Annotated in this window: 112 protein-coding genes and 2 pseudogenes (2 of these 114 only partly in view); 52 read left to right on the top strand and 62 right to left on the bottom strand. The window is 72.6% G+C overall.

Features of this window, described 5'->3' with window-relative positions; genetic code table 11:
- Window positions 1-415: the 3' portion of a GNAT family N-acetyltransferase gene (locus GGE06_RS24375; protein WP_116164431.1), read on the top strand. The gene continues 140 nt to the left of window position 1, outside the view; the window shows 415 of its 555 coding nt (coding positions 141-555); its start codon lies off the left edge, out of view; it ends in the stop codon at window positions 413-415.
- Between the two features lie 4 nt (window positions 416-419).
- On the opposite strand, the gene GGE06_RS24370 is transcribed toward GGE06_RS24375, so the two are convergent.
- The 5 genes from GGE06_RS24370 to GGE06_RS24350 all read right to left on the bottom strand — a co-directional run bounded on the left by GGE06_RS24370 (window position 420) and on the right by GGE06_RS24350 (window position 4,774).
- Window positions 420-905, bottom strand: coding sequence for an SRPBCC family protein (locus GGE06_RS24370; RefSeq protein ID WP_116164433.1), 486 nt, complete (start codon window positions 903-905; stop codon window positions 420-422).
- A gap of 93 nt (window positions 906-998) precedes the next feature.
- Complete coding sequence (locus GGE06_RS24365; RefSeq protein ID WP_116164435.1) at window positions 999-1,385, bottom strand: VOC family protein; 387 nt, start codon at window positions 1,383-1,385, stop codon at window positions 999-1,001.
- A gap of 159 nt (window positions 1,386-1,544) precedes the next feature.
- Complete coding sequence (locus GGE06_RS24360) at window positions 1,545-2,168, bottom strand: histidine phosphatase family protein (protein ID WP_116164437.1); 624 nt, start codon at window positions 2,166-2,168, stop codon at window positions 1,545-1,547.
- Window positions 2,169-2,255: 87 nt separating this feature from the next.
- Window positions 2,256-3,482 (bottom strand): PP2C family protein-serine/threonine phosphatase, encoded by a 1,227-nt coding sequence (locus GGE06_RS24355; protein ID WP_116164439.1) that lies wholly within the window; start codon window positions 3,480-3,482, stop codon window positions 2,256-2,258.
- A gap of 98 nt (window positions 3,483-3,580) precedes the next feature.
- Window positions 3,581-4,774 carry an MFS transporter gene (locus GGE06_RS24350; RefSeq protein ID WP_184931713.1) on the bottom strand — a complete coding sequence of 398 codons (1,194 nt, stop codon included), beginning with the start codon at window positions 4,772-4,774 and terminating at the stop codon, window positions 3,581-3,583.
- 115 nt (window positions 4,775-4,889) lie between these two features.
- On the opposite strand from GGE06_RS24350, the gene GGE06_RS24345 reads away from it, so the two are divergent.
- Together GGE06_RS24345 and GGE06_RS24340 are read left to right on the top strand one after the other, a co-directional pair.
- Window positions 4,890-5,618, top strand: a complete 729-nt coding sequence (locus tag GGE06_RS24345) for a hypothetical protein (RefSeq protein WP_184931712.1) — start codon at window positions 4,890-4,892, stop codon at window positions 5,616-5,618.
- Between the two features lie 104 nt (window positions 5,619-5,722).
- Window positions 5,723-6,592: a hypothetical protein gene (locus GGE06_RS24340; protein ID WP_184931711.1), complete on the top strand. Its 870-nt coding sequence runs from the start codon at window positions 5,723-5,725 to the stop codon at window positions 6,590-6,592.
- Between the two features lie 16 nt (window positions 6,593-6,608).
- On the opposite strand, the gene GGE06_RS24335 is transcribed toward GGE06_RS24340, so the two are convergent.
- Window positions 6,609-6,953 carry an ArsR/SmtB family transcription factor gene (locus GGE06_RS24335; RefSeq protein ID WP_116164447.1) on the bottom strand — a complete coding sequence of 115 codons (345 nt, stop codon included), beginning with the start codon at window positions 6,951-6,953 and terminating at the stop codon, window positions 6,609-6,611.
- A gap of 134 nt (window positions 6,954-7,087) precedes the next feature.
- Between GGE06_RS24335 and GGE06_RS24330 the strand changes: the two genes are divergently transcribed.
- On the top strand, window positions 7,088-8,065 hold the full coding sequence (locus tag GGE06_RS24330) for a quinone oxidoreductase family protein (protein WP_116164449.1): 978 nt from the start codon (window positions 7,088-7,090) through the stop codon (window positions 8,063-8,065).
- A gap of 22 nt (window positions 8,066-8,087) precedes the next feature.
- Here the strand turns inward: GGE06_RS24330 and GGE06_RS24325 are convergent, their stop codons facing one another.
- The 4 genes from GGE06_RS24325 to GGE06_RS24310 form a co-directional block, all read right to left on the bottom strand.
- Window positions 8,088-8,675: a hypothetical protein gene (locus tag GGE06_RS24325; protein ID WP_184931710.1), complete on the bottom strand. Its 588-nt coding sequence runs from the start codon at window positions 8,673-8,675 to the stop codon at window positions 8,088-8,090.
- Window positions 8,676-8,838: 163 nt separating this feature from the next.
- Entirely contained in the window at window positions 8,839-9,438 is a 600-nt protein-coding gene (locus tag GGE06_RS24320; protein ID WP_184931709.1) for a hypothetical protein, read from the bottom strand.
- Window positions 9,439-9,545: 107 nt separating this feature from the next.
- Window positions 9,546-10,121, bottom strand: coding sequence for a GNAT family N-acetyltransferase (locus GGE06_RS24315; RefSeq protein WP_184931708.1), 576 nt, complete (start codon window positions 10,119-10,121; stop codon window positions 9,546-9,548).
- Window positions 10,122-10,205: 84 nt separating this feature from the next.
- A complete protein-coding gene (locus tag GGE06_RS24310) occupies window positions 10,206-10,694 on the bottom strand; it encodes a hypothetical protein (RefSeq protein ID WP_184931707.1) in 489 nt (162 codons plus the stop codon).
- Window positions 10,695-10,775: 81 nt separating this feature from the next.
- On the opposite strand from GGE06_RS24310, the gene GGE06_RS24305 reads away from it, so the two are divergent.
- Window positions 10,776-11,261: a YfbM family protein gene (locus tag GGE06_RS24305; RefSeq protein WP_116164457.1), complete on the top strand. Its 486-nt coding sequence runs from the start codon at window positions 10,776-10,778 to the stop codon at window positions 11,259-11,261.
- A gap of 20 nt (window positions 11,262-11,281) precedes the next feature.
- Here GGE06_RS24305 and GGE06_RS24300 read toward each other — a convergent pair whose 3' ends face one another.
- Window positions 11,282-11,896 carry a hypothetical protein gene (locus GGE06_RS24300; protein WP_116164459.1) on the bottom strand — a complete coding sequence of 205 codons (615 nt, stop codon included), beginning with the start codon at window positions 11,894-11,896 and terminating at the stop codon, window positions 11,282-11,284.
- Between the two features lie 183 nt (window positions 11,897-12,079).
- A complete protein-coding gene (locus GGE06_RS24295; RefSeq protein WP_116164461.1) occupies window positions 12,080-13,573 on the bottom strand; it encodes an IMP dehydrogenase in 1,494 nt (497 codons plus the stop codon).
- Window positions 13,574-13,941: 368 nt separating this feature from the next.
- Here GGE06_RS24295 and GGE06_RS24290 point away from each other — a divergent pair, with 368 nt between their 5' ends.
- Entirely contained in the window at window positions 13,942-14,325 is a 384-nt protein-coding gene (locus GGE06_RS24290) for a VOC family protein (RefSeq protein WP_116164463.1), read from the top strand.
- Window positions 14,326-14,384: 59 nt separating this feature from the next.
- Here the strand turns inward: GGE06_RS24290 and GGE06_RS24285 are convergent.
- Window positions 14,385-15,267, bottom strand: a pseudogene (locus tag GGE06_RS24285) (DUF2382 domain-containing protein).
- Window positions 15,268-15,416: 149 nt separating this feature from the next.
- Complete coding sequence (locus GGE06_RS24280; RefSeq protein WP_184931706.1) at window positions 15,417-16,529, bottom strand: ABC transporter substrate-binding protein; 1,113 nt, start codon at window positions 16,527-16,529, stop codon at window positions 15,417-15,419.
- A 230-nt stretch (window positions 16,530-16,759) separates the two neighbouring features.
- Between GGE06_RS24280 and GGE06_RS24275 the strand changes: the two genes are divergently transcribed.
- From GGE06_RS24275 to GGE06_RS24265, 3 genes are all read left to right on the top strand, one after another.
- On the top strand, window positions 16,760-17,281 hold the full coding sequence (locus GGE06_RS24275) for a hypothetical protein (protein ID WP_221518507.1): 522 nt from the start codon (window positions 16,760-16,762) through the stop codon (window positions 17,279-17,281).
- A 283-nt stretch (window positions 17,282-17,564) separates the two neighbouring features.
- Window positions 17,565-17,732: a hypothetical protein gene (locus GGE06_RS24270; RefSeq protein WP_181924787.1), complete on the top strand. Its 168-nt coding sequence runs from the start codon at window positions 17,565-17,567 to the stop codon at window positions 17,730-17,732.
- A gap of 45 nt (window positions 17,733-17,777) precedes the next feature.
- A complete protein-coding gene (locus tag GGE06_RS24265; RefSeq protein WP_116164469.1) occupies window positions 17,778-18,230 on the top strand; it encodes a DUF5709 domain-containing protein in 453 nt (150 codons plus the stop codon).
- 124 nt (window positions 18,231-18,354) lie between these two features.
- Here GGE06_RS24265 and GGE06_RS24260 read toward each other — a convergent pair whose 3' ends face one another.
- Entirely contained in the window at window positions 18,355-19,506 is a 1,152-nt protein-coding gene (locus GGE06_RS24260) for a PucR family transcriptional regulator (RefSeq protein ID WP_181924788.1), read from the bottom strand.
- 160 nt (window positions 19,507-19,666) lie between these two features.
- Between GGE06_RS24260 and GGE06_RS24255 the strand changes: the two genes are divergently transcribed.
- The gene (locus GGE06_RS24255) at window positions 19,667-21,154 is read left to right on the top strand and encodes a long-chain-fatty-acid--CoA ligase (protein WP_184931705.1); all 1,488 of its coding nucleotides are present in this window, start codon (window positions 19,667-19,669) and stop codon (window positions 21,152-21,154) included.
- A gap of 51 nt (window positions 21,155-21,205) precedes the next feature.
- On the opposite strand, the gene GGE06_RS24250 is transcribed toward GGE06_RS24255, so the two are convergent.
- From GGE06_RS24250 to GGE06_RS24240, 3 genes are read right to left on the bottom strand one after another with little or no spacing between them, the layout of a single operon-like run.
- Window positions 21,206-22,357 (bottom strand): alpha/beta hydrolase, encoded by a 1,152-nt coding sequence (locus GGE06_RS24250; RefSeq protein ID WP_184931704.1) that lies wholly within the window; start codon window positions 22,355-22,357, stop codon window positions 21,206-21,208.
- A gap of 33 nt (window positions 22,358-22,390) precedes the next feature.
- Window positions 22,391-22,816 carry a tautomerase family protein gene (locus GGE06_RS24245; RefSeq protein WP_116164477.1) on the bottom strand — a complete coding sequence of 142 codons (426 nt, stop codon included), beginning with the start codon at window positions 22,814-22,816 and terminating at the stop codon, window positions 22,391-22,393.
- A 29-nt stretch (window positions 22,817-22,845) separates the two neighbouring features.
- Complete coding sequence (locus tag GGE06_RS24240; protein ID WP_116164479.1) at window positions 22,846-23,547, bottom strand: SDR family oxidoreductase; 702 nt, start codon at window positions 23,545-23,547, stop codon at window positions 22,846-22,848.
- A gap of 94 nt (window positions 23,548-23,641) precedes the next feature.
- Here GGE06_RS24240 and GGE06_RS24235 point away from each other — a divergent pair, with 94 nt between their 5' ends.
- The gene (locus GGE06_RS24235) at window positions 23,642-24,124 is read left to right on the top strand and encodes a winged helix-turn-helix transcriptional regulator (RefSeq protein WP_116164480.1); all 483 of its coding nucleotides are present in this window, start codon (window positions 23,642-23,644) and stop codon (window positions 24,122-24,124) included.
- Between the two features lie 33 nt (window positions 24,125-24,157).
- Here GGE06_RS24235 and GGE06_RS24230 read toward each other — a convergent pair whose 3' ends face one another.
- The 4 genes from GGE06_RS24230 to GGE06_RS24215 form a co-directional block, all read right to left on the bottom strand.
- Window positions 24,158-25,369 carry a PucR family transcriptional regulator gene (locus tag GGE06_RS24230; RefSeq protein WP_116164482.1) on the bottom strand — a complete coding sequence of 404 codons (1,212 nt, stop codon included), beginning with the start codon at window positions 25,367-25,369 and terminating at the stop codon, window positions 24,158-24,160.
- A gap of 214 nt (window positions 25,370-25,583) precedes the next feature.
- On the bottom strand, window positions 25,584-26,525 hold the full coding sequence (locus tag GGE06_RS24225; protein ID WP_116164484.1) for a hypothetical protein: 942 nt from the start codon (window positions 26,523-26,525) through the stop codon (window positions 25,584-25,586).
- Between the two features lie 43 nt (window positions 26,526-26,568).
- Window positions 26,569-28,197, bottom strand: a complete 1,629-nt coding sequence (locus GGE06_RS24220; protein ID WP_184931703.1) for a DUF6801 domain-containing protein — start codon at window positions 28,195-28,197, stop codon at window positions 26,569-26,571.
- Between the two features lie 118 nt (window positions 28,198-28,315).
- Window positions 28,316-28,945 (bottom strand): hypothetical protein, encoded by a 630-nt coding sequence (locus GGE06_RS24215; RefSeq protein ID WP_116164488.1) that lies wholly within the window; start codon window positions 28,943-28,945, stop codon window positions 28,316-28,318.
- Between the two features lie 622 nt (window positions 28,946-29,567).
- Here GGE06_RS24215 and GGE06_RS24210 point away from each other — a divergent pair.
- The 13 genes from GGE06_RS24210 to GGE06_RS24150 are packed head-to-tail and all read left to right on the top strand — an operon-like array spanning window position 29,568 to window position 41,700.
- Entirely contained in the window at window positions 29,568-30,578 is a 1,011-nt protein-coding gene (locus tag GGE06_RS24210) for an ABC transporter ATP-binding protein (protein ID WP_184931702.1), read from the top strand.
- A complete protein-coding gene (locus tag GGE06_RS24205) occupies window positions 30,575-31,339 on the top strand; it encodes an MlaE family ABC transporter permease (RefSeq protein ID WP_116164492.1) in 765 nt (254 codons plus the stop codon). Before GGE06_RS24210 ends, GGE06_RS24205 begins: the two co-directional genes overlap by 4 nt.
- 5 nt (window positions 31,340-31,344) lie before the next feature.
- Window positions 31,345-32,151, top strand: coding sequence for an MlaE family ABC transporter permease (locus GGE06_RS24200; RefSeq protein ID WP_184931701.1), 807 nt, complete (start codon window positions 31,345-31,347; stop codon window positions 32,149-32,151).
- 1 nt (window position 32,152) lies between these two features.
- Entirely contained in the window at window positions 32,153-33,406 is a 1,254-nt protein-coding gene (locus GGE06_RS24195; RefSeq protein WP_116164496.1) for an MCE family protein, read from the top strand.
- Window positions 33,403-34,458, top strand: a complete 1,056-nt coding sequence (locus GGE06_RS24190; protein ID WP_116164498.1) for an MCE family protein — start codon at window positions 33,403-33,405, stop codon at window positions 34,456-34,458. Before GGE06_RS24195 ends, GGE06_RS24190 begins: the two co-directional genes overlap by 4 nt.
- The gene (locus GGE06_RS24185; RefSeq protein WP_184931700.1) at window positions 34,455-35,504 is read left to right on the top strand and encodes an MCE family protein; all 1,050 of its coding nucleotides are present in this window, start codon (window positions 34,455-34,457) and stop codon (window positions 35,502-35,504) included. The genes GGE06_RS24190 and GGE06_RS24185 overlap by 4 nt, the downstream gene beginning before the upstream one ends.
- Window positions 35,501-36,529 carry an MCE family protein gene (locus tag GGE06_RS24180; protein WP_184931699.1) on the top strand — a complete coding sequence of 343 codons (1,029 nt, stop codon included), beginning with the start codon at window positions 35,501-35,503 and terminating at the stop codon, window positions 36,527-36,529. The genes GGE06_RS24185 and GGE06_RS24180 overlap by 4 nt, the downstream gene beginning before the upstream one ends.
- Complete coding sequence (locus GGE06_RS24175) at window positions 36,526-37,782, top strand: MCE family protein (protein WP_184931698.1); 1,257 nt, start codon at window positions 36,526-36,528, stop codon at window positions 37,780-37,782. Before GGE06_RS24180 ends, GGE06_RS24175 begins: the two co-directional genes overlap by 4 nt.
- The gene (locus GGE06_RS24170) at window positions 37,779-39,056 is read left to right on the top strand and encodes an MCE family protein (RefSeq protein ID WP_184931697.1); all 1,278 of its coding nucleotides are present in this window, start codon (window positions 37,779-37,781) and stop codon (window positions 39,054-39,056) included. Before GGE06_RS24175 ends, GGE06_RS24170 begins: the two co-directional genes overlap by 4 nt.
- On the top strand, window positions 39,053-39,586 hold the full coding sequence (locus GGE06_RS24165) for a hypothetical protein (protein WP_116164508.1): 534 nt from the start codon (window positions 39,053-39,055) through the stop codon (window positions 39,584-39,586). Before GGE06_RS24170 ends, GGE06_RS24165 begins: the two co-directional genes overlap by 4 nt.
- Window positions 39,583-40,326, top strand: a complete 744-nt coding sequence (locus GGE06_RS24160) for a hypothetical protein (protein WP_116164510.1) — start codon at window positions 39,583-39,585, stop codon at window positions 40,324-40,326. The genes GGE06_RS24165 and GGE06_RS24160 overlap by 4 nt, the downstream gene beginning before the upstream one ends.
- 26 nt (window positions 40,327-40,352) lie before the next feature.
- The gene (locus GGE06_RS24155) at window positions 40,353-40,871 is read left to right on the top strand and encodes an Rv1363c family protein (protein WP_246532722.1); all 519 of its coding nucleotides are present in this window, start codon (window positions 40,353-40,355) and stop codon (window positions 40,869-40,871) included.
- A gap of 49 nt (window positions 40,872-40,920) precedes the next feature.
- Window positions 40,921-41,700, top strand: a complete 780-nt coding sequence (locus tag GGE06_RS24150) for a hypothetical protein (RefSeq protein WP_116164514.1) — start codon at window positions 40,921-40,923, stop codon at window positions 41,698-41,700.
- 31 nt (window positions 41,701-41,731) lie between these two features.
- On the opposite strand, the gene GGE06_RS24145 is transcribed toward GGE06_RS24150, so the two are convergent.
- Complete coding sequence (locus tag GGE06_RS24145; RefSeq protein ID WP_184931695.1) at window positions 41,732-43,459, bottom strand: SMI1/KNR4 family protein; 1,728 nt, start codon at window positions 43,457-43,459, stop codon at window positions 41,732-41,734.
- Between the two features lie 152 nt (window positions 43,460-43,611).
- On the opposite strand from GGE06_RS24145, the gene GGE06_RS24140 reads away from it, so the two are divergent.
- Window positions 43,612-44,709, top strand: coding sequence for a hypothetical protein (locus tag GGE06_RS24140; RefSeq protein WP_312883269.1), 1,098 nt, complete (start codon window positions 43,612-43,614; stop codon window positions 44,707-44,709).
- On the opposite strand, the gene GGE06_RS24135 is transcribed toward GGE06_RS24140, so the two are convergent.
- Window positions 44,710-45,453, bottom strand: a complete 744-nt coding sequence (locus GGE06_RS24135; RefSeq protein WP_116164520.1) for a GNAT family N-acetyltransferase — start codon at window positions 45,451-45,453, stop codon at window positions 44,710-44,712.
- A complete protein-coding gene (locus tag GGE06_RS24130; protein ID WP_181924790.1) occupies window positions 45,453-46,322 on the bottom strand; it encodes a class I SAM-dependent methyltransferase in 870 nt (289 codons plus the stop codon). Before GGE06_RS24130 ends, GGE06_RS24135 begins: the two co-directional genes overlap by 1 nt.
- 186 nt (window positions 46,323-46,508) lie before the next feature.
- On the opposite strand from GGE06_RS24130, the gene GGE06_RS24125 reads away from it, so the two are divergent.
- Entirely contained in the window at window positions 46,509-47,969 is a 1,461-nt protein-coding gene (locus GGE06_RS24125; protein ID WP_312883268.1) for a N,N-dimethylformamidase beta subunit family domain-containing protein, read from the top strand.
- Here GGE06_RS24125 and GGE06_RS24120 read toward each other — a convergent pair.
- A complete protein-coding gene (locus GGE06_RS24120) occupies window positions 47,926-48,669 on the bottom strand; it encodes an HAD family hydrolase (RefSeq protein WP_312883267.1) in 744 nt (247 codons plus the stop codon). The two genes, GGE06_RS24125 and GGE06_RS24120, sit on opposite strands and share 44 nt — an antisense overlap.
- A 9-nt stretch (window positions 48,670-48,678) precedes the next feature.
- Window positions 48,679-49,869, bottom strand: a complete 1,191-nt coding sequence (locus GGE06_RS24115; RefSeq protein ID WP_246532720.1) for a serine/threonine protein kinase — start codon at window positions 49,867-49,869, stop codon at window positions 48,679-48,681.
- A gap of 311 nt (window positions 49,870-50,180) precedes the next feature.
- Here GGE06_RS24115 and GGE06_RS24110 point away from each other — a divergent pair, with 311 nt between their 5' ends.
- The 4 genes from GGE06_RS24110 to GGE06_RS24095 all read left to right on the top strand — a co-directional run bounded on the left by GGE06_RS24110 (window position 50,181) and on the right by GGE06_RS24095 (window position 54,437).
- On the top strand, window positions 50,181-51,476 hold the full coding sequence (locus GGE06_RS24110; protein WP_184931693.1) for an extracellular solute-binding protein: 1,296 nt from the start codon (window positions 50,181-50,183) through the stop codon (window positions 51,474-51,476).
- The gene (locus GGE06_RS24105; protein WP_184931692.1) at window positions 51,466-52,380 is read left to right on the top strand and encodes a carbohydrate ABC transporter permease; all 915 of its coding nucleotides are present in this window, start codon (window positions 51,466-51,468) and stop codon (window positions 52,378-52,380) included. Before GGE06_RS24110 ends, GGE06_RS24105 begins: the two co-directional genes overlap by 11 nt.
- Complete coding sequence (locus tag GGE06_RS24100; protein ID WP_246532719.1) at window positions 52,377-53,273, top strand: carbohydrate ABC transporter permease; 897 nt, start codon at window positions 52,377-52,379, stop codon at window positions 53,271-53,273. Before GGE06_RS24105 ends, GGE06_RS24100 begins: the two co-directional genes overlap by 4 nt.
- A gap of 66 nt (window positions 53,274-53,339) precedes the next feature.
- Entirely contained in the window at window positions 53,340-54,437 is a 1,098-nt protein-coding gene (locus GGE06_RS24095) for a radical SAM protein (RefSeq protein WP_116164537.1), read from the top strand.
- Here the strand turns inward: GGE06_RS24095 and GGE06_RS24090 are convergent.
- From GGE06_RS24090 to GGE06_RS24080, 3 genes are read right to left on the bottom strand one after another with little or no spacing between them, the layout of a single operon-like run.
- Window positions 54,419-55,387, bottom strand: coding sequence for a mevalonate kinase family protein (locus tag GGE06_RS24090; protein ID WP_184931691.1), 969 nt, complete (start codon window positions 55,385-55,387; stop codon window positions 54,419-54,421). The two genes, GGE06_RS24095 and GGE06_RS24090, sit on opposite strands and share 19 nt — an antisense overlap.
- Before the next feature lie 5 nt (window positions 55,388-55,392).
- Window positions 55,393-55,953 (bottom strand): NUDIX domain-containing protein, encoded by a 561-nt coding sequence (locus GGE06_RS24085; RefSeq protein WP_312883266.1) that lies wholly within the window; start codon window positions 55,951-55,953, stop codon window positions 55,393-55,395.
- A complete protein-coding gene (locus GGE06_RS24080) occupies window positions 55,950-57,041 on the bottom strand; it encodes an NAD-dependent epimerase/dehydratase family protein (RefSeq protein WP_184931690.1) in 1,092 nt (363 codons plus the stop codon). Before GGE06_RS24080 ends, GGE06_RS24085 begins: the two co-directional genes overlap by 4 nt.
- Before the next feature lie 249 nt (window positions 57,042-57,290).
- Between GGE06_RS24080 and GGE06_RS24075 the strand changes: the two genes are divergently transcribed.
- Window positions 57,291-58,898: an NAD(P)-dependent oxidoreductase gene (locus GGE06_RS24075; RefSeq protein ID WP_184931689.1), complete on the top strand. Its 1,608-nt coding sequence runs from the start codon at window positions 57,291-57,293 to the stop codon at window positions 58,896-58,898.
- Between the two features lie 39 nt (window positions 58,899-58,937).
- On the opposite strand, the gene GGE06_RS24070 is transcribed toward GGE06_RS24075, so the two are convergent.
- The 4 genes from GGE06_RS24070 to GGE06_RS24060 all read right to left on the bottom strand — a co-directional run bounded on the left by GGE06_RS24070 (window position 58,938) and on the right by GGE06_RS24060 (window position 63,413).
- Window positions 58,938-60,356: a sulfatase family protein gene (locus tag GGE06_RS24070; RefSeq protein ID WP_184931688.1), complete on the bottom strand. Its 1,419-nt coding sequence runs from the start codon at window positions 60,354-60,356 to the stop codon at window positions 58,938-58,940.
- A 126-nt stretch (window positions 60,357-60,482) separates the two neighbouring features.
- A complete protein-coding gene (locus GGE06_RS44100) occupies window positions 60,483-60,575 on the bottom strand; it encodes a putative leader peptide (RefSeq protein ID WP_352028280.1) in 93 nt (30 codons plus the stop codon).
- Window positions 60,576-60,687: 112 nt separating this feature from the next.
- Window positions 60,688-62,505, bottom strand: a complete 1,818-nt coding sequence (locus GGE06_RS24065) for a glycoside hydrolase family 15 protein (protein ID WP_116164547.1) — start codon at window positions 62,503-62,505, stop codon at window positions 60,688-60,690.
- Between the two features lie 125 nt (window positions 62,506-62,630).
- Window positions 62,631-63,413 (bottom strand): SDR family NAD(P)-dependent oxidoreductase, encoded by a 783-nt coding sequence (locus GGE06_RS24060; RefSeq protein WP_184931687.1) that lies wholly within the window; start codon window positions 63,411-63,413, stop codon window positions 62,631-62,633.
- 140 nt (window positions 63,414-63,553) lie between these two features.
- On the opposite strand from GGE06_RS24060, the gene GGE06_RS24055 reads away from it, so the two are divergent.
- Window positions 63,554-64,141 carry a TetR/AcrR family transcriptional regulator gene (locus GGE06_RS24055; RefSeq protein WP_116164550.1) on the top strand — a complete coding sequence of 196 codons (588 nt, stop codon included), beginning with the start codon at window positions 63,554-63,556 and terminating at the stop codon, window positions 64,139-64,141.
- Between the two features lie 19 nt (window positions 64,142-64,160).
- Here the strand turns inward: GGE06_RS24055 and GGE06_RS24050 are convergent, their stop codons facing one another.
- The 5 genes from GGE06_RS24050 to GGE06_RS24030 are packed head-to-tail and all read right to left on the bottom strand — an operon-like array spanning window position 64,161 to window position 67,254.
- Entirely contained in the window at window positions 64,161-64,376 is a 216-nt protein-coding gene (locus GGE06_RS24050) for a hypothetical protein (protein ID WP_184931686.1), read from the bottom strand.
- Window positions 64,377-64,388: 12 nt separating this feature from the next.
- Entirely contained in the window at window positions 64,389-65,219 is an 831-nt protein-coding gene (locus GGE06_RS24045; protein WP_116164552.1) for an aldo/keto reductase, read from the bottom strand.
- Window positions 65,220-65,236: 17 nt separating this feature from the next.
- Entirely contained in the window at window positions 65,237-65,596 is a 360-nt protein-coding gene (locus GGE06_RS24040) for a nuclear transport factor 2 family protein (protein WP_184931685.1), read from the bottom strand.
- Entirely contained in the window at window positions 65,593-66,015 is a 423-nt protein-coding gene (locus GGE06_RS24035; RefSeq protein ID WP_116164556.1) for a GlcG/HbpS family heme-binding protein, read from the bottom strand. The genes GGE06_RS24040 and GGE06_RS24035 overlap by 4 nt, the downstream gene beginning before the upstream one ends.
- A gap of 39 nt (window positions 66,016-66,054) precedes the next feature.
- Window positions 66,055-67,254, bottom strand: a complete 1,200-nt coding sequence (locus tag GGE06_RS24030) for an MFS transporter (protein ID WP_116164558.1) — start codon at window positions 67,252-67,254, stop codon at window positions 66,055-66,057.
- A gap of 343 nt (window positions 67,255-67,597) precedes the next feature.
- Here GGE06_RS24030 and GGE06_RS24025 point away from each other — a divergent pair, with 343 nt between their 5' ends.
- Window positions 67,598-69,238 carry a right-handed parallel beta-helix repeat-containing protein gene (locus GGE06_RS24025; RefSeq protein WP_312883264.1) on the top strand — a complete coding sequence of 547 codons (1,641 nt, stop codon included), beginning with the start codon at window positions 67,598-67,600 and terminating at the stop codon, window positions 69,236-69,238.
- 78 nt (window positions 69,239-69,316) lie between these two features.
- Here the strand turns inward: GGE06_RS24025 and GGE06_RS24020 are convergent, their stop codons facing one another.
- The 7 genes from GGE06_RS24020 to GGE06_RS23990 all read right to left on the bottom strand — a co-directional run bounded on the left by GGE06_RS24020 (window position 69,317) and on the right by GGE06_RS23990 (window position 78,580).
- Window positions 69,317-70,801, bottom strand: coding sequence for a UDP-glucose dehydrogenase family protein (locus tag GGE06_RS24020; protein ID WP_184931683.1), 1,485 nt, complete (start codon window positions 70,799-70,801; stop codon window positions 69,317-69,319).
- Window positions 70,802-70,848: 47 nt separating this feature from the next.
- Window positions 70,849-71,871, bottom strand: a complete 1,023-nt coding sequence (gene galE, locus GGE06_RS24015) for a UDP-glucose 4-epimerase GalE (protein WP_312883263.1) — start codon at window positions 71,869-71,871, stop codon at window positions 70,849-70,851.
- A gap of 44 nt (window positions 71,872-71,915) precedes the next feature.
- Window positions 71,916-73,805, bottom strand: a complete 1,890-nt coding sequence (locus GGE06_RS24010; RefSeq protein WP_116164564.1) for a glycosyltransferase family 2 protein — start codon at window positions 73,803-73,805, stop codon at window positions 71,916-71,918.
- Between the two features lie 129 nt (window positions 73,806-73,934).
- Window positions 73,935-75,029, bottom strand: a complete 1,095-nt coding sequence (locus GGE06_RS24005) for a UDP-glucuronic acid decarboxylase family protein (protein ID WP_184931682.1) — start codon at window positions 75,027-75,029, stop codon at window positions 73,935-73,937.
- Window positions 75,030-75,343: 314 nt separating this feature from the next.
- The gene (locus GGE06_RS24000) at window positions 75,344-76,879 is read right to left on the bottom strand and encodes a glycosyltransferase family 39 protein (RefSeq protein WP_184931681.1); all 1,536 of its coding nucleotides are present in this window, start codon (window positions 76,877-76,879) and stop codon (window positions 75,344-75,346) included.
- A 196-nt stretch (window positions 76,880-77,075) separates the two neighbouring features.
- Window positions 77,076-77,903, bottom strand: coding sequence for a universal stress protein (locus GGE06_RS23995; RefSeq protein WP_184931680.1), 828 nt, complete (start codon window positions 77,901-77,903; stop codon window positions 77,076-77,078).
- Window positions 77,900-78,580, bottom strand: coding sequence for a CBS domain-containing protein (locus tag GGE06_RS23990; protein WP_184931679.1), 681 nt, complete (start codon window positions 78,578-78,580; stop codon window positions 77,900-77,902). Before GGE06_RS23990 ends, GGE06_RS23995 begins: the two co-directional genes overlap by 4 nt.
- A 215-nt stretch (window positions 78,581-78,795) precedes the next feature.
- On the opposite strand from GGE06_RS23990, the gene GGE06_RS23985 reads away from it, so the two are divergent.
- The 7 genes from GGE06_RS23985 to GGE06_RS23955 all read left to right on the top strand — a co-directional run bounded on the left by GGE06_RS23985 (window position 78,796) and on the right by GGE06_RS23955 (window position 84,147).
- Entirely contained in the window at window positions 78,796-79,710 is a 915-nt protein-coding gene (locus GGE06_RS23985; RefSeq protein ID WP_116164572.1) for a universal stress protein, read from the top strand.
- Window positions 79,710-80,405, top strand: a complete 696-nt coding sequence (locus tag GGE06_RS23980) for a helix-turn-helix domain-containing protein (protein ID WP_116164574.1) — start codon at window positions 79,710-79,712, stop codon at window positions 80,403-80,405. Before GGE06_RS23985 ends, GGE06_RS23980 begins: the two co-directional genes overlap by 1 nt.
- Window positions 80,406-80,632: 227 nt before the next feature.
- Window positions 80,633-81,538 carry a universal stress protein gene (locus GGE06_RS23975; RefSeq protein ID WP_116164576.1) on the top strand — a complete coding sequence of 302 codons (906 nt, stop codon included), beginning with the start codon at window positions 80,633-80,635 and terminating at the stop codon, window positions 81,536-81,538.
- Window positions 81,535-82,455, top strand: coding sequence for a universal stress protein (locus GGE06_RS23970; RefSeq protein ID WP_184931678.1), 921 nt, complete (start codon window positions 81,535-81,537; stop codon window positions 82,453-82,455). Before GGE06_RS23975 ends, GGE06_RS23970 begins: the two co-directional genes overlap by 4 nt.
- Before the next feature lie 118 nt (window positions 82,456-82,573).
- Window positions 82,574-83,026 (top strand): Hsp20/alpha crystallin family protein, encoded by a 453-nt coding sequence (locus tag GGE06_RS23965; RefSeq protein ID WP_116164580.1) that lies wholly within the window; start codon window positions 82,574-82,576, stop codon window positions 83,024-83,026.
- Window positions 83,023-83,526, top strand: coding sequence for a flavodoxin domain-containing protein (locus tag GGE06_RS23960; protein WP_184931677.1), 504 nt, complete (start codon window positions 83,023-83,025; stop codon window positions 83,524-83,526). Before GGE06_RS23965 ends, GGE06_RS23960 begins: the two co-directional genes overlap by 4 nt.
- 48 nt (window positions 83,527-83,574) lie before the next feature.
- Window positions 83,575-84,147 (top strand): Rv1733c family protein, encoded by a 573-nt coding sequence (locus GGE06_RS23955; protein ID WP_116164584.1) that lies wholly within the window; start codon window positions 83,575-83,577, stop codon window positions 84,145-84,147.
- A 57-nt stretch (window positions 84,148-84,204) separates the two neighbouring features.
- Here GGE06_RS23955 and GGE06_RS23950 read toward each other — a convergent pair whose 3' ends face one another.
- The 3 genes from GGE06_RS23950 to GGE06_RS23940 form a co-directional block, all read right to left on the bottom strand.
- Window positions 84,205-84,858 carry a DUF4389 domain-containing protein gene (locus GGE06_RS23950; protein ID WP_116164586.1) on the bottom strand — a complete coding sequence of 218 codons (654 nt, stop codon included), beginning with the start codon at window positions 84,856-84,858 and terminating at the stop codon, window positions 84,205-84,207.
- Between the two features lie 66 nt (window positions 84,859-84,924).
- Complete coding sequence (locus tag GGE06_RS23945) at window positions 84,925-85,614, bottom strand: CBS domain-containing protein (RefSeq protein WP_116164588.1); 690 nt, start codon at window positions 85,612-85,614, stop codon at window positions 84,925-84,927.
- A 147-nt stretch (window positions 85,615-85,761) separates the two neighbouring features.
- A complete protein-coding gene (locus GGE06_RS23940; RefSeq protein WP_116164590.1) occupies window positions 85,762-87,198 on the bottom strand; it encodes an MBL fold metallo-hydrolase RNA specificity domain-containing protein in 1,437 nt (478 codons plus the stop codon).
- A 135-nt stretch (window positions 87,199-87,333) separates the two neighbouring features.
- Here GGE06_RS23940 and GGE06_RS23935 point away from each other — a divergent pair, with 135 nt between their 5' ends.
- Both GGE06_RS23935 and GGE06_RS23930 read left to right on the top strand, forming a co-directional pair.
- Entirely contained in the window at window positions 87,334-88,107 is a 774-nt protein-coding gene (locus tag GGE06_RS23935) for an HAD family hydrolase (protein ID WP_116164592.1), read from the top strand.
- Window positions 88,104-90,494 carry a glycoside hydrolase family 65 protein gene (locus GGE06_RS23930; RefSeq protein ID WP_184931676.1) on the top strand — a complete coding sequence of 797 codons (2,391 nt, stop codon included), beginning with the start codon at window positions 88,104-88,106 and terminating at the stop codon, window positions 90,492-90,494. Before GGE06_RS23935 ends, GGE06_RS23930 begins: the two co-directional genes overlap by 4 nt.
- Window positions 90,495-90,515: 21 nt before the next feature.
- Here the strand turns inward: GGE06_RS23930 and GGE06_RS23925 are convergent, their stop codons facing one another.
- Entirely contained in the window at window positions 90,516-91,505 is a 990-nt protein-coding gene (locus tag GGE06_RS23925; RefSeq protein WP_312883262.1) for an Acg family FMN-binding oxidoreductase, read from the bottom strand.
- A 26-nt stretch (window positions 91,506-91,531) separates the two neighbouring features.
- Window positions 91,532-92,155 (bottom strand): CBS domain-containing protein, encoded by a 624-nt coding sequence (locus tag GGE06_RS23920; RefSeq protein WP_184931674.1) that lies wholly within the window; start codon window positions 92,153-92,155, stop codon window positions 91,532-91,534.
- A 249-nt stretch (window positions 92,156-92,404) separates the two neighbouring features.
- Between GGE06_RS23920 and GGE06_RS23915 the strand changes: the two genes are divergently transcribed.
- The 3 genes and pseudogenes from GGE06_RS23915 (at window position 92,405) to GGE06_RS23905 (ending at window position 95,524) form a co-directional block, all read left to right on the top strand.
- Window positions 92,405-93,298 carry a universal stress protein gene (locus GGE06_RS23915; protein ID WP_184931673.1) on the top strand — a complete coding sequence of 298 codons (894 nt, stop codon included), beginning with the start codon at window positions 92,405-92,407 and terminating at the stop codon, window positions 93,296-93,298.
- Window positions 93,299-93,381: 83 nt separating this feature from the next.
- A pseudogene (locus GGE06_RS44095) lies at window positions 93,382-93,546 on the top strand (cation-transporting P-type ATPase); the annotation flags it as partial.
- A 244-nt stretch (window positions 93,547-93,790) separates the two neighbouring features.
- Window positions 93,791-95,524, top strand: coding sequence for a sensor histidine kinase (locus tag GGE06_RS23905; protein ID WP_116164600.1), 1,734 nt, complete (start codon window positions 93,791-93,793; stop codon window positions 95,522-95,524).
- Between the two features lie 37 nt (window positions 95,525-95,561).
- On the opposite strand, the gene GGE06_RS23900 is transcribed toward GGE06_RS23905, so the two are convergent.
- Window positions 95,562-96,248: a response regulator gene (locus GGE06_RS23900; RefSeq protein WP_116164602.1), complete on the bottom strand. Its 687-nt coding sequence runs from the start codon at window positions 96,246-96,248 to the stop codon at window positions 95,562-95,564.
- Window positions 96,249-96,508: 260 nt separating this feature from the next.
- Here GGE06_RS23900 and GGE06_RS23895 point away from each other — a divergent pair, with 260 nt between their 5' ends.
- Both GGE06_RS23895 and GGE06_RS23890 read left to right on the top strand, forming a co-directional pair.
- Window positions 96,509-96,967, top strand: a complete 459-nt coding sequence (locus tag GGE06_RS23895) for a DUF6325 family protein (RefSeq protein WP_181924792.1) — start codon at window positions 96,509-96,511, stop codon at window positions 96,965-96,967.
- A 31-nt stretch (window positions 96,968-96,998) separates the two neighbouring features.
- Complete coding sequence (locus GGE06_RS23890) at window positions 96,999-97,289, top strand: SHOCT domain-containing protein (protein ID WP_116164604.1); 291 nt, start codon at window positions 96,999-97,001, stop codon at window positions 97,287-97,289.
- A gap of 82 nt (window positions 97,290-97,371) precedes the next feature.
- Here the strand turns inward: GGE06_RS23890 and GGE06_RS23885 are convergent, their stop codons facing one another.
- The 7 genes from GGE06_RS23885 to GGE06_RS23855 form a co-directional block, all read right to left on the bottom strand.
- On the bottom strand, window positions 97,372-98,679 hold the full coding sequence (locus GGE06_RS23885; RefSeq protein ID WP_116165785.1) for a chloride channel protein: 1,308 nt from the start codon (window positions 98,677-98,679) through the stop codon (window positions 97,372-97,374).
- A 261-nt stretch (window positions 98,680-98,940) separates the two neighbouring features.
- Window positions 98,941-99,279 (bottom strand): P-II family nitrogen regulator, encoded by a 339-nt coding sequence (locus GGE06_RS23880; protein WP_041133080.1) that lies wholly within the window; start codon window positions 99,277-99,279, stop codon window positions 98,941-98,943.
- Window positions 99,276-100,598: an ammonium transporter gene (locus tag GGE06_RS23875; RefSeq protein ID WP_220378562.1), complete on the bottom strand. Its 1,323-nt coding sequence runs from the start codon at window positions 100,596-100,598 to the stop codon at window positions 99,276-99,278. The genes GGE06_RS23880 and GGE06_RS23875 overlap by 4 nt, the downstream gene beginning before the upstream one ends.
- A gap of 187 nt (window positions 100,599-100,785) precedes the next feature.
- Entirely contained in the window at window positions 100,786-101,103 is a 318-nt protein-coding gene (locus tag GGE06_RS23870) for a YqfO family protein (protein ID WP_116164608.1), read from the bottom strand.
- Window positions 101,104-101,112: 9 nt separating this feature from the next.
- Window positions 101,113-102,057 carry a sigma-70 family RNA polymerase sigma factor gene (locus GGE06_RS23865; RefSeq protein WP_116164610.1) on the bottom strand — a complete coding sequence of 315 codons (945 nt, stop codon included), beginning with the start codon at window positions 102,055-102,057 and terminating at the stop codon, window positions 101,113-101,115.
- A 27-nt stretch (window positions 102,058-102,084) separates the two neighbouring features.
- Window positions 102,085-103,179, bottom strand: coding sequence for a baeRF3 domain-containing protein (locus GGE06_RS23860; RefSeq protein WP_116164612.1), 1,095 nt, complete (start codon window positions 103,177-103,179; stop codon window positions 102,085-102,087).
- A 145-nt stretch (window positions 103,180-103,324) separates the two neighbouring features.
- A complete protein-coding gene (locus GGE06_RS23855; protein WP_184931672.1) occupies window positions 103,325-104,284 on the bottom strand; it encodes a PP2C family protein-serine/threonine phosphatase in 960 nt (319 codons plus the stop codon).
- Between the two features lie 489 nt (window positions 104,285-104,773).
- Between GGE06_RS23855 and GGE06_RS23850 the strand changes: the two genes are divergently transcribed.
- A complete protein-coding gene (locus tag GGE06_RS23850) occupies window positions 104,774-105,307 on the top strand; it encodes an EF-hand domain-containing protein (RefSeq protein WP_184931671.1) in 534 nt (177 codons plus the stop codon).
- Window positions 105,308-105,325: 18 nt separating this feature from the next.
- On the opposite strand, the gene GGE06_RS23845 is transcribed toward GGE06_RS23850, so the two are convergent.
- The gene (locus tag GGE06_RS23845) at window positions 105,326-106,243 is read right to left on the bottom strand and encodes a LysR family transcriptional regulator (RefSeq protein ID WP_184931670.1); all 918 of its coding nucleotides are present in this window, start codon (window positions 106,241-106,243) and stop codon (window positions 105,326-105,328) included.
- A 67-nt stretch (window positions 106,244-106,310) separates the two neighbouring features.
- Here GGE06_RS23845 and GGE06_RS23840 point away from each other — a divergent pair, with 67 nt between their 5' ends.
- Entirely contained in the window at window positions 106,311-107,126 is an 816-nt protein-coding gene (locus GGE06_RS23840; protein ID WP_221518481.1) for an SDR family NAD(P)-dependent oxidoreductase, read from the top strand.
- 53 nt (window positions 107,127-107,179) lie between these two features.
- On the top strand, window positions 107,180-107,866 hold the full coding sequence (locus tag GGE06_RS23835) for a 2-phosphosulfolactate phosphatase (protein WP_184931669.1): 687 nt from the start codon (window positions 107,180-107,182) through the stop codon (window positions 107,864-107,866).
- A gap of 129 nt (window positions 107,867-107,995) precedes the next feature.
- Here the strand turns inward: GGE06_RS23835 and GGE06_RS23830 are convergent, their stop codons facing one another.
- Window positions 107,996-108,406, bottom strand: coding sequence for an SgcJ/EcaC family oxidoreductase (locus tag GGE06_RS23830; RefSeq protein ID WP_184931668.1), 411 nt, complete (start codon window positions 108,404-108,406; stop codon window positions 107,996-107,998).
- Window positions 108,407-108,548: 142 nt separating this feature from the next.
- Here GGE06_RS23830 and GGE06_RS23825 point away from each other — a divergent pair, with 142 nt between their 5' ends.
- Window positions 108,549-109,109 (top strand): GNAT family N-acetyltransferase, encoded by a 561-nt coding sequence (locus GGE06_RS23825; RefSeq protein WP_184931667.1) that lies wholly within the window; start codon window positions 108,549-108,551, stop codon window positions 109,107-109,109.
- 78 nt (window positions 109,110-109,187) lie between these two features.
- On the opposite strand, the gene GGE06_RS23820 is transcribed toward GGE06_RS23825, so the two are convergent.
- Window positions 109,188-109,595, bottom strand: a complete 408-nt coding sequence (locus tag GGE06_RS23820) for an MFS transporter (RefSeq protein WP_246532717.1) — start codon at window positions 109,593-109,595, stop codon at window positions 109,188-109,190.
- A 396-nt stretch (window positions 109,596-109,991) separates the two neighbouring features.
- On the opposite strand from GGE06_RS23820, the gene GGE06_RS23815 reads away from it, so the two are divergent.
- A protein-coding gene (locus GGE06_RS23815; RefSeq protein ID WP_184931666.1) for an alpha/beta hydrolase crosses the window boundary here: on the top strand, window positions 109,992-110,140 show its start. The gene runs 1,387 nt beyond the window's last position; the window shows 149 of its 1,536 coding nt (coding positions 1-149); the start codon lies at window positions 109,992-109,994; the stop codon falls past the right edge of the window.

Below are 110,140 nucleotides of genomic sequence, written 5' to 3'. Positions count from 1 at the left end.
CGTGGCCGCCATGAAGTCCGACTTCGAGGAGCGGGGCTTCGGGTGGTGGGCGCTCGAAGCACGGGCGACCGGCGCGTTCCTCGGTCGCGCCGGCCTGGACGTGATCGGCGAGGACATGCCCTTCTCGGGGGTCGACGTCGGCTGGCGCCTGACGCGTTCCGCTTGGGGCAACGGGTACGCCACGGAGGCCGGACGGGCCTGTCTGGCCTTCGGCTTCGGGGTCCTCGGGCTGCCGGAGATCCTGGCGTCGACGACCGTGGACAACCTCCGCTCCCAGGCGGTGATGCGCAGGATCGGCATGACCCGGAACCCGGCGGACGACTTCGAGGACCCCGGCGTCCCCGAGGGGCCGCTCCGCCGGTGCGTCCTCTACCGGGCCCCGGCGGAGCCGCGTACGGCCCACCGGGGCACCTGACCCCTCAGACCCCGGTCGTCGCGGTGCGCGCGATGCGCTCCAGGGTGGTGCGCATCCCGGCCCGGTTGAGGGCGATCCGACGGGCGGGGTTCGAACCGGCGAAGACCGTGCCCAGGAAGTCGGCGACCCTGGCCCGGTACCCGTCGGTCCGCAGGTCCTGCCAGAACTCGGTGAGCCGCGTCCCCGAGCCCTCCGCCTCGAACCGGTAGCCCCAGCGGGCGATCGGGAGGCCGATGACGCTGATGTCGAAGACGAACTCGCTGTCCTGGCTCATCCGGGTCACACGGCCCTGGGTCGGCCAGAGGAACGGCCCGCGGCGGTTGAACCCGACGAACCGGGTGCCGGTGCGCGCCGGAGGGCGCAGCACCCACACGGACCGGCACTCCGGACTCCACCGCCCCATGTTCCGCAGGTCCGACACCAGCCGGTAGACGACCTCAGGCGGCGCGTCGACGACCGTGCTCTCCTCCAGGCTCCACTGACGATCCATGGCCCGCTCCCCTCGCACCCCGTGGGCCCGGCGCCCACCTGCTACTCGCCGGTAGGTTAGCGGGCGGCCGAGCCGTCTGTCCCGGGATCCCGCTCAGGCCTCGACGTCCTGCGGGTACCAGCGCAGTTCGACCGTGTTGCCGTCGGGGTCCTTCACGTAGACCGACTGGGCGGAGCCGCGTGCGCCCCAGCGCGGGACCGGACCCTCCAGGACGTCGAACCGGCCGGAGTCGATGACCTCCTGCCAGTCCAGCGGGTCCACGACCAGGCAGATGTGGTCGACGTTGGACTCGCCCCGCGGACGGGAGAACAGGTCGATGACGGTGTTCTCGTCTATGCGTACGGACGGGAACGACACCTTGCCGGCCCGCCACTCCTCGACCCGCTCGGGCGCGAGGCCCAGGGCACCGGTGTAGAACTCCAGGGACTTGTCGACATCGGTCACGTTGAGCACGAGGTGATCGAAGGCCTTGACTCGCATGATGGGTTCAGCACCTTTCGGTTTGCGTTCTCGTCTTGATGATCATGGTGACTGAGGCGGCCCCGATCAAGGGCTCAGGGTGTCCGCGATGCGGACGGGACGGCTCCGGGGCGCGGCTCCCCGGGTCCCCCTACCCGCCCGCGGGAGACCGTCACCGCGTCAGATGTGGAACTCGGGTGGGAAGCCGGTCCAGCGCAGGTCGGCGGGGAGATGGCGCTGGTCGTTGAGGAAGAGGACGGCGGGGGCGCGGTCGGGCGCGTAGCGGATGACGGTCAGCGCTGCGTTGGCGTGGTTGATGCCCATCCAGCGCGCCTTCGGGGCTTCGAGGGCCTCGCGGACCAGCCAGGCGAGGAGGAAGTTGTGCGTCACGACGAGCTCGTGGCGCGGCTGGTCACCGTCGACGGGACCGGTGAACCGCGCGAGTGCCTCCGCTGCGAGTGCGGGGCCCTGTTCACGCTCCTCCGCCGGGAACTGGGCCAGGAACCCGAGCATGGCGTCCGCCGACCGTGCCGGCAGCTCCTCGCGTAGCGGCGTGTACGGGATGTAGTCGCCGGCGGGCGCGGACATGCGCAGCGGAACCCCGTCGAACTGTTCGCCGACCAGCCGGGCCGTTTCTTCGGCGCGGGCCAGCGGGCCGTGGTGGATCGCCGTGAGCGGTGCCTTCCGGAGCCGCTCGCCGAGCAGGACGGCCTGGCGGCGGCCGTCGTCCGTCAACGCGCTCTCGTCCTCGGTCGCCTCACCGTGCCGCGCCAGGTACAGGTAGCGGGCGGCTGTCTCCGTCATGCTCGATCACTCCGACCAGGTTCATGATCTTGTGGACGGGTGGAGGGACGTGGTTCGGCGCCCTGTGGTTCCGCTGGTCGTGACGGGTCAGAGGCGGAGCAGGATCAGGGCCGTGTCGTCGGTGATGCCGGTGGGCGGGGTGAGCTCGTCGAGGAGGGTGTCGGCCAGGGCCTCGGGAGGGGAGGCCCGATGGCGGGCCAGGGCGTCGGCGAGCCGGTGCAGACCGGTGTCGATGTCCTCGCGGCGGCGTTCCACGAGGCCGTCGGTGAAGAGGGCGAGGACCGCCCCGTCGGTGAAGGGGAGCCGGGCCTGCGGCCGGGGCGAGGGTTCGGGGCGGGCGCCGAGCGGGGGATCGGTGGCCCGGTCGAGGAACTCCACGGTCCCGTCGGCGTGGCAGAGCACGGGTGGGGGATGGCCGGCGCTGCTGTAGGTGAGGACGTGGCCGTCCCAGTCGATCACGACGGACACGGCGGTGGTGGACTCGGCGCCGGCGACGTCGCGCGAGTACAGGTCGAGGACTTCGAGGGCCCGGGCGGGACCGTCGGCGACGCGCGAGGCGGCCGACAGGGCGCTGCGGAGCAGCCCCATGACACCGGCGGCGCGCAGGCCGTGGCCGACGACGTCGCCGACGGCGACCGCGGTGCGGCCGGGCAGGTCGACGAGGTCGTACCAGTCTCCGCAGACGTTGAGCGCCCCGGTGGCGGGCCGGTAGCGCACGGCGGCGTGATGGTGTCCGAGGAGACGCGGCGCGGGCAGCATCGCCTCCTGGAGGTGAAGGGCCACCTCGCGCTCGCGGGCGTGGGCCAGACGGAGCCGCTCGTTGACCTCCTGCAGCTCCCTGGCGCGGGTGTAGAGCTCGGACTCCAGGGCCCGGGCGCGGTCCGTGTCGCCGTGGGCGCCACGGGCGTGGATCAGTTCGGTGACCTCCTCCACGCGGTGCAGTAGGAGGGCCACGGTGCCGTCGGGGGCCAGGACGGGGACGTTGACCGGGCTCCAGTACCGCTTCAGCCACTGTCCGGGCCGGTCGGGGGACTCGACGTCGTACCGCTGCAGCGCCATGGTGTCGGGCTCGCCGGTGGCCAGGACCCGTTCCAGGGAGAGGCGCAGGTTGTGCGTGCCGGTCGCGGCCGGATCGTCCGGGTTGTCGGGGAAGACGTCGAAGAGGTACCGGCCGATGAGCTGCTCGCGCGTCCGGCCGCACATCGCCACGAACGCCTCGTTGACGTCGGCGTAGACCAGGCTCGGGGTGAGCAGTGCGACGGCGCCCGGCAGGGCCTGGAACACCGCGTGGTAGTCGATCCCGGGTCCGTTCACGCCTCACCTGCCCGTGCGCCGCGGTTCCAGCCGTGACACTGCCCTCACGATACGCGGGCCCTGCCGCGACGGCCTGCGGGCGGCACCCGGCACCACGGTCACGGGGTTCTCGTCGGCACCGGCCGTCGCAGCAGGTACAGGGCGGCCGAGGTGACCAGGACCAGCATGCAGCCGGTGAACACCAGGCCGGCCTGCTCCAGCCCGAGCGGCTCGGACAGCAGGCCGACCCCGATGACCGGGATCGAGATGCCCGTGTACGCGACCACGAACAGGGTCGAGATCACCGCCGCTCGCCGGTCCACCGGCGCGGCCGCGGCGACGGCGGACAGCGCCGCGCGGAAGGAGAGGCCCTGGCCGACGCCGCCCACGACGGCCGCGAGGACCACGAGCGCCAGCAGCTCCACGGAGAGCGCCCCCGCGAGGAAGGCCAGCCCGGCGAAGAGGACGGCGCAGCCGAGCGGCAGGGACCGGGACACGCCGAAGCGGCCGACGGCGAGCTGCCCGGCGGTGGAGGCGAAGAAGGCCAGGGCGACGATCAGCCCGCTCACGGCGTGGTTGTCCACGTGCAGGTACCGGGCGAGGAACGCGGGACTGACCGAGGTGAACACGCCGAACAGGGCGAACCCCGCGAAGGACGCGATCGCCGCCGGAACGAACACCGGACGCACCTGCGCGGGCAGGGCGGGCCGTTGCGGCCGTACGGAGCTCAGCGGCCGCGGATCCCGCACGGTCTCGGGCAGTCGCAGGAGCACGAGGGCCGACGCGGCGACCAGGGCGAGGTGCACGGCGAACGGCAGCAGCAGCGGCTCGGGCGCGTACTCCGCGAGCAGGCCGGCGAGCAGGGGCCCGCAGCCGAGTCCGCCCATGTTGGCGGCCGTCGCCACCAGCGTCGCCCGGGACTGGCCGCCGGGCGGGGCGAGGTCCATGACGTACGCCGTGGCGGCCCCGGTGAACAGGCCCGCCGACAGTCCGGAGAGCAGCCGGCCCGCGTAGAGCCAGTCCAGCCCGTCGGCGGACAGGAAGCAGACGGCGCTCGCCGCCGCGAACCCGAGCCCCCAGAACAGCGTCGGCCGTCTGCCGATCCTGTCCGAGGCGTTGCCCGCGAGGAGCAGCGCGCCGATGACGCCGAAGGCGTACACCGCGTACACGACGGTCACCGTCAGCTCGGAGAACCCGAACTTCTCCTGGTAGAGCGGGTAGAGCGGGGTCGGCAGCGTGGTGCCGGTCATCCCCACGACGAACACGGCCCCGGCGAGCAGACACCGGAGCCATCCCTGACGATCACCAACCATGCGGCCGACCGTAACCCCGGGGGCCGTCCCCGCCCGGCAACGCGGCGCCCGCGGCCGGATCGACGACCGTGGTGGACCAAAGAGGCCGGCAGGGAGACCGGTGCAGACTGTGCGCATGGACGGATGGATTCGATCGGGCAGTGGACCCGGCCCCGCACCGTACGGACGCCTGCGCGTCGAGACGCAGGACCTCACGCCGGCGCACTGGCTCACCGAGCGGCACCCCGGTCACGGCGATTTCGGCACCGTCGCCGGCGTCGCCGCGCCCGGCTTCCCGGCGTACGCACGGGTGCTGCACCCCGCCGCTCTCGACGAGCGCCCCGTCCGCTGGGAGACCGTCGCCGCCGCCTATGCCCGGAGGGCCGGGCCGCTCACGAACTGGCACGAGGTGATCGGCGCGGAGCCGTTCCACCAGAACCTCGCCGAGTACGGCCTGCCCGGCGTGTGGGACGAGCACCCCGCCGAAGGCCCCACGCCCGGCGGAGTGGTGCGGGCCCTGATCCCCGTCCTCGCGCGCCACACGAGCACGCCGGAACGCTGCTGGTACGGCCTGTGGGACGGGTACGGCCGATGGGACTGGGACGGGATCCCCACCTTCCCGACCCCGGAACGGGACGAGGTCCTGCTCTCCGGAACGCTGGCCGACGCCGTCTCTCCCGAACTCCTGGACCCGTTCGCCGAACTCCCCGACCTGTGGTGGCCGCAGGACCGCGCCTGGTGCGTGGGCGGTGACGTCGACCTGGTCAGCACGTACGTGGGCGGATCGGAGGAACTGATCGCCGAGCTGCTCGCCGCGCCCGGTCTGGAGGCCCACCCGGTCGAGGCGTCGGACCGGGTCGGCTGACCCCGCGGCCCGCCTCCGGGGTGCCCGGGGTGGGGCTGTCCACATCCCGAGGACTCCGGCCTGCCCCGCTGACCCTGCGGCGCCGGTGCGGGATCGTGGTCGGCATGACAGCAGCATCACACCGGACGGGCCCCGCGGGCCCGTCGCGATCGGCAACCGTACCGGGTCGGGCCCTCGTCCTGCTCGCCACTGTCGCTCTGGCCCTGGTCGCGGCCTTCGTCGTCGTGCCGCGCACGCTGGCGGGGAGCGCGCCAGGAGCCGACGTCGGCGGGGAGGGCGGCCTCGCCCGTGCGTTCCGCGAGGCGTTCGTCGGGTACTGGAGCTCCGGCGAGCGCGGTTTCCCGCCGGACGTGGACCGGCTCGTCGCGTACTGGTCCCGCTACCACGTCGCCAAGGGCGTGATCGCCGCGCTGCTGCTGATCGTGCTGGTCGCACTCGGTGTCCGGCTCTGGAAGGCCTTCGTGCGGGCCGGCGGCCTCGGGGCGGGGCGGCGGTTCGCGCTCGCGGCGGCCGGTGCCCTCACCACGGCGCTCGCGCTGCTGTCACTGGCGGCGGTGATGGCCAACATCCAGGGTGCGACGGCACCTTTCGCCTCCCTCCTGCCGATGCTGCCGACCGGCGGGACCGACGGCGAGGTCGGCGCCGCGATCGCTCAGGTGAGAGAGCGTCTGGCCGCCGGTGACCACGCCTCGCCCGCCCTCGACGTGATGCTCGGCGACTTCGCCCGCTACCACGAGGCGATGGCCTGGATCGCCGCCCTCGTGGCGGTCGTCCTCGTCGTGCCGGGCGTGGCGGCGTGGAAGCGCTTCAGGCGGACGCCGTCGGCCGACCGGCGGGCGAGGCGCACGCTCGGGTCGTTCGCCGCCCTCTCCGTGCTCTCGTCGCTGTTCCTGATCGTCGTCGCCGTGGCGAACACGACCACGGCCGCCGACCCCCGGCCGGCGCTCCTGGCCTTCTTCCACGGCGGATGGTGACGGGCGCCCGCGTGCGTCAGCCCAGGTCGTCGGCGCGCAGGGTGAGGTCGAGGAGGCCGGGGAAGCGGGCGTCGAACTCCTCGCGGCGGAGCCGGTTGAGGCGCTTCGGCCCCTGATCGCGCTGCTCGACGAGACCCGCGCCGCGCAGGACGGTGAAGTGGTGGCTCTTGGCGGCCCTGCCGACGGGCACGTCGAAGTTGCTGCAGCTGAGCGTCCAGTCGGGCTGGGAGGCCAGTTCGCGGATCAGCTGGATGCGGACGGGGTCGGCGAGCGCGGAGAGCGCGGTGAGGAGGGCGACGTCGTCCGGGTGGGTGTGCACGGGTGCGGGGCGGTGACCCGTGGCCTCAGGCTGCTCCGGCATCCCGCTCACTCCTTCGTGTCGACCGATTCACTTGCCCAATGTTCGATGGCCATCATACAGTCCGAGTGTTCGCTTCTCGTTGAACACTCCGTTCGCGCTCCCTCTCCGAGCGCTTCCTGAAGGGTGGTTCGTCCATGCGTGCGATCGAGTTCCACGAGTACGGCGGTCCCGAGGTCCTGCGACTCGTCCAGGCCGCGACTCCCGAGCCGGGACCGGGACAGGTGGCCATCGACGTCGCCTGGGCGGGAGTCAACTTCGCCGACGTCAAGGCCCGCGCGGAGGGATACCGCGTCGACGAACTGCCCTACCGCCCCGGCCTGGAGGTCTCCGGGCACGTCCGGGCGGTCGGCGGGGGAGTCGACGGAATCGAGGTCGGCCAGGAGGTCGCCGCCCTCGTCGGAGGGGGCGGATACGCCGACGTGGTCCTCGCCCGGGCCGACTCCGTGTTCACGCTCCCCGAGGGACTGGACCTGAGGACCGCGGCGACGCTCCCCACGGTCCTGCCGACCGCGCACGCCCTCATCCACGAGGTGGGCAGGCTGCGTACGGGCGAGAGCGTGCTCGTGCACGGCGCGGCGGGCGGCATCGGCACCGCCGTCGGCCAACTGGCCCGGGCGGCGGGCGCGGGCGCGGTGTACGGCGTGGCCTCCACCGAGGCGAAGGCCGCGTACGCCCTGAAGCACGGCTACGACGAGGTCTTCCGCCCCGACGCCTTCGCCGAGGACGTCCGGAAGGCCACCGGCGGCAGGGGGGTCGACCTCGTCCTCGACCCGGTCGGCGGCGAGACGCTGCGCCGCGGCCTGGACGCCCTGGCCCCCTTCGGACGCCTGGTCTCCTTCGGCAACGCCGGCGGCGGCGCGCCGTGGCAGGTCGGCCAGCCCGAACTGTACGGCCAGGGCCACGCCGTCGCGGGCTTCTCCGTCCTGACACTCGCCCAGACGGCCCCCGCCGCCGCGCGCGCCCTGACCGAGCGCGCCCTGCGCGCGGTCTCCGAGGGGGCGGTGACGCTCCCCGTCACCGCGGAGTTCCCCCTGGCCGACGCGGCCGAGGCCCACCGCCTGCTGGGCGGCCGCGGCTCCACGGGCAAGCTGCTGCTGCGCGTGAAGGACTGACCGCGCTGGACCGGACCCGGGTTCACAACTGGTGGACCCAGGCGATGACGAACACGACGCCCGCGGCCGACGAGACCAGCAGCGCGAGCACAGGGCCCACGCCCACCTTGCGGCCCCACATCCAGCCCGCGATCCGGGAGTGGAGTCGGCCGAGCAGCGCGAGGGCTCCCAGACCGGCTGCCGCGAACGGCACGCCGACGAGGAAGTGCACGACCCACGCCCCGGGCATGCTCGGGCCGCCCCAGGAGTGGTCGTACGGGCCGTGGTCGACGAGGGGGTAGAGCACTCCGCGCAGGACGAACAGGAGCTCGATGCCCACGGGGATCAGGGCCAGAAGCCCGAGCGGCACGCACAGCAGCGCGTGAGCCGTCAGCCGCCACGCGCCCGGCCCCCGGGCCGACGACCGCTCCGCCGCTTCCTGCTCGGCGGCCCGGGCCCACCAGGCCCGCGCCTCGTCCGTACGCCCGGCCGCCACCGCCCCGGGCGTCGCCAACGCGGCGGGCAGCAGGGCCGCGGCGTACGCGACCCGGCTCGCGAAGCGCGCGGAGACGAACCGCGGACCGGCCGCCGGCGGCTCGTTGCGGGTGCGTCGCGAAGCAAGGAATGACATGACCTGTCCCCGATCTCGTGGTCGTCGGCCGCTGCCGACGACCGGAACCGTAGGGAGGCGTCACCGTCCACCACGTCACACCACGGTGCCAAGCGGGGCTCGTACCCCGGTAGGGGGTGAGGCGGTGCTATCGGGCCCGATCGTCGAGCCTCGTCGCACCGCGCTACTCCCAGTCCACCAGGTAGCCCTCGTGTCGTACGCAGCCTCCGTCGGCGGTGAGGGTCGGTTCGCCGTCGTACCAGCCGGGGCGCAGCGACAGTTCGATGCCCCGGTCGTCGGTGGTCCGGACCCCCGGCATTCCGGCTCCCGGCCTGCCCGGGGCCGGGGCGGGGATGTCCTGCACCGTCAGGCCCTGTGCGGACCACTCCTTCCGGAGGGTGCCGACCGCCGCCGTGTACGCGGCGTCGTTCGCGAAATCGGGTGTCCAGGCGACGGACGGCTGGTCACGGCTGACTCCGTCGCCGTCCATGCCCAGGTCGTCCTTGCAGGACGCGTCGGACATGTCCTTGTGGTCGACCACGGAGTCCGGGTCGATGCCCAGCAGCCGCACCGCGTTCGCGCCCGCCTCCTGGGTGTGCCGCAGATGCTCGCGGAACTCCGTCTCCGACATCACGGGGCCGCCCGCCAGCGACTGACAGCCCTGCGCGAGCGCCGCGAACAGGAGGACCAGCACGGCACCGCCCGCGATCAGCGCCACGAGCCGGCCCCGATGGCGCGGAGCGGGGTCGGAGGGGTACGGGGCGGGAGCGGGCGTCGTCGTCATGCGGCATATTCCAGCAGCCGGCCCCGAAGGGACGGCACCGCTCCGGTACTCAGAAACGGAGTGAGTACGTCGCCGCCCCGCCTCGTGCGGCCGTGACCTCGGCCCCGTCAGCCCTTTCGGCGGAAGTCCAGCATGCAGAAGACCTTGTCGTAGCGGCGTTCGCCGACGGCGACGAAGTCGGGCAGGCGGCCGTACTCGGTGAAGCCCAGCGACCGGTAGAGGTGCAGGGCGTTGGCGTTGTCGCCGCGGGCGTCGAGGGTGAGGACCTCGATCCCGGCCCGGCGGGCGTCCTCGACGAGGGCGGCGGTCAGCGCCCGGCCGACGCCGAGGCCCTGGGCCCCGGCGTCCACCGCGATCTTCTCCAGGTCGGCGTGCGGCCGATGGGTCGGCCGGGCGTAGCGGACCCAGTACCCCAGACCGACGATCCGGCCGTCGAGACGGGCGACCCGGAGGGCCGCGTCGCCCGCCCGCACGGCGGAGAGGACGTGGTCCACGAGCTCCGTCACCTCGTCCGGCGTCGGCGGGTCGACCCATCCCAGGGCCGCCCCTCCACGGACCAGGTCCGACAGGATCCCGTGGGCCGATTCCGCGAACCGCTCCCGCAGAGCCGGGTCGGCCGTCAGCTCCGGGGCGTCGAGGACGACGGGCTGCGTGGTCACATCACGGGGTACGGCAGGCGTCATGATCGTCAGCCTAACCATCCCGGGGACCGGAGCGCGCCCGGGTGCCGTCCGCCCGACGACGGCGGGGGCGTCAGGACCCCTGGATCAACTCTCCCGCCGACGCTTGCGGTGGGGGCGGCGCGGCCGGACGAGGGCGTCGAGACCGCCCACGGCCGCCCGGACATGAGCCGGTTCGCCCGGTCCCCGCCCGCCCGCGCACCACCAGGACAACCTCCCGTCCGCCTCGCGCGGATGCATGCCGAGGTCGTGCTCTCCACACAGCGGCCAGGCCTGCCACAGAAGCTCGGTGACCGTCTCCTGCGCGGCGTCGGTGACGGCCCACAGGGCGTGCGCCGGGTCGGCCGCCGAGTCCGGATCCAGGCTGTTCCCCTGCGATTCGCCGTTGGCCAGGGCGACGTGGACGTACTCGGCCTCGTCCTCGGTGTAGCCGGGATGTCCCGCCAGGCGCAAGGGCTCCTGGTCCGGCAGGGTCGCCGCGAGGTCCCGGTTGACGAGGGCGAGGGCGTCGTCCCAGAGCGGGTACGCGCCGAGCGGGATCCGACGGACCCCGGGCAGATGGAAGAAAGCGCTCATGGAGACATCCTGCGCGGCGGACGGGCCCGGACCGGAACGCTTTTCGTCCGGCTGTCAGTGCCCTCCCGTACGGTCGGAACCATGGGAATGATCGGGATGTACGCGCGTCTGAGTCCGGCTCAACTGCAGCGGACCCTCGACGATCCGGCCTTCGGCCTCCGCCTCGTCGAGAGCATGAGCGACGCCGAGGACGACGGCCGTCGGCTGGACGTCGACAAGACGTGGCACGCGATGTCGTTCCTCCTCGACCGGCTCGACTTCGCGGTCGACGTGGTGTTCGGCGAGCAGGAGGTGGAGGGCTCCCCCGACTGGGGATACGCCCCGCCCCGCTACCTCTCGCCGACACGGGTACGGACCGCGGCCGAAGGACTGGCGGGGATAGCCGCCACGGCCCTGACCGGTGCGGCGACCCGCCAGGAGCTGTTCGAGGCGGGGGTCTACCCGGACGTGATCTGGACACGGGACGAGGACGCCCTCGCGTACGTCGAGGCGCACTACGACGGCCTGGTGACGTTCGTGACCTCGGCAGCCCTGGCCGGAGACGCCGTCGTCATGTGGATCTCCTGACGAGGTGGACCGGACGGGCGTCAACTCGACCTGGCTCCCAGGGAGATGCCGTCGGCCGCCTCGATCCACTGGACCTCGTGGCGGTTGTGGGTGATCTCCCTGAACGTGCGCGCGGCCACCGCGGCCGTCGGCCGGCGCCTGGACCTCGGCGCGGTGCCCAGCAGGACGGACACCGCCGACGCCAGGGACTTGAACGCCGCGTACGGCTGGATCTCCGAGGACCACCAGTCGAGCGGCTCGCCCTGCTGGATCGCCCGCCGCACGGCCTTGAACGCCTGGCGGACACCACCGAGCACGTCGACCTCCTCCCGGGTCAGCACGCGCTCGGCGGCCAGTTTCGCCAGGAGGGCCTCGATCGCTCCCTCCGCTGCGGTCGCCCGCTCCAGGCAGGCCCATCCGGGATGCTCCGGCGAGGTGACCGGTGTGTGACCGCTCGTCAGGGCGTTCCAGGTCTTCCAGACCGCGACGAATTCCCCGTAGAGCCGCTGGAATTCCCCCGCCGCGGTCAGATCCATGTCGCGGTTCTTCTTGATCCGATCCCAATGGTCCGTGACGCGGGTGGTCACGAGCCATCCGCCGCCCAGGGTGACCGCGACCGTGAGCAGCGGGACGCCTAACGACTCGAAGATCGACACGGGGCTCCTGACGACGGGCCATCGGGGCCGTCCTATTGTGCGCCACCCCGCCACGGAACCGGGCCTGTTCGGGACACTGGGACCGTTCCCGACACGACGGCGGCCCCGCGCCGGCCGACCCTCAGCGGGGTCGGGGCACGGGGCCGCCGTCGTCAGGCCGCAGTCCGGGATCGGACCGTCGGATCACTCACCCGAGTCGATGGTGGGCCGGCGCAGCTGCACCTCGGCGCCCGTCTGCTTGAAGGACTCCGCCGACACCGGGACGAGCACCGCGTCGCGGTGGAAGTCCCGCAGGTTCGTCGACCCGCAGCTGATCATCGTCGACGTGAGCTTCGCGCGGGTCCGCTCCACGTTGTCGTACAGGCTGCCCGCGTACGGCACGTAGCCGTCGACGCCCTCCTCGAAGGCCATCTGGCCGCGCTGGCCGTAGCGGGCCTCGTTCTGCGCGCGCCGCGAACCCTCGCCCCAGTACTCCTTGTACCACTGGCCGCCGATCTGCAGCTTCCGCGACGGGCTCTCGTCGAGGCGGGCGAAGTAGCGGCCGAGCATGATGAAGTCCGCGCCCATGGCCAGCGCCATCGCCATGTGCGAGTCGTTGAGGAGACCGCCGTCGCAGCACAGCGGCACGTACACCCCGGTCTCCTCGGCGTACGCGTCACGCGCCTCGACCACGTCGAGCAGCGCGGAGGCCTGGCCGCGGCCGATGCCCTTCTGCGCCCGGGTGGTGCAGATCGCGCCGCCGCCGATCCCGACCTTCACGAACGCCGCGCCCGCGTCGGCGAGGTAGCGGAAGGCCCGCCCGTCGACGACGTTCCCCGCGCCGACGTGGACGTCGTCGCCGTACGTCTCCCGCGCGAACTCGACGGTCTTCGCCTGGTAGACGGAGTAGCCGTCCGAGGAGTCCAGACACAGCACGTCCGCACCGGCCTCCACCAGGGCGGGAATGCGGTCCTTGAAGTCCCGGGAGTTGATGCCGGCGCCCACGCGCAGACGCTTCTCCCCGTCCACCGTCGCCCGGTGGTACGTCTTGTGGGCCTGGTAGTCCCGCTTGAGGACGAGCGAGACGGCCCGGTCGTCCTCGAGGACCGGAAGGACGTCCAGGTGGTGCTGCCAGATCAGCTCGTTCGCCTCGGAGAGCGAGACCGAGGCCGGCGCGGTGACCAGGCCGGCGCGACCCCGCATCCGGTTGCCGGCGGTCTCCGAGGCCCCGTGACGCTCCAGGTGGAAGTCGTCGAGGCTGATGATCCCGAGAAACGTTCCGTCCGGCTCCCCGTTCTCCGTGACCACGGCGACGCCCTGCTCGGTGTCGGCGAGCAGCCGGGAGACCTCGCCCAGCGGCGTCGTCGGCGCCACGGTGACCTCGCTGGTCCGGAAGCCGGCCTTGTGCCGCTTCACCGCGAGGACGTCCGCGGCCTGCTCCTCGATCCGCTGGTTCTGGTGGATGAACGACAGCCCGCCGACCTGCGCGAGGGCCACCGCGAGCGTCGGCGACGACACGGCCTGCATGATGGCGCTCACCATCGGGGTCGCGACGCGGATTCCCGGCTCCTCGCCGACCCGGTGCCGCACCAGCGGTGCCCCGAGATCCACATTGTCCGGTGTGCAGTCTTCTGTGGTCAGGCCGGGGATGAGGAGGTACTCGCTCAGCGTACGAGAGATCTCGGGAAGGATTTTCACAACGTCTCCAGCAAGGAGCCCGTGTGCCGCTCGATGAGGGAACGGCGAGGCTCGTTCGGGCAGTGCGGATCGTTGCCGGCCGGGAGCGCGCTGTCGGAAGTGGGCGCTCTGGAATCATGAGAGCGGGCGCGCCCGGCGGGGCAGTGCGCACACGCGTGAACCCCGTGGTGCCGCACAGGCGTTGACTTCCGTGACGCCATGCGTGATCTTATCGCACTCTCCGTGTACGCCCGTCGGCGTACGGTCCGGGGACGTCCTCCCGGCCTGCGGGCCGGTCGACCGTGCAGTCGGAGACCTCGCCGCCCGCGCGCAGCGTGACGGACGTGACCCGGTGGCGTCCTGCGCGGAGATCAGGGAGGCTCGGACGCATGGTCTCAGTAGTACAGAACGTGGCGATCGACTGCGCGGACGCCTATGAGCTCGCCCGGTTCTGGAGCGGGGTGACAGGCCGTCCGCTGCATCCGGACGACGGACCGGGGTCGCGGGAGACGCAGGTGCTCCTCGCCGACGGTCCGGTGCTGTACTTCAACCAGGTGCCCGAGCCCAAGACGGTCAAGAACCGGCTCCATCTGTGCCTGCGCCCGGAGACCTCGCGCGACCAGGAGGTGGAGCGGCTGCTCGGCCTCGGCGCCGCGTTCGTCGCCGATCACCGGAATCCCGACGGCACGGGCTGGGCGGTCCTCGCCGATCCCGAGGGCAACGAGTTCTGCGTCCTGCGCAGCGATTCCGACCGGGCGGCCGGGAGTTCCTGACGTTCACGCGCCGCGTCCGGCCCGGGGTGCGGGCCGGACGGGCGAGGACGGCGTGCGGGTCACTTGCCGCGTCCCTTGCCGGGGTCCTCGGGCAGGTCGACGGTGTCGTCGGCCTCGACCTCGATGCGCTCCTTGCGCACCTGGCCGGTGACCGTCTCCTCCTCGGTGACCTCCTCCGTGCGGAGACCGACCCGCTCCACGGGGACGGTCCGGGTCTCGACGACGGGGTGCTCCTCGTGGAGGGTCACCTCGCGCTCGGCCTCGGAGATCTCGGTCCCGGACACGGCCTGTTCACGGTCGGCGTCCGTGAGGGGCTCGCGCTCCACGCGTACTTCCTCATGGCGTACGGGTACGGTCTGCTGCACCTCTTCGGTGACGACGTACTTGCGCAGCCGGACGCGTCCGCTCTCGAACCGCTCGGTGCCCACGTGTATCTGTTCCTCGGACCGGGTCATCGCGACGTCGCCGGGCGAAGCGTCGGTACGCGCGGTCCCCGGGGTCCGGACCTCGAGACCGGCTCCGTCCCGGCCGCGCATCCCGGCGGCGCCGGCGGTTCCTGCGGCACCGGCAGCGCCGTGCGCCCAGCCCGCCTCGCCCGGCTTGTTGGCCCGCTGCCACGCTTCGTCCCACGCGATGCCGTAGTACGAGTGGAGACGCTGTTCCTCGCGCGTCGAGATGGCCTCCGCGGTCGACGTCGACGTGCGGAGAGTCCTTCACCCGGTCCTTCGGGTAGGGGACCTTCAAGTGGTCGTCGACCATGGCGGCGTCCTTGATCGGCACGAAGGACTCGCTGGTGCCGAACAGTCCGGTCTTGACGGTGACCCATTCGGGGCGGCCCGTGACGTCGTCGACGAACACGTGCTTGGCGTCACCGATCTTCTTGCCCTCGGTGTCGTACACGGGGTGGTCTATGACGGTGGCGATCTGCTCCTGGGCGATCATGTTCACCCTCCTGGTGCCGTCGCCCATGGGGCGACCAGCCAGGGAATCCGGGTGTGACCGCCCTGAACGCCATTGATTTCGTTGAGTGTTGTCCAGTTGATCGTTTAATTGAAAGGCCCTGGAGCCTGGTTCGCCGGACTCCACCCTCCTCAGCCGACGTGGAGGACGCGCAGGCGGTCCGGGTCCGCCGGGTCGCGGTCGACGACCTGGACGGGTGCCCACGTCCACTGCCAGACGCCGATGCCCGGCGTACGGGAGAACCGGATCGGCCCGCGCGTGCCCTCCGCCTCGACGCGCGCCCACGCCCCGGCGACGGCCGCCCGCTCCGTACCGTGGGCGCGGAGCGCCGCGGCGAGGACGGTGACGGTGTCCCAGCCCTCGAAGGCGACGAAGGAGGGCGCTTCGCCCAGCCGCTCGCCGAGCTCCTTCCCGACGCGCTCGCCGAGCGGGCCGAGGCGCTCGGGCAGGTAGCGCAGGAACGGGATCCCGGCGCCGCTCTCACCCAGCGCCTCGGCCCATCCGGCGAACTCCGGCTGTCCGGCCGGAGCGCCGATCAGCAGCTCCGCGAGCCGCCGGTCGCCCCGCACGGCCCGGACGATCGGCACCGCCGGTTCCGGACTGCCGACCAGCAGGAGGAGCGCCGTGGCGCCGTGGACGACGAGCGCGTCGCACAGCGCCTCGGGAGTGAGCGCGGTCGTGTCGAGCTCGACGACGGTGCCGCCCCGGGAGGCGAGGTGCTCCCGCAGGATGCGGGTGCCCGTCGCCCAGTAGACGCTCGGCTGGGTCGCCACGGCGATCCGGCTCCGGCCCGAGGCGAGGAGGTGGTCCGCGTAGATCCGCCAGCCGCGGGACTGGGCCGGGGCCAGCCGCGCCACCCACTCCGTCGGCTCCTCGGTGAGCGCGTCGAGCACCGCGGACGAGCAGAGGAACGGCACGCCGACGACGTCGGCGCGGGCGGCGGCTGCGCGGGCGACGACGCTGTGGTACTCGCCCACCACGGCGGCCACGCCCAGGCCGGCCAGTTCGTCCACGGCAGCCGCGGCCCGCTCGTGGTCGGCCGCGGTGTCACGGACCAGCAGCTCCAGCGGCCTGCCGCCGATCCCGCCCGCGTCGTTGACCTCACGCACGGCCAGGTCGAGTCCCGCGAGGAGATGCCGGCCCGCCTCGACCCAACCGGGCCGCGTCAGCGGGACGAGAGCGCCCAGGCGGACGGGCGACCCGTCCACGGGCTCGGCGGCGGACGGAGAAGGCGGCGTGTTCATCGGGGCGGTGTCTCCTGGGGCGATGCGGTCGCGGTCCGCCCGGGCGCGCACCGGCCGGGGGCGGCCGGTTCGGGCGTACCCGGGTGATCATGCCGAGGGTTCAGCTGAAGAGGAAGGGTAGGGGAGGGGAACTTCCCGGACCCTTCGTGCGTTCCGGAGGGCGACCTGATCGTTTTCTGTATGTGACGCGGCGGCGAGCCGTCGTCGGGGGAAGTGAGCAACCCGTGACCATGGTGGGCCTGTTCTGGATCGCCGAGGGCGATGTGTACGTGGGCGCGAAGCCGTCCGGTGCGGCGCCCGGGGTACGTCTGACCAGCGACGGCGTGCTCGCGCTCGGCGACGGGCAGGCCGGCATCCACCTGTGGGAGGACGTACGCGCCCTGACGGTGGACGACGTCCCGGTGAAGTCCCTGAAGCGGCAGGTCGGCGTGGTCACGGAGGTGGCCCTCGACATGGTCATGAACCTGGCCCTGACCGTGGGCCCCGGCCGGCTCGGCGAGGCCCCGCCGTTGATGACGATCGACCTGGAGACGGACGACGGCGAGTACGAGCTGAAGGCCTACGTGGCCGCGGCCGTCGGCTACACCCCGGCCGAGGCCGAGCTCTCCCGCGCCCTCCTGTCCCGCCTCACGGAGGGCGCGGCGACCATGGCCACGACCCTGGCGGCGATGTCGGAGTGGGGCCGCACGTGGGAGGGCGGCACGCCCCGCACGGCCCAGCGGGAGGAGCTGCTGCGGGAGTGGGTGGGCTAGGAGGCCGTCACGCCGGGGGTCTCTTGTCGCGCCGGACACATCGGGTTGCGCTTGCCCCGGAGGCGGGGACGATGGAATGAAGAACAGGGATTCGACGCCTGTCGAAGGCCCCGCACCAGGGATGTGCGACCCGGACTGACGTGAGGTGCCGCCGGGCGGGGGCCGCGGTCGCCTCGTGCCGCCGGTGTGCTGTACCAGGACGGCCCGGGGCGGCTGGTCCCCGCCATGGTCGGCCACACACCCGAAACGGCCGGCATCGACCGCACTCCCCTCAGGAGGCGTCATGACCGAACCCGACGATCCACTCGGAGTCTGGACGGGTCGGTTGCTCCGGCTCGGCGTCGGCATCTCGCCCGACGAAGCCCGGAGGTTCGTGCACGACCTGTACGCGCAGGCCCAGTCCGACCTCGACGAGGAGAGGGCGGAGGCCGACTTCAAGCGAGAGGAGTGACCCCCAGGCGCGTGCCGTCGTCCCGCTGGAGGAACGGAGTTCCACATGACCGAGCCGGAAGCGTGGGGCGATGACGTCTACCAGCCCGACGGCAGCGAGGTCCAGGAGGACACCGGTGTCCTGGACTACGAGGACACCCTCGAAGGGCCGATGGGCGACCCGCTCGACGAGGGGTACTCACCACCGGAACGGCCCCGAGGGGTCCAGCACGCGGGGGTGACCGCGGCCGAACGGCAGCGCGGCGAATCCCTCGACGAGCGCCTGGCCGAAGAGGAGCCCGAGCCGCCTCTGCCCGACGGCGACGGCCTCGGCGACACGACGGACACCGACGGGGAGCTCCTGGACGACCAGGTCGGCGGTCGGCGCGCGGGCCGCCTCATGTCCGAGGACGAGGGCACGCACTCCATCAGATCGGAGCTGAACGCCCGGGACCTCGGCCTCGCCGGCGGCGCGGCCTCCGCGGAGGAAGCCGCGATGCACATCATCGACGAGGAATGACGCCGCGAGGAATGATGCCGCGAGGAATGACTCCGCGGGGACCGACTCCGCGAGGAATCGCTCAACGGGGACCGGCACGGCGAGGAACGACCCCGGCCAGGTAGGACCACGCGCGAGCACAGACTCAGTGCGCCCCCCGATTGCGTACCGCGAGGAGCGCCGCGCCGAAGTCCGCCGCCGCTCGCGGATCCGAGAGGGAGCGGCCCGTCAGCTCCTCCACGCGGCGCAGGCGGTAGCGGACGGTGTTGGGGTGGACGAACAGGCTCCCCGCCGCGCCACTCGCCGAGCCCGCTGCGGCGAACCAGTGCTCCAGGGTGCGCAGGAGTCGGGACCGCTCGGCGGCCGGAAGGTCGAGCACCGGCCGGAGGACCACCTCCGTCAGGTGCGCCGCCTCGGCCGGGGCCGCGGCGACGACCATGGCCAGCGGATCGTCGTCGAAGCGGGCCACGCCGGGGCCCGTTCCCCCGAGACCGGCCAGCGCGAGACGCGCGAAGCGCAGAGCCTGAGGCGTGTCCTGCAAGGAGTCGAAGCGCGGGCTGAAGCCGACACGGGCGCGCGTCCGGCGCAGGATGCGCAGACACGTGGTCTCCGCCGCCTCCGTGGGCAGGGCGATCAGGGCGAGCTGCTCGTCCGGCAGGAGCCTCCACGCCGAGGGCAGGTTCGCCTGGCGCAGGGCCGTCTCCGCCCCGGTGAGCGGTTCCTCGCCGGGAGCGCCGGCCTTCGCCGCCGCGACCGCGTAGGGCCCGTGCTCGGGCAGCTCCAGTTCGCGGGCGGCTTCCCACAGCGTGCGGTCCGTGACGACGCCGGTGAACACCGCCGCCACCAGGGCCGAACGCCGCGCCTGCCCCTGCGAGGTGAGCTCCGCGGCCGCCTCCCGATAGGCCACGGCCACCGCCTCCGCGTACAGCCCGGACAGCGCCCAGAACTCCGTCGACTCCGAGAGCAGCAGGTCGCCGGAGACCTCGGGGTGCGTGCGGGCCTCGGCGAGGATCTCCGTCCACAGGAGTTGCGAGCCGATCCGGTACGCGTGGAGCGTGTCCGCGAGCGGAACCCCCTGCTCGGCGCGGAGCCGTCCCGTCTCGCGGGCCGAACTCGCGTCGGGAGGGCCGCCGAGGCGGAGGTGGCTGAGGATGAGGTCCGCGTTGGCCGTGCAGGAGCGGCGCAGGGAATCGAGGGGGATCAGCGACTCGTCCCTGTACGCCTCGACGTCCGCGCGGATCCGCAGCGCCATGCGCTCACCCAGCTCCGGTAGCCCTGCCAGAAGCGTCGCCGCCACACCCGAAAGGATCACCTCCGCAGCTTAACGTCCTCGTATTGTGCTCCGGAACAATCCAGGAGGGCGTGCGTTGTCACGTCGGCCATAGGTCGCGACCGCAGGCGCCTGCAAGATGTCGACGATGTAAACAGTCGGTGGTTGCGGGTAACGGAGGCGGGTCATGGCCAATCTGGCAGGGTTCCTCGTGGAGACGGCCGGGCGGCAGCCCGAGCGCCCGGCGCTGCGCCTGGGGGAGCAGGTCATCACCTACGGGGAGCTGGACGAGCGCAGTGCCCGCGCTGCCGCTCTGCTCCGGTCCGAGGGCGTACGGCCCGGGGACCGCGTCGCCCTGATGCTGCCGAACGTCCCCGAGTTCGTCGTGCTGTACTACGGCATCCTGCGCGCCGGAGCGGTCGTCGTTCCGATGAACCCGCTCCTGAAGACCCGGGAGACGGAGTTCCACCTCGCGGACTCCGGCGCGGTGCGGCTCTTCGAGTGGCACCAGGCGCCGGGCGAGGGCGCCCAGGGAGCGGCCGCCGCCGGAGTGGCGCACACCGCCGTCGAACCCGTCGCGTTCGCCGCGACACTGGCCGAGCAGGAGCCGCTGGCCGAGGTCGCCGACACGGCCGACGACGACATGGCCGTCCTGCTCTACACCTCCGGCACCACCGGCCGCCCCAAGGGCGCCGTCCTCTCCCACGCCGGGCTGCGGCACAACACCGAGGTCAACACCGTCCACATCCAGCAGATGACGCCGGAGGACGTGGTGGTGGGCTGTCTGCCGCTGTTCCACATCTTCGGGCAGATCTGCACCATGAGCGCGGCCGTCCGCAGCGGCGCCTCGCTCGTCCTGATCCCGCGCTTCGACCCCGCGGCCGTCCTGGCGGCCATCGCCCGCGAGCGCGCCACCGTCTTCGAGGGCGTCCCGACCATGTACGCGGCGCTGCTCCAGCACCCCTCGGACGCGGACGTCTCGACGCTGCGGATGTGCATCTCCGGCGGCGCATCGCTGCCGGTCGAGATCCTGCACGGCTTCGAGCGGCGCTTCGGCTGTCCGGTCCTCGAAGGCTTCGGCATGTCCGAGACCAGCCCCGTGGTCACCTTCAACCACCCCGACCGGCCCCGCAAGGCCGGTTCCATCGGCACCCCCATCCGTGACGTCGAGGTACGGCTCCTCGACGACAAGGGCCAGGACGTGGCCCCCGGCGAGATCGGCGAACTCGCCGTCCGGGGGCCGAACGTGATGAAGGGGTACTGGAACCGCCCGGAGGAGACCGAGGCGGCCCTCCCGGACGGCTGGCTGCGCACCGGCGACCTCGCCCGCGCCGACGAGGACGGCTACCTCTACGTCGTCGACCGCAAGAAGGACATGATCATCCGCGGCGGCTACAACGTCTACCCGCGCGAGATCGAGGAGGTCCTCCACGAGCACCCGGCCGTCGCCCTCGCCGCCGTGATCGGCGTCCCGCACGCGGAGCTCGGCGAGGAGGTCGCGGCCGCGATCGTGCTGCGCCCCGGCGTCCAGGCGCTCCCCGACGAGCTGCGGGAGTACGTCAAGGACCGCGTGGCGGCCTACAAGTACCCGCGCAGGGTGTGGCTCGTGGACGCGCTGCCGCTCGGGCCCAGCGGCAAGATCCTCAAGCGGGAGATCACCGTGCCCGTGGGGTGAGGACGCCTTCGGCCGTGCCGCGCCCGGCCTCTCGCCGGCGCGGCACGAGCCTCATTCCCGGGTCGGCTCCTGCGTCCTGCTCCGGGTCCAGCTCGCGAACCGCTCGACGGCCTCGACGACGTAGTGGGTGCGCAGGGACTGGAACATGTCGAAGTTGTGCTGCGTTCCCGGGAGTTCGGCGTAGGCCACGGGCTGGGCGGAGTGCCGCCCGAGCTCGTTCGCGAAGTGCCGGGCGTCCTCGGCGAGGACGAGGGTGTCCAGTGCCCCGTGGACGATGAGGAACGGCGGGGCGTCGGCGTGGAGATGGGCGAGCGGTGAGGCGGTGACACGGCCGTCGTCGTCGGCGGTGCCGTAGTAGCCGTAGAAGGCGACGACCGCGTCCACGGAGGTGTCCGCGTCCGGGAGGCCCGGCTGGAGCTGAGGGTCGTTGGCCGTCAGCGCCGCCGTCGCCGCGAGGTGGGCGCCTGAGGAACTGCCGGTCAGGAGCAGGGTGGAGGCGTCCGCCCCGTACGCGGCACCGTGCGTGCGGACCCAGTGGATGACCCGCTTGACGTCGAGGAGCTGATCGGCGTACCGGGCGTGGCGGCGCAAGCGGTAGTCGGCGCTGACGCACACCCAGCCCTCGGCGGCCATCCGGTGGAGCAGGGCACGGCCTCCGAGCATCTTGTTGCCCGTCCGGAAGGTGCCTCCGTGCAGGTAGACCAGCACGGGGGCGCCTTCCGGCGCGTGCCGCCCCACGTAGACGTCCAGGAGCTGGCCGCGCCCGGCGTCGCCGTAGCGGATGTTGCGGACGCGGCGCACGTCGGGGCGGAAGGAGAGGAACGGCAGGAACAGGATCCGTGCGAGCGGCAGGCGGAAGCGCCGGTGCCGAGGCCGCCCGGGCCCGATGGCCTCCCGCAGCGCCGCGTCCAGGACGGGGCGTGCGGTGCGGGCCCTCACCGCGAGGGCGGTCAGTACGGCGGCGGGGACGGCGACGACACCCGTCGCGATCCACCAGCCGGGCGTCCACGCCGTGGTGCCGATGAGGGTCGGCAGGGTCCCGGCGGCCAGCCAGTAGAAGGCCAGGAACGGCTGCTCGTTGACCAGGTAGCCCAGCGCGAAGCTCAGATTCCACGGGCTCGAGTGCCGCGGCCGGGGCGGGCGCAGCGCGAGGAGGCCGAAGAGCGTGACCATCGCGCTGGTGGTGACGAACGTGGCGGACATGGGCGGGCCGTCCCTTCCGGCGATCCGGTGCGGTCAGTAGGGCGTTGCCGCGTTCTGCCGCGCCCACTGCCGTTCGGTGTCCGAGCCGCCCGGCGGAGGCACGAGACCGTTGATCATCCAGAGTTCCTCGCTGGTCTCGTCGACGTGGAACTCCCAGTGGAGACCGGCGTGCCGTTCCAGGTGGGGGCGGAGCATCTCCCTGATCCAGAGGGCGGTCCTGCGCCTGCTGTCCTGGTCGGGATTGCGCCGGGCGATGTGGTCGACGGCGATGCGGACCCCGACGGGGGAGGGCTCCCCGCCGACGTAGAAGTCCTCGGGCCGCGTCTCGTGGAACAGCGTGACCACGTAGAAGCGGGGCAGGCCCGCCTTCTCGTAGTGGTCCGCGATCGTCGACGCGAGCCGGTGCTTCTCCTCGGCGGTGAAGATCCCGGGGGTGTGGTGAACGGTCCACAAGGGCATGGCGGTTCTTCGCTCCTTCGTGAGGGGGGTCAGCCGGCGGCCGGGACGACCAGGTGGTCCACGGGTCCGGAGAGCGCGGACTTGACGGCGACGCTGACCTCGTCGGCGAGCACCTCCGTGTCCCCGGCCTCCAGGCCGTCGACGATCCGCGCGGCGACGTCGGCGGGCTTGGCCTTGGTCCGCTCGATGGCGGCGACCATGTCCGTGTCGATGAATCCGGCGTGCACGCCGACGACGTGCGTGTGCTGCGGGGCGAGTTCGAGCCGGAGCGAGTTTGTCAGCGACCACGCCGCCGCCTTGGAGGCGCCGTACGCTCCGCTGCCCGCCAGCCAGGACAGTACGGAGTGCATGTTCACCAGCGCCCCGCCGCCGTTCGCCGCGAGGACCGGCGCGAACGCCCGGGCCACCCGCAGCGGCCCGAAGACGTTGACGTCGAACGTCTCGGCCACCTGCGCGAAGTCACCCGTGAGCAGCGGTGCGGGGTGCAGGACCCCGGCGTTGTTGAACACGATCTCGGCGTCGGCGGCCAGCTCCGCGAGGGCCGCCACCGACTCGGCCGAGCGGACCTCGAGCGCGACGGGCACCACCCGGGGGCGCTCGTCCGCGTACGCCGAGCGCGCGGTGGAGTACACCTTGGCCGCCCCGCGCGCCAGCACCTCGTCGACCAGCGCGGCGCCGAGCCCCCGCCGCCCGCCGGTCACCACGACCACCTTGCCCGCCACCGTCACCACGACACACTCCCCATCTGGATAACGACCTCGTTAGTCAGATGCAAGCACGGCAGGGCTGGGTAACGCAAGCATTAGTTACAATGAGGGGGTGGCGATGAGGTTCGAGAAGCGATTGAGCGACCGGGACGCGTGGTCGATCGGCGACGGGTGCTCGGCCGGCCGGGTGCTCGATCTGCTGAGCACCCGGACGGTCTTCATGGTCGTACGGGAGTGCTTCTATGGCACGACCCGGTTCGAGGACTTCGTGACCAGGATCGGCACCTCCGCGCCCTCGGTCTCCCGCGCGCTCAAGCAGCTGGAGGCGGCCGGGGTCGTGGCGCGCACGCCCTACCAGGAGCCGGGGCGGCGGGCGCGCGACGAGTACCGGCTGACCGGGGCCGGCGAGGACCTGCTGCCGGTCTTCCTCTCGCTGATCCGGTGGGGTGACGCGTACCTCCAGGACGGCCACCCCCCGCTGGCCTTCGTCGACGCCGACAGCGGCCGCCCGCTGAGCGTGCGCGTGACCGCGGACCCGGCACCCGATCCGTCCTCCGACGACATCGAGATCCGCGTCCACCCCGACTGGCGTCGCGACTGACTCCCATCCTTCGCTACGGGGGGCGTACGCGGATCAGTCCGGCTGCTTCCTGCCGTGCAGGTGCAGCGAGCGCAGGGCCGCTTCGAGGGCGAACCGGTGATCGGGATCGAGGAGCCGGTCGCCGAAGTGGTTGTCCAGGTTCCGCAGTCGGTAGCGCACCGTCTGGGCGTGTACGCCGAGCAGCTCCCCGACCTGCTCGGCGGGGGCCCGCGTGGAGACGTGGACGCGCAGGGTCTCGATCAGCCGCTCGCGCCGGGTGCCGGACAGCCCGTCGAGCGGGGCCAGTTCGCGCGCGGCGAGATGGGCCGTGAGCGCCGGGTCGGACAACAGCCACAACGTTGTCAGATGCTCCTCGCAGTGTACGAGGGGGGCGTCCGCGACGACGCCGTCGTCGATGAGGGTCAGGACGCGCCGGGCCCAGCGGATGGAGTGCGCCGCCTGCACCGGCGGCACGGTCAGGCCGACGACGGCGGCGGTGCCGGCCAGGGCGGAGTCGAGCATCGCGAGGCGCTGCGCGGTGAGCGGGCCGGGGATGAGCAGGTGCGGCTCGGGGAGGGTGAGGTCGGCCAGGACGTCCCGGTCGAGGCCCGCCTGGACGAGCTCCGCGACCGGGGGCCGTAACGCCACCATCGTGCACTCGGAGGGGAGTTCCCAGGAGGCCTCCTGGCACAGCTCGGCGATGGTGGCCCGGGGCAGCGGCGGGCCCGCGACCACGAGGTGGAGCAGCTGTCTTCGCAGCGCCGCGACATCGGACACGGCCCGGGCCTGGACCATGAGGTACCCCTCGCGGGAGAGGGCCTCCAGCTCGTCGACGTAGGCGAAGAGGGCGTCCGCGAAGGCCAGGATCAGCGTGGGGGAGAGGTTGTACGTGCGCCCGATGCTCTTGGCCCTGCGTAACGCGATGCGCGCGCCGAGCCGGTAGGCGCCCTGAAGGGTGTCGAGGTCCCGGCCCTCGTAGGCCTCCACCCGGCCGAACTTCCGCAGCAGTTCGTCCCGCAGGGCCGAGTTCCGCCCGGGGTCCGCGACCCGCTCGACGAAGGCCGCCAGGGCCTGCTCGACACCCTGGCGGATCGCGTCCGAGTGGGGCCCCTTGAAGAGGTGGGCGTACACGGGGTACGCCCGCTGGACCTCCACGCCGATCTCCTTGATGAGGCCGGGGATCTCCGGTCTCATCAGGGCGGCGAACTCCCTGGGAAGCGGATCGAGCGGCTCGCCGACGTTCGGTGACTGTGCGATTGCGGGCATGGACCGATCCCTTGCTCTCCTGCGCGACCGGTGGGGAGCGGCGGGGCGGCGCCCCCCTCGTGGGGTGGGCGCCGCCATGGCCGTCAGGTGCGTACCAACGGGGACTGCTGAAGCTAAATCAACTGCTGTGTGCTGTACACAACTTGCGCAAGAGTTGGTGGCCCGGGAGCCCGCAGCATGCCGGAGTAGGCCGGGAATCGCCCCTGGGTGGCCGTTACTTGACGGCCGAGTGCCAGTTCCGCGAGAAGATCGTGCCGGCGTCGGGGGCGACGACCCCGGGGGCGAAGAGGCCGGTCAGGTAGGTCTGGGTGTTGTCGAGGGTGATGCTGTTCCTGCCGGCGGCGGAGGGCAGTCCGGTCTTGAGGTTGACCGCGCCGTTGACCAGGCCGAGGCCGAGGCCGCAGCCGCTGGCTCCCGGGACGGCGAAGGTCTTGTCGACCTGGGTGGAGCCGAGGATGTTCAGGCGGCTCATGTCGCCCTCCTCGTTCGCGGTGCCGTCGCCGTCGAAGCGCTCGACGGAGAACTCCGGGGCGGTGAGGTTGCTCGGGCGCAGCACGATCGGGTTCGACTTCGTGCCGATGTAGCAGTTGCTGCCGAGGAACGGGTTCTGGAGGTGGATGCGGACCGGGATCCGCACGATCGGCATGTCGGTGAGGACGCCCGCGATCTGGTCGAACTCCGAGGGCGTGCCGACCGATTCCACGGTGGCGGTGATCTTGTTGAGGTTGGCGTCCGACAGCTGCCGGCAGATGTCGGTGATGAACGGGATGTCGCTCGGACACATCAGCCCGAGCAGGCCGCCGGGGACGGTGGCGGAGTCCGCGATGAGCGAGCCGGCGGGCGGGGGGACGACCGTGTTGGTGCCGTCGGCGTTCTGGATCACGCCGATCTGGAGGTTCGTCCGCCCGGTGAGGACGGTCGTGTTGCCGAGCTTGATGGAGCCGCTCGCGGACGAGGACGACACGCACTGCGGCGACTTGTCGAGACCGTCGCTGGCGAGCATCGCGGGGGCGTCGACGGGACAGCGGTCGAACGGCGCCCAGCCGCCGTTCAGCTGAGGAGCGGCCGCGGTCGCCGTGCCGACGGAGACGAAGGCGCCGAGCGCGGTCAGCGCGGAGAGGGTGGCGAGTCTCGTGCGGGAGGAGACGAGGGACATGGCGGATGCCTTCCGTCGGGGGTGGGGGACAGGGTGGGGCGGTTCAGCGTTCGGGCTTGGGGACCACGTACGGCTGAAGGTCTTCGGTGCACTGGCCCTCGGTGGGTACCTCCACGGCACAGGTCTGGCCCTGGATCTGCTTGATGTAGTTGCCGGGGCCGGAGATGGACGCGGTGAGGAGCCGGTCGAGGTTCTCGCCGCCGGCGCCGCAGCCCTTGAAGGCGGGGATGGTCACCTCGCCGGTGAGCGGGCCCCCGCCGGTGAGGAGGTAGCCGGTGGCGTCGGTGCCGTTGATGAGCTGTCCCTTGCCGAGGAGCACGAGGTGGTCCCCGGGGTACTTGGCGGGGTCGGGCTCGGGGGAGGTGAGCGACTTCTCGGTGCGGCAGGAGGGGCCGACGTCCAGGCGGGTGCCGTTGATCCGGACGTCGAGCACGCGCAGGACGAGGCGGGCGCGGACGTAGGTGTCCGAGAGGTTGTCGGGGAAGGCCAGGAGGACGTCCGAGTCGACGGTCAGGGGACCCGTCTGCTCAAGGACCATGGTGGCCGTGGCCGGTGCGAAGCCGAACGTCAGGAAGGTGGCCTTGAACGGCGGGGTCTGCTTGCGCCCCTGGTAGGACAGGTTTCCTGTCGACGGAGTGAGGAGGTGGAAGCTTCCGTCCGGCCGGGGGTCGAACACCGGGTCGCCCTGCTCGATCAGGACACACGACACCGGAATGACGTTGGCGCCGTTCAGCTTCCGCACGTTGGAGTAGCCGGTGATGTACGCCGAGAGCGAGTGGGAGGTCGGATTCTCGGTCACGCAGGGCGGTGCGGCCGGCCGGGCCGCCGGGGTGCCGGGCGTGTTCTCGTCGGCGGCCTTCGGGCCCTTGTCCACCTGCCGTCCGATGCGCGGGCCCTTCGGGGCGTGGTCCCTCCCGTCCGCCGTTCCCGGCCTCACCGGGACCGCCCGTCCCGCCGAGGAGGACGGCAGGGAGGAGGGGGCGGAGGAAGGGGGCGGCGCCGAAGGGGCGGACGGCGACGCGGGTGGTGTGCCGGGTTCCCCGGTGCCGGCGCCGACGGGGATGGTGGCGAACGGCGTCCGGTTCTCCGGGGCCTGCCCCGGGACACAGCTGACCGAGAGGGAAGCGGGGACGGTGGGCGTGGCCTCGGCCGCGCTCGGGGCGAGATCGAGGGCGAGGCCCTCGGCGGAGAGGGTCAGATCGCCGGCGGCGTCCGTCGTCAGGGTCGGTACGTCACCGGTCGTGGTGAGCACGAGAGGCCCGTCGGCGGGGACGTCCACGGGCTGCGCCGTCCCGCTCCAAGTGGCCTCCGCACGCTGCTCGTTCTGGGCCACGCCGACCGCGAGCCGTGACTCGGCCCGTACGGTGGCGGCCTTGAGCGCGGTGAGGTCGGCCACGGCCGCCGCGGGCAGTTCCACCGTCGTGGTGACGTCGGCCGGCCGGATCTCCTCGCCCGGGGCCACCCGCTCCGGGAAGGCCGCCGCGATCCGCACCGTCGCGGGCTGCGGCCCCGAGGGGAGGGTGCAGACGTAGGGCAGCGCGGCGTCGACCTTCAGCGTCCCGACGGCGACGGCCGCCGCCGGCAGCAAGGGGGCGAGCGCCACGAACGCGGCGATCGTCGCGCCGCGCACACGGGCGCGGGAGGAACGAGGGGTGGGCCCGGGGCCTCTCATCTGGTGCTCCGCTCGGTCGTTCGTGTGCCGACGGGGAAGGAGGCCGGCGAAGGGTACGCGCAGGCCCGCGCCCGCCCGGCCGGGGTCGCCGGCCGGACGGACGCGGGTTCCTGCGTCCTTACGGGTTGGAGCCGACGATCGTCGGGATCGCGGTGCCCGCCTTGAAGAGGTACGTGCCCTTGAAGGTGGGCTTGGCGCCGACCGGGACGGCCGAACCGCAGCCGGTCGACGAGACGACGGTGAGCTCGCCCGCCAGGCTGTTGACGGCGAGCGCGCCCGTCGAGTTGGTGTACGTGCCGGACGCCTTGCCCGTCACGCGGAAGACACAGGCGCCGACGGTCACCTTGGCGTCGACGTTGCCGACGTAGCCCTTGGTGACGCCGGTCGCGGCCGTGTAGTCCTGCGCCACGATCGTCCAGGGAGTGGTCGCGACGGTGGTCACGGGGCCCAGCACGCTGGTGCAGGGCGCACCGCTGGCGCCGAAGGCGATGGAGGTGATGTTGCCGACGGTCGCCGGGTTGCCGGTGGTGCTCTGGCCCGTGCCCGCGCCGTTCGACTTCGTACACGTCATGGCGATGCCGTTGACGCTGAGGACGATGTTCCCGCTGTTGACCGCGGTGATGCTGGCCGGGGACGGGCTGACGGTCCAGACCGTGGAGGCCACCGCGGACGCGGGGCTCATGGTCAGGGCGAACGCTGCCGAGGCGGCGCCGGCGACGACGGCGAGGTTTCTGATCGGCTTCTTCATGGCTCTGGGACTCTCCTTGGGGATTGACCGGCAGAGGGTGGCCGCGGTGGGGGTCGAGCGGCCGGCGGCCCGGCATTTCTCGGCCGCGAAACCAGACGTTACTTGCGGGAAACTTAGCTGAACAATGGCGCAGTCCAAGATTCTTTGAAGAGCCTGAATTGCCTGTCAAGTGGGTGAGCGATGGCGTGAATCCTCTTGGTTCCGGGGTGCGTAATGTCGACATTTATGATCGATCAGACAAGCCCGGGAGGCGTATTGGCACTCGTCGGCCGATCGGGAGCCCGGTGGATGGCCCTATTGCTCTCACCGGTGACAGGTCGGAGTGCGGAACTGTCTCCCGGCTGACAAAAGTTCCCCCGCTTGAATTCGGCCCGCGAAATCTCCGGATCCGGTATTGCCGTGAGAGGTTACTCGGCCGTAACGTTCCCCGGGCCGACGCTCGGCCGCAGGTCGGCGCGGCACTCTGTCTCCGCGGAGACAAGAACCGACCCCGACTTTGTCTGCGCGGTGACAAATACCGGATCGGATCAAGGATTTTGCGCCACACCTATTGTCCGGGTGATCGACACCGGCTTAACGTGCGCCCGCAGCGCACGCCCGACGCACGCTTGCTGGAGGTGGGATGGGAATCGAAGTAGTCGTTGAGGGTCTGACCATGTCCTTCGGCAAGCAGAACATCTGGCAGGACGTGTCGCTGACCCTGCCGGCCGGAGAGGTCAGCGTCATGCTCGGCCCTTCCGGCACCGGGAAGACCGTCTTCCTGAAATCGCTCATCGGGCTCCTCAAGCCCCAGCAGGGCCGTGTCCTCATCAACGGGGTCGACATGGTCAGCAGCCCCGAACGGGACATCTACGAGACCCGGAAACTCTTCGGCCTCATGTTCCAGGACGGCGCCCTCTTCGGCTCCATGAGCCTCTTCGACAACATCGCCTTCCCGCTGCGCGAGCACACCCGCAAACGGGAGTCCGAGATCCGGCGCATCGTCATGGAGCGCATCGAACTCGTCGGTCTCCTCGGCGCGGAGGACAAGCTGCCCGGCGAGATCAGCGGCGGCATGCGCAAGCGCGCCGGACTGGCCAGGGCGCTCGTCCTCGACCCTCAGATCGTGCTGTGCGACGAACCGGACTCCGGCCTCGACCCCGTCCGCACCGCCTATCTGTCCCAGCTCCTCATCGACCTCAACGCGCGGATCGACGCGACGATGCTGATCGTCACCCACAACCTCGACATCGCCGCCACCGTCCCCGACAACATGGGGATGTTCTTCCGCCGCAGGCTCGTCACCTTCGGCCCCCGCGAGGTCCTCCTCACCAGCGACGAACCGGTCGTGATCCAGTTCCTCGCCGGCCGCCGCGAAGGCCCCATCGGCATGTCCGAGGAGAAGGACGCCGCCCTGCTCGCCGCCGAGGCGGCCGGCCCCGCCGCCCACCCGTCGGCGCCCCGCGTCATCGTCCCGCAGCTGGAGCCCTCGCCCGGCCTCCCGCCCCGCGCGGCCGTCACCCGGCGGCGCGAGCGCGTCCTCGGCATGCTCGACCAGCTCCCGCCCGCCGCCCGCGCCGCCATCCGCGACACCTACGCGCACCACGCGGCGGCGCCCACCCTCACCCTGCCGGCCCCGGGGAGCGGCTCGTGATCACCGGCGCGCTGCGGCAGACCGGCCGCCTCTTCGCCCTCGCCGTCGAGGTGAGCCGGGCCGTCTTCCGGCGGCCCTTCCAACTCCGGGAGTTCGTCGAGCAGTTCTGGTTCGTCGCCAGCGTCACCATCCTGCCCGCCGCGCTCGTCTCCATCCCGTTCGGCGCCGTCATCGCCCTCCAGGTCGGCTCGCTCACCCAGCAACTGGGAGCCCAGTCGTTCACCGGCGGCGCCAGCGTCCTCGCCGTCATCCAGCAGGCCAGCCCCCTCATCGTGGCGCTCCTGATCGCCGGCGCCGGCGGCTCCGCCATCTGCGCCGACCTCGGCTCCCGCAAGATCAGGGAGGAGCTCGACGCGATGGAGGTCATGGGCGTCTCGCCCGTCCAGCGACTCGTCGTGCCCCGCGTCCTCGCCACCATGGCCGTCGCCGTGCTGCTCAACGGCATGGTCTCCGTCGTCGGCACGCTGGGCGGCTACTTCTTCAACATCGTCCTCCAGGGCGGCACCCCCGGCGCGTACCTCTCCAGCTTCTCCGCCCTCGCCCAGCTCCCCGACCTCTACATCAGCGAACTCAAGGCCCTGATCTTCGGGTTCATCGCCGGCATCGTCGCCGCCTACCGCGGGCTCAACCCGCGCGGCGGACCGAAGGGCGTCGGAGACGCCGTCAACCAGTCCGTCGTCATCACCTTCATGCTGCTGTTCTTCGTGAACATGGTGCTCACGGGCATCTACCTGCAGATCGTCCCGCCGAAGGGAGGCTGAGACCGATGGCCTCCCCGTTCGTCTGGCTCGACCGGTCCGGTGACCAGCTCCTGTTCTACCTCAGGGCCCTGCTCTGGATCCCGCGCACGCTGCGCCGCTACCTCAGGGAGGTGCAACGGCTGCTCGCCGAGGTCGCGTTCGGCTCCGGCGGCCTCGGCGTCATCGGCGGCACCATCGGCGTCATGATCGCGATGACGCTGTTCACCGGAACCGTCGTCGGCCTCCAGGGCTACGCGGCCCTCGAACAGATCGGCACCGCCGCCTTCACCGGCTTCGTGTCCGCCTACTTCAACACCCGCGAGATCGCCCCGCTCGTCGCCGGACTCGCCCTCTCCGCGACCGTCGGCGCCGGCTTCACCGCCCAGCTCGGCGCCATGCGCATCAACGAGGAGGTCGACGCCCTCGAAGGCATGGGCATCCGCTCCATGCCGTACCTGGTCACCACCCGCATCATCGCCGGCGTCGTCGCCATCGTCCCGCTCTACGCGGTCGGCCTGCTCTCCTCCTACCTGGCCTCCCGCTACATCACGGTCCTCTTCAACGGCCAGTCCCAGGGCACGTACGACCACTACTTCAACCTCTTCCTGTCACCGACGGACGTCCTCCTCTCGGTGCTCAAAGTGCTGATCTTCAGCGTGATGGTGATCATCGCCCACTGCTACTACGGCTTCCGCGCCTCCGGCGGCCCCGCCGGCGTCGGCATCGCCGTCGGCCGCTCCGTACGCAACGCCATCGTCCTGATCAGCGTCACCGACTTCTTCCTGTCGCTGGCCCTCTGGGGCGCGACCACGACCGTGAAGGTGGCGGGGTGAGATGAGCGACTCACGTGCCGAGACCCTGCGCCGCCGGTTCGCCGGCGTCGTCTTCCTGCTCGTACCCGTCCTGCTCGCCTCGCTGGCGGTCGCCGTCTACGACAAGGGCTTCACCGACTCCGACCCGATCACCGTCGAGACCGGCAGCGTCGGCAACGAGATGCACCTCGGCGCCGAGGTGAAACTGCGCGGCGTCGTCGTCGGAGAGGTCCGCGCCATCGACGCCGTCGACGGCGGAGCCCGCCTCACCCTCGCCATGCGGCCCGGCACCCTCCGCCACGTCCCCTCCGACGTCCGCGCGCAGATGCTGCCCACGACCCTCTTCGGCGAACGGTTCGTCGCCCTCGTACCGCCCGCAGCCCCCTCCTCAAGGCCGCTCGGACCCGGAGACGTCATCCCGGAGGACCGGTCGAGCAACGCCGTGGAACTCCAGCAGGTCCTCGACGACGTCCTGCCCCTGCTCACCGCCGTCCAGCCGCAGAAACTGTCGGCGACCCTGTCCGCCGTCTCCCGCGCCCTGGAGGGACGCGGCGACGAGCTCGGCGCGACCCTCGCCCGACTCGACGCCCACCTCCGCGAGTTCAACCCCCACCTGCCCGCCCTCACCCGCGACCTGAAAGAACTCGTGAAGGTCAGCCACCTCTACGCGGACGCGGCCCCGGACATCGTCACGGCGCTCACCGACTTCACCACCACCAGCGGCACCCTCGCCGAGAAGGAGGGCGAGTTGGCCGGCACCTTCGGCGCCACCACCCGCACGGCCCAGGACGTGACCGCCTTCCTGCGGCAGAACAGGAACAACATCATCCGGCTCAGCGCCACCAGCCGGCCCACCCTGGACCTGCTCGCCGAGTACTCCCCGTCCTTCCCCTGCACCCTGCGCACCCTCGCCCAGTTCGTGCCCGCGATGGACAAGGCCCTCGGCAAGGGCACGAACCAGCCCGGACTGCACGTCGAGGTGACCACCGTCCCCTCGCGCGGCGCCTACGTCCCCGGCCGTGACAGGCCCTCGTACGGCTCCGGCGGCGGCCCGCACTGCTACCCCGTGCCCTACCTCGGCATCCCGGCCGCACCCGCCACACAGGCGTCCGCCGCCGCCGACCAGCAGCTCGGGCCCGCCAACTCCCCGCAGGAGAACGACCTCGTCAACGAACTGCTCGCGCCCGCTGCCGGGAAGCGGCCCGGCGACCTGCCGGACTGGAGCAGCCTGCTCGCCGGCCCGGCGTTCCGCGGCGCGGAGGTGACCCTCCGATGACGACACGGCCCGCCCACACGCGACGACGCGGCCTGACCGGGACCGTCCTGAAGTCCCTCGCGTTCGTCCTGGTCACCGCCCTCGCCACCACCGTCCTCGGCTTCAGCATCGCCAACACCGGCGTCGGATCCGAAACGCGCTCGTACAAGGCGCTGTTCACCGACGTCACCGGGCTCGTCACGGGCGACTCCGTGCGCATCGCCGGAGTGAAGGTGGGCGAGGTGACCGACGTGCGCGTCGTCGAGCGGCGCACCGCCCAGGTCACCTTCACCGTCCGCGAGGACCGCTCCCTGCCCCGGTCGGCCACCGCCGCCGTGAAGTACCTCAACATGGTCGGGCAGCGGTACGTCTCCCTCGGCCAGGGCACCGGCGACCTCAGCGGCACCCTGGGCGCCGGGGACACCATCCCGCTCGACCGCACCACCCCCGCACTCGACCTGACCCTGCTGTTCAACGGATTCAAGCCGCTGTTCGAGGGACTCTCGCCCGCCGACGTCAACGACCTCGCCGGCTCCCTCGTGCAGGTCCTCCAGGGCGAGAGCGGCACCGTCGACAGCCTCCTGCGGCACATCGGCTCCCTCACCAGGACCGTCGCCGCCAAGGACAAGGTCATCGGAGAGGTCGTCACCCACCTCAACACCGTCCTGAGCACCCTCAACAACCGCGAGGCGGCCTTCGGGGACCTCGTCGTCACCCTCCAGAAGCTCGTCACCGGCTTCAACACCGACCGCAAACCCCTCGGCGAGGCCGTCAAGGCCATCGGCGACCTCACGACGACGACCGCCGGACTCCTCCAGGAGGGGCGCGCACCCCTCAAGAAGGACATCCGCGAACTCGGCCGGCTCTCGGGCACCCTCGGCGACCACACCCCCGCCATCGAGGCCTTCCTCGCGAACACCCCCGGCAAGATGTCGGCCCTCGCCCGGCTCTCCTCGTACGGATCGTGGTTCAACCTCTACCTCTGCGAGGCGCGCGTGAGCGGCGTGGGAACGTCCGACGGCTCCAAGCCGCCCACCGGCATCGCCGTGACCGAGACGAGGTGCCGCGGATGAGCCCGCGCGGCCGGATCAAGCCGGTCAAGGAGCGCAACCCCGTCGCCGTCGCCGTCGTCGGCCTGATCGTCCTCGCCCTCCTGGCCGCCCTCGCGTACAACGTGGAACGGCTCCCGCTCGTCGGCGGCGACACCGCCTACAGCGCCGACTTCACCGAGGCCGCCGGCCTCGACGCCGGCGACGAGGTCCGCATCGCCGGGGTCAAGGTCGGCGAGGTCACCGAGGTCGCCCTCGACGGGCCCAGGGTCAAGGTGACCTTCGAGGTCGGCGACGCCTGGATCGGCGACCGCTCCACCGCCACCATCGCCATCAAGACCCTCCTCGGCGAGAAGTACCTGGCGGTCGACCCGCTGGGCTCCGCACCCCAGGACCCCGGCACCCGCATCCCGCAGTCCCGGACCACGTCCCCGTACGACGTCACGCAGGCCTTCCAGGACCTCAGCGGCACCGTCGACGCCATCGACACCGAGAAGCTCGCGGAGAGCTTCGAGACGATCTCCGCCACCTTCAAGAACTCGCCGCCGCACGTACGCAACGCCGCCACCGGCCTGTCCGAGCTGTCGAAGTCCGTCTCCAAACGCGACACCGAGCTCGCCCGGCTCCTGGAGAACAGCAGGAAGTTCACCAAGACCCTCCAGGACAAGAAGTCCAGCTTCGAGATCCTCCTGGAGGACGGCGGCTCGCTCCTCGGCGAACTCAGGAAGCGCCGCGAGGCCATCCGCGCCCTGCTCAAGGGAAGCCGGGAGCTGGGCACCGAGCTCAGCGGCGTCGTCGGCGACAACGACCGGCAGCTCGGCCCCACCCTGAAGGCCCTCAGCCGCGTCACCGGCGTCCTGGAGAAGAACAGCGGCCAACTCGACAAGACGCTCGCGCTCCTCGGCCCGTACTACCGGCTCGTCGGCAACACCCTCGGCAGCGGCCGCTGGTTCGACGCCTACCTGTGCGGCGTGGTGCCCCGCACCTATCTGCCCGAGGCCTCGCAGCCCAAGACCGGATGCCTCCCGCCGAAACAGACGGCGACGGCCCAGGGGAGCGGTGAACGATGACCAAGCCCAGAAAGCCCCTCGTCGCCGGGCTCGCCCTGACGGTGCTCGCGGCCTGCGGTCTCGTCGCCGTCCGCGTCCTCGACGACGACGGCATCCGCGTCACCGCCTGGTTCGACCGGGCCGTCGGCATCTACGCCGGATCCGATCTGCGCGTCCTCGGCGTCCGGGTGGGAGAGGTGGCGTCCGTGGAACCGCAGGGCACCCGCGTACGCGTCGAACTCCGCCTCGACGAAGGCGTACGCGTCCCCGCCGACGCGCGGGCCCTCGTCGTCGCCCCGAGCATCGTCGCCGACCGGTACGTCCAGCTCGCCCCCGCCTACAGCAGCGGCCCCGCGCTCGCCGACGGCGCCCAGCTGCCCGCCTCCCGCAACCGCACCCCCGTCGAGATCGACCAGCTCTATGACTCGATCACCGAGCTGAGCAAGGCGCTCGGCCCCGACGGCGCCAACTCCGCCGGAGCCCTCTCCGCACTCCTGGACACCGGAGCGAAGAACCTCAAGGGCAACGGCACGGCCATCGGCACCTCCATCGAACAGTTCGGCAAGGCCGCCAAGACCCTCGACGGCAGCAGCGAGAACCTCTTCACCACCCTCGGGCAGCTGCAGACCTTCACCACGATGCTCAAGAACAAGGACGGCGACGTCCGCACCGCACAGGAACGCCTGGACGAGGTCGTCGGCTACTTCGCCGAGAACAAGGACGACCTCGCCGGCGCCCTCAAGGAACTCGGCAAGGCCCTCGCCCAGGTCAAGACCTTCATCAAGGACAACCGCGGCGAGCTGAAGAAGAACGTCGACCGGCTCGTGCCCCTCACCCAGACCCTCGTCGACCAGCGTGCCTCCCTCGCGGAGGCGCTCGACGTCGCCCCGCTCGCCGCCGGCAACGTCGTCAACGCGTACAACAAGGACACCCGCACCCTCGACGGCCGCGCGAACCTCAACGAGATCAGCACGGGCGGACCGCTGCTCCCGCTGCCGGTGACCGGCGGATCCTCCTCGGCACGCACCGGAGAGGGGGAGCGGTGACCACCCTGCCCTCCCGCAAGGCCCTCGGCGCCGGAGCCGTCGGAGCGGTCGCCCTCGGCCTCGGGATCGCCGTCGTCCTCGGCGCGGTCCCCGCGAACCCCGTCCGCTTCGACGGCATCGAGGACCTCCCGCTGCCCGGCGGCGCCGACCTCGGCTCCCACCCCTACACGGTCACCGCCGAACTCGACGACGTCCTCAGCCTCGTGCCGCAGTCCGCGGTCAAGGTCAACGACGTCGCCGTCGGCCGCGTCACCGCCATCGAGCTGGGCACCGGCACCGGCACCTGGACCGCCCGCGTCACCCTGAAGATCAACGGCGACGTCCGCCTCCCCGCCGACGCCGGCGCCCGCCTCGAACAGTCCAGCCTCCTGGGCGAGAAGTACATCCAGCTCGTCGCCCCGCGGAAGGACGGCGGCGGACGCCTCACCGACGGCAGCGTCATCCCCCTCGCGCGCACCAACCGCAACACGGAGGTCGAGGAGGTGTTCGGCGCGCTGTCCCTGCTGCTCAACGGCGGCGGCGTCAACCAGCTCAAGACCATCACCCGGGAACTCAACGCGGCGCTCGGCGGCCGCGAACCCGAGGTCCGCTCGATGCTGAACCGCGTGAACACCCTGGTCACCAACCTGGACGCGCACCGAGGCGACATCACCCGCGCCCTCGACGGACTCAACCGCCTCTCCGCCACCCTCGCCGGCCGCAAGAAGGACGTCGACACGGTCCTCACCGGCCTCTCGCCCGGCCTGAAGACCCTGGAGAACCAGCGGGGCTCCCTGCTGACCATGCTCCGCGCCCTCGACACCCTGTCCGGAGTCGCCGTCAGCACCATCGACGCGAGCAAGAAGGACATGGTCGCCGACCTCAAGGCCCTCGCCCCGACCCTCAAGGCCCTCGCCGACGCCGGTGCCGACCTGCCCGAATCACTGCAGGTGCTCCTCACGTATCCGTTCACCGACGAGGTGATGCGCGGCATCAAGGGCGACTACCTCAACACCTATCTGCACCTCGCGGCCGCCCCGGGGACCGAGGTCATCCCGCCCCTCATCCCCAGGACCGACCCCACCCCGACCCCGTCCCCGTCGAACCCCGAACCGGACCCGGACCCGGACCCCGAACCCGACCCGGATCCGGAACCGGACCCGGCCTCGCGCGGCGGAGCCGGAACGCACCGCGACACCCAGAGCCCGCGGTCGGCGCTGCCGCTGCCCCCGGTCACCACGAGCACCCCCCAGGACGGAGGCGAGAAGCGGTGATCACCCGCACCGTACGGCTGAAGAACCTCGCGTTCCTCGTCATCGCCGTACTCGTCCTCGGCTTCGTCGGCGTCCGCTACGCCGACCTCGGCCGCTACGCCGGAGTCGCCGACCACTACACCGTCCGCGTCCACCTCGCCCGTACGGGAGGGCTGTTCACCCACTCCGACGTCACCTACCGCGGCGTCTCCGTCGGCCGCGTCGGAGCCATCGACCTCACCGCCGACGGAGTCGTCGCCGAACTCCGCATCAAGAACTCGGCGCCCTCCATCCCCGCCGACGCCCGCGCCGTCGTCGCCGGACTCTCCGCCGTCGGCGAGCAGTACATCGACCTGCGCCCCGAGAGCGACGGCGGGCCGTTCCTCGCCGACGGCGCCCGCATCGAACAGGCCGACACCGAGGTGCCCGCACCCGTCACCGACGTCCTGGCGAGCATCGACGACCTCAGCCGCTCCGTACCCCTCGACTCCCTGCGCACGGTCGTCGACGAACTCGGCAAGACCTTCGAGGGACACGGCGACGACCTCCAGGTCCTCCTCGACAACGGCAGCCGATTCGTCCGGGCCGCCGACCGCTCCCTGCCGGCCACGACCCGGCTCATCGACGACGGCGAGGTCGTCCTGCGCACCCAGGCCGACGAGAGCCGCGCCATCCGGGACTTCGCCACCGGCGCCCGCGACCTCGCCGCCACCCTCAAGGGCTCCGACGCCGACCTGCGCCGCCTCCTGGCCGTCACACCCGACGCGACCGGCCAGGTCAGCGGCCTCCTGCGCGACCTCGACCCGAGCCTCGGCGTCGTCCTCGCCAACCTCCTCACCACCTCCGAGATCGCCGTCACCCGGCAGCGCGGCACCGAGGAACTCCTCGTGAAGTTCCCCGCCGCCGTCTCGGCGGGAGCCACCACCGTCGACGGAGGACACGTGAACTTCGGCATGGCCGTCACCTTCTTCAAGCCGCTGCCCTGCACCTCCGGGTACGGCGCCACGCGCTACCGCAACGGCCTCGACCTGGGGACCGCGCCCGCCCTCAACACCGGCGCCTCCTGCACCGCCGCGGCCTCCACCGGCGTCAACGTGCGCGGCTCGGCCCACGCCCCCAAGAGCGGCGCCGTGCCCACCCCCGCCCGGCCCGGCTCCCTGCCCTCCGGCAGCACCCGCACCACGACCACGGGCACGCAGACCGCCCTGCCCGGCGCGCTCGCCCTGCCCGGCCAGAGCGGCGGCCCGACGGACATGGCCGGCCTCCTCGGCCTCGGCACGGGGAGTACGCGATGAGGCGGGCCAAAGCCCTGAGCACCGGTGCCCTCGTCGTCGCCCTCGGCTTCTGCGGCACCGGTGCCTGGACCTACGCCCAGGCCCGCACGGACGAGGAGCTCGCCTTCGGCCGGGAACGCGACACCGCGCTCGCCGAGGGCCGCAGCCGCCTCACCGTCCTCAACACGCTCGACGCCTCGACCCGCGAGCGCGCCGAGGCGGGCATCCGGGCCTGGCGCGACGCCTCCACCGGACCCCTCCGCACCGAACTCGGCCGCACCGAGCCCACGGTGGGCGCCTCGGCCCGCGCCACGGTCACGGAGGCGGCGCTCACGGCGCTCGACGCGAGGGCCGGTACGGCGAAACTCATCGCGACCGTACGCGTCGACGTCACCCCCCGCGGAGCCGCCTCCGCGACCACCGACCGCAAGCGCCTGGAGGCCGTCCTGACCCGCACGGACGAGAACACGTGGAGGGTGGCGGCACTGAGCGCGGTCCCGGTCGCGGGGGCGGAGCAGGGCGAGACGGGCAAGGAGGGCGGGGACGAGTGACGCGACTGCTGCGCAAGACGAGGGGCGGAGACGCCGGGCCGGACGGAGGAGGGACACAGGAGGCCGTCGGGGACGACCGGCAGGAAACGGAGGCGAAGGCCACCGAGACCGCGGACGCGACGCGGCCCACGGAGCCGGGCGCAGCAGGGGGCATCGCCACGGAGGCCCCTGATCCGGGCCCGGCGATGGCGACGGACCAGGACGAGGCGGACCCGGGTGAGGCCACCGGCCGTCGTTCCGCCGTCCCCTGGCGCAAGGCCGCCCTCGCCGTCGCCCTCACCGGCCTCCTCCTCGGCGGGAGCTGGTTCTTCTACGCCGCCCACCAGCTCCGCTCGACTCCGGCGGCGCGCAACCACGCGCTCACCGACACCGCGACGACCGACCGCGTCAGCGGCGAGGTGGCCGAAGGCCTCGCCCGGGTCTTCTCCTACACGCCCGCCGACACCGACGCCGCGGAGCGGTCCTCCCGCACCGTGCTCGCGGGGCGCGCCGCACGCCAGTACGGCGACCTGCTCGCCCAGGTCCGCACGAAGCTGGTCGGGCAGCGCATCACCCTGTCCACCCAGGCCGTCCGCACCGGGGTCGTCGAACTCGACGGGGACAGCGCGCGCCTCCTCGTGTTCCTCGACCAGACCTCGCGCCGCGACAAGGGCGCCGCGACCTCCGCCGCCGCGCAGCTCACCGTCACCGCGAAGTACGAGGGGGACCGGTGGCTGATCGTCGACATCAAGGCCCGCTGACGATGCGCGGGAGACGGGAGAACCCCATGACACACCGGTCGGCCCTGGCCGTGGCCCTCGTGCTCACGCTGGTCGCGGGCGGCTTCGCGGCCTGGGAGGGCCGGAGCTGGTACGCGGCGGCGCACGACGACTCCGCGGCGTACGCCGCTCAGCGCGACCGGGTGCTCGCGGCGGGGGAGCAGGCCGTGCAGAACCTCAACACGCTCGACCACCGCCGCGTGGACCAGGGCCTCGACCTCTGGGAGACCTCGACGACCGGCGAACTGCACCAGCAACTCGTCGACGGCCGCAAGGAGTTCACCAGCCAGGTGAAGACGGCGAAGACGGTGACCACGGCCCGGGTGCTGTCCGGCGCCGTCACCGAACTCGACGACCGGGCGGGGCGGGCCCGGCTGCTCGTCGCGCTGCGCGTCACCGTCACGACGCCGGACAGCAAGAGCACGGAGAAGGACAGCCGCATGCTGGGCGAACTCACCCGCACCGACGGCCAGTGGAAGCTCAGTGGTCTGGGGCAGGCCCCCGTGGGCGGCACGGCGACGGGTTGACCGGACCGTTCGTACGCGAGAGCCGCCAGCACCCGAAAGGACACGCACGATGCCGACGCCCCGTCACCACCTCAACCGCCAGCGCCGCCGCCAGGCCCTCGCCGACCAGCCGACCGCCGCGTCCAGGGCCCATGCGTCGGTCGGCCTCCTGACCGAACCCGACTCGGGTCCCCGGCGGCGACCGGCGGCGAAGCCCGTACGAGAAACGACGGAAGCGCCGAGGGAGGAAGCCGTCTCAGCGGCGCAGGACGAGGCCCCGGCCCCGAAGGGCGGGACGCGTCGCCACACCCCGCTGGTCGTCCTCTGTCTCCTGACCCTCCTCCTCGGAGGCTTCGCGGGGTGGGCGCACAGCAGGGCCGGAGCTCTGCGGGACGACCCCGCGCGCGGCAACACGGCTCTCACCGACCTCGCCCGAACCAGCGAGATCAAGGGCCAGACCGCCGCGGCCGTCGCCGCGCTCTTCTCGTACGACCACGCCGACACGGCTCCGTTCGATCGCGCCGCGAAGACCCTCCTCACCGGCAAGGCCGTGACCCAGCACCGCACGCTGTTCGCCGGGGTGCTCGCGCAGGCGGCACAGCAGAAGACGGTGATCACCACGACGGTCACCGACAGCGCCGTCGAACGGATCGACGGCGACCGGGCCCGGGTCCTGGTCTACGCAGACCAGAGCAGCGTGAGCACGGCCGGTGCCGGCGGGAAGGGCGGGGGGAAGCAGAAGCCGAAGGCACAGGACCAAGGCGTCTACGCGGGCGCCATGTTCGCCCTGGACGTCGTGCGCCGCGACGGCCACTGGCTCGTGGAGAACATCGACACCTTCGGTCGCTGATCGTCGGACCGGTATCCCGGCCGGGGGATGCTCACGGCCGGTGCCGGACGAAGGTGAGGTAGGCGTAGCCCTCGCCGGCGCCCGGTGCGCGCGTCCAGGATCGGGTGGTGAAGGTGTGGAGCCTGCCCCGGGTCAGGGCCAAGCGGGGGAGGGACAACCCGAGGGTGGTGTGGAGGGCCTGGAGGGCCCGCCGTTCGCCGTCCGTCCCGCTGTCCTCCGGGCGGAACAGCCGGGCCGGGTCCAGGGCCTCGGGCAGGGCGCCGGAACGCTGGATCTCCGTACCCCGGACGGTGAAGGAGTACAGCTCCTCGCCGTGTTCGGCCACCGACAGGTGGAACGCCTCCGGGGTCGGGCGCCGGGGGTCGCACCAGACGACCACGGCGCGCCCGGACGCTGAGGCGTCCACGGCCGGAGACCGGAACAGCGTGCTCAGGGAAGGGTGGGAGTAGCCGTCGAAGGCGAAGGCCCATCCCTCCCCGGTGCGGCCGACGGCGACGACCGCCCGGTCCTCCCAGAGTTCGACGCCTTCCCGCTCGTGGGGCTTGGGCGCCCGCCAGGAAGCCCTGAGCGGATCCGTGGGCTCGCTCAGTCCGGCGCCGTCCTCGCCGATCAGCGAGGGAAGGCGGGCCGGGTCGGCCCCTTCGACCCAGACGCACCGGTACCCGTCGAACGGCTCCCGGTTCCCGGGCCGGTCCGTCAGCCAGGCGAGGCCCGGCGGATCGAGATCCGGGACCGGTTCGGGAGCGGATCCCGACTCCCCGGCCCGTGGAGTCGCGAGGATCTCCCGCCCCCGCTCCGGGGTGATCATGGGCCCCAGGAGAGGATCGGCGAGCAGACCGACCGGGGCGATCAGCCAGGGGCCGGGCGCCTCCCACCGCGGCAGTGCGTCCCGCAGCACCCGCCACGCCGCGTCGTTCGGTCCCCACCGAGCGGCCTCCCGGGCCTCGGCGACGGCCCGGTCCCAGTGCTCGCCCTCGCCCTGCGCCCCCGCTCCGCCCGCCGTCGCCGAGCCCCGCGCGGCGAGACCCTCGCTGCCCGGAGCCAGCAGGTGCCGCACCTGGTCGAGGAGGACGCCGCTCCACGGCCGCCCGAAGGACCGTGCCTCGTCGAGCAGGGGCAGCGCCTCCTCGTACCGTCCGCGCAGGGAGAGCCGGCGGGCCTCTTCCACCCGGGCGTCCTGGACGCGTGTGGTCGCGTTCACGAAGTCGGGCCGCTCGGCCCGGTCGGCGTGGAAGGCGCGGTACACGGTCTCCATGTACGCGCGGAACGACGGGTAGCGGTCCGGCATCTCACCGCTCCAGCCCTTGTACACGTACAGCGCCCACTCGCCGTCCGCATCGCTGTCGCCCGGGTCGAGGAGGGCGTACGACGCGTCGGATTCCGTGTCGAGCCGCAGCGCGCGCCGCCACATCCCGGCCAGCAGGACGTCCTCCTCGCGCGGGTCGTCGTCCAGATTCTCCTCGTACAGCGACGCCATGTCGTGCGGGTCCCCGAACCAGTCGACGTCCGCCACCCCACCGAGCCGGTAGATCGCGGCCGACTGGTCCACCTGCCATCCGTCGCTCACGGCCAGGAACTCCCGGTACGAGGGCGGAAGTCGCCGTCCGAGCCGCTCCTCGGCCGCGACGATCGCGGTCTCGTCGGCCCCGGGCGCGCCCAGGGGGACGGCGGCCTCCCCGCCGTCCTCGTCGGCGCGCGGGACCCACTCGTCCTGCCAACGCCCCAGGAATTCCCGCCAGTCGAAGGATGCGTCACTCATGGAACCCAGGGTGTCATCCGGCACTGACAACGCGGCCGGCGGATCGCCCGCCCAGATGCCGATCCGGCCAAACTCCCTTGACGGCGGGGCCCGTTCGGGCGTGCTCTGCGACGATGGCCCGCGACCAATCCTGTCGAGGAGCGGAGTGCAGCGTGACCGATCGACACGTGAGTTCGGCCGTCATGACCCACCCCGTCCGCCTCGGTCAGGCGCAGGACCTCGTCGACCGGCTCCGGCTCGACCGCCTGGCCCTGGACCCCGATCCGGACGGCCCGCCCTCCGCTCTCCGCACCGCCCTCGTCGCCTGGTCGGCCGCGGCGCCGGGGGCCGGCCACCACCTCGTCGTCCAGGACGACGTCGACGCCCCCGCCGAGCTCCTGGAGATCGTCGCCCGGGCGGCCGACCGCTTCCCCGACGAGGCACTGGTCTTCTACACCAACTGGCACGCCCGCAACGGCGCCGCCGCCCGCCTCGCCGCCCTCGCCGGCGCCTCCTGGGTGCGGGCCGTCCCCGACGAGTTCACGCCCTCCCTGGCCGTCTGCCTGCCGACCGCGACCGCCGCCGCCTTCCGCGCCTTCGCCCGCGACAGCGAGGAACGCCACGACGACGAGCTGTTCACCGTCTTCTTCCGTGGCCGCGGGCGGATGAGCCTCCTCGCCGTACCGAACGTCGTCGAGCACATCGGCACCAGCAGCATCAACGGTCACGCCGCCCAGGGCATCCGCCTCGCCGTGTGCCCCACCCCGGCCGCCGACGCCGCGCCCCTGCTCGCCAGGGGCCGCGTTCTGGAGGAGCCGGGATGGGTCCCGTACATGCGGTACGGCGAGGGCTACATCCGGCTCGTCGGTCAGGAGAACGGCCCCGACGGCGGACGAGGCCACCAGCGGTGGACCGAGGCCCTGCCGGCGACCGGACTCACCGAGGAGACGGTCCGCGCCGCCCGGGACGCGCACCTGCCGGAACGGCTCGCGGCGGAGGTGGCCCGCACCTTCGGCAGGCCCTTCGCCGAGGAGCTGTGGACCCACTGCCTGCTCCTCGGCCGGCAGGCCGCCCACGCGGCCCGCCGCCTCGGCCGCGCGGTCGACGACGTGCCCGCCGACGCCCTCGACCGGATGCGGCACTCCGCCGTCGCCACCGCGGGGCCCGCCGGACTCCCGCCCGAGCGCCGCCCGGAGGCGGGACCGGACGAGGTCCGCGCGATGACGGCCCTGGCATGGAGCGCCGTCCGGGCAGGGGAACGACTCGGCTGACTAGGCCCGGTGGGTGATCCACACCCCCGGCTCCCAGTACGCGCCACGGCCCAGTTCCCGGTCCACCACGAGCGGGGCGAGGCCGCCGGGGAACACGTACTCCCCGTCCTCCGGGAACGTGAGGCCCGTCCAGTCCTCCCACTCGGCGACCGTCCCGGTGATCCGTGAGGAGTACGCGGAAGCCGCCGCGATCGTGCCGCCCGCGCCCACCTGCGTCCGGATCCACGGGTCGAACGGGGTCCCGTCGTCCCGCGTCCAGGTCGCGTACCGCTCGATCGGCACCAGCGGATACCGCTCCTTCCAGGTGGGCCGCACCGGCACCAGGACCGTCCCGAGCCCGGCGCGCCGGGCCGTGTCCGCCATCGCGTCGAGCAGCACCTTCGACAGGCCGCGGCCCTGGTGGTCCTCGGCCACCTCGATCCCGAGCGCGCACAGCGCCCCCGGGGTCCGGCCGGCGTCGCGGTCCGCGAAGGCCCGGGCGATCGTGTCGTCCAGGCCCGGGCCCAGGTCCTCCGCCGTACCGTCCCACGTGCGGGGCAGCGAGCGGCCCGCCCCCGCGATCACGTCGAGCTCGTCGTCGTACAGGACGAACTGGAACTCCGGGAAGTCCGTGAACAGCCGGTCCCAGTAGTCGCCGTTGATGTCGCCGTGCAGGTTGTACTCGGGCACCACGCCGGCGAACCGCTCCGGGATGCGGTCCCACAGCTCGGGCCGTTCGCTGTGCCGGACCAGGATCAGCGCCATCAGTCCTCCCCGGCCCGCGCGGGCACCTCGACGTCCCAGACGACGACGATCGGCAGACCGTCCCAGGCGGCACGGGCCGCGTCGCCGACGGCCTCCTCGTAACCACCGGGCGCGAGACGCCCGTTGAACAGCGGCTCGTGGCAGGCGCGCACCCGCAGCCCCGCCGCTCCGAAGGCCTCCAGGTAGCTGCTGAGCAGATGGACGTGGTTGCGGACGAAGGCCAGCTCCTCGGAACCGCGCACGAAGAGACACTGGCCCTGGAGGGTGATCACGAACGGATGCATGTCCGTGACGACGATCCGCCCGCCCGGCCGCACCACACGCGCCAGCTCCGCGACGGCCTGGGTGACGTCGTGCAGGTGCGTCATCGCGAGCGAGCAGACCGCGAGGTCGACGGAGTCGTCGTCGAGGGGCAGCTCCTCCATGTGCCCGACGCGGAGATCGGCCTCCGGGGAGTGCGCCCGGGCCTTGTCCAGCATGTGCGGCGACTGGTCCACGCCGATGACCCGGTGGCCGCGCGCGAGGAGCGTCCGGGTCTGCCGCCCGGTGCCGCAGGCCGCGTCGAGCGCGAAGCCGGGCGCGAGGTCGTCGAGGATCTTCCCGACGACCGGTTCCTCCACCTCGATGTACGAGCTGGGCAGGGAGTCGTACACCGCGGACCAGGCCGCGTACCCCTCCGCCGCGTCGAGTTCGCTGACGGTGGCGCCACCGTCGGGGAGCTTCTCCTCGACGGGCTCGGCGGACGCGAAGCGGCGGATGTCCTCCACCCGCTCGCGGAGGAAGGTCTCGTCGCCGTCCACGGCGTTGCGCAGCAGCGCGAGCCCCTGGATTCCCAGCACCAGTTCCCGTACGCGGAATTCACCGCTCATGCGAGCCCCTCACCGATCGGTGGACGATCACGTCATCACTGTCGGATTCCGCACTACCCCGCCCGGCGTGCCGGAATACGACATCGCGTCCGCGTGGCCGAAAAGCGGGTCCGAATGGCCGATTGGAGGCACCGTTGTCGCATGTGTGCACGGCTGCCTAGCATGGCCGGCGTGATCGAAGGATATGTGGGACGAGAAAGCGTCACCCTCGGCGGGGAGATGACCTTGCACATCTCCACCGACGCCCCCCGATTCCGCCTCCGCTTCTACCGGCTCGGCGACACCCTGGCCTTCGTCGGGGAATCCGGAGAATTCCCGGGAGGGGTTCATCCTGCCCCCGACCACCCCGACGGATTACCCGGGCGTGCCTCGCCCGCCGACGACTGGGAATGGCCGCCGCTCACCCTTCCCGTGCCCGAAGAATGGAACCAGGGAATCCATCTCGTGGAATTCGTGGAGTGCGGGGCGCCGGGCGGGAGGGGAAACCCGCCGCTCCTCGACCTGGGACACCTCGAAGGGTACGCGCGGGAGTTCTTCGTCGTCCGTCCCCGCGTCGCCGGCAGCCGGTCGCGCATCCTCTACAAGAAGTCCACCTTCACCCGCCACGCCTACAACCGCTCCGACCGCCCCGGACTCGATCGGGCCGTCAGCCTCTACGACCACCCCGTCCACCGGCCCGGCGGGGCCGGTGAACCCCGAGGTCACAAGGTCAGCCTCCACCGCCCCGGCGGAGTGATCGACCTCGCCTACTGGGACGCCCCCTTCATCGGCTGGCTGGAGCGCCACGGCTACCCCGTCGAGTACGCCACCGATCTCGACCTGCACGAGGACCCCGGTCTCCTCGCCTCCTACGACCTCCTCCTCAGCGTCGGCCACGACGAATACTGGAGCGGGCGGATGCGCGCGCACGCGGAGGCCTTCGTCCGCGAAGGCGGGAACATCGCGTTCCTCAGCGCGAACACCTGCTGGTGGCGGGTCCACCCGACCGACGGGAACACCGCGTTCGTCTCCGACACCGACCACCACGTCGGCGAGGAATACCCGCACCTGCCCGCCACCGACCAATGGTGGACCCCTTCCCCCGACGGCGTCGGAAATCCCGAGAACTCCCTCACCGGCGTGAGCTTCCGCAACGGGGGAATGTGGGCCGCCGCGGATTGGCCCGGTGACCGTCCCCGTTTCGGATACACCGTGCAGCACGCCGGCCATTGGATCTACGAAGGAACCGGATTGCGCGACGGAAGTGCTGGAGGAACCCCCGACCGGCTCGGCGCGGGCACGTCCCTGATCGGATACGAGGTCGACGGCGCCGCCTATGCCTACGACGACGCCGGAACCGCCCGCGCCACCGGCGAGGACGGAACCCCGGAATCCTTCCTCATCCTCGGAATTCACGTCCTCGAACCGGTGCACGACGACTTCCACCACTTCAAGTGGGGCCACTGGAACACCGTCGTCCGCGAGGAGACCATCACCAGCCCCCACGCCGCCACCATGGGCCTGTACACGGCGCCGGGCCCCACCGGCGGCACCGTCTTCACCGCCGGCACCACCGACTGGCCCGTGGTCTGCGGTCACGAACAGGACCCGGCCGTCGTCCGCGTCACCCGGAACCTCCTCGACCGGCTGCGCCATCGCCTTCGATGAGCTCCCGCAGCCCGGCGATCCGCGCCGCCCCTTCGGGAAGGGGCGGCGCGATCCCGTCGACCGCCCTGTCCGGCCGCCGCAGATGGACCGCCCGCATCCCCGCCGCCAGCGGACCGAGCACGTCGGGCACCCACATGTCCCCGACGAACAGCACCCGGTCCGCCGGCAGACCGCACCGGTCGAGCACCGCACGGTAGATCAGCGGATGCGGCTTGCGGGCCCCCGCACGCGCGGAACCCACCACCACGTCGACCGCGTCCCCGAGCCCCACCTCGGCGACGCGGTCCTCCAGGTCCCAGAACCAGTTGGAGCACACCCCGACCAGCAGCCCGCGCCCGCGCAGCGCCGCCAGCGACTCCCGTACGTCCGCGAACAGCGCGAGCCGGAGCGATTTCATCGCCCGGTCGAGCTCCTCGACGAGACCGTCGAGCGCCTCCTCCGGCACACCGCAGGACCGCGCCCGGCGCCGCAGCCGGTCGCGCTCCCACGTCACGTACGCCGTCTCGTCGGCCGAGTGCGCCGTGTGCTCCTCGCCCTCGGCGGGTCCCACCGACCACTGGTCGCCCCACAGCTCGCCCTCGGCCGCCAGACCCCGGCGCGCGAAGACGCCCCGGTGGTCCGGCGGCAGCGGCTCCACCATGCGGACCAGCGTCCCGTAGAAGTCGAGGACGACCGCGCCGATCCCGGCCGGCAGCACCACAGGACTCCCCTAGAACCGGCCGTACCTGCGCGGGAAGTAGTCCTCCAGGCCGCCGTCCCGCTCGATGTCGACGGTCGCGCAGTGCAGCCCGCCGCCGAACGGCCCCACCGCACGGAACGGCACCGGCACGATCTCGAAGCCGTACGAGGAGAGCTGCTCCGCGAGCCGCACCTCGTTCTCCTCGACGCACAGCGTGTTCGCGTCGAGGTTCAGCATGTTCCCGGCGAGCCACGGGCTGCAGAACGACAGCTTCGGCGGATGGTCCCAGCTCGCCGGCTGCACCGCCTCGACGATCTCCCAGTCGTTCAGCTTGAAGAACTCCATCAGCTCCGCGTCCGCGAGCCGCTCCCCGCAGTGCAGCACCAGGCCCGGACGCAGCGGCACCCAGGTGGCGTCGATGTGCAGCGGATGGGTGTTCGTCGAGGTCACCGCGTGCACCCGGTGGTCCGGGAAGTGGCGCCGCAGCCAGTCGTACCCGCTCCGGTTCGTCACGAACGACAGCTGCACGAACAGGTCCTTGCCGAACCGCGCCACGTCCGCCGCGTCGAACAGCGGCTCCGCCTCGGTGAGCACCAGGTCGTAGTCACGGACCCTGGCCAGCTGCACGTCGGTCGGCAGCTCGTTGTACGTGTCCCAGAACCCCGCCTTGTACGAGGCGTCCGTGAGCCGCGGCTTCGGCGCGGCCTCCCAGCGCATCCGCGGGTCGGCGTCGAAGAGGTCCTGGAGCACCGGCCGGTAGCAGAGGTACTCGAACCAGCGGCTGCGGTACGACATGGTCGCTTCGAGGACCTCGTTGCCGACGGTGAGCAGCAGGTCCCGGGGCGGCATGCAGCCGAACATCGACTCGTGCGTCCACTCCGGCGTCGACACCTCCTTCGTGAAGTCGACCGGCGTCGGCCGGTCCACCCGGATGCCGCGCCGCCGCAGCATGTCCGCGAAGTCGTCGAGCTGCTGATCGGCCTCGGCCACCATGTCCGCCGGCATCGGGCCGTACGTCCCCAGGGGGAAGCCGTCGTCGGGATAGTCCCGGCGCACGGCGTGCTCGGGCGCCTGCACCACCGTGCCCTCGGCCCGGCCGACGATCACATGCCGCAGCGGGTCCCAGCCGTTCCACGCGTTGACCCGCACGGGACGCTCGGAGGCGCCGGGGGAGTCGGGAGCGGAGCCGTCCTGAGCGGGGGTCGTCCTCTGCTCGGTCACGTACAAACCCTTCGATGGGGGACGTGGAGTGCCGCAGGGGACAAACTGCGGGCAGCGGGCCGTCACCGTCAAGAGCCACTCGGCTACCCGCCGTTCCGTTCGCGCCAGCGTGGCCTGAGGACGGCCCCGCCGCTGCCGCCCGCTCCGACAACGGCGCAGCGCAGCAGGCGAGGACTCGGCCCTTCGGGGGACGCGCACCGCCGTCTTCCGGCCGAAACTCCGTGCCGCGGCGAAGTCCCGTGATCGGAGGGGTAGGGAGAGACCGTCGCCGAAGCCCCGTACATCCCGACGCGTCCCCCACGGAGGAATCCATGACACCGCGCCCGACCCGCCGCTCCGTGGTCCTGGGAGCCGTCCTGCTCACGGTGGCGGGCTGCGGCTCGGGCGGGGGCGACGCGCCGGGCGAACGGGCGGACGGCGGCGGCACGCTGACGGTGTGGCTGATGGTGGACGCCCGCGAGAGCTGGCCGGAGCTGGTCGCCTCCGCGAACAGCCGGTTCGCGAAGGCGCACCCCGGGGTGAAGGTCGACGTCCAGTACCAGCAGTGGACGACGAAGAACCAGAAGCTCGACGCCGTCCTCGCCGGGCGGAACGTGCCCGACGTCGTCGAGATGGGCAACAGCGAGACCACCAACTACATCGTCAACGGCGCCTTCGCGCCGCTCGACCCGAAGACCTTCGACCGGTCCGGGCAGTGGCTGCCCGCCCTCGCCGACGCCTGTCGCTCCGAGGGCCGGACGTACTGCGTGCCGTACTACGCGGGAGCCCGCGTCGGCGTCTACCGCACCGACTACTTCAAGAGCACCGGCATCACGGGAGCCCCGCGCACCTACCCCGAGCTGATCTCCGCGCTCGACCGGCTCAAGGCCCGGTACGGGGCCAAGGACCCCTCCTTCTCCGCCCTCTACCTGCCCGGCCGCTACTGGTCCGCCGCCATGGGCTTCGTCAAGGACGCCGGCGGCGAGATGGCGGTCGAGAAGAACGGCCGCTGGCAGGGCGCCCTCTCCTCGCCGAAGTCCGTCGCCGGGCTCACCACCTGGAAGAAGCTCATGGACGACTACTACGTCGGCGACCGTGCGAAGGACAACGGCGACCAGCCGGCCGTCATCGGACAGGGCAAGGTCGGCGTCTTCTACGGCAACACCTGGGAGGCGCAGGCCGCCGCCGACGCCAAGTCCGGCGGCGATCCCCGTCTCAAGGACAAGTTCGCCACCTTCGCCTTCCCCGGGCCCTCCGGCGAGCTGCTCCCGCCGTTCCTCGGCGGATCCACCCTGGCCGTCCCCGCCAAGTCGACCCGCCAGGAGCTCGCGGCCGACTGGATCCGGATCTTCACCGACCGTGAGTCCCAGCGGCAGCTCGTCGCCGCCAATACCCTGCCCAACAACACCGTCCAGCTCGCCGACGTCGCCGCGGGCGGCATCAACGGACCGGCCGCGCAGGCCGCCGCCCGCGGCTGGGTCACCCCCCTCGCCCCCGGCTGGACCTCGGTGGAGAAGTCCAACGTCCTGCCCGAGATGCTGGAGCGCATCGCCACCGGCAAGGCGTCCGTCGGGGACGCGACCCGAGAAGCGGACCGCAGGATCGACGCCGTGATCAATGAGCGCTGACCCGGCCGGCCGCCGGCCGCGGCACCTCCTGCCCTACCTCCTGATCGCCCCGTCGCTGCTCGCCCTCCTCGTCGTCCTCGGCTATCCGCTCGTCGACATGGTGACCCTGGCCTTCCAGGACATGACCCGCAAGGAGCTGTTCAGCGGCACGGCACCCCCCTGGGCGGGGCTCGGGCAGTTCCGGACGATCCTCGGCGACGGGTTCTTCTGGACGGTCGTCGCCCGCACGGCCCTGTTCACCGGCGTCTGCGTGACCCTCACCATGGGCTGCGGCCTGCTCGTCGCCCTGCTGATGCGACGCACCTCGCCCTGGGTACGGGCGGCCGTCGCGGGAGTCCTCGTCGCCGTCTGGGCCATGCCGGTGATGGTCGCGGCGGCCGTCTTCCGCTGGCTCTTCGACGCCGACTACGGGCTCGTGAACTGGCTGCTCTCGACCCTGCCCGGCGTCGACCTCGCCCGGCACAACTGGTTCACCGACCCCTGGGAGGGCTTCGCCGTCATCACCGCCGTCGTCGTCTGGGGCGCCCTCCCGTTCGCCGCCATCAGCCTGCACGCGGCGCTCACCCAGATCCCGCCCGAGCTGGAGGAGGCCGCCCTCATCGACGGCGCCCGGCCCTCGCAGGTCTTCCGGTACGTCACCTTCCCCGCCGTCAAACCCGTCTTCGTGATGGGCACCACCCTCATGGCGATCTGGGACTTCGGCGTCTTCAACCAGATCTGGCTGATGCGCGGAGGACAGCCCGAGCGCGAGTACTACCTGCTCGGCGTCTACTCGTTCATCGAGTCGTTCGCCGTCAACCGCTACAGCACCGGAGCCGCGATCGCCCTGGTCACCGTCGTCCTGCTGCTCGCCGGAGCCGTGCTCTACCTGCGGCAGACGCTGAGGCTGGGGGAGACCGAATGAGCGCCCCTGGCAGGCGTACGAGCGGGGCCCGTCGACCGAGCACCCCTGTCGGGCGTACGAGCAGGGGCCGGCGCCGAGGGCGCCGCCGCCGCTACGACGTCCTCGGGATCCTCGTCGCCGCCGCCATCGGCTTCCCCGTCTACTGGATGGTCCTCACCGCGTTCCGGCCGGCGACCGAGATCCTCAGCCTGCCCCCCGAGTTCTGGCCGAGCCACCCCACCCTGGCCAACTTCGACCGCGCCCTGAGCACCGAGACCTTCTGGGCCAACGTGCGCTCCAGCGCCGTCATCGGCCTGGGCACCGTCCTCGTCTCCCTCCTCGTCGGCACGCTCGCCGCGTTCGCCCTCGCCCGCTTCCGTTTCGCCGGGCGCAAGGCCTTCGTCGTCGTCATCCTCACCGTGCAGATGATCCCGCTCGCCGCCCTCGTCATCCCCGTCTACCTGCTCCTCAACGACGCGGGCATGACCGACAGCCTCGGCGGCGTGATCGTCGTCTACCTCGTCTTCACGCTGCCGTTCACCGTGTGGATGCTGCACGGCTTCATCGCGGCGATCCCCGTCGAGCTCGAAGAGGCGGCGATGGTCGACGGCTGCGGCCGGCTCGGCGCCTTCGTCCGCATCGTCCTGCCCCTGCTCGCCCCCGGACTCGTCGCCACCTCCGTCTTCGCGATGGTGCAGGCGTGGAACGAGTACGTCCTCGTCTACGTCCTGCTCTCCACCCCCGAGAAGCAGACCCTCAGCATCTGGCTGGTCTCCTTCCAGACCAGCTTCGGAACCGACTACGGCGGCCTGATGGCAGGTGCCACGCTCACCGCCCTGCCCGTCGTCGTGTTCTTCCTGGCCGTCCACCGCAAGATCGCCGCGGGGCTCGCCACCGGCGCCGTCAAGGGCTGAAGGACGCCCGGCCGGCACCGGCACGACCCGCCACGGCAACCGTTCACCACTTCTGAGGAGAGCCCTGTGACGCACGACCGTCTCGACCTCGTCTCCAAGCTCTACCAGCCCTCGGGCTGGCCCCGGATCCTGGAGGCCGCCTCCGGCTCGCCCTCCGGCGCCCCGCTCGTGGTGGACCTCGACCCCACCACCTTCTGCGACCTCGCCTGCCCCGAATGCATCAGCGGAAAGCTCCTCAACCAGGGCCGGTTCACCCCCGAACGGCTCGCCGCCCTCGCCGAGGAGCTCGTCGCCCTCTCGGTACGGGCCGTCGTCCTCATCGGCGGCGGGGAACCCCTCGCCCATCGCGGCACACGCCGGGTCTTACGCATCCTCGGCGAGGCGGGCCTGGCCGTCGGAGTCGTCACCAACGGCACGATGATCAGGCAGAACCTCACCGAGCTCGCGCAGTACGCCTCCTGGGTCCGCGTCTCCGTCGACGCCGGCACCGCCGAGACGTACGGCAGGTTCCGCCCCGACCGCAAGGGCCGCAGCGTCTTCGACAAGGTCATCGGGAACATGCGGCTGCTCGCCGCCGAGAAGAAGGGAGCCCTCGGCTACTCCTTCCTCGTGATGTCCCGGCAGGAACCCGACGGCACCACCGTCACCAACCACCACGAGGTGCTGCGGGCCGCCGAGCTCGCCCACGACATCGGCTGCGACTACTTCGAGACCAAGGCGATGTTCGACGACGACCACCACATCGTGCAGGTCCCCCGCACGATGCTGGACTCCGTCGACCGGCAGCTCGCCGAGGCCGCCCGCCTGGAGAGCGACCGCTTCCAGCTGGTCAACTCCTCCACCCTCACCTCCCTGCGCGGCCACGTCGGCCCCGTCCAGCCCAAGGCGTACGATCGCTGCCGCGTCGCCGAACTCCGCACCCTCATCACCCCCTCCGGGGTGTACGTGTGCGCCTACCACCGGGGCAACCCGCTCGCCCGCATCGGCGACGCCGTCACCGACGACCTCGCCACCATCTGGCAGAAGTCCGACCGAGGGATCGTCGACCCCAGCCGGGACTGCCGGTTCCACTGCGCGCGCCACCGCTCCAACCTGGAACTGGAGCGCATCGCCGAAGGAACCGGCGAGCCCCCGCTCACCGAGGACTACGACCCCTTCCTCTGACCTCCCGCCACCGGCACCGGCTCCCCTCGCCCGCCCGGCGCCGCCGCCGTGGGGATGACCCTGGCCGCCGGATGGGAGACGCCCAGGTCCCGAGAGAGCCGCGCCACGGTCGCCGTCACCTCCGCCGTCGGGCAGACGCCGACCAGCGCACCGCCTCCGCCGGCCCCGCTGAGCTTCAGCGGCAGACCGGCGGAGCGCAGCGCGGCCTCCCGCAGCTCCTCCAGGAGCGGCGTCGACATCCGCTGGTGGTCCCGCATCGCCGCGTGCGCGTCGGACATCGCCGCCCCGAGCGCCGCCAGGTCCCGGCCCCGCAGCGCCTCCCACACCCGCCCCGACGCCTCGTCGGCCGCGGCCCGGTAGGCGGCGAGCACCGGGTCCCCGGCCGCGAGCTGCGCCCGCACGTCCCGGATGTGGTGCCCGGTGTCCTTGCGGGTACCGGAATCCACCACGATCACCCGCCACTCCTCGGGGAACCCGAGCCGGTCGCGCACCACGGGCAGCCCCTGCTCGCGGCCGTCGAGGAGCAGCGCCCCTCCCTCCACGACCGCCAGATGGTCCATGCCGCCGCCGTGGAAGACGGCGAACTCGAACTCGTACGCCCACCGTGTCAGCGTGGCGTCGGAGACGCGCCGCCCACGGACCGAGGCGTCCGCGAACGCCCGGAACAGCGCCACGATCAGCGCCGTCGACGACGACAGACCGCTCGCCGCCGGCGCCTCGCTGTGCACCGTGACGGCCGGCGGGCGGGCGGCCAGGCCGGGCAGCCGCCCGCGCAGGAACGCCCACACCTCCTCGCCCCAGCCGCCTTCCCCGGCAGCGGGTCCCGACCCGACCTCCACGGTCGTCATCAGGCCGAGCGCCAGGCTCACCGAGCGGCCCCCGCCGAGCCAGTCCAGGTCCTCGCCGGACAGACAGGCCCGGCAGGGCACCACCGCGCGTATCGGATCCATGGAATTCACCTTGCCTGGAACCTTCCCTCCGTCAGGAACCTCTCGAACAGGGACAGCACCACCGCCGTCGGCGGGTGCAGCGGCTCGGGCGGCGCGTCGAGCGGCAGGAACCGCGCCTGCCGCACCTCGTCCGCACCGGGGGCGAGCGTGCCGGACCAGCGGCGGGCGACGAAGCACAGCGCGAAGCAGTGCGTCACGTCCCCGTTCGGGTACGTCACGGTGTGCAGCCCCGGATCGGACAGCGACGCGAACGCCTCCAGGTCCTCCCGCGCCACCCGCAGCCCGGTCTCCTCCAGGAGCTCCCGCACGGCGGCGTCGGCGAAGTCGCCGTCCTCCTCGCAGGACCCGGCCGGAAGCTCCCACACGCCCGTGTCCACGCGCTGCTGGAAGAGCCCGCGGCCCTCCCCGTCGAGCAGCAGCACCTGCGCCCCGGGCACGAGGAGCTTGCGGGAGCCGACCCGCTGCCGCAACGACCAGATGTAGGAACCCGCGTAACCCATCGCGTACGTCTCGCTCTCACCGCCGTGACCCGGCCCCGCGGGGCCCCTGGAGCCGCAGCGTGTCACGCGCCCGGCGTCTCCTCGGTGAGCCAGCGCGGCACGGCGTCCGGCGTGGCGAGCAGCCACCGCACGTACCGCTCGACGCCCTCCTCGACCGGGATGCGGGCCTGCCAGCGCAGCAGGTCGCGGGAGCGCTCGGTGGAGGCGTACCCGCCGAGCGGGTCGCCCTCGGGGCGGGGGGTGACGATCCGCCGCGCGCCCGGGAAGTACGGGGCGATCAGATCGGCCACCTCGCGCACCGACGTCGGCCGGCCGGTGCCGATGTTGACCGTCTGCTCGGCCATCTGCTCCTCCGTCAGCGCGAGCGCGGTCGCCTCCGCGATGTCGTCGACGTGGACCAGGTCGCGGACCTGGACCCCGCCGCCGTTGAGCCGCATCGGCCGGCCGAGACGCGCCTGGAGCGAGAGCCAGGGCACCATCCACGAGTGGCTGCCCGGCTTGGGGATCTGCGGTTCGCCGTACACGGAGAAGTAGCGCACCACCGCGTACTCCGTCCCGCTGGACGCGCCGAGCATCAGCCGGGTCTGGTGCTCGGCCCACAGCTTGCAGTTGGCGTACACGGACATCGGGAAGAGCGGCTGGTCCTCGTGGAAGACCTGCGGTCCCTCGACGTCGGGCTGCCCGTCCCCGTACACGGAGGCGGAGGAGACGAGCACGAGCCGCCGTACCGGGAACCTGGCCGTCTGTTCCAGGACGACCTGGGTGCCCTCGACGTTGGCGCGGAACGCGATGTCGGGGCGCCGGGTGCAGGCGGCGACGTCCGCGTACGCGGCTGCGTGGACCACGAAGTCCGCGTCGCGGACCAGCGCCCCGAAGGTGTCCCGGTCGCGGACGTCGCCGACGACGAGCCGGGCGCCGCTGCGGGCCACCCCGAAGGTCTCGTGACCGGACTCGGGATAGGCGTCCATCCGGTCGAGGACGGTGACGACCGCACCCGCCTCCTGCAGCAGCGCGACCAGCCTGCTGCCGACGAGGCCGCCGCCACCGGTCACGACGACGCGCGCGTCGCGGAGCTTGTCGAGTCGCGAGCGGACGGTCTCCTCGGCGGTCCTGCCGGCGGCGGCGCGGGCGGTCGAGTGGGGTAACACGGGCATGGAAGCCTCTTTCCGCTGTCGGGGGAGAGACACGCGCTTCGTGACGGGCCCCGGCGTGCCGGTCCCCAGCATTCACGGGCCCCTCGTCCGCCTGCCAGAGGGCCATTTCGGCACCCTTGCGGGCCCCCGGCACCGCCCGTACTGTCCGGAACCGGCTGGCGGACACGGGTTTCACGGAGGCCCGGCGCGGTCCGGGCCGAACCGGAGCGAGGAGGACGTATGGCGCGTCAACGGCTCAGCGCGGTGGTCATGACCCATCCCAGACGCCGTGAGGCGGCCGAGAAGCTGGCCCTGAGCGCCCCGTCCGGCCGTCTGCGGGTCGTCATGGACCCCGACCCCACCGGCACCCCGTCGGTGCTGCGCACCGCGCTCGCCGCGTGGTCGGCCGTCGAGGACGGGGCCACGCATCAACTGGTGATCCAGGACGACATGGTGTTGTCCGAATCCTTCTTCGACCGGGTCTGCTCCGCCGTCGAGGCGCGGCCCGACGCCGCACTGGCCCTGTTCGCCCTCTGGGACTCCAGGAACGGCGCCGCCGTCCGCATGGGCGCCATGGTCGGCGCCCGCTGGGTCGGCGCCGTCAACGAGTACTTCCCGTGCGTGGCGATCGTGCTGCCCAGGCGGCACGCGGAGGGCTTCGCGGCCTACGGCAGGCAGCGGCTCGGCGGCTGGCCCGACGACATCCTGATGCACCGCTACCTGCGCGACCAGGAGGTGCCCCGTTTCGTCGCCGTACCCAATCTCACCGAGCACGAGGACCGCGGCTCGATCTCCGGGAACGCCTTCCGCGGGCCGCGCCGCTCGGTCTGCTTCCTGCCGAAGGACGAACCCACCCGGGAGGACCGGACCCTCACCGGCCTGACCGTGCTGCCGTTCTTCAAGTACGGCGTCGCGCAGTGTGCCGTACGGGTCCCCGGCCCCGGCCCGGAGCGGTGGCTGCACCTGGACACCGAGCAGTACCTCGAAGGCGCCGGACTTCCGGCCCCGTCACTCCGCCCACCCGGTGCGGGAACGGCCGAGGCGGACGTGAGGGGGACCTGGCTGACGGCCCTTGCCATGGGCTTCGAGGCGGCCCGCAACGGGATCGCCGCACCGGCCACGGAGGCGTACGAGGAGGCCCTGGCGACGATCGGCCCCGGCGGCATCAGCAACAACGCCACCGAGGAACACATCGCCCGGCGCCGCGAGCCACTCGCCGAGGTGGCGCGACGGGCGCTCGCAGCCGGCCGGGAGGCCGCCGCCGAGCTTCGCCCCCGTCCGCGCAGGCGGAGCGGCCTCGTGTGGCAGGGCGCCGCGAACCCGCTCGGCGAGCATCTCGCGCGCAGACTGGCCGACCGGCAGGTGCGAGCGGACGCCGTGATCGACCTCACCCGTCTCCGGTCGGCGCGACCGCACCTGACGGTCCGTCCGCACGGCGACCCGCACCCGTACACGCTGAGCGTCGGCGAGGTCTACGGTCCCGGCTGCTCGCCCCGCACCCCGATCGGCCGCATGGTGTGGGACGCGCTGCGCAGCCACCCCGTCACCGTCGAGGGCGACCCGGACGCCGAGGTGCACGCCGTGTACGTCCACGACCTCGCCGACGCGATCGCCGCGGTCCTGCGCACCCGCCCGGAGGGCCGCGCGCTCACGGTCGCGCCGCGGGAACCGTGCACGGCGGGCGAACTCGCCCAGTCCGTGCACGAGTCCGTGAGGCCCGTCCCCATCCGGCCGGCACCCCGGGCCGAGCCGGGCTGGCACACCCCGCCCGACCACGCGCGGCCCCCCGCCTGGACACCCACGACGAGCCGGGCACGCGGACTGCACGCCTTCGCCCAGTGGCTCGCGTACGAGGGAATCCTGCGCGAACCGAAGTGACCGTACGGGAACAGGTCCCGCCGGGCGGGCTCGCGGGGCTCAGTAGCGCAGGAGCCCCGCGTCGATCCGCTCCCACGCGGCCCGCAGCTCGGCGAGCCGCGCCTGCTCGAACGGCGCCCGGTCCGCCTGCTCGCGGGAGTCCGCGGACAGGTGGAAGAGCTGGTCGCGACCGGACTTGCCCCGGTAGTACTTCCAGTCGCCGCGGCGCAGCGCCCGTTCGCCCCGCACCCGCCAGAACAGGTCCCGTTCCGGCACCTCGGCGCCGCGCAGCAGATGCCCGGCGAGGCTGGTGCCGTCGAGGGGGTACGCGGGGTGGGGGCGGGCGCCGGCCAGCTCGAGCAGGGTCGCCGTCCAGTCGGGCGTGAACACCGGAAGGTCGCTGACCTGGCCGCCGTCGATCCGGGCGGGCCAGCGCAGGATCGAGGGGACGCGGATGCCGCCCTCCTGGAGGGAGCCCTTGTTCCCGGCGAGCGGCCAGTTGTACGAGAAGCGCTCGCCGCCGTTGTCGCTGGCGAAGAAGACGAGGGTGTCCTGCTCCTGGCCGGAGCGCTTCAGAGCCGCGAGGACCTGCCCGATCGAGCGGTCGAGGTCCTCGACCATCTCCTTGTACTTCTCGACCGAGCCGCCGTCCTGGTGCCAGAGGGCGGAGCGGTCGCCGGCCTTGATGCGGCGGACGATCTCGGCGCTCTCCTCCGTGTCGCCGTCGGCGATCCAGGGCCAGTGCGGGGTGGTGAAGTTGAGGTTGAGCAGCCACGGCTTGTCGTGGTCGCGGCCGACGTACTCGCTCGCCCGCTCGGTGATGATCCGGGTGTAGTAGCGGAGGTCCTTGTACTCGGCGTCGCCCTCGTAGAGGTCGTACTCGCCGCCCAGACCGAGCTTGGAGTAGTACTCCAGGGCGCCGCCGAAGTTGCCGAAGAACTCGTCCCAGCCGGAGCGGGTGGGGGAGTAGTCGGGCAGGTAGCCGCAGTGCCACTTGCCGATGAGGGCGGTGGCGTAGCCGGAGTCCCGGAGCAGCGAGGCGAGCGTGGGATGGGTGGGCTCCAGGCCGGCGGACCTGTCCGCGATCGGCTCGGCGAGCCCGCCCTTCGTACGGCCCGGGTAGCGGCCCGTGTAGAGGCTGAAGCGGGTGGGGGAGCACGTCGCGGAGCCGGAGTAGGCGTCGGTGAAGCGGACGCCCTGCCGGGCGAGGCGGTCCAGGTGCGGGGTGCGGATGTGCGGGGAGCCGTAGGAGGAGAGGTCGGCCCAGCCGAGGTCGTCGCCCAGGATGAAGAGGATGTTGGGCCGACGGGAGTGGCGGCGCGGGTGCGCGGCGCGGAACGGACGCTCCTGCGGGTCGGTCACGGGGGCCGCCTGAGCGGTGGCCGCTTGCGCGGCGGTCGCGGTGGCGCCGAGCGCGGCCGCGGCGGCGGCACCGGCGGCGACCCCTCCGAGGGCGCGGCGGGACAGGGGCGTGGACATACGGGTCTCCAGAAAGGGCGTGCGGACGTACGGGCGTGCCTCCGGGGCCCGGTGGGCGGGGGACGGCGCCGCGGGCGGGGCGTGCGGAGGAAGTGGGGGTGCGGCCGGGTGAGCGGTGAAGGGCCGTCAGGCGCAGCGACAGACAGCGCTCGCGACACGGACGAGGTCCACGTGCCGGCGCTGGACGAGGGTGACCGAGCGGTCACGCGGGGGCTGCATGGGGCAGGAGTCTGGTGGAGCCGGGCAGGGGCGTCAACGGCGTTCGGGCAGGTCGACGCGCGTAGTTCGCATGATCGAAACGGTGCGTACGCGGTCGGGCCGGGCGTCGGGGTCAGGCGTCCAGCGCCGCGTCCAGGGTCAGCGCGGCGGTGATGAGCGCGAGGTGGGTGAAGGCCTGTGGGAAGTTGCCGAGCTGTTCGCCGGTCGGGCCGATCTCCTCGGAGAACAGCCCGACGTGGTTGGCGTAGGTGAGCATCTTGTCGAAGGCGTACCGCGCCTGTTCGAGGCGGCCGGCCCGCGCGAGCGCGTCCACGTACAGGAAACTGCACAGCGAGAACGTGCCTTCGGAGCCGCGCAGGCCGTCGGGGGACGCGGCCGGGTCGTAGCGGTAGACCAGGCTGTCGGAGACCAGTTCGGCGTCCATCGCGTCGAGGGTGGACAGCCAGCGCGGATCGCGCGGCGCGATGAAGCGGGTGATCGGCATCATCAGGAGCGAGGCGTCCAGGACGTCGCTGCCGTAGTGCTGGACGAAGGCCTGCCGCTCGGCGGACCAGCCGCGTTCCATCACCTGGTGCAGCACCGCGTCCCGGGCCGCGGTCCAGCGGGGCAGGTCGGCGGGGCGACCGTACTCGTGGGCCATCCGCACCGCGCGGTCGAAGGCGACCCAGCACATCAGCCGGCTGTAGGTGAAGTCCTTGCGGCCTCCGCGGGTCTCCCAGATCCCCTCGTCGGGGCGGTCCCAGTGCCCGCACAGCCAGTCCACCGTGGCGGCGAAGCGCATCCAGCCGTCGTAGCCGGCCTGCTGCGTCAGCTCGCCGGCATGCGCGAAGGCGTAGACGGCCTCGCCGTAGATGTCCAGCTGGAGCTGGTCGGCGGCGCCGTTTCCGGCCCGGACCGGGGCCGAGCCGCGCCAGCCCTCCAGATGGTCCAGCACCTCCTCCCCCAGGTGCGGGTCGCCGTCCACCCGGTACATGATCTGCAGCGGCTCGCCGCTGACCGTGCCGCCCGCCTGCCACCGGGCGCCGAGCCAGCGGCGGAAGGCGTCCGCCTCCTCGACGAAGCCCAGGTCGACCATCGCGCGGACGGACAGGGAGGCGTCCCGCACCCAGGTGTAGCGGTAGTCCCAGTTGCGCTCCCCGCCGACCTGCTCGGGCAGCCCCATGGTGGCGGCGGCCACGGGCGCGCCGGTCGGGGCGTACGTGAGCAGCTTGAGCGTGATCGCCGAGCGGTTGACCTGCTGCTGCCAGCGGCCGTGGTAGCGGCAGCGGCTGATCCAGTCGTGCCAGAAGAAGCGGACCGCGTCGAAAGCGGCCTGCAGGCTCGTCGCGTCGGCCGGCTCGGGAGGCTCGGCGCCGGGCGCGTCCAGGGTGAGCACGGCCGCGGCGCGCTGACCGGAGCTCAGCTCCACCTCGGCGCGGACGTCCTGGCCGTCGCGCTCCAGCGGGCCGCCACCGAGCACCTGGAGGTGCGCGGAGGCCGACGCGCCGGCGAAACGCGCGCTCGCGCCGTCGAGGACCAGCTCGTGCGGCTCCCGGCCGTAGTCGAAGCGCGGCCGGCACTCGACCTTGAAGCGGACGGTGCCGCGGACCACCCGTATCACCCGGACCAGGGTGTGCCGGTCGGTGGGGACGGTCGGGTCGGCGGGGAGGGGCATGAAGTCGGCCACCTCGCCGACCCCGTCGGGGGTGTGGAAGCGGGTCAGGAGCACCGCGCTGTCGGCCAGGTACAGCTGGCGCACCGTCGTGCCCGGCGTGTCCACGGTGATCGAGAAGTGCCCGCCGCGCTCGTGGTCGAGGAGCCGGCCGAAGACGCTCGGCGAGTCGAAGCGGGGCGAGCAGAACCAGTCCACGACGCCTTCGGCGGACACCAGCGCGCACGTCTGCAGATCTCCGACGAGACCGTGGTCGGCGATCGGCGGGTAGCGGTGCATGGGCGGTGTCCTCGTGGGCTGGGCCTGTCTGACGGTCCTCCGCCCCACCCTCGGGCCGTAGGGCGTCCGGGGCCACCGGGGCTGGGCCGAATGCGGAGGCCCGCCGGGCCGGGACACCGCGATGTCTACGCGGTCTTGACCGCTCCGCCGTCGATCAGGTGGTCGGTGCCGGTGGTCGCGGAGGCGAGGGGTGAGGCGAGGTACGTGACCAGGGCCGCGACCTCGTCGGCCTCGACCAGCCGGTCGATGAGCATGCCCGTCGCCGTGGGCAGCCCGGCCAGGAGGTCGGCGTGCGGGACGCCCAGTGCCTTGGCGAGCTCGGCGCCGTAGCCGGTCGGGTTCTCCCACAGGTCGGTGCGGACCGGGCCCGGCGAGACCGTGTTCACCCGCACGCCCCGCGGGCCGACCTCCTCCGCCAGCGCCTTGCCGAACGCCGTGAGCGCGGCCTTGGCGGTGGTGTAGGCGATGGGGCCGCCGTGCGGGACGCGGGCGCCGATCGACGACACGTTGACGATCGCCCCGCGCGCGGTCAGCAGGGCGGGCAGGGCGGCGCGGGTGACGCGGACGGTGGCGAGGAGGTTCAGGTCCATGACCTGCGCCCACTGCTCGTCGGTGACGTCGGCGAATCCGCCGTTCAGACCGCCGTCGCCGCCGCCGACGTTGTTGACCAGGATGTCGATGCCGCCCAGCTCGGCCACGGCCTCCGTGACCAGCCGCCCGGCCGCGGCGGGGGAGGAGAGGTCCACGGCCACCGGTATCGCGCCGGCCGCCTCGAGCTCCGGGGGGGAGGTACGGGCGGCGGCGACCACGCGCACGCCTTCGGCGATCAGGGAGCGGGCGACGGCCAGTCCGATGCCCCGGCTGGCACCCGTGACGAGAGCGGTCTTGCCGTTCAGCTGCAGGTCCATGTGTTCCTCCGTGAAACGAGACGCGTCATTTCCGATGCGGAGAATCTAGAACATGCGTCATTGATGTTGCAAGTTATGGATGAGTTGCCGCGCCGTCGTAACCTCATGAGGTGATCGCCCCACCGGAAGGACCCGCCCCCATGGCGCTGCCCCCCTCCACGAAGCCGCTGCGCGCCGACACCGAGCGGACCGTGCGCGCGATCCTCGAAGCCGCCGAGCGGGTGCTGTCCGCGAACCCGGCGGCCACGATGGAGCAGGTCGCCGAGGCCGCCGGGGTCGCGCGGACCACCGTGCACCGGCGCTTCGCCTCACGGGAGGCGCTCATCGGGGCACTGTCCGCGTGGGCGGCGCAGCGGTTCCACGAAGCCGTCGAAGCCGCCCGGCCCGAGACCACCCCGCCCGACGTCGCGCTCTACCAGGTCACCGCGAACGTGCTCCGGGTGAAGATCGGCTGGGGCTTCGCCATGGGCGCCCTGCCCACCGACGCCCCCGAGGTCGCGAGCGTGCACGCCGACGTCCTGGCCCGGTGCGAGCGGCTCTTCGCCCGCCTCCGCGACACCGGCGTACTCCCGCCCGACGCCGATCTGGACTGGGCGCGCCGCGTCTACTACGCCCTCATCCACGAAGCCGCCACCCAGGCCCCGGACACCGACGCCGCCATGGACGCCCTCGCCACCCGCGTCGTCGACACCCTGCTGCGCGGCATCGGCACGCGGACCACGACCTGACCGCTTCTTCAGCCGCTGCTCACGGCGTCGGGAAGTGGGGCAGGACGTCCTCGGCGAGCTCCCGCAGCCCCAGGGCGGCGAAGCCGAGCCGGTCGGCGAGTCGCGCGAGCCGCCCGTCGACGGGGCCAGGCGGGCGAGGGCGGGGTGGAGGGATGCCGCGACGTCCTGTCCTTCCGGGCGGACGACGGGAGCCCCGCCCCGGCGGCCGGATGGCCTGCCGGGGGACGGAGCTCACACGGGGATGGGGTCAGTTCAGTTCGTCGGGGTGCGGGCCGGTCCGCAGGTCCCGGTCGAGCGCGGCCACGGCCCGCATCTCCTCGTCCGTGAGGGCGAAGTCGAAGACCTCGGAGTTCTCGCGGATCCGGGCGGGGGTGACGGACTTGGGGATGACGACGTTGCCGAGCTGCAGGTGCCAGCGGATGACGACCTGCGCGGGGGACTTGCCGTACCGGGCGGCGATGGCCGCGAGGGCGGGGTCGCCGAGGACGGCGCCTTGGGCGAGCGGGCTCCACGCCTCGGTGGCGATGCCGTGCTCGGCGTGGAAGGCGCGCAGTTCGCTCTGCTGCAGGCCGGGGTGCAGCTCGACCTGGTTGACCGCAGGGATCAGCTCCGTACCGTCCATGAGCCGGCGGAGGTGCCCGGGCTGGAAGTTCGAGACGCCGGCGGCGCGGATGCGGCCTTCCTCGGCGAGACGCTCCAGGGCGCGCCAGGAGTCCCGGTACAGGTCGCGGGCGGGCGCCGGCCAGTGGATCAGGTAGAGGTCGACGTGGTCGAGGCCGAGCTTGCCGAGGCCGGCGTCGAAGGCGCGCAGGGTGGCGTCGTACCCCTGGTCGGCGTTCCACAGCTTGGTGGTGACGAACAGCTCCTCGCGGGGCAGCCCCGAGGCGGCCAGCGCACGGCCGACGCCCGTCTCGTTGCCGTAGACCGCGGCGGTGTCGATGCTGCGGTAGCCGGTCTCCAGGGCGGCGGTGACGGCGGCGGTGGTCTCGTCGTCGGGGACCTGGAAGACGCCGAAGCCGAGCTGGGGGATCTCGACGCCGTTGTTCAGCTTGACGGTGGGGGTGGCGGAGGGGGCCATGGTGCGCGGTCGTTCCTTCACTTGGTGCGTGCGGTGAGGGTGTGGCGGACGGTCTGGGCGCTGATGAGCCCGTCGCGGAAGACGAAGGTGTCGACGCCGTCGGTCACCTGGTGGGTGGCGCCGGTGGCCGTCCATTCCAGGAAGAGGACGTCGCCCGCGAACTGCGGAGTGAGCTGCCAGTCGGCGTCGGGCAGGTCGGTCAGGAGCCGGCCGACGCCCTGCTTCACGCCCTCGCGTCCGGTCAGGACGCCGTCGGGGGTGATGAAGACCGCGTCCTCCGTGTAGTTCCGGCTGATCAGGTCGAGGTCGCCGGAGCCGAGGCGGTTGCCGTGGTCGGCGAAGACCTCCTGGGGCGTACGGGCGCTGGTGTCGGTCATCGGGAGAGCTCCTCGAGTGCGGCGGTGGCGAAGCCGTGGTCCTGCTCGGGCGCGCCGCCGCCCACGCCGATGGCGCCGATCAGCCGGCCGTCGCGGTGGACCGGGATGCCGCCGGCGATGAACAGCAGCGGCCGGTCGAGCGCGGTGGGCAGCGAGTGGAACGGGCCGTCGGGCTTGACGAGGTCGACCAGGTCGGCGGTCGGGGCGTCGAGCTGGAGCGCGGTGTACGCCTTGCGGGTGCTGGTCTCGCCCGAGATCAGGACCGCGCGGTCGTCCCGGCGGAAGGCCAGCAGGTGCCCGCCCGCGTCCAGGACGGTGACGCTGACGGTGACCCCGGCGGCCTCGGCGGCGCGGCGGGCGGCGGAGATCAGGGTCTCGGCGTCGGTGGTGCTCAGCGGGGTGACGGCGGCGGTGCTCATGGCGCTTCTCCTGGAAGTGAGGGGGAGGGGGAGTGGGGGTCAGTGGTGTACGGGGGCCGGGACCGGAGCGCCGGCGGTGGACGCCTCGACCGCGGGGGTACGGCGCTCCAGGGCCGCGGACCAGAAGGCGAGGCCCAGGGCGGCGGCGGCGAGAGCGGCGCCGACCCAGTTCGGGGCGGTGTAGCCGAGGCCGGCGGCGATGACGAGTCCGCCGAGCCAGGCGGCGAGGGCGTTGCCGAGGTTGAAGGCGCCGATGTTGACGGCGGACGCCAGGGTGGGTGCGCCGTGGGCCTGGTCGAGGACGCGCTTCTGCAGCGGGGGCACGGTGGCGAAGCCGAGCGCTCCGACGAGGAGGATGGCGATCGCGGCCAGGATCTTGTCGTGGGCGACCACGGTGAACAGGGCGAGGACGACCGCGAGACCGCCGAGGGTGGTGTACAGCAGGGGCATCAGGGCGCGGTCGGCGAACCGGCCGCCGAGCAGGTTGCCCAGGAACATGCCGACGCCGAAGAGGACCAGGAGCCAGGTGACGGCGCCCTCGGAGTAGCCGGCGACCTCGGTCATCATCGGCGCGATGTAGGTGATCGCGGCGAAGACGCCGCCGAAGCCGAGCACGGTCATCGCCATCGCGAGCAGGACCTGCGGGTTCCGGAAGGCGGACAGCTCGCCACGCAGGCGGGCGCCCTCGGGGCGGGGCATGGCGGGGACGAGCTTCGCGATGCCGAACAGGCCGATCACGCCGAGCACGGAGACGATGGCGAAGGTGGTGCGCCATCCGACCGTCTGTCCGATGAAGGTGCCGAGCGGCACGCCGACGATGTTGGCGATGGTCAGACCGGTGAACATGGTGGCGATGGCGCCGGCCTTCTTGTTCGGCGCGACCAGCTCGGCGGCGACGACGGAGCCGATGCCGAAGAACGAGCCGTGGGCGAGCGAGGCGACCACGCGGCCGGTCAGCATCAGGCCGAAGTTCGGGGCGACGGCGGAGAGCAGGTTGCCGAGCACGAACAGGCCCATCAGCAGCATGAGCATCCGCTTGCGGCTCACCTTGTTGCCGAGGACGGTCAGCAGGGGCGCGCCGATGACGACGCCGAGGGCGTAGCCGGTGACCAGCAGGCCGGCGGTGGGGATGGTGACGCCGTACTCGGCGGCGATGTCGGGCAGCAGGCCCATGATGACGAATTCCGTCGTGCCGATGCCGAAGGCGCCGACAGCCAGGGCGAGGAGTGCGAGCGGCATGGCTCAGCCCTTCCGTAATTGCTTGAGTGAGCTCTTTGCGTGCCTCAACAATAATTGCAGACGCGCCATAAGTGCAACCGCAGGTATCCGGTGTGCTCTGGATGGCGCTGGCTGCAGGCGAATCCGGCCCGGGGGTGGTCGGCGTGGCGCGGTGCGCGCCGGACGCCTCGTCTTCCGTGCCGACCGCGCGCTCGCCCGGCGCGCCCCCGGCGTTTCGCGCGTCCGCCTTCTGGCACTCTGTTCGCGCATGGGGGTATGTCGTGCGAAAACAGGTCATAAAGGAGTGTGCGTGAAGGCGGAGAACCGAAGTCGGAGGTTGAGGGCCGCCGCCGGAGTCTCGGCCGTGGTGCTTCTGCTGCTGACGGGGTGCGACGTGCCCGGTGTCTACCGGCCGGCCCGCCCCGCCACGGGCGGTCCCTTCACGTTCTACGTGAGCCGCGACGGGGACGACAAGAACGACGGCATGTCGCCGGCGGCGGCGTGGCGGACCCTCGACCACGCGAACACCGTGCGGTTCCAGCCGGGCGACCGTCTCCGGCTCAAGGGCGGCGAGCGGTTCGCCGGCAGCATCACTTTGGACGAGGACGAGGCGGGCAGCGCGACGAAGCCGGTCGTGATCGAGTCGTACGGCTCCGGGCGCGCGACGATCGCCCCACGCGGGACGTCGGGCATCACCGTGCGCGACACCGCCGGCGTGGAGGTGAGGGGCATCGCCCTCGTCGGCGACCGGAAGTCACGGCGCGAGGGCGTCGGCATCGCGCTGCGCAACAACCTGCCGGGCACCCGCCGGCTCAGCCACGTCAGGATCGCGAACGTGGAGGCGAGCGGATTCCAGAACGGGATCAGCGTCGGCGCCGAGGGCGAGGCGCGCGCCGGCTTCGGCGACGTACGGATCGCCGACGTCTCCGTGCACGACAACCTCGAGACCGGACTCGTCGTCTACGGACCCGAGTTCCCGGCCGCGCACCCCGCCTACGCGCACTCCGGACTCAGGATCGAAGGCGTCGAGGCGTACGCCAACACCGGCGATCCCGAGAGCGACCAGCGCAACACCGGCAGCGGCATCTCGCTCGGCAGCGTGCTGGACGCGAAGGTGGTGGGCTCGGTGGCCCACGACAACGGCACGAGGTCCGCCACCGACGCCGAGGAGGGCCCCGAGGGCATCTGGGTCTACGACTCCTCCCGCGTCGTCCTGGAGCACAACAAGTCGTACCGCAACCGCACCGGATCACGCGTCGACGGCGGCGGGTTCGGCCTCGACAACAACGTGTCCTCCTCCGTCATGCAGTACAACCTCGCCTATGGCAACGACGGTCCCGGCTTCCTCGTCTACTCGGGTCAGCCGACCGGCGCCCACCACGACAACGTCGTCCGCTTCAACATGAGCTGGGACGACGCCAGGAAGCTGCCCGAGTACGGCGGCATCGTCGCCTACGGCACCCGCATGAAGAACCTGGACATCCACCACAACACGGTCGTGATGCGCACCGAGGGCCTCGCCTCCGCGGCGGCCGCGGGCATCCGGCCCCCGGCCCTGCGGCTGCGCGACGGCATGACCGGCGTGCGCGTCGCCAACAACGTCTTCGCGACCGACGGCGGCCCCCTGATCGACACCCAGTCGGCGTACGACCAGAGCACCGTCAGGCTCGCGGGCAACGACTACTACAGCACCGGCGACTGGGCCCTGGAGTGGGGCGTGCACCGCTACACGTCCCTGGACGGCTGGCGCGTCGCGTCCGGCCAGGAGACGCTGGACGGCGGTCCGACCGGCCTCAGCGACGACCCGTGTCTGAGCGGCCTGGCCGCGCCGGTCACGGACGGCGCCGCCGGTCCGGAGAACCTGGCTCCCCGCTGCGAGGGCCTGGTGCCCCTCGGCGTGGATCCGTGGGCCCTCGGCATCGACCCGGGTCCCGTCGACTACTTCGGCCACCCGGTTCCGCGGACTCCGGTGGTCGGGGCCGTCCAGCCCGGGGCCACTGACTGAGCCGGCCCCGGTACTGTGCGGCGCTGCCCGGACCGGTCGAGACCGGTCCGGGCAGCGCCGCTGGTCACCGCCGGCTCGCTACGTCCCGCTGACGGGGCTGACGCCGCCCACCGGGCTGACCGGGCTGACGGGAAGCGCGGGGGACGGCACTCCGGACACCTGCGCAGCGGACGCCGCCGGGGACGCGATGAGGGTGCGCAGGGCCTCCACGGCCCGGTCGCCGGCCTGCCCCGGCCCCTCCGGCGGCGGTGCCGGACGGCCCAGCGCCTTCACGGTCCAGCCGGCCGCGCGCCACGCGTCGTGCGGGAGCGCGTTGCGCCCGTCGATCAGCAGCGGGGTACGGACCACGCGGGCCAGCTTGACCGGATCCAGCTCGCGGTACTCGCTCCACTCGGTGAGGTGCAGCACGAGCTCGGCGCCCTGGCACGCCGTCAGCAGATCCGCTCCGCAGCGCAGTTCCGGATGAGCGAGCACGGCCTTCGCCGCGCCCTCGGGGTCGTGGACCCGGACCCGCGCGCCCTGCCGGTGCAGCTCCACCGCGACGGCCAGCGCCGGCGAGTCCCGTACGTCGTCGCTGTTCGGCTTGAACGTGGCGCCCAGCACCGTGACCCGCCGGCCCGTGAGGTCGCCGCCGAGCAGTCGCCCGGCGAGCGCGACGGTCCGGCTCCGCTGCCGCTGGTTGATCTCGTCGACCTGGCCGAGGAACGCCACCGCGGGTCCGACGCCGAGCTCCTGGGCGCGGGCGGTGAACGCCCGGATGTCCTTGGGCAAGCAGCCGCCGCCGAAGCCGAGCCCCGCGTTCAGGAACTGCCGGCCGATCCGGGTGTCGTGGCCGATCGCGTCGGCGAGGGTGGCGACGTCCGCGCCGGTGGCGTCGCAGACCTCGGCCATCGCGTTGATGAAGGAGATCTTCGTGGCCAGGAAGGCGTTGGCCGCGGACTTGACCAGCTCCGCCGTGTTCGGGTCGGTGACGAGGTACGGGACGCCCGCCGCCAGCATCGGGGCGTACACGCGGCGCAGCGTCTCGTCCGCCGCCTTGCCGGTCACACCGGTGACGATCCGGTCCGGCCGCAGCGTGTCGTCGACGGCGAAGCCCTCGCGCAGGAACTCGGGGTTCCAGGCGAGCTCCACGCGCGCGCCCGGAGGCGCGAGCCGCGCGACGCGGGCGGCCAGCCGGGCGGTCGTGCCCACGGGGACCGTGGACTTGCCGACGAGCAGACAGGGCGCGGACAGGTTCGGGGCCAGCCCGTCGACGACGGCGTCCACGTACCGCAGGTCGGCGGCCCGGGAGCCGGCCCGCTGCGGGGTGCCGACGCAGATGAAGTGGACCTCGCCGTGCGCCGCCGCCTCCCGCAGATCGGTGGTGAAGCGCAGCCGGCCGGAGTCGAGCGCCCGGGTCAGGACGTCCTCGAATCCCGGCTCGTAGAAGGGGGGCCGGCCTTCGGCGAGGTCGGCCACCTTCTCGGGGTCGACGTCCACCCCGAGGACGTCGTGTCCGATCTCGGCCATGCAAGCGGCGTGCACGGCTCCCAGATATCCCGTACCGATGACGGTCAACCGCATGCGTTGTGCTCCTGTCTGCGCGTGGGGAGGTGAGGGGGAGGGGAGGATCAGGGGGCGTAGCCGTACGGGTTCTGCTGCTGGAAGTTCCAGGCGTCGCGGCACATCGCGGTCAGGTCGTGGCGGGCGGTCCAGCCCCAGGCCGCGGCGACCTTCGAGGGATCGGCGACGAGCTCCGCGACGTCGCCGGGGCGGCGCCCGGTGACGCGGTACGGGATCGTCCGGCCGGACACCTCCTGGAAAGCGCGCACGAGTTCCAGGACCGACGCGCCGCGCCCGGTACCGAGGTTGAGGATCCGCATGCCGGGTTCGTCGTCGATGTGGTCGAGGGCCACGCGGTGCCCCTCGGCGACGTCGACGACGTGGATGTAGTCGCGGATCCCGGTGCCGTCGGGCGTCGGGTAGTCGTCGCCGAAGACGCTCAGCTCCTCCCGGCGGCCCACGGCGATCTGGGTGAGGTACGGCATGATGTTGCCGGGCACGCCGTGCGGGTCCTCGCCGAGCAGCCCGGTGGGGTGGGCACCGGCCGGGTTGAAGTACCGCAGGGCCAGGACCCGCAGCTCGGGCACGTGCCGGCAGACGTCCGCCAGGATCCGCTCGCAGGTCCATTTGCCGGTGGCGTACGGGTTCGTCGGCGCGGCCGGGGACGCCTCGGTCAGCGGGACGGTCGTCGTGTCGCCGTAGACCGAGCAGGACGACGAGAACACCAGCCGGTGCACCCCGTGGTCGTGCATGGCCGCGATCAGGGCCGTGGTGCCGCCGACGTTGATGTCGTAGTACGTGAGCGGGATCTGCACCGACTCGCCGACGGCCTTCTTCGCGGCGAAGTGGATCACCGCGTCGATCGGGTGCGCGGTGAAGACGGCGTCCAGGGCCCGGCGGTCGCGTACGTCCCCGACATGGGCCGCCGCGATCGGGCGGCCCGCGATCTTGGCGACGCGTTCGAGGGCCTCGGGGGAGCTGTTGGAGTGGTCGTCGAGGACGACGACCTCGTGGCCGGACGCGAGCAGCTCGACGCAGGTGTGGCTGCCGATGAAACCGGCGCCGCCGGTGACAAGGACCGTACGGGGCACGGGGAACCTCATTTCTCGGCCGGCCGTGCGGGCCGGCCGGGTCGTCACCAGGCGTAGTAGCCGGTGAGATAGGTGGGGAAGACGGAGACCGCGAGCGCCAGGGGAACCGCGCACAGCAGGCCGCAGGAGAGCGGCAGCGCGGCCGTGCGCAGTGCCCGGAAGGCGGAGACGCCGGTGGCGCGGGCGGTCTCCTTGACGTGCAGCACGCCGATCGCGAGGGTCACCATGGCGTACGAGGCGGCGCCGAGCAGGCAGAGGAAGACGTAGCCCACGGCGGGGCCGGTGAACTGGCCGACGAGCGCCGAGCCCGACAGGACCGTGGTGATCAGCAGGTACGGGGCGACGGTGCGCAGCGGGAGCGGCTCCAGGCCGTCGCGCTTCTTCGGGGTGACCTTGAAGGTGATCTGACGGGGCCGCAGCTTCTGCAGCACCGCGGCGAGCACGCCCCAGGCCACGTAGGGCCAACGGGACAGGCCGAACAGCCAGATCTCCCAGCTGAGGACGGCGGAGTCCCGGGGGCGCAGCAGCCCGCGGCGGCGGCAGAGCAGTGTCAGCAGGATCAGCCAGACGGACATGCTCCAGAAGTGCGCCAGGAACTCCCCGTAGTTGACGTTGATCCAGGGCACGCCGGTGATCGCGGCGATCGGCGGCAGCGCGATGCCCATGACGGTGGCCGCGGCGAGCAGCGGGTAGAACATCAGCGCCGTGGCGAAGCGCACGCGCAGCTTGAGCGGCATCCGGCCGAGGTGGCGGGGCAGCATCCCCAGGAGCATCACCGCGAGGCTGCGGGACCACTGGAACTCCTGCGTGATCATCGCGCCGAAGGTGAGCGGTCCTTCGCCGTGCGCCTCCGCGTCGATCGCGAACGCGCCGTGCCAGCCGGCCGAGTTGAGCAGGAACGTGGTCGAGAAGTCCTCGGCGAGCTCGGGTCCGAGGCCGCCGATGTCCCGCAGGGCCTGGGTGCGGACGGCGTAGTGGGAGCCGATGCACACGGGCGCCAGACCGGCCGAGTGGCCCAGCTGCACGGGCCCGTGGAACATGGCCTCGCGCTGCAGCCGGCCGCGGGCCGCCCAGGACTCGGCGGCGTTGGAGTCGCACACGCTGGGAGCCGCGACGTAACCGATGGCCGGGTCGGCGAAGGGGCGCACGACCTCGGCGAGGTACCGGGGGCCGGGCACGTGGTCGCAGTCGAGCTGGGCGACCACGTCGTAATGGGCGTATCCCCAGTGGTCGTAGAAGAAGGCGAGGTTGCCCTCCTTGCAGCGGGTGCGACGCGGCCACTCGGCCCGGTGGTAGTCGGCGCGGCCGCGCCGGCAGGAGACGTGGACGCCGTGGCCCTCGCACCAGTCGAGGATCTCCTCGGTCGGGTCCTCGTCGCACAGCCACACGTCGTAGTAGTAGGGGAAGTCCTGGGCGAGCATCGCCTCCAGGGTGGTGCGGGCGATGTCCCAGCTCTCGGAAGGGGCGCGGGTGACCACGAACGCGGTGTGGAGCGCCGGCACGCCGACGGCCGGATCGAAGCGGCGCATCCGGATCAGCGCGACGAGGAAGTGCACCGGCAGGTAGGTCAGATAGAGCAGCAGGGTGCTGTTGACGACGAGGCCGAGCCAGCCGATGCGGTGCGACGGCTGGAGCCACCAGGCCCAGAACCAGACCAGGCAGGCCACCCAGCCGAGGGACAGCAGGACGACGAGGAAGCGGTCGAAGCGCGAGAAGGCGCGTACGAAGCTCGACGGGAGCGTGTCGAGCCGGCGCGGCGGCCCGGCGAGGACCGGGCCGTCCGGGCCGATGGAGGCCACGGAGCCGCCGGACAGGGTTCGGATCTCCGCACCCAGCGCCTCCCATTCCTCCGGGGAGCCGGGGACGGGGGAGAGGAGTGGGGGATCCGGGACGGTCCCGGTGGCGAGGGCGGGACCTTGCTCCAACGACGTCATGGCAGCGAGTTCTCCAGGCGGTGCGTGAGCGGGCCGTGGGATACGGAGGAGGCGGGAGGAAAGAGCCGGCGGCGGAAGGGCGGGAGGCCCCTGGACGGTGCGGCGGGGGAGGCGCGGGCGTCGCGCAGATCAGCCGCCCGAGCCGGACGGACCGGCCGTCGCGGGCGTCGCACCGGTGGTCTCGGCCGCCGGGCCGGGGATCGTCTGCGTCGCCGTGGCGGCGCCGGTCACCGCGGTCAGCGGCACCGTCTCGTCCTGGTCGCCGCGGATCGCCGCGGCCGAGGCGCCGAGCCGGTCCGGCCGGGCGGCGAAGTACGCGACGGTCCTGCGCAGGCCCTCGGTGATGTCGATCTCCGGCTCCCAGCCCAGTACCTCCCGGGCTCGGGTGATCACCGGACGGCGGCGGACCGGATCGTCGACCGGCAGCGGGTGGTGCTTCACCTCGGAGGGCGACCCGGTCATGGCCAGGACCGCCTCGGCGAGCTCGGTGACGGTCCGTTCGACCGGGTTGCCCAGGTTGAACGGGCCCATCTCGGAGGAGTCGAGGAGCGCCAGGAGACCGCGGACCAGGTCGTCGACGTAACAGAAGCTGCGGGTCTGCTTGCCGTCGCCGTAGATCGTCAGGGGTTCACCGGTGAGGGCCTGGGTGATGAAGCTGGACACCACCCGCCCGTCGTGCGGGCGCATCCGCGGCCCGTAGGTGTTGAAGATGCGCGCGATGCCGACGTTGAGGCCGTGGGTACGGCGGTACGCCGCGGAGACCGCCTCGGCGTAACGTTTCGCTTCGTCGTAGACGCTGCGCGGGCCGATGGAATTCACGTTGCCCCAGTACGCCTCCTCCTGCGGATGGACCAGCGGATCGCCGTAGATCTCGCTGGTCGACGCGAGAATGAAACGCGCGTCGTGGCGCAGGGCGAGGCGCAGGGCGTTCTCCGTGCCGCGGCTGCCGACCCTGAGGGTCTCCAGCGGCCGGCGCAGGTAGTCGGGCGGCGAGGCGGGGGACGCGAGATGGGCCACGGCGTCGACGCGGCCGGCGACCTCCGCCGACACGCTCACGTCGGCGTGCTGGAAGGCGAAGCCCGGGTGGGAGAGGAGCGGAGCGATGTTCTCGGGATCGCCCGTCGAGAAGTCGTCCAGGCACACCACCGAGTCACCGCGCCGCAAGAGCGCTTCGCAGAGATGTGACCCAAGGAAACCACCGCCACCGGTCACGGCCACGCGCATGTGTTTCTCCAGGAATGAGAAGCGGAAACGGTCTCACGCCCCGCTGGCGTGACGGCCGGAGAAATGCTGATCGGACGAGCTGATGAACACAGCATTCTCGGGAAAAGTAAGGAAAAGGGTATGGCCGTACATACGCATTGTTCGGAGGCGATTCCGGTGGCTCGGCTGTTCGGCCGATCCCTTCGGTGGCCGCCTCCCGGGGAAGTCCCCCAGTTCCCGGGCGGTCGCTGCCGTACGGCCTGCGGGTCACCGTCACCCGCACGTGTGAGTGCGGGCTGCGCGCGCCCGGAGGCCGGCCGCGCGCGGCCACCGGCTCACTCCCGTACGTACAACTGCACCAGGCCGCTCTTCAGTCGCGTGCTGCGGGTGAGTTCGAACCCCCTGCGCAGGGCGATGATCTTCGGGTCCTCGTCGAACCACTGCTCGCTCCAGGCGCTCGGCCAGGCCACCACCCAGACCCGCCGTTCCGCGCCGATGCGCGCTCCGATCCGGGCCGCGTCGAATTCCTGGCCGTAGAACGTTCCCGACGCGGCCGCGCCCGCCTTGAGGGCGATGTCGCGGCGGCCGGCGAATTCCCGGTCGTAGGTGAGGAAGATGTGCCGCTGGTACGAGGGGACGAACAGCACCGCGTCGTTCGGACGCGTCTGCGCGGCCACGTACGCGGCGACCTCCCGGAGGTCGTCGGTGCGGCCGTTCTTGCCGCGCTCCTGCTCCTGGAACGGGAGCTGGCACCAGAACGCGGCCGCGACCGCCACGACGCCGGCCGCCGTCACCACCGGCCGCCAGGGCGCGGAGCGCAGCGTGCCCAGGAGGCGTTCCAGGCCCGCGGCGACCAGCAGCGGGAATCCGGCGAACGCGAACAGCAGGTAGCGGTCGACGAACAGCGGCTTCACGAGCGAGACCGCGAACAGCACCGCCACCGGCAGGGCGACGAGCGGCAGCGCCACCGCGGTCAGGCCGACACGGCCGGTGCGCCGCAGAGGTGACAGCGCGGCGAGCCCGGCGAGCAGCGCCGCTACCGTCAGCACCCGGACGTCCGGGCCGGCGAACTGCAGGGCGAGCAGCCTCAGTTCCTCCACTCCGGGCTCCTGGATCCACGAGGTCTGACCGCCCTGGCGCGAGGAGACCAGCGCGAGCGGCACCAGCGGTACGACCGCCGCGCCCGCGGCCGCCGCCCACCGCCGCCAGGTCCCGGGACGGGACCTGGCCGCCAGCACCGTGGCCCCGTGGGCGACCAGCATCAGCAGGGCGAACTCGTGCAGCAGGGCCGTGCCGGCGACGGCGGCCGCGTACCCGGCCCAGCGTCCGGCCGAGTCGTGCTCGACGGCGCTCACCAGGCACCAGGTGGCGAGCGCCGCACCGGCCGCCACGAGGGCGTACGAGCGGCCCTCCTGTGCGTAGAAGGAGGTGAACGGGGTGGCCGCGTACAGCAGTCCGGCCCACAGGCCCACCCGGGGGCGGGCCAGCCGGCAGCCGATCGCGGCGACCAGTCCTGCGGAGCACGCCGCGCCGAGCGCCGACGGGAGCCGCAGCATCACCTCGTCGGCCCGGACGGCGAGGACGGCGTGCATCAGGAGGTAGTAGAGGCCGTGGACGGCGTCGAGCTCGCCGAGGAGACGCCAGATGTCCGGCACCGAGCGCCGGGCGATCTGGAACGTCGCGGACTCGTCGCGCCACATCGTGCCGCGGTTCAGGCCCCACAGCGCGATGCCGAGCATGACGGCGGCGGGCGCGAGGACCGCGCCCGCGGTGGCGAGGCGGCTCGGCGGGACGGCGGGCGGAGGTGTGCGGTCACTGTCCGGGACGTACCGGGGCGGGGCGTTGCTGACGGGGGAGTTCGCCGTGTGCATGCACGGACCTTAGGTGTTTCAGACGCATTTGCCCCAGTTCAACCCTGTCGGGTGAACGCTCTGTCACCTCAACGGAGCTGGAGCTGGAGCTGGAGGGGGAGCTGCACAAGGTTCGTACGGACCGCCCCGCGGGCACCGAGCGACTGACGTACGCGGTCGACGTCCTCCGGCGGCTGAGCGCCGGCCCCTCGCGGGGTCAGTCGTGGGGGACGACGGCGACCGGGGCGCGGCTGTGATGGAGCACCGCGTGGGCCACGCTGCCGAGACGCGCGCCCAGGACCGAGCGCCGGGTGCGCCGGCCGACGACCATGAGGGCGCTGTCGCCGGAGGCCCGCACCAGTTCGAGGCCGGCCGATCCGATCGTCACGCGGGCGGTGGCCGTCACGTCGGGATGCTTGGTCCGCCACGGTTCGAGGAGGTCGTCGAGGGAGCGCTCGATCTCGGGGGCCACGGCGAGCCGGACGTCCGACACCATGGCCGGTCCGAGCGTGCCGTACGACGGGAGCTGCTGGGCGTAGACGACGTGGACGGAGCCGAGCCGTCGTTCGGCCTCCTCGAACGCGAACTGCAGGGCGGCGTCCTCGGGTTGCTGCGCGTCGACCCCGACCGTGACGGAGCCGCGCGGCGAGACGTCGCCGTGGTCGCGCACGAGGACGACGGGCCGTTCGACGACACCGGCCACGGACAGGCCGACCGAGCCCATCAGATAGCCGGCGACGCTGCCCAGGGCACGCGACCCCAGGACCAGGAGCGTGCCCTCCTCGGCCGCTGCCACGAGGCCCGGGACCGGACCCGAGGGGATGAGACCGACGGTCACCGAAAGGCCCGGGTGCCGTGCGCGGAGTCCGTCGGCGGTCCGGGCGAGAAGCTGCTCGGCCCACGGCTCGTCCGACTCCGGCCAAGGCTCCCTCGCGTGCACCAGACGCAGCCCGGTGCCGCGCAGGACGGCCTCGTCCGCCGCCCACGCGGCGGCGGCCTCCGCCTGCTTCGTACCGTCGATGCCGACCACGACGCCCTGTGTCATGACCGTCCACCTCCCGATCGGGTGTCGTCCTTCTCGTGGCGGAGCCGGGTGCGGGAGACCGACACGACTCCGTCGACCATCGCGCACCTGCGTTCCATCGCGGGGATCATGCCCCGGTACGGGACCTCGCCGCTGAGCTCCACCCGGCCGTCGCGCACTTCGACGGACAGACCGGCGGGGTCCAGGCCGAGGGTTCCGGTGAGGATGTCCTCGGTGATCTCGCGGCTGATGTCCTCGTCCTCCCGGAGGAAGATCCCCAACAGGTCCCTGCGGCTCACGATGCCGACCAGCCGATCCGCTTCGTCGACGACGACGAGCCGCTTGACCTCCTGCACCTCCATCAGACGCGCCGCCTCCACCGCGGTCCAGTCGGGACGGGCGCACACCGGGGGCGCCGACATCGACTCCTCCGCGCGCGTGCCCTCGGCCTTCGCCCGCTCCCACGCCTCGAGCCCCGGCACGGCCGGCCCGTCTCCCGGTGCGGCGGCCCGGTCGGCGGCCTCGCGGAGCAGATCGCCCTCCGAGACGACCCCGATCGCCCGGTTCTCGCCGTCCACCACCGGAACCGCGGTGACACGGTGCTGCGACAGGATCCGCACGATCTCCTTGAAGGGCGCGTCGCCGCCGACGCCCACCACCTCGCGGGTCATCAGCTCGCCGATCTTTCGGTGACGCATCACGCGCTCCTTCTCGGGAGGGGTGGCCCCGTGCTGTCCACCCTGCGGCGCGGGCTCTCCCCGGAAGGAGTGCCGAACGGTCCCCTTCCGGGACCGTTGGCCCCTACGGGGCAGACCCGCTCGCCCGCACCATGGAGGAGACGGGCCTGCCCGGCACCGCGCCCCGGTGCCGGCGTGGCAAGGACCCACTTCGTACGCGGAAGGCGGTGGGGACGATGGCATCACCCTCGGTGGCAGGTCCCGTGGTCGTGGGCGTCGACGGGTCCGACGCCGGTCTCACGGCCTTGGACTGGGCGGTCGACGAAGCGGTACGGCACGGAGCGCCGCTGCGCATCGTCCACGCCTCGCTCTGGGAGCGGTACGAAGGCGTCGCGCCGGCCAGGAGCACGGACCGGCCCTCGGGTCAGGTCCTCGCCGAGAACATCGTCGGCACGGCCGCGGACCGGGCCCGGCGGCGCGCACCCGGGCTCGCCCTCGCCACGGACGTGCTCGCCGAGGACGCATCGGGTGCGCTGCTCCACGAGGCACAGGGGGCCATGGTCCTGGTCGTCGGGTCGCGCGGGCGGGGAGAGCTGAAGGACCTCCTGCTGGGATCCGTCGGCCTCGTCGTGGCGGCCCGCGCCCCCGGTCCGGTCGTCGTCGTCCGTGGGGACCGGCATGCCCTGGAGGCGCGCCATCAGCGGGTCCTGCTGGGCGTCGGCGACCACGAGGTGGACGCGCCGGCCGTGCGGTTCGCCTTCCGCGAGGCGGCGGCACGGGACGCGGAACTCGACGTCGTCAGCACCTGGCGACGAGCCGCCCACGAACCGGTGGACCACCAGCTCCTGACGGGTGAGCCCGGCTCGGCCCTCGAGCGACGAGCCGTGCGGCTCCTCGACGAAGCCCTGGAACCGGTGGCGCGCGCGTACCCCCGGGTCCGGCTGCGCAGAAGCACCGTCGAAGGTCCCGCGCACCGCGTGCTGACCGAGCGCTCCGCCGCCGCCGACCTGCTGGTCGTCGGGGCGCGACGCCAGGGCCGCCTGGTCGGCCTGGAGCTCGGCAGGGTCGCGCACCGCGCTCTGCACCACGCCTCGTGCCCGGTCGCCGTCGTCCCACGGCACGACCCCGCCGCTTCGGAAGGAGACGGGTGATGACCCCCATCGACCGGCACCACATGAGCGACCTCGGCCGGCGCGTCGAGGCACGGCGCACGCGTCTCGGCCTCTCTCGCGAGGAGGTGGCGGCGCGGGCCGGATCGACGCCCGGCTACATCGGCGTCCTGGAGCAGCAGCTGCCCAGCCCCGGGATCGAGTTCCTCGTCCGGCTCGCGAACGCTCTGGAGACGACCGTCCAGGACCTGACGGGGTACACCGCGGAGGTCGCTCCCGGAACAGCCCGGGCCGGCCGTGGCGCCCGGATGCACGAGATCGACGAGGCGGAGTGCTGGGCTCTGCTCGACGACCACGGCGTCGGCCGCGTCGCCGTCACCGGGGACGACGGGCCCGAGATCTTCCCCTTGAACTACCAGGTCGTGGGCAGGGAGATCCTCTTCGTGACCGCGGAGCACACGCCACTGGCGCGGGCGGCGGCCTCCGGCGCGGAGATCGCGTTCGAGGAGGACCACGTGGACGAGGCCTTCAGCCAGGGGTGGAGCGTCCTTCTCGTCGGCCCCGTACGCGAGGTGCCGGACCAGGACGCCGCCCGGAGGCTGAAGAACGCGGTGTACTCGACGCCGTGGGCCGGCGCCGAGCGGGACTCCGTCGTGCTGCTGTCCCCGCGCCGGGTGTCCGGACGGCGCATCCTGACGCCGGGCGCGCCCGGCACACCGTCCGGTCCGGAGCCCTGAGCCGCCCGGCTCGTGGACGTCGGCACCCACGACGATCCCGGTGTGCGACCGCGCCGACCGCCCGCTCTCCGCGCGCACCAGGGTGACGGGCATCCGGGCCGCGCCGACGACGTCTCGATCGGGGACCGAACGGCCCATCCTGGAAGGACCACCACGATGCCAGCGTGGGAGGTGTCGCTCCCGGGACGCCGTCGCCGGTGTCCGGGGCGTACTCCGGAGGAGGAACCATGACCAGCGAGAACTCCGTCCGGCCGGAGCTCGGCGACGTGGTCGTAGGAGTCGACGGGTCCCCCTCCGCGCACACGGCCGTGCTCTGGGCCGCCGCCGAGGCGGACCGCCGGGGCCGTCACCTGCGGCTCGTGCACGCCGCCGACACCGACCGGCGCGCGTACTGGTCCAACGCCGAGACGATGCAGGCGGTGCGCGAGGCGGGCCGCGACCTGCTGATCAGGACGGCCGAAGCGGTCCACGAGCGCCATCCGGACCTCGCCGTGACCAGGGAGCTCGGCCGCAAGGAAGCCGTGTCGGGTCTACGGGAGGCCGCCGGCGACCGGGGGACGATCGTGGTGGGCAACCGGGGCCTCGGAGGCTTCTCCGCCCTCATGCTCGGCTCCGTCGGACTGGGCGTCGCGGCGCACGCCGAGGTGCCCGTGGTCGTCGTACGAGGGGAGGACGACCGGCCCCGGACGGGCTCCGTGACGGCTGCCGTGCGCGAGGCCGCCGACCTGGACTGGCTGCTGCTCGCCGCGGCGGAAGCCGACGCGCGCAAGGCGGCGCTGCGCATCGTGAGCGTGTGGAACGTCCTCACCCACATCGGCAGCGTGGCCACCATGCTCGACGACCTGGACGCGATCGCCCGTCGGCGCGTCCACGAGACGAAGGCACTCGCCGACCGGGTCCGCGAGGTCTACCCCGAGTTGATCGTCGGGAACCACGTGGAGACGGGCACGAGCACCCCCGGCATCCTGACGGAGGCGAGCGCCCACACGGACCTGCTCGTGATGGGCCGCGGACGCCGCCCCCTCGGCGTCGGCCCGTCCCTCGGCCGCGTCGCCCACGCTCTGATCCACCACGCCCACTGCCCGGTGGAGATCGTCCCGGCCGCCTTCGTCTCCCGGGAAGAGGAGCCATGAGCGACGTCCTGGTCGGCATCGACCCCCGCGACCTGTCCGTCCCGGCCCTCGTCTGGGCCGCCGACGAGAGCGGGCGCCGAGGTGCCCGGCTGCGCCTGGTCGCCGCCGTCTCCCCGGGCCGCGACCGGCTCGCGTACGGTGCGACCGCCCACCAGAGCTCCCTGCGCGTCCGGGCCGAGTCGGCGCTCGCCAACGCCGAAGACCTCGTACAGGAGCTGCACAGCGGGCTGTGGACCGCGACGGAACTCGTCGACGGGACCCCAGCCGCCGTGCTGTACGAGAGGACACGGGGGGCCGCACTCGCCGTGGTGGGCTCGCGGCGCCTCGGCAGGGCCGCCGAAGTCCTCAGCGAGGGCTCCGTGGTCGTTCCCCTCACCGCACGTGCGCACTGCCCGGTCGTCGTGATCCGCGAGCCGGAGCACACGGCCGTCCACCCGCCAATGGTCGTCGTCGGCGTGGACGGCAGCAGGGACTGCCGGGCCGCCGTCGCCTTCGCCGCGGCGGAGGCGAGCCTGCGCGAGGCGCGGCTCATGGCGGTCTGGGTCCGGCCGCGCCCGCTGCCGGCCCGGGGCGACGAGTCCGAGGACCTGGCCGGACACCGCCGGCTGCTCGCCGAATCGGTGGCCGGTTGCGCCGAGCGCCACCCGGACGTCGACATCGAACAGGTGATCATGCGGGGGCATCCCGTCGAGGAACTCACCCGCGCCTCCCGCGAGGCCCTCGCGGTCGTCGTCGGACGCAGGGGACGAGGCGGCCACTCCGGCATGCGGCTCGGCTCCACCGTCCACGGCCTGCTGCACCGCGCCGCCTGCCCCGTGATCACCGTGCCCCTTCCCGGCGGGGGAGGGACGGACGGCGCCCCTTCCGGGGCCGACCGGTCCCGGTCCCCGACGGACCGACCGGCCCCGCAGGACTGACCCCCTCGGCACTGGGTGCGCGCGGCGCCGGGCAGCACGGTGGGAGAAGGAGCAAGACCCCCGCGGATCCGCCCCCGACCGGCGGCTTCCCCGGAACACGCAGACGAGGAGCAGAACGATGACCGGAGACAAGGTGGAACGCAGGCACAGCCGCTTCCCCGGCTTCAACGACTGGTTCGACCGCGAGTTCCCGGGACTGCCCGGATGGCGCCCCGGCTCCGCCGCGCACTCCATCCCGGTGGAGGTCACCAGTGCCGGGAGCGCGTACGTGCTCCGAGCCGAACTGCCCGGAATGGACCCCGAGGACATCGCGATCACCGTCGACGACGACCTCGTCACGGTGAGCGCCGAGCACAGCGAGAGCACGGAGGACAAGGAGCACTCGGAGTTCCGCTACGGATCGTTCCGCAGAACGGTACGACTGCCGGTGACGATCCCTGACGACGTCGACGCCTCGTACCAGGACGGCATCCTCACCATCCGGGTCCCGATGCCCGAGGAGAAGCCCGAGACCCGACGGACCGTCCCCGTGCGGCGAGCCGGCGACGAGGCCGGGGGCGAGCGGTCATGAACGCCAAGCGGGTCCTGGTCGCGTACGGCAGCAGGCACGGCTCGACCGCGGGCATCGCCGATGAGATCGGCAAGGCCCTGCGGGGCGACGGGATCGACGCCGTCGTCCTCCCCGCCGACGAGGTCACGGACGTCAGCGACTACGACGGGGTCGTTCTCGGCGGCGCCCTGTACGCCGGGCGGTGGAACGGCAAGGCGCGTCGGTGCGCCCGGCGCAACGCCGACCAGCTCCGCCGTCGGCCCGTCTGGTTCTTCAGCAGCGGCCCCGTCGACAGCACCGCCGAGCAGCACGACATTCCGCCGACGCCCGGTGTCGCCCGTCGTATGAAGAAGATCGGCGCGCGCGAGCACGTCACCTTCGGCGGCGCCGTGACCGCCGAGACGCCCGGGCGCATCGCCCGGTCCATGGTCCACCATGGCAAGGGCGGAGACTTCCGCGATCCGGCGAGGATCCAGGCATGGGCGCATCACATCGGAAAGGAGGTCGGCACCACGCCGTGAACGACGTCGTCGAGACGTCCGGCGGGCCAGCCCACCGGGAGGTACGACATGACCCCAAGCGAGCCGGCGGACCGTGGGCGTTTCGGTCGCGTCATCGTGACCGTCATCGTGGCCGTCGCCCTGTGCTTCGGCGCCGTGGCCGCCGGGACGGTGTGGAACGCCGGAGTCCGGGCCGACCGTGAACGCGCCGCCCACCGGCACCAGGTGCAGGCGGTCACCACGGGACGTGCCGAGGACCCGCCGGTCGCCGTACGTCAGGATGCCGGGCCGCAGTCCGTCGCGGCGGCGGTCTGGGAGTACCCCGACAACGTCCGCAGATCGGGAACCGTCCAGGTACCGCCCCGGACCCCGAAGGGACAGACCGTGACGGTCTGGGTGGACGACGCCGGCAGCCCCGCCCGCCCGCCGGGCAGTACGTCGGAACGCGCGATGACCTCGTTCGCGGGCGGCGTCTCCGTCGCGAGTGTCGTGGCGGCGTTGGAGGCCGGTGCGGTCGTCCTCGTCCGACGGAGGATCGGACCGCACCGGCTCGCGGCCTGGGAGCGGGAGTGGGAGCAGGTCGAGCCCGTCTGGTCCGGCCGGCTCCGCCGGGGAAGCGGCCCGGACGACGACGATTCCTGACCGGACCGGCGCCCGGTCGACGCGCGCGTCACCCGCTGCGGTGGGACGGCGGTGACGTCAGCGCACGACGCCCGTCTCCTCGCCGCCCTGGTCGAGACGGAACGGCGGGTAGGCGTCCGTCATCAGGCTCGCGTACGCGGCGACGCGCAGAACCCAGCGGTTCAGGCCCACGATCAGGACGAACAGGTCGCGCGGATAGCGCTCCGTGAAGGCGAGGGCGAAGCCCGCGATGACCGTGAGCAGGGTGATCAGGCCTCCTCCCCACCAGCTCGCGCGCATGCCGCCGGTGAGGAAGGCGAGGATCAGGTAGTGGGGGATGGCGAGCAGCCACCACTTGACCAGGACGAGCGAGCGCGAGAGCCGATCCGGGTACGCGATGTCGAGCCGCGCGGGATAGCCCGGCTCGCGTCCCAGGCTGAAGGGCGGATACCGGTCGGTGCCGAGGGCGCCGTACGCGTAGTACGACACGCGCCACGACCACCGGAGGACGCCGAGGTTGAAATCGAACAGGGCCCGCGGGTAGCGCTCGGTGAACAGGATGGCGAAGAACGCGATCACCGTCACGACGAAGAAGGCGATCCAGAGGAAGATCAGCACGATCCAGTGCGGGATGACCAGGATCCATTTGACCAGCCACAGCCAGCGGGACAGCGGGGCGTCGAGGTCGGCCGTCACCGACACCGGCGGATGGGGGGCGTGCCGCGTCTCCATGATCGTCGCTTCCCCGCACGGTCCGTCGTCCGGGAGCCGTGCGCTCTCCTCGAAGGACCCCGTCTCTCAGGATGGTCCGTTTCCGCCCGGCAGGGGAGGGCCGTCCGGTCCCGGGCCGACCGCGAGGCGGCACTCCACGTCCACCACGCCCTCGACCGCGCGCGTCAGGCGTGCCGCCAGCGGGATCGACCCACCGTCGTGGACCTTGCCGGACAGGGTCACCACACCGGCGTCGACCCGGACCTCGACCTGCCGGTGGGACAGGGGGAACAGGGGCTCGACGACCTCGGCGCGGACCTCGGCGGCGAGGTCCTCGTCCGGGCGGAGGAAGACCTTGAGGAGGTCGGACCTGCTGACGATCCCCTGGATCGCGCCGCTCGCGTCGACGACCGGCAGACGCTTGACGCGGTGGGCGGCCATGAGGCGCGCGGCCTGCGACAGGGACGCCTCGGGGGCGACGGTCACGACGGGCGACGACATCAGGTCCCGGGCGCGCCGGGAACCGGCCTTCGCCGTGGCATCGAGGTGCCGCATCTGTTCGATGAGGCCGAGACGATGGTCCTGGAACTCCTCCTTGAGGAGCAGATCGCCCTCGGAGACGATGCCGACGACACGGCCCTCCCCCTCGACGACCGGTACGGCGCTCACCCTCCACCGTTCCATCGTGGTCACGATCTCCTTGAAGTCCGCGCCGGGCAGGACGGCGACGACCTTCCTGGTCATCAGGTCGGCGACGGTGAACGGTCGTGTGCTCATGGCGCTGCGTCCTCACCGGGCGCAGGCCACGGGTTCCGCGCCGACGCGGAAGCGGCCGGCCTGCCGCCCTTCCCCCACAGGCTCCCGCGCAGCGGCCTGTTCCGGGAGGGCCGTGCAGGGCAGCCCCGGAGGGCCGAAGGGCCCTGGTCAGCGGACCAGGACGGCCTCACCGGAGCGGGGGACGACAGCCGTCCAGCCGAGCTCGTGGTCGATGCGGTCGCGGAGCGCCGCGGACGCGGCCGGTTCGCCGTGGACGAGGTAGGTGGTGTGCGGGGGAGGCGCGGCCCGCAGCCAGTCGACGATCTGGTCCGCGTCGGCGTGCGCGGAGAAGTGGGGCACGTCGGCGATCTCGGCGCGCACGGGCACGTACTCGCCGAACATCTTCAGCACGCGGGCGCCGTCGACGAGGTCCCGTGCCCGGGTGCCGGCGGCGGCGAAGCCGACGATCACCACGGCGTTGCGAGGGTCCGGCAGGAGCCGGCGCAGGTGGTGCAGGACGCGGCCGCCGGTGGCCATGCCGGCGGAGGAGACGATGACGGCGGGGCCCCGGGCGCTGTTGATGTCGATGGACTCCTGGACCGTGCGGGCGGCGAGGAACGGCTCCGGGCTCAGGGCCGCGTCACCCGCGGCCAGTATCTCGGGCCGCAGCCCGGCCGACCGCTCGCGTACGGCGTCGCGGTAGACGTCGAGGGCGGCCAGGGCCATGGGGCTGTCCACGTAGACGGGCACCGAGCGGGGCAGGACACCCGTCTCGCGCAGCCGGGTCAGTTCGTGCAGGACGACCTCGGTGCGGTCGATGGCGAAGGCGGGGATGACGACGGTGCCGTTCCGGGCGAGGGCCCGCCCGATCGCGGAGGCGAACTCCGACCGCGCGGACTCCTGGTCGTGGCGGCGGTCGCCGTACGTCGACTCCACGAGCAGCACGTCGGCGCCGGAGAACGGCTCCGGAGGCAGCAGAAGGGGATGTCCGGGCCGTCCGAGGTCTCCGGAGACGGCCAGGGTGTGGCCGTCCTCCAGGACGAGACGGGCCCAGGCCGAGCCGAGGATGTGCCCCCCGTGGTGGAGGGTGAGCCGCGTGCCGGACGTGATCTCCACGTCCTCGCCGACCGGGACCGGGTCGAAGAACGCCAGCGTCTTCTCGACGTCGGAGTCGTCGTAGAGGGGCTTGGCAGGGCGGTGCTTGGACCAGCCGTGCTCGTCGGCGTGCCGGGCGGCCTCCATCTGGAGCCGGGCGCTGTCGCGCAGCACGATCCCGGCGAGCCGGGCGGTGTGGGCACTGGCGAGGACCGGTCCGCGGAAGCCCTGGCGGACCAGGCGGGGCAGATAGCCGCAGTGGTCCAGATGGGCGTGGGTGACGACCACGGCGTCCACGTCGGCGGCGTCCCGGGCGAACCGCTCCCGGTTGCGGCGCCGCAGGTTCGCGAAACCCTGGAAGAGACCGCAGTCGAGGAGGATCCGCGCATGGTCGCTCTCGACGAGGAACTTGCTGCCGGTGACCGTTCCCACGCCGCCCAGGAAGCTCAGCAGGGCCGGCCGCGGGGCGGTGGGACCGGCAGACAGGGGGTTCGGGGCCGCCTCGGACATGACCGCCCTCCTTCGGAGTGTGGGCCGGACTCCACCGTCGCACCGGAGGCGCCCGGGCCGCAGGGGCCCGAGGGGCCCGTCCCGGGGGCCGATCGGCTCATGCGGCGCGTGGCGACCGCGTAGTGGGGTGAGAGCGTGAGCGGCCAGGACTCCGGCTTTCGATCGCCGCGGGCGGTCGTCTTCGACACCGACGGTGTGCTGCTCGACTCCGCCCGGGTCCACGCGGCGGCGTGGAAGACCGCGTTCGACGCCTGCCTGTCCGCGTGGACGCGCGACGGCGCCAAGCAGCAGCCCTTCGACGCGGAGGTCGAGTACCGCCACCTCGTCGACGGCAGGTCCCGCCACGACGGGGCCGCCGCCTTCCTGGCGGCCCGTGGTCTCGAGCTCCCGACGGGGACCCCGGGGGATCCGCCCGGCTGCGACACGGTCTGGGCCGTCGCCGCCCGCAAGGAACAGGTGTTCCGCGATCTGGTCGGCGCCCGCGGAGTGCCGGTCTTCACCGACGCCGACCGGGCGCTCGACGCCCTGCGCGCGGCCCGGATCACCTGCGCCGCCGTGTCGGCCTCACGGCACGCCCGGGCCCTGTTGAGGGCCTCCGGGCTCGCGGGGTCGCTCGCCGTGATCGTGGACGGCGAGGACGTCGCCCGGCTCGGCCTCGTCGGAAAGCCGGACCCCGCGCTCTTCCTGCACGCGGCAGCCCTGCTCGGGAGCGATCCGTCGGACACCGCGGTGGTCGAGGACGCGCTCGCCGGCATCAGGGCGGCGCGGCGCGGGGGATTCGGCCTCGTCGTCGGTCTCGACCGCACTCCGGACGGGAGCATGACCGCTCCGCTGCGTGACCAGGGCGCCGACCTCACGGTCACCGATCTGACGGCGCTGGCCCGGAGCGTGCGGGGCGAGCCCGTATGACGAACGGCTGGAGCTGGAGCTACGACCGCTACGAACGGGACCGCGAACGACTGGTCGAAGCGCTCTGCACCCTCGGCAACGGCCGCTTCGCCACCCGGGGCTCCGCCCCCGAGTGCACCGCCGACGCCACCCACTACCCGGGCACCTACCTGGCCGGCGGCTACGACCGGCGCGCCTCGGTCGTCGACGGCCGGCGGGTCGAGAACGAGGACCTCGTCAACCTCCCCAACTGGACGCTGCTGCGCTACCGGTGCCGCCCCGACGGCGGTCCGCCCGGAGACTGGCTGACACCCGACTCCGAGGACCTGCGCCACTGCGACGTCCGGCTCGACCTGCGCGGGGGAGTGCTGACCCGGCACCTGCTCTACCTCGACGACCACGGCCGGGGGCTGCGGGTCAGCCATCTCCGGATCGTGCACATGGGGGACGCGGGGCTCGCCGCGCAGTGCACCGTGTTCCGCGCGTACGGCTGGAGCGGTGCCGTCGAGGTGGCGTCGGTCCTCGACGGCGCGGTCGTGAACGCCGGGGTGGAGCGCTACCGGCACCTCGAGGGACGGCACCTCACCGACCACCGGGCCGGGTTCGGGCGTGACGGGGTGGCCTGGCTCACCTGCCGCACCGCCGACCCCGGCCTCGGCCTCGCCCTGGCCGTCCGCACGGTCACCCGACCCGCAGGTCCCGCACACGAGGCCGCGACGAGGACCGGCACCGTCCAGACGTACCGCCTCCCGGTCGGTCCGCGCCGCTCGGTGACCGTCGTGAAGACGCTCGCCCTGCGCACCACGACGGACCGGCCCGCGGGCGACCCCCGGCAGGCGGCCTGCGGTGAGGCGGCCGACGCCCCGCCCTTCTCCCGACTGGTCTCCACCCACAGGGCGGCGTGGCGACGGCTGTGGCAGCAGGGCGAGCTGCACGTCCCCGGCGAGGCGGGCCGCGTCCTGCGGCTGCACCTCTTCCACCTCCTGCAGACCCTCTCCCCGCACACGGCGGAACTCGACGTGGGCGTCCCCGCGCGCGGCCTGCACGGTGAGGCCTACCGCGGCCACGTCTTCTGGGACGAGCTGTTCGTCCTGCCCTACCTCTCCCTCCACTTCCCCGAGGTGGCCCGATCCGTGCTCGGCTACCGTCACCGACGTCTGCCGGCCGCGTGCGAGGCGGCGCGTCGAGCCGGGGCAGCAGGGGCCATGTACCCGTGGCAGAGCGCGAGTTCGGGCCGGGAGGAGACACCGGAGCTGCACCTCAACCCGCGCTCCGGCCACTGGTTGCCCGATCACTCGCGCCTCCAGCGGCACGTGGGTTCGGCCGTCGCGTACAACGTGTGGCGGTACGCGGAGACCACCGGTGACCGCGGATTCCTCCACTCCGCGGGTGCCGAGATGCTCCTCGGGATCGCACGGTACTGGGCCGGCGCCGCGGCTTTCGACCCGTCTCTCCGGCGCTACCGGATCCCCGGGGTCGTCGGCCCCGACGAGTACCACGACGCCTATCCCGACGCGACGAGCCCCGGCATAGACGACAACGCCTACACCAACGCGACCGCCGCGTGGGTGATCGCCCGCGGCCTCGACCTGCTCGGCGAACTGCCCGATGTCCGAAGGGCGGAACTGAGGGAGGGACTGCTCCTCGACGACGCGGAACTCGACCGCTGGGAGGACGTGTCACGCCGTCTGTTCGTGCCGTTCCACCAGGGCGTGGTGAGCCAGTTCCAGGGCTACGGAGACCTGGCGGAGCTCGACTGGGAAGCCTACCGGGCCCGGTACGGCGACATCCGCAGGCTCGACCGGATCCTGGAGGCCGAGGGCGACACCGCCAACCGCTACCAGGCGTCGAAGCAGGCCGACACCCTCATGCTCGGCTACCTGTTCGGGGCCGAGGAGCTGTACGGGCTCTTCGCACGGCTCGGCTACCGCCTGGACGACGAGACCTGGCGCGCCACCGTCTCGTACTACCTGCGGCGCACCTGCCACGGTTCGACGCTCAGCAGCCTCGTCCACGGCTGGGTACTGGCCCGGCAGAAGGGCCCCGACGCCTGGCGGTACTGCGAGGAGGCGCTCCTCGCCGACGTCGCCGACGTCCAGGGAGGGACCACCGGCGAGGGCGTCCACCTCGGGGCGATGGCGGGCACGATCGACCTCGTGGAGCGCGGCATCACCGGTCTCGAAGCGGGCCCGGAGGGGCTGAAGGTCGCCCCGGTGGCGCTGCGGGAGCTCCCGCGGTTCGCCTTCACCCTCTGCGCCGGCGGTCATCGAGGAGTGCGCGTCCGGGTGCTTCCCGGGCGGTTGGGCGTACGGGTCCCGGCCTCGCCGCAGGGCCCGCTCACCGTGGTGCTTCCCGGTGAGCGGCGGCTAGCCGTCGCACCGGGGGAGGAGCGCCGGTTCCGGCTGTGATCGCGGGCCGCGGGCCGGAGCTCAGACGAAGGTGAGCACCTCGGGCACGGGCCGGCGGGGCGTGGCCCTGCCGGCGGGGCCGTATCCGAGGCGGATCACCATGTGGACGTACCCGGTCGCGGAGCGCGGATCCCGCGCGGCGGAGCGGAGTTCGGGCCATTCGAGGGGCTGGGACATGAGCGAGGTCGAAAGACCGTCGAGGGTGGCGCGGAGCAGCACCCGCTGCATGGCCTGGCCGGCCTTCAGCCAGTCCCGCGGGGTGTCCTCGACCGTGCCGAGCAGGACGATCTGCGGGATCTTCTCGAAGCGGGCCGACGGCCGGTCGGAGACGCGGCGGGGGGAGTCGAAGTCCCGGATCGGGGAGGTCACGTCGTACTGGCGGGGGCCGAAGGCGTACGCGGGGATGCCCTCGGTCGCGGGACCCTCGCCGGGCGCCCCCGTGCGGATCCACCGGGCGATCTCCGCACGGACCGAGGCGTCCGCGGCTTCGAACAGTTCGGAGGCGTGTACGGCGTCCATGACGGCGTCGGTGTGCCAGGCTCCCGGCACGCCCAGCCGGCAGCCTTCCAGGAGTGCGGCGGCACGGAGACCGTCCAGGATCTCGGCGGGGATCCGTTCACCGGTGAAGGGGAACCGGCTGGTGTGCCGCTCGCGCAGGGCGGGCCGGAGCACGGCCAGGTCCTCGTCCGCGTCGGCGGCCTGCCGGACGTGGACGTCGGCGAAGTGCCAGGGATCGTCCCGGTCGGGCAGCAGCCGGGGTACGGCCTCCAGGCCGTGGTGTGCGGCGGCGACACGCAGTCCGAACAGGGCGGCGCCGCAACCGAGGTGGAGGGAGCGGTGGGCGGGGTCCTCCCGCGGCATCTCGCGTGAAGGGTCGCCGTGGAGCTCGACGGCGTCGGTGCCCTCCCGGTGGACGAACTTCCACGGCTGGGCGTTGTGCATCGACGGCGCCGTGACGGCGTCCTCGACCAGCGAGGCCACGAGCGGTCGGGTCAGAGTGGTGGCGGACACGGTTCGTCCCGTCTGTGTGCGGTGGATCATTCGAAGGCTCCGAGGGCGGTACGCGCCGCGGGTGCGAGCCGGGTGCCGTCCTCCTGGGCGGTCAACCGGTCCACCACGGCGACGACGCCGTCCACGCGCTCGGCGAGGCCGACCAGCACTCGGGCCTGGCTCTGCTGACGGAGACGGCCTTCCAGGGTCACGACGCCGTCCAGGACGCGCACGTCCACCGCGTCGCCGGCCAGACCCATGACGTCGGTGAGGACGTCCTCACGAATGCGGTGCCTTATCTCCATGTCGGGCCGGAGGTGGACGCAGAGCAGATCGCGACGGGTCACGATGCCCACGAGCCGTTCCTCCTCGTCGACGACCGGAAGGCGCTCCACCCCGCGACGCACCATCAGCCGGGCCGCGTCCGCCACCGACTGCTCGGCCTGCACCGTGACGGCCGGCGCGGTCATCAGCTCTCGCGCGGTCCGTTCCCGGTGGGCCAGGAGGTCGCTCTCGGAGACGACGCCCAGCACCCGGTCGTCCCCGTCCACGATGGGGACACCGCTGATGTCGTGCTCGGCGAGCAGCTTCGCGACGTCCTTGAACGAGGCCGTGGGGACGGCCGCGACCACTTGGTCGGTCATCAGGCCGCCGACTTTCATGTGCTTCATCGCCGCGCCTCCTCTTCGGCCGGGCTGCCGCGCGGCCCCTTGCCACCACCGTCGCCGGTCCGCTCCCGGGCCCGCGTGGGCCGAACGGTCCACAGCCGGGGGCCGAACGGACGCGGGGGCCGAGCCGTCCGGGCCTGCCGCCGCCCGGTGGGACCTTCGGCCCCGGCCTTGGCCCCAGCGGCCCTCCGGCCGGTCGGGGCTCCGATGCCAGGCTGGGACCAGTGCCGTCGGAGCGGATGAGGAGGGGCCATGGAAGCGACCCCGGGCCGTCCAGGCCCCGGCAGGGTCGTCGTCGGAGTGGACGGATCACCGTCCGCCCGCTCGGCGGTCGTGTGGGCGGCGGACGAGGCCGCGCTGCGAGGCGGCGGGCTGGTCCTCGTGCACGCGACGGACACCGACGCGGCGTCCCGGTTCCTCACCAGGGCGGAGACCGGCCGGAGGCACCGCGCCGGCCGGGAGCTGCTCGACCGGACCGTCGAGGCCGTCGTCGCCGGACATCCCGAGCTGACGCCCGTCACGGAACTCGGCGACGGCGCGCCGCCCGACGCCCTGCGGCGTGCCGCCGCCCTCGGCGGAACGATCGTCGTCGGCCACCGGGGCCTCGGCGGGTTCTCCTCGCTCCTGCTGGGCTCGGTGGGGCTGGAGGTCGTGGCGGCGGCCATCAGACCGGTGGTCGTGGTGCGCGGACCCTCCCCGCCCCCGGTCTCCGGCGTCGTCCTCGCGGCGGTCCGGGACGGCGACGACCTCGGCTGCGCCGTCGCAGCGGCCCACGAGGCCGCGTTGCGCAAGGCCCACCTACGGCTCCTGCACGTCTGGAGCGTGCCCCCGGGGGTCCGGACCCGGCTGCGCGGCGGCGCGGAACAGGGCGCCCGGGACCACGTACTGCCGCTGTCCGACGTCGCCGACCGCATCCGGGAGGACTTCCCGGACCTGACGGTGCACGCCGACGGCGAGAAGAGCCACAGCGCGGCCGGTGCGCTCGTCGACGCGTCCCACCACGCCGACCTCCTCGTCGTCGGCGGCCGCCGGTCCCCGGGCTACCTCGGACCCACCATCGGGCGGACCACGCTCAGCGTCCTGCAACACGCCCACTGCCCCGTGGAGCTCATCCCCCGGCACGGCCCCGGACACGGGAGCTCGTAGTGAACCCGCCCTGACCGCCTCGGCCACCGCGTCGGCCGGAGAGACGGCGGGCCTCACCGAGTCACCGAGCCACCGAGAAGGAGGCCGCTCGCCGACTCACCGAGACCGGGCCCAACGAGCCGGCCGCGCGGAAGCCCGTACGGCTCCACAGCCGCCTCCTGGCACAGCTGGACGACCCGCTGATCGTGGTGCTGCTCGGCGCCGTCGCGCTCACCCCGCCATCGGCGACCATCCCGACGCGATCGTGATCGCGCTGGTCGTCGCAGTGAACCCCACCGTCGTCGCCGCCGTCGAGGAGGAACCGGCGGGTCTACGACAACATCGGGCATCGGCCTCGCCCTGGCCTGCGCACCGGGCGGATTCCTCGCGGCACGTCTGCTCCGGACGGCGTTCCGGCGGACCGCCGCGGGATGAACCTCCCGGGCATCGCGACTACGGTGAGAGCGGGCGCGGCGAGTGCCGTTCGCGCGCCGGACGCGACCGGAGGTTCCGATGGTCCGGGAGGACACCGAGTCCGCGGATGCACGGTTGCCGCGACTGAGACTGGACGAACTCCTCGACGAGCTGCAGGCGCGCATCGACGAGGTCCGTGGCACCAGAGACCGGCTCCACGGGCTGCTCGAAGCCGTCATGACCGTCGGACGGGAACTCGACCTGCCCCAGGTGCTGCGCGGCATCGTGGAGGCGGCCGTGACCCTCGTGGACGCCGAGTACGGAGCACTCGGGGTCATCGGCGACGACCGCAAGCTCTCCGAGTTCGTGCCCATCGGCATCGACGACTCGCTGCGGGCGCGGATCGGGCCGCTGCCCTCGGGGCACGGCATCCTCGGCGAGCTGATCCGCGACCCGCGGCCGCTCCGGCTGACCGAATTGTCCGAGCATCCGGCCTCGTACGGCTTCCCGCCCCATCACCCGCCGATGCACACGTTCCTCGGCGTCCCGATCCGCGTGCGCGACGAGGTGTTCGGCAACCTCTACCTCACCGAGAAACGGGGCGGGGCCGACTTCGACCCGGAGGACGAGGCCGTGGTGACGACCCTGGCCGTCGCGGCGGGCATCGCCATCGAGAACGCCCGCCTCTACGAGGAGGGCCGGTTGCGCCAGCGCTGGCTGGCCGCGAGCTCCGACATCACCAGTGCCCTCCTGTCCGGTGCGGAGGAGACGGAGGTCCTCGGCGGGATGCTGGAGCAGGCCGTCGACATCACCGGCGCCGACATCGGGGTGTTCTACCTGGTCGGGTCGGGCGGGGAGCTGCGCGGATCGCTGGCCTGCGGCGAAGGAGCGGAGGCCCACCGGGGCGTCGTGCTCCCCAGCAGCGAGGGAACCCTCGCCGCCGCGGCCCTCACGCACAACGGCCTGCTCACCGTGGCCGACGTCGAGAAGGACTCCCGCATCACGGTGCAGCCCGAACGCTGGAAGGGCTTCGGACCGGCGGTGGCCGTCACCGTGGGCACGAAGGAGCGGCTGAGCGGCGTGCTGATCCTGGCGCGGCGCAGGGGACGCTCTCCCTTCGCGGGCAAGGAGATCACCGCTCTCCCCGGATTCGCCGGACAGGCGGCACTCGCCCTCGAACTGGCCGGCCGGCGCCGTGACGCCGAACAGGTGAGCCTCCTGGAAGACCGCGACCGGATCGCCCGCGACCTGCACGACCTGGCCATCCAACGCCTCTTCGCCACCGGTATGACGCTGCAGAGCGCCCGCCGGTTCGTCGAGCACCCGGAGGCGGCGGACCGGCTGACCCGGGCGATCGACGACCTGGACGCCACCATCAAGATCATCCGGTCGACCATCTTCGGCCTCCGGGAACACGAGCCCACCGGAAGCGCACCGAAACTCAGGAGCCGCATCGTCAAAGCGGTGGACCAGGCCGTCACGGTGCTCGGCTTCGCCCCCGCCCTGCGCATGGAGGGCCTGCTCGACACCGACGTGCCGCCGGAGATCGCCGAGGAGGTCGTCGCGGTCATCGGCGAGGCCCTGTCCAACGTGGCCCGCCACGCGGACGCGCGCCACGCGGAGGTGGCGGTCGTGGCCGAGGACGGCACGCTCGCGGTGTCGGTGAGCGACGACGGGGTGGGCTTCCGCCGCGGCGGGCCCCTCAGCGGACTGCGCAACCTCAGCGAACGGGCCGAACGCCTCGGCGGCGACCTGTCCGTCGGCCGGCGGACGGAATCGACGGGCGGCACGCTCCTCGAATGGCGCATTCCCCTGCCGCCCGACCGGGCCTGAGGGACCGGCCCGCAGCTCGCGGGGCGGAGCGGCCGGCCTACTTCTCGTCGGCGTCGTGCTCGTGGACCTGCGCCGCGATCACGGCCGCCTGCACCCGGCGCTCCACGCCGAGTTTGCCGAGCAGCCGTGAGATGTGGTTCTTGACGGTCTTCTCCGAGAGGTACAGCCGCTTGGCGATCTGCCGGTTGGTGAGACCCTGCCCGATCAGTTCCAGTACGGAGCGCTCCCGCTCGGACAGCACGGCGAGCCGCTCGTCCTCCGGGGCCTTGGCCGCCACGGGATCCCGCAGCGAGCGCATGAGACGGGCGGTGGTGGCGGGGTCCAGCATCGACTGGCCGGTGGCCACCGTCCGTACCGCCGACACCAGATCTGCGCCCTTGATCTGCTTGAGGACGTACCCCGCGGCCCCGGCCATGATCGCGTCGAGGAGGGCGTCCTCGTCGTCGAACGAGGTCAGCATCAGACACGCGAGCCCGGGCATCCGCGAGCGCAGCTCCCGGCACACGGAGATCCCGTCGCCGTCCGGCAGCCGGACGTCGAGCACGGCCACGTCGGGCCGCAGCGCGGGTCCCCTGGCCAGCGCGTGGGCCGCCGTCGACGCCTCCCCGACCACCTCCAGGTCGGGCTCGTCGTCGAGCAGGTCACGAAGACCACGTCGGACGACCTCGTGGTCGTCCACGAGGAACACCCTGGTGGGCGCTTCGGATGCCGGCGCTTCGGACATGGCGACCTCTGTGCTCGGTGGGCGGATACCCGATACCCGCCCCCACGAGGATTGTCCGCCATGGGCCGCCTTCCCGCGGATCGGGGCCGATGCGGACGTCGTCGAGGACGCCGGGCCGCAGCCCGGGGCTCGGCGTGAACGTGCGGGCCGCACCGGCCGATGCTGCAATGGGGACAGGACTGCGTCCGGCGCATCCGACGGGACGGCGCACGGACGGGGCGGGGTCGGTCCAGTCCTTCCCAACTGCGTGTGGAGTGGTCATGAGCGATGAATTCGAGGACATGGGGCCGGTGGACTACCTGGTCATCGAGTTTCCCGGCAACCGTATGACGGGCAAGGGACTGCCCCTTCTCCTCGATCTGGTCGACAGAGGCATCATCCGCATTCTCGACCTCTCGTTCGTCCGGAAGGACGCCGACGGCAGCGTCGTCGGCGTGGAACTACGGGACGTCGACGCCGACGGCGAGCTGGACCTGACCGTGTTCGAGGGTTCCTCGTCGGGACTCCTCGGCCAGGACGACCTCGACGAGGCGGGGGCGGCCCTGGAGGCGGGCAACTCGGCCGGCATCATCGTCTACGAGAACCTCTGGGCCGCGCCCCTCGCACGGGAACTGCGGCGCGGCGGTGCGCAGCTCGTGGCCGGCGGGCGCATCCCCGTGCAGGCCCTGCTCGCCTCGCTGGACGCCATGGAGGAAGCGGGCGGCAGCGCCGCTGCCTGACGCCGGCGGACGACAGTCAAGGAGGAACGACATGCCAGGACTTCTTCGGGGTGTGGCGCGCACCGCGGTAGTGGCCGGGACGGCGACCGCCGTCTCCAACAGGGTCTCGCGACGCCAGGCGGGCCGCTGGGCCCGGCAGGAGCCGGCGCCGGCGGAGCAGTACGCACCCCCGCCGCCCCCGCCGCCGGCCGCGGCCCCCGCGCCGGCCGACGACATGAGCAGCAAGATCGCTCAGCTCAAGGAACTCGGGGAGCTGAAGGAACAAGGCGTGCTGACCGAGGCGGAGTTCGCCGCGCAGAAGAGCAAGCTCCTCGGCTCCTGAGCCTGCCGGAGCGAGCAGCCTTCCGCCCCGTGCGGCTCCTGAGCCGCCGGAGCTACCGCACCGTCCCTCGCCCCCGAAGGCCTCACGGCCGCCGGGGCGAGGGACGGTGCGTTCGCCCGCTCGGACGCTCCTCGAAGGCGGGGATGCGCGGGCCCTGGGGCAGGAGCTCGGTGACGACGAAGGACATGACCGCGGCCAGCACCACCAGGGCCACCGTCTCGACGTTGCCCAGCATGAGCACGACCAGGATCACGCCGCTCACGGGCAGCCGCAGGGCCGCGGTCACCGAGGCCGCCATGCCGATCGCCATCGCGGGCACCAGACCGAGGCCCGGCAGCGGGGCGAGCAGGACGCCGGTCGCTCCGCCCAGGAACAGCGCGGGAAAGACGGGGCCACCGCGAAGACTGCCCAGACACAGCGCGTACGCGAGGCCCTTGAAGACGAGCACCGCGACGAGGGCACCCACCGACCAGGCGTGGGGGTTCTGCGCCAGCTCGGAAAGGGTCGCCTCGCCGGACAGGGCAGCCTCGGCCGGCGAGCGACCGGTGGTGACGGCGTAGAGCGTGATGCAGACCGCCGCGCCCGTCGCGCAGAGGATCGTGTTCCGCACGATCCGGCTCACCACGAAGCGGGCCGCGAACCGGCCGCCCACGAGGGTCCAGTGGACGACGAACGCGACGACGGGCGCCACCACGAGCACCCACAGCACGTCCGCGCCGTCGAGCGGAGGCGGCTCGGGCAGCCCGATGTCCAGGCTCCCCGTCTCAAGACCCGTCCAGTGGACGAACCCGGTGAAGATCAACGCTCCCACGCCGCTGGACAGCAGCGCCGGCAGCATCACCGCGAACAGCTGCGGCCCGCCCACCCCGGCCACCTCCATCAGCAGCACGGCGCCGACCACCGGGTTCCCAAAGAGGGCAGAGATGGCGGCAGCCGCTCCGGCCGCGCCGAGCAGCGCCGTGCTCGCTTCGGTCTGCGGGGCGCGGGCCAGGCCCGCGAAGAACAGCGCGAGCCCTCCGCCCAGGGCGATCAGCGGCGCCTCGGGGCCGAGTACGGCGCCGAGCGGAAGACCGACCATCGCGGTGAGGATGACACCGGGCAGGGCCTGCTTCGTGACCCCGCCCGAGTGCAGTCCGCCCGCCGGGATGTGTCCGCCCCGGCCGGGCAGGCGTGCGACCACGAGACCGACGACGAGCCCGGCCACCGGCAGCAGCATGAGCCCCCACCACCAGGGGGCCTGCTTCCAGCCCAGGTCCTTCGGCCAGTCCGTCCAGACGAGGCCCTCGAGCTGGTGGAGCGCCACGAGGAACCAGAAGGCGACGAGCGCCACCGGAACGCCGATCAGCCCGGAGAACACCAGTGCCTTGCGGTACTCGGGCCGCCGCAGCATGGTCCGCAGCAGGTCGGCTTCCTGGGGCTGGCTGCCCTGCTTCGCTTCTGCCGAGCGGCTCGGGGGCGGGGTTCCGGTGATGGGGTCCTCCACGGCTCGAGAGCACGCCAGGCACCCGGGTCGACGGGGACGCAGGATGGCGCTATGGGTATATATCGGGGCGTATATACCGTGAGGGCGGCGCGGTTATGCGTGTGCTCGGTGGTTCAGCCGTTGGGCGGAACCCCGAGGCGTCCTCGCCGGTCCGTGCCGCCCTGTGCCTCAGAGCGCGTCCGGGCCGCGCTGCCCCGTGCGGACGCGCACCACCGTCTCCACCGGCACCGCCCACACCTTGCCGTCGCCGATCTTGCCCGTATGGGCCGCGCGGACGATGGCGTCGATGGCGGGCTCCATGTCGGCGTCCTCGACGACGACCTCGATGCGGGCCTTGGGGACGAGGTCCACGCGGTACTCGGCGCCCCGGTACACCTCGGTGTGCCCTCGCTGGCGCCCGTAACCGCTGGCTTCGGTGACCGTGAGCCCGTTGATGCCGAGTTCCTGGAGCGCGTTCTTCACCTCGTCGAGGCGGAACGGTTTGACGATCGCGGTGATCAGCTTCATGCGGAGGGCTTCCTGTCCTTGACGAGCGAGGTGACGGGGGACGCGGCGTGCAGCGGCGCGCCGCCGTGGCCGAGCACGCCGTGATCGTAAGCGGTCTCCGCGTGCACCGTCTGATCGAGTCCCGTCAACTCCTCCTCGGCGGAGGCCCGCAGTCCCATCACCCGGTCGAGGGCCTTGCCGATCCCGTACGTGACGAGGAAGGTGTACGCCGCCACGACCGCCACGGCGAGCGCCTGCCGGCCGAGCTGGCCGAGCCCGCCCCCGTACAGCAGCCCCTCGGTGCCGCCGGTCATGACCGAGGTCGCGAACAGGCCGATCAGCAGCGTGCCGACGACACCGCCGGCGAAGTGCACGCCCACGACGTCGAGGGAGTCGTCGTAGCCGAAGCGGAACTTCCAGGCGACCGCGTACGAGCAGACGACGCCCGCGGCGAGACCGACCGCCGCGGCGCCCGGCATGCCGACGACCCCGCACGCCGGAGTGATCGCCACGAGCCCGGCGACCGCGCCGGACGCCGCGCCGAACGTGGTCGGGTGGCCGTCGCGCCGCTGCTCGACGAAGAGCCAGCCGAGGAGGCCGGTGCACCCGGCGACGAGGGTGTTGAGGAGGGACGCGGCGGCCAGGCCGTTCGCGCCGAGCGCCGAGCCGCCGTTGAAGCCGAGCCAGCCGAACCACAGCAGGCCCGCGCCGAGCAGCACCATCGGCAGGTTGTGCGGCCGCATCGCGTCCTTCCTGAAGCCGATGCGCGGACCGAGCACCAGGCACATCGCGAGGCCCGAAGCACCCGACGCGATCTCGACGACGAGCCCGCCGGCGAAGTCGAGGGCGCCCAGCGAGTGCGTGATCCAGCCGCCGGGACCCCACACCCAGTGGGCCACGGGAACGTATACGAGAAGCGTCCATACCGGTACGAAGACGAGCCAGCCCGCGAACTTGGTGCGGTCCGCGACCGCGCCGCTGATCAGCGCCGCCGTGATGATCGCGAAGGTCAGCTGGAAGGTGCTGAAGAGGAAGGTGGGAACCGTCCCGGTGAGGGTGTCGGGACCGATGCCCGCCAGGCCGAGGTGGCCGAGGCCGCCGATCAGGCCGGCGAAGGCGTCGTCGTCGAACGCGAGCGAGTAGCCGGCGACCAGCCAGACCACCGTGACCAGGGCGATCGACACGAAGCTCATCATCAGCATGTTGAGGACGCTCTTCGTGCGGACCATGCCGCCGTAGAACAGGGCCAGGCCCGGGGTCATCAGCAGAACGAGCGCGGTGGCGGCGAGCATCCAGGCGGTGTCGCCGGTGTCGAGCCGGGGTGCGGCGGCGAGGGGCATCAACGGTCTCCTCCTACGGGTCAGGGGGAGAGCTTCGTGGCGGCGCGTTTCGCGATGCGTACACGGGAGTTTCCGCTGTGTTTCGTATGACGCGGGGATTGCCGGACCCTCACGCCGTACCCCGCCCGTGCGGGAGGATCCGCTCTCGACGCGGACACGCGCGACCGCCCCGGCGCGCGCGGATCGTCTACGGCTCGTACAACGGCAGGAAGTGGATGACCGGTTCCTCGTAAGGGTGGGCGTCGCGGACGGCCCGCCGGACGGACGCGGCCTGCTCGGCGTCGCAGACCGACTCGATCCGGCACTCCTCGCTGTGCTGCACGGCGCCCACGTCACCGAGGTACGGTCGTGAGCCGGGCAGCGGTTGCCAACTGCCGGTCACCCTCCAGACGCTGTGGCACCGCGCGTACGCGCCGACATGGCCCGCACCGGCCGCGTGAAGTGCCTCGACCACGGCTTCCAGATGGCTCTCGGGGACGGATATCTCGATCTTCAGCCGCGTCATGCCCGGACCCTAACAACTCGTGCGACCGGCGCCTCCCCCGACCCGGAGAGTCCCGGGCAGGCCGAACGCCCCGAGCACGCGAGGATCCGTGAACACGACGTTCCACGCGATCCGTCCGGCGGTGACCGTGAAGACCTGCAGCGAGTGCAGCCGGCACCCGCCGCCGGGCTCCGGCGCGTATGCGGCGAGCGCGGGCTGCCCGTTGGCGGTGACGGGCGTCGCGGCCCAACCCACCCCGCGCATCGCGAAGACCCGCTCCATGAACAGGCCGTAGTCGCGTCTGCCCGCGTACCACAGCGGAACCGGCGGCATCTCCAGCACCGCGTCGTCCGTCAGCAGCCGCACGAGCGCGGGAACGTCCGCCGCCTCGAACGCCCGCACGTACCGCTGGATCACCGCACGCGTCTGCGGATCCTCCGGCTCCACGACCTGCTCCGCGGCCCCCGCGCTCGCGAGAGCGGATCGGGCCCGCTGCAGTGCGCTGTTGACGGCCGCGACGGTGGTCCCCAACTGCTCGGCGACCTCGGCGGCGGAGAACTCCAGTACCTCCCGAAGCACCAGTACGGCACGCTGCCGCGGCGGCAGCACCTGCATCGCCGCCACCAGCGCGAGCCGCATGTCGGCCCGTACCTCCGCCTCGAACCGCCCGTCGGGGAACGGCTGCAGCCAGGGGACGTCCGAGGCCGGGGCGAGCGGCGCCCCGGGGTCCTCGCTCGGCCCGGCGAGCCCGGACGGCAGCGGCCGCCGGGCCCGCCCCTCAAGCGCGGTCAGGCATGCGTTGGTCGCGATCCGGTACAGCCACGTCCGGACCGAGGCGCGTGCGCCGTCGTACCGGTCACGGGCCTTCCAGGCCCGCAGCATCGTCTCCTGCACCAGGTCCTCGGCCTCGTGGAACGACCCCAGCATCCGGTAGCAGTACGCCAGCAACTCGCCCCGGTACGGCTCGACGTCCATCCGCCCATCATGGCGTACCCGCGCGGTTCAGTAGCGCAGAGCGGCCGCGATGCGCTGCTGGCCGGCGAGCGTGTCGTGCGGGACGAACTGGACGTCCGTGCCGGTCTCCAGGGCCTGCTCCACGATCTCGTCGACCATGTCGTCCCGCGCCGAGGGGTCGTCGGCGCCGGCGGGTTCGAGGTGGCCGCCTTCCTCCCGGACGACGGTGCGGTAGTCGTCCTCGACGGCCAGGAGCCGTACCCGTCCCTCCTTGACGGCCTGCCACACCTCGTCGATGCCGCCCGCGAACTGCTTCCCGCTCCGGGCGGCGTCGAGTTCGGCGACGACGGTGGAGGCCGCCGCGGCCTGGCGGGCGGTGAGCGAGGGGGCGACGGCCTCGTGGACGGCGGCGGCGGGTCCGGCGGCGAGGCCGCCGTGCTGGATCGTCACGGTCCCGGGGGCGAGGGGCCCGAGCTCCTCCAGGAGCGAGAGCGCGGCGGGGGAGCCGATGACGTAGAGCGGGCGGGGGTCGGCGTCCAGTACGGCGCGCAGGCGCTGGTGGGCGTCGCGCAGGAACTGCCGGGTGGCCTCGTCCTGCCAGGTGCTGGGGAGGTCGCCGATGCGCTCCTTGCGCTCGGCGTCGGGGTCCTCGAGGCTTCTCACGAGCGGGAAGCCGTCGCTCGCGGCCTCGGCGGCGCGCTCGGTCTCGCCGCTCCACAGGGAGACCCGGTCGGCGGCCACGGCCAGGGCCCAGTAGGGCTGCTCGGCGGCGTGGGCCGCGACGAGGTTGCGGGTGAGGAAGGTGTCGGCCACCACGACCCGCTCCGGCACGGGACGGGCCACCTTCCACACGTGGTGCTCGCCCGGTGCCGCGTAGATCACCAGCCCGTCCTCGGCATGGACGAGGTCCGCCTCCTTGACCGCCTGGTTCAGCTGGTCGAGCACGTCCAGGCGCCGCTCACGGGTCACGGCGGGGTCGCTCTGCAGCGCCTTCTCGGCCTCGACGACGAGATTGCGGAGACGTACGGGGTCCTGGGCGTCGCCCGGTTCCCGGCGGTGCGTCGGCATCACCAGGGAGACGGCGGGGTACGGCCGGGGCTGGCGCAGCCGGTCGAGCACCTCACTGCTGAGCACGGGGTCCATGACGGGAGCCTTCCTTCTGGATCAGGTGGAACCGGTGAGCGGCGCAGACGCGTCTTTGCGGGCACACAAAGCGCCATCTTGTCCCGATACCACCCTTCTTGCGACTCGGCGGGTTCGGGTGCGAAGGGGGGCGCCCCTTCCTGATTCAGCGGGTGCTTGCGCGGCGGACGGCCAGGACGGTGGTGTCGTCGGCGAGCCGGCCACCGGCGTGGCGTGCGGCGGCGGAGCGTACGTGCGCGACGAGGCGGCGGGGTTCGGCGAGGCCGGGGTCCTCGCGCAGCGCGGCGGCGAGGTCCTCGCGCAGCGGGTGGAATTCGCCGTTGTCGTCGCGGGCTTCGGCGACTCCGTCCGAGTACAGCAGCAGGGTCTCGTCGGCGGCCGGCGAGAGGGAGCGGCCCACGGGGCGGGCGCCGGTGAGCTCGAACATGCCGAGGGGCAGGGCGGACTCGCCGGCCAGGGGGCGGATCCGATCGGGGGTGACGGCCAGGGGAGTGAGGTGGCCGCAGTCGACGAGCTCGGCGGTGGTGGCGTGGCGGTCGGTGGCGGTGACGGGCGGGAACTGGACGAGGACGGCGGTCGCGAAGCGTTCGTTCTCGTCGCCGCCGAGGGCGTGCACGTACTCCTGGTGCCGACGCGGTCGCTGGTCCATGCGCACGGCGACATCGACGAGGTCCCTCTCGTGGGCGGCGGCTTCGCGGAAGCTGCCGACGAGCGCGGCCGCGCAGGCGACGGCGTCGAGGCCCTTGCCCTGGACGTCGCCCAGGACCGGACGGGTGCCGTGGGGCGAGGGCTGGATGTCGTAGAAGTCGCCGCCGATCCGTGCGGTCTCGTCGGCCGCGGTGTGGACGGCGGCCTGTTCCAGACCGGCCCAGACGGGCGGCAGGGGCCGGAGCACGGTCTGCCGGGTGGTGTCGGCGGCGGCGCGGACGCGGCGGGCGCGGTGCCGGGCGCGGACCTTGGAGCTGCACACGGCGAGGGCGCCCAGGCCGCCGACGACGACCAGGACGAGTCCGACGGGTTCCACGGGGCCGGGGCCGAAGGGCGGCAGATGGGCGACGACGTACGCGGTGATCGTGAGCACCGTGTACGTGGCGGTGGCGGCCACGCCGCACAGGAGGGCCGCGACGCCGGGTACGAGGGCGAGCCGGACGATGCTGTGGAAGGCGGTGCAGGTGGCCAGCTGACGGCGAGCAGGAGGGTCATCAGCAGGCCGGGTGCCATCGGTGCGAGCCCGTGAGGCAGCGGTACGGCGCGGGGGCCGCCGTCGGCCGCGTCGTGCGGGTCGGCAGGCGCTCCCGGCGGGGCGGGGAAGCGGTGACACCGCGAGAAGTGATTCACGCTTCAACTAGATCTGACGGGCGGGTGGCGGGGATACGGCCATAGGGCCCCACCCCACCCACCAAGGTCCCGTCCTGAGCCCGCCCGGGCGCGACGTCGGCGAGATCGTCACGTCGGGTGAGTCTTCGCCGCTCCCTGGCGGGTCGCCGGGACGCGAGGAGGCGGGCCGTCGATCATGAGCGCGGTGTCCGGGGGAGCGCCGCATCGGACTCCGGCCGGACCCGCGCCCCACACCTCTCACGAAGGAAGACCCGACATGGCACTCCCGCGAACCGAGCTGCGGACCGCTCCGGCCGACCCCGCGACCCCGAAGGCCCGTATCTACGCGATGCTGGACACGGACGGTGACGGAGTCGCCTCCCGGCACGACTACTTCGTCCGCATCGACCGGGCCCAGCGGGCAACCGGCCGCAGCGACGACGACCCCTTGGTCGTCGCCGCCCGCGCGACCGGCGAACGGGCCTGGGCGGCGATGGACGCCAACGGCGACGGCGTGATGACGTACGAGGAGTACATCGCCTGGGTGGACGCCGAGAAGTTCGACAACATCTGCCAGTACGCCCTGGGCGCGCTCTTCGACCTCGCCGACGCCGACGGGGACGGAGCCCTGGACCGCTCGCAGTTCACGATGCTGCGCCAGGCACTGGGCAACCGCGCCGACAACGCCGACGCGGCGTTCGACGCGCTGGACGACGACCGTGACGGACGCGTCAGCCGCGCCGAGTACCTGGCCTCGATCCGCGCGTACGTCACGGGAGACGACTCGCCCATGGGTGCCGCGCTGTACTGAGCGTCCCCTCCCGTCCGTCTACGCGTCCCGTGTGGCGGCGACGGCGGCGGACAGGAGGTCGGCGAGGTCGTCGACGACCGGATGGGACGCTCGCGGGCGGGTGACGGCGAGGACCTCGCGCTCCGGCCAGCCGGCCGCGGGGAGGTCTTCGACGCGGGCGAGCGGCCGGTCCGGGTCGTGCCAGCCGCGGACGACGGACGCCGGTACGAGCCCGACCGCCAATCCCTGGGCGATCAGAGCGAGCGCGGTGTGATAGTCGTCCGTCTCGTACCGCACCGCCGGGGCGATGCCCGTGCGGTGGGCCCACCGCTGCAGCAGGCGCCGGTCGGGGGTCCCCGGATGCCCGGCCGCCCAGTCGGACGTACGGCAGTCGTCGAGCGCGGCGATGCCGGTGCCGTGGGCGGCCATCAGCCACAGCGGCTCCCTGCCCAGCGCGCGGATCTGCAGATCGGCGGCGCCGGGAGGGTCTTCGGGGAGATACCGGTGCGCCAGCAGCAGATCGATCTCCCCGGTCCGCAGCCCGCGCAGACCGTGCACGGGCTCGGTCTCGGTGACATGGAGCGCCACATCCGGATGGGTCCGGCGCAGCTCGGCCAGCGCGGTGGGGAGCAGACGCCCGGCCGCGGTCGCGTAGACGCCGATGCTCAACTCCGGCGCCCCGGCCCTGGCGATGCCATCGGCCAGGCGCTGGAAATCGGCGGTGGCCGCCAGGACGCGGGCGGCCGAGTCGGCCAGCGCGCGGCCCGCGGCGGTCGGCGTCACACCGCCGCCCGGCCGGCGCGAGAGCAGCTCCGTCCCCACCTGCTGCTCCAGCCGGGCGATGTGCTGCGACACCGCCGAGGGGACATAGCCCAGCGCAGCCGCCGCGGCGCTCATCGACCCGTGCCGCATCACCGAGAGCAGGGTCCGCAGCAGCCGGGGATCGATGCTGTTCATGATCCGTGAAAGCTCGCTTTCTTAATTGTTGCTTCCCATGATGCCCGGCGGGGGTGAGGCTGTGCTCATGGACATGAACATGGAGCAGGACGTGACGGAGCAGGACGTACGGGTGCCGGTCGCGGTGGTGACCGGGGTGGCACAGGGCATCGGGCGGCAGGTCGCCGAGGTCTTGGCGGGCGAGGGATACGCGCTCGTGCTCGCCGACCTGAAGGAGCCGTCGGAGACGCTCGCGGCGGTACGGGACGCCGGCGCGGAGGCGTACGCGATGGTCGGCGACGTGGCCTCGGAGGCCTACGTGACCGAACTCGCCGAGCAGGTACGGGAACGCTTCGGCCGGGTCGACGTCCTCGTGAACAACGCGGGCGTCTCGCTGCTCACCCCTGCCGAGGACACCACCGCCGAGCAGTGGCGGCGCGTCCTGGAGGTCAACCTCACCGGACCCTTCCTCCTGTCCCGGGCGCTGGGGAAGCTGATGCTGGACGCGGGCGGCGGCTCGATCGTCAACATCGCCTCGATCGCGGGGCTGCACGGGGTCGCGGACCGGGCCGCGTACAACGCGAGCAAGCACGGCCTGATCGGCCTGACCCGGACCCTGGCCGCGGAGTGGGGCGGCCGCGGGATCCGCGTCAACGCGGTGTGCCCCGGCTGGGTCAAGACCGAGATGGACGCCGAGGACCAGGCCTCCGGCGGCTACACCGACGCCGACATCGTCGAGCGGGTGCCCATGGCGCGCTTCGCCGCGCCCGGGGACATCGCCCAGGCCGTCGCCTTCCTGGCGGACCCCGCCCGCAGCGGCTTCGTGAACGGCGTCGCCATGCCGGTGGACGGCGGCTGGACGGCGGACGCGAGCTGGAACTCCCTGCGCATGCGCAAGCGCTGAGCCGAGCGGGACCACGCGGGTGTCGTGCGTCGGGCATGCGCGATCATGAACGGATGGATGCTCGTTTCCTCGGTATACCCGAGTTGACCGAAGTTCCGGCCGTGGCGGTCGTGGTCGACGTCATGCGCGCCTTCACCGTGGCTGCCTGGGCCTTCGCCCAGGGCGCGGAGAAGATCGTCCTCGCCGAGTCCCTGGACGAGGCCCTGGCCCTGAAGGCCCGCCACCCGGACTGGGCGGCGCTCAAGGACGGCCCACCGGCACCGGGGTTCGACGCCGTCAACTCGCCGGGCATGCTGCGCTCCGTCGACCTCGGCGGACGGACCGTCGTGCAGAAGACCACGGCGGGGACGGTCGGCGCCCTCGCGGTCAAGGAGGCGTCGCTGGTGCTGTGCGCGAGCTTCGTGGTGGCGGAGGCGACGGCTCGGCTGCTGCGGACGCGCGCGGGCGGAAGCGCCACGTTCGTGGTGACCGGCGAGGACGGGCAGGCCGAAGAGGACCTGGCGTGTGCCCAGTACATCGCCCGGAGGGCCGCCGGGACCGGGGCGGACGCGGCCGATTTCCTCCGCCGCGCCGCCGAGTCCCGTGCGGCCGGCGAACTGGTGGAGGGTGTGCGCGAGGGAGTCCATCCCGACGACGTCGCACTCTGTCTCGAACTCGACAGGTTCCCCTTCGCCATGGTGGCGTCCGTGGAGGACTCGCTCATGGTCCTGCGCCCGCACGAGGTGGCATCGCCGATGTGAGCCCGTTCAGACCCGCGGGTCGTACACGAGGCAGTCCCGATCAGGGCCCGGTCCGCAAGCCGCCTCGGCCAGCCAGCCCCGCCGGCGAGGCGGGCGCGTGGCTCGCCGGCAGGGCTCCGACATCAGGCCTTACGGCGTCGGCGCGAGCACCGGGGCGTTGTGGTAGGCGGCGATCAGCCACCGGCCGTCCCGCTTCTCGAACACCCAGGTCGCGTGGACCCTGCGCTCCTGAGGAACCTCGGTCTCGTCGCCGAACAGGATCCCGGACTCGCTGACCACGATCGCGGCGCTCGTGCCGAGGAAGCGGAGGCTGAGCGTCTTGTTCCAGGTCGAGGTGGACTTGAGCGGGCCGGCGAAGGCCAGCGCCATGCTGTCGCGGATCACGTCGCGGCCGTCGCGGAGCGAGCCGGTCATGATGGCCGTGGCATCGGAGGTGTAGTCGGCGACCATGCCCTCGGCGTCGCCGGCCTCCCACGCCTTGTAGGAGTCGGTCAGTACCGCCTGGACGGCGGCGCGGTCGTCGGTACGCGTGTCGGTCATGCGGATGCTCCTGGTCGTCGGTTCCCCGGGGATTTCCGGTGAACTCGCCTGTACATACCGACCGGGGGTCCGGAACTCATCGCGCCCGGAGAATGTCTTCACGTGTGTTGTTGATCAATGGAAGAGATGATCGGAGACCGGTGTGAGCGTCCTCCTGTCCGTGGAGCCGACTGCGTGCCTGCCCGCCCTGAGACTGCGCGCCTGGCAGCCCGACGATGTCGACGCCCTCGTGGCCGCGCACCGGGATCCCGCATTGCGTCGTTGGCTGATGACCACGATCGACAGCGAGGCCGATGCACGACGTTGGATGGACGAGCAGCGGCAGGGCTGGGCCGGGGGGACCCGCTTCGCCTTCGCCGTCCTGGAGGACGACGAGGCGGGCTTCGGCCAGCCGGTCGGCCACGTGGTCGTGAAGCCCAGTGGCGAGGGCTCCGCGGAAGTGGGCTACTGGACGGCGGCCGAGGTACGAGGGCGTGGCGTGGCCTCCCGGGCGCTGGAGGCGGCGGTGCGCTGGGTCCTGACCGAGCGTCCGGCCGCGCCGCCGGTGGAGCGATTCGAGCTCTTCCACGCCGCGGACAACACCGCGTCGTGTCGTGTGGCCGATCGTTGCGGCTTCGCCCTCGAAGCGGTCCTGCCCGCCCAGCCGCCCACGTTTCCGACGGAAGGGCATCTGCACGTCCGTACCGGGACCGCTCGGTTCTGAGGCGACTCGTGGGCCGCTGCCGGTGGGGGAGAGCGAGGGCGTCCGCTCCGCCGTGACGGCAGCACGATCAGTTCGGCCTCAGTGCTCGGTCTCCAGCACCGCGGACCCACCTTGCGGACGTGCCGCGGACGCTCCCGCACCGGGATTCCCGGGGCGCGTCCGCTCGGCCCACGCGGCCACCGGAGGTCCCGCCGCGCCCACGAGCGCGAAGAACACACCGAGGAGCAGCCAGCCCGTGTGCCCGAGCGCGAGGACCGCTCCGGTCAGGATCACCGGGGCGAGCGCCTGACCGGCGTCGAAGCCGATGCCGAAGAGGCCCTGACACTGCCCCTGGGCGTGGTCGGGCGCGAGGCCGAAGCCGAGCGCGAAGCCGCCCGACGACTCCCACACCTCTCCGACGCTGTGGGCGCACACGGCGAGGACGGCGAGGGCCGGCGCGGTGTAGGCGGGTCGGGTGTCGATCTGGATGGCGAAGGCCGCGCCCAATGTTCCGATGACGACGCCGAGACTGACGAAGGTACGGAGTCTGGCGCGGAAGGCGGCAGGACGCTCCCCGCCGGCGCGTGCGATGAGCGCACCGCCCGCGGCGCCGCCCGCCGTGGCGGCCAGCCGTCCAGGGTCGCGACGAGCGTGAAGGAGAGGACGGCGGCGGTGTCGAAGAGACCGTTGCCCACCCTGCTGACGAAACTGGCAGCGATCAGGGCCCGCTGCGGACCCGCATCCGGCCCGCTCGGTCCCCGTTGCCTCGCCCCCTCCTGAGCGTGGCGATCAGGCCAACAGGGGCCCGTACGCGTGACCCGAGTCCTTTTTGGGGGACATCCCTGGCACGTTTCGGGGTTGTCCCCGACTGCGCCGGGCCTCCACCGCTTCTAGGTTCGAGGTATGTCAACTTCCCGACGTTTCAAGGCACTCGTCGCCTGCGCGGTGGTGCTCGCCGCCACCGTCACGACGACGTCCGTCACCATCGCCACGGCCGATCCGGACCCGCTGGCCCGCTTCCACGGCCAGCACGTCGACTGGCACGACTGCGC

The sequence above is a fragment of the Streptomyces nymphaeiformis genome (assembly GCF_014203895.1).
GTDB lineage: Bacteria > Actinomycetota > Actinomycetes > Streptomycetales > Streptomycetaceae > Streptomyces > Streptomyces nymphaeiformis.
The sequence above is the reverse complement of the archived record's forward strand: the minus strand, read 5'-3'. Positions and strand labels throughout refer to the sequence as shown.

Bases quoted from the DNA above. Each gene is read 5' to 3' on its own strand.
- GGE06_RS24370 (WP_116164433.1), bottom strand. From the start codon at position 905: ATGGATCGTCAGTGGAGCCTGGAGGAGAGCACGGTCGTCGACGCGCCG.
- GGE06_RS24365 (WP_116164435.1), bottom strand. From the start codon at position 1,385: ATGCGAGTCAAGGCCTTCGATCACCTCGTGCTCAACGTGACCGATGTC.
- GGE06_RS24360 (WP_116164437.1), bottom strand. From the start codon at position 2,168: ATGACGGAGACAGCCGCCCGCTACCTGTACCTGGCGCGGCACGGTGAG.
- GGE06_RS24350 (WP_184931713.1), bottom strand. From the start codon at position 4,774: ATGGTTGGTGATCGTCAGGGATGGCTCCGGTGTCTGCTCGCCGGGGCC.
- GGE06_RS24345 (WP_184931712.1), top strand. From the start codon at position 4,890: ATGGACGGATGGATTCGATCGGGCAGTGGACCCGGCCCCGCACCGTAC.
- GGE06_RS24340 (WP_184931711.1), top strand. From the start codon at position 5,723: ATGACAGCAGCATCACACCGGACGGGCCCCGCGGGCCCGTCGCGATCG.
- GGE06_RS24335 (WP_116164447.1), bottom strand. From the start codon at position 6,953: ATGCCGGAGCAGCCTGAGGCCACGGGTCACCGCCCCGCACCCGTGCAC.
- GGE06_RS24330 (WP_116164449.1), top strand. From the start codon at position 7,088: ATGCGTGCGATCGAGTTCCACGAGTACGGCGGTCCCGAGGTCCTGCGA.
- GGE06_RS24325 (WP_184931710.1), bottom strand. From the start codon at position 8,675: ATGTCATTCCTTGCTTCGCGACGCACCCGCAACGAGCCGCCGGCGGCC.
- GGE06_RS24320 (WP_184931709.1), bottom strand. From the start codon at position 9,438: ATGACGACGACGCCCGCTCCCGCCCCGTACCCCTCCGACCCCGCTCCG.
- GGE06_RS24315 (WP_184931708.1), bottom strand. From the start codon at position 10,121: ATGACGCCTGCCGTACCCCGTGATGTGACCACGCAGCCCGTCGTCCTC.
- GGE06_RS24310 (WP_184931707.1), bottom strand. From the start codon at position 10,694: ATGAGCGCTTTCTTCCATCTGCCCGGGGTCCGTCGGATCCCGCTCGGC.
- GGE06_RS24305 (WP_116164457.1), top strand. From the start codon at position 10,776: ATGGGAATGATCGGGATGTACGCGCGTCTGAGTCCGGCTCAACTGCAG.
- GGE06_RS24290 (WP_116164463.1), top strand. From the start codon at position 13,942: ATGGTCTCAGTAGTACAGAACGTGGCGATCGACTGCGCGGACGCCTAT.
- GGE06_RS24280 (WP_184931706.1), bottom strand. From the start codon at position 16,529: ATGAACACGCCGCCTTCTCCGTCCGCCGCCGAGCCCGTGGACGGGTCG.
- GGE06_RS24275 (WP_221518507.1), top strand. From the start codon at position 16,760: ATGGTGGGCCTGTTCTGGATCGCCGAGGGCGATGTGTACGTGGGCGCG.
- GGE06_RS24270 (WP_181924787.1), top strand. From the start codon at position 17,565: ATGACCGAACCCGACGATCCACTCGGAGTCTGGACGGGTCGGTTGCTC.
- GGE06_RS24265 (WP_116164469.1), top strand. From the start codon at position 17,778: ATGACCGAGCCGGAAGCGTGGGGCGATGACGTCTACCAGCCCGACGGC.
- GGE06_RS24255 (WP_184931705.1), top strand. From the start codon at position 19,667: ATGGCCAATCTGGCAGGGTTCCTCGTGGAGACGGCCGGGCGGCAGCCC.
- GGE06_RS24250 (WP_184931704.1), bottom strand. From the start codon at position 22,357: ATGTCCGCCACGTTCGTCACCACCAGCGCGATGGTCACGCTCTTCGGC.
- GGE06_RS24245 (WP_116164477.1), bottom strand. From the start codon at position 22,816: ATGCCCTTGTGGACCGTTCACCACACCCCCGGGATCTTCACCGCCGAG.
- GGE06_RS24235 (WP_116164480.1), top strand. From the start codon at position 23,642: ATGAGGTTCGAGAAGCGATTGAGCGACCGGGACGCGTGGTCGATCGGC.
- GGE06_RS24230 (WP_116164482.1), bottom strand. From the start codon at position 25,369: ATGCCCGCAATCGCACAGTCACCGAACGTCGGCGAGCCGCTCGATCCG.
- GGE06_RS24225 (WP_116164484.1), bottom strand. From the start codon at position 26,525: ATGTCCCTCGTCTCCTCCCGCACGAGACTCGCCACCCTCTCCGCGCTG.
- GGE06_RS24220 (WP_184931703.1), bottom strand. From the start codon at position 28,197: ATGAGAGGCCCCGGGCCCACCCCTCGTTCCTCCCGCGCCCGTGTGCGC.
- GGE06_RS24215 (WP_116164488.1), bottom strand. From the start codon at position 28,945: ATGAAGAAGCCGATCAGAAACCTCGCCGTCGTCGCCGGCGCCGCCTCG.
- GGE06_RS24210 (WP_184931702.1), top strand. From the start codon at position 29,568: ATGGGAATCGAAGTAGTCGTTGAGGGTCTGACCATGTCCTTCGGCAAG.
- GGE06_RS24200 (WP_184931701.1), top strand. From the start codon at position 31,345: ATGGCCTCCCCGTTCGTCTGGCTCGACCGGTCCGGTGACCAGCTCCTG.
- GGE06_RS24195 (WP_116164496.1), top strand. From the start codon at position 32,153: ATGAGCGACTCACGTGCCGAGACCCTGCGCCGCCGGTTCGCCGGCGTC.
- GGE06_RS24190 (WP_116164498.1), top strand. From the start codon at position 33,403: ATGACGACACGGCCCGCCCACACGCGACGACGCGGCCTGACCGGGACC.
- GGE06_RS24185 (WP_184931700.1), top strand. From the start codon at position 34,455: ATGAGCCCGCGCGGCCGGATCAAGCCGGTCAAGGAGCGCAACCCCGTC.
- GGE06_RS24180 (WP_184931699.1), top strand. From the start codon at position 35,501: ATGACCAAGCCCAGAAAGCCCCTCGTCGCCGGGCTCGCCCTGACGGTG.
- GGE06_RS24165 (WP_116164508.1), top strand. From the start codon at position 39,053: ATGAGGCGGGCCAAAGCCCTGAGCACCGGTGCCCTCGTCGTCGCCCTC.
- GGE06_RS24155 (WP_246532722.1), top strand. From the start codon at position 40,353: ATGACACACCGGTCGGCCCTGGCCGTGGCCCTCGTGCTCACGCTGGTC.
- GGE06_RS24150 (WP_116164514.1), top strand. From the start codon at position 40,921: ATGCCGACGCCCCGTCACCACCTCAACCGCCAGCGCCGCCGCCAGGCC.
- GGE06_RS24145 (WP_184931695.1), bottom strand. From the start codon at position 43,459: ATGAGTGACGCATCCTTCGACTGGCGGGAATTCCTGGGGCGTTGGCAG.
- GGE06_RS24135 (WP_116164520.1), bottom strand. From the start codon at position 45,453: ATGGCGCTGATCCTGGTCCGGCACAGCGAACGGCCCGAGCTGTGGGAC.
- GGE06_RS24130 (WP_181924790.1), bottom strand. From the start codon at position 46,322: ATGAGCGGTGAATTCCGCGTACGGGAACTGGTGCTGGGAATCCAGGGG.
- GGE06_RS24110 (WP_184931693.1), top strand. From the start codon at position 50,181: ATGACACCGCGCCCGACCCGCCGCTCCGTGGTCCTGGGAGCCGTCCTG.
- GGE06_RS24105 (WP_184931692.1), top strand. From the start codon at position 51,466: ATGAGCGCTGACCCGGCCGGCCGCCGGCCGCGGCACCTCCTGCCCTAC.
- GGE06_RS24100 (WP_246532719.1), top strand. From the start codon at position 52,377: ATGAGCGCCCCTGGCAGGCGTACGAGCGGGGCCCGTCGACCGAGCACC.
- GGE06_RS24090 (WP_184931691.1), bottom strand. From the start codon at position 55,387: ATGGATCCGATACGCGCGGTGGTGCCCTGCCGGGCCTGTCTGTCCGGC.
- GGE06_RS24080 (WP_184931690.1), bottom strand. From the start codon at position 57,041: ATGCCCGTGTTACCCCACTCGACCGCCCGCGCCGCCGCCGGCAGGACC.
- GGE06_RS24075 (WP_184931689.1), top strand. From the start codon at position 57,291: ATGACCCATCCCAGACGCCGTGAGGCGGCCGAGAAGCTGGCCCTGAGC.
- GGE06_RS24070 (WP_184931688.1), bottom strand. From the start codon at position 60,356: ATGTCCACGCCCCTGTCCCGCCGCGCCCTCGGAGGGGTCGCCGCCGGT.
- GGE06_RS44100 (WP_352028280.1), bottom strand. From the start codon at position 60,575: ATGCAGCCCCCGCGTGACCGCTCGGTCACCCTCGTCCAGCGCCGGCAC.
- GGE06_RS24065 (WP_116164547.1), bottom strand. From the start codon at position 62,505: ATGCACCGCTACCCGCCGATCGCCGACCACGGTCTCGTCGGAGATCTG.
- GGE06_RS24060 (WP_184931687.1), bottom strand. From the start codon at position 63,413: ATGGACCTGCAGCTGAACGGCAAGACCGCTCTCGTCACGGGTGCCAGC.
- GGE06_RS24055 (WP_116164550.1), top strand. From the start codon at position 63,554: ATGGCGCTGCCCCCCTCCACGAAGCCGCTGCGCGCCGACACCGAGCGG.
- GGE06_RS24045 (WP_116164552.1), bottom strand. From the start codon at position 65,219: ATGGCCCCCTCCGCCACCCCCACCGTCAAGCTGAACAACGGCGTCGAG.
- GGE06_RS24040 (WP_184931685.1), bottom strand. From the start codon at position 65,596: ATGACCGACACCAGCGCCCGTACGCCCCAGGAGGTCTTCGCCGACCAC.
- GGE06_RS24035 (WP_116164556.1), bottom strand. From the start codon at position 66,015: ATGAGCACCGCCGCCGTCACCCCGCTGAGCACCACCGACGCCGAGACC.
- GGE06_RS24030 (WP_116164558.1), bottom strand. From the start codon at position 67,254: ATGCCGCTCGCACTCCTCGCCCTGGCTGTCGGCGCCTTCGGCATCGGC.
- GGE06_RS24020 (WP_184931683.1), bottom strand. From the start codon at position 70,801: ATGCGGTTGACCGTCATCGGTACGGGATATCTGGGAGCCGTGCACGCC.
- GGE06_RS24010 (WP_116164564.1), bottom strand. From the start codon at position 73,805: ATGACGTCGTTGGAGCAAGGTCCCGCCCTCGCCACCGGGACCGTCCCG.
- GGE06_RS24005 (WP_184931682.1), bottom strand. From the start codon at position 75,029: ATGCGCGTGGCCGTGACCGGTGGCGGTGGTTTCCTTGGGTCACATCTC.
- GGE06_RS24000 (WP_184931681.1), bottom strand. From the start codon at position 76,879: ATGCACACGGCGAACTCCCCCGTCAGCAACGCCCCGCCCCGGTACGTC.
- GGE06_RS23995 (WP_184931680.1), bottom strand. From the start codon at position 77,903: ATGACACAGGGCGTCGTGGTCGGCATCGACGGTACGAAGCAGGCGGAG.
- GGE06_RS23990 (WP_184931679.1), bottom strand. From the start codon at position 78,580: ATGCGTCACCGAAAGATCGGCGAGCTGATGACCCGCGAGGTGGTGGGC.
- GGE06_RS23985 (WP_116164572.1), top strand. From the start codon at position 78,796: ATGGCATCACCCTCGGTGGCAGGTCCCGTGGTCGTGGGCGTCGACGGG.
- GGE06_RS23980 (WP_116164574.1), top strand. From the start codon at position 79,710: ATGACCCCCATCGACCGGCACCACATGAGCGACCTCGGCCGGCGCGTC.
- GGE06_RS23975 (WP_116164576.1), top strand. From the start codon at position 80,633: ATGACCAGCGAGAACTCCGTCCGGCCGGAGCTCGGCGACGTGGTCGTA.
- GGE06_RS23970 (WP_184931678.1), top strand. From the start codon at position 81,535: ATGAGCGACGTCCTGGTCGGCATCGACCCCCGCGACCTGTCCGTCCCG.
- GGE06_RS23965 (WP_116164580.1), top strand. From the start codon at position 82,574: ATGACCGGAGACAAGGTGGAACGCAGGCACAGCCGCTTCCCCGGCTTC.
- GGE06_RS23960 (WP_184931677.1), top strand. From the start codon at position 83,023: ATGAACGCCAAGCGGGTCCTGGTCGCGTACGGCAGCAGGCACGGCTCG.
- GGE06_RS23955 (WP_116164584.1), top strand. From the start codon at position 83,575: ATGACCCCAAGCGAGCCGGCGGACCGTGGGCGTTTCGGTCGCGTCATC.
- GGE06_RS23950 (WP_116164586.1), bottom strand. From the start codon at position 84,858: ATGGAGACGCGGCACGCCCCCCATCCGCCGGTGTCGGTGACGGCCGAC.
- GGE06_RS23945 (WP_116164588.1), bottom strand. From the start codon at position 85,614: ATGAGCACACGACCGTTCACCGTCGCCGACCTGATGACCAGGAAGGTC.
- GGE06_RS23940 (WP_116164590.1), bottom strand. From the start codon at position 87,198: ATGTCCGAGGCGGCCCCGAACCCCCTGTCTGCCGGTCCCACCGCCCCG.
- GGE06_RS23930 (WP_184931676.1), top strand. From the start codon at position 88,104: ATGACGAACGGCTGGAGCTGGAGCTACGACCGCTACGAACGGGACCGC.
- GGE06_RS23920 (WP_184931674.1), bottom strand. From the start codon at position 92,155: ATGAAGCACATGAAAGTCGGCGGCCTGATGACCGACCAAGTGGTCGCG.
- GGE06_RS23915 (WP_184931673.1), top strand. From the start codon at position 92,405: ATGGAAGCGACCCCGGGCCGTCCAGGCCCCGGCAGGGTCGTCGTCGGA.
- GGE06_RS23905 (WP_116164600.1), top strand. From the start codon at position 93,791: ATGGTCCGGGAGGACACCGAGTCCGCGGATGCACGGTTGCCGCGACTG.
- GGE06_RS23900 (WP_116164602.1), bottom strand. From the start codon at position 96,248: ATGTCCGAAGCGCCGGCATCCGAAGCGCCCACCAGGGTGTTCCTCGTG.
- GGE06_RS23895 (WP_181924792.1), top strand. From the start codon at position 96,509: ATGAGCGATGAATTCGAGGACATGGGGCCGGTGGACTACCTGGTCATC.
- GGE06_RS23890 (WP_116164604.1), top strand. From the start codon at position 96,999: ATGCCAGGACTTCTTCGGGGTGTGGCGCGCACCGCGGTAGTGGCCGGG.
- GGE06_RS23885 (WP_116165785.1), bottom strand. From the start codon at position 98,679: ATGCTGCGGCGGCCCGAGTACCGCAAGGCACTGGTGTTCTCCGGGCTG.
- GGE06_RS23880 (WP_041133080.1), bottom strand. From the start codon at position 99,279: ATGAAGCTGATCACCGCGATCGTCAAACCGTTCCGCCTCGACGAGGTG.
- GGE06_RS23875 (WP_220378562.1), bottom strand. From the start codon at position 100,598: ATGCCCCTCGCCGCCGCACCCCGGCTCGACACCGGCGACACCGCCTGG.
- GGE06_RS23870 (WP_116164608.1), bottom strand. From the start codon at position 101,103: ATGACGCGGCTGAAGATCGAGATATCCGTCCCCGAGAGCCATCTGGAA.
- GGE06_RS23865 (WP_116164610.1), bottom strand. From the start codon at position 102,057: ATGGACGTCGAGCCGTACCGGGGCGAGTTGCTGGCGTACTGCTACCGG.
- GGE06_RS23860 (WP_116164612.1), bottom strand. From the start codon at position 103,179: ATGGACCCCGTGCTCAGCAGTGAGGTGCTCGACCGGCTGCGCCAGCCC.
- GGE06_RS23850 (WP_184931671.1), top strand. From the start codon at position 104,774: ATGGCACTCCCGCGAACCGAGCTGCGGACCGCTCCGGCCGACCCCGCG.
- GGE06_RS23845 (WP_184931670.1), bottom strand. From the start codon at position 106,243: ATGAACAGCATCGATCCCCGGCTGCTGCGGACCCTGCTCTCGGTGATG.
- GGE06_RS23840 (WP_221518481.1), top strand. From the start codon at position 106,311: ATGGACATGAACATGGAGCAGGACGTGACGGAGCAGGACGTACGGGTG.
- GGE06_RS23835 (WP_184931669.1), top strand. From the start codon at position 107,180: ATGGATGCTCGTTTCCTCGGTATACCCGAGTTGACCGAAGTTCCGGCC.
- GGE06_RS23830 (WP_184931668.1), bottom strand. From the start codon at position 108,406: ATGACCGACACGCGTACCGACGACCGCGCCGCCGTCCAGGCGGTACTG.